Source organism: Geobacillus sp. FSL W8-0026 (assembly GCF_037966255.1).
GTDB classification, from domain to species: domain Bacteria; phylum Bacillota; class Bacilli; order Bacillales; family Anoxybacillaceae; genus Geobacillus; species Geobacillus icigianus.
In genome coordinates, this window is record NZ_CP150194.1 from 2,086,717 (window position 1) to 2,202,059 (window position 115,343).

The 115,343-nt window shown below is 49.0% G+C and carries 82 protein-coding genes, 1 tRNA gene, 12 pseudogenes and 1 riboswitch (1 of these 96 running past the window's edge); of the genes and pseudogenes, 17 read left to right on the top strand and 78 right to left on the bottom strand.

Annotation, left to right across the window (positions count from 1 at the left end; all coding sequences use genetic code 11):
* The first annotated feature begins 30 nt into the window (after positions 1-30).
* Together NST29_RS10510 and NST29_RS10515 are read left to right on the top strand one after the other, a co-directional pair.
* Positions 31-759, top strand: coding sequence for an NAD-dependent deacylase (locus tag NST29_RS10510; protein ID WP_033022699.1), 729 nt, complete (start codon positions 31-33; stop codon positions 757-759).
* Positions 756-1,628, top strand: a complete 873-nt coding sequence (locus tag NST29_RS10515; protein ID WP_033022651.1) for a fructosamine kinase family protein — start codon at positions 756-758, stop codon at positions 1,626-1,628. Before NST29_RS10510 ends, NST29_RS10515 begins: the two co-directional genes overlap by 4 nt.
* Positions 1,629-1,813: 185 nt before the next feature.
* Here the strand turns inward: NST29_RS10515 and NST29_RS10520 are convergent, their stop codons facing one another.
* From NST29_RS10520 to gltB, 5 genes are all read right to left on the bottom strand, one after another.
* Positions 1,814-3,904: a GDYXXLXY domain-containing protein gene (locus NST29_RS10520; protein WP_033022652.1), complete on the bottom strand. Its 2,091-nt coding sequence runs from the start codon at positions 3,902-3,904 to the stop codon at positions 1,814-1,816.
* A 392-nt stretch (positions 3,905-4,296) separates the two neighbouring features.
* Positions 4,297-5,337, bottom strand: a complete 1,041-nt coding sequence (locus NST29_RS10525) for a hypothetical protein (RefSeq protein ID WP_324697507.1) — start codon at positions 5,335-5,337, stop codon at positions 4,297-4,299.
* A gap of 166 nt (positions 5,338-5,503) precedes the next feature.
* Entirely contained in the window at positions 5,504-6,088 is a 585-nt protein-coding gene (locus NST29_RS10530; protein WP_033022700.1) for a phosphatase PAP2 family protein, read from the bottom strand.
* Between the two features lie 203 nt (positions 6,089-6,291).
* On the bottom strand, positions 6,292-7,776 hold the full coding sequence (locus NST29_RS10535) for a glutamate synthase subunit beta (RefSeq protein ID WP_033022654.1): 1,485 nt from the start codon (positions 7,774-7,776) through the stop codon (positions 6,292-6,294).
* Positions 7,777-7,911: 135 nt separating this feature from the next.
* Positions 7,912-12,471 carry a glutamate synthase large subunit gene (gene gltB / locus NST29_RS10540; RefSeq protein WP_033022661.1) on the bottom strand — a complete coding sequence of 1,520 codons (4,560 nt, stop codon included), beginning with the start codon at positions 12,469-12,471 and terminating at the stop codon, positions 7,912-7,914.
* Positions 12,472-12,597: 126 nt separating this feature from the next.
* On the opposite strand from gltB, the gene NST29_RS10545 reads away from it, so the two are divergent.
* Positions 12,598-13,506 carry a LysR family transcriptional regulator gene (locus tag NST29_RS10545; RefSeq protein WP_033022665.1) on the top strand — a complete coding sequence of 303 codons (909 nt, stop codon included), beginning with the start codon at positions 12,598-12,600 and terminating at the stop codon, positions 13,504-13,506.
* Between the two features lie 80 nt (positions 13,507-13,586).
* Here NST29_RS10545 and dhaM read toward each other — a convergent pair whose 3' ends face one another.
* The 4 genes and pseudogenes from dhaM to NST29_RS10565 form a co-directional block, all read right to left on the bottom strand.
* Entirely contained in the window at positions 13,587-13,979 is a 393-nt protein-coding gene (gene dhaM, locus NST29_RS10550) for a dihydroxyacetone kinase phosphoryl donor subunit DhaM (RefSeq protein ID WP_033022666.1), read from the bottom strand.
* Positions 13,980-14,127: 148 nt separating this feature from the next.
* Positions 14,128-14,742, bottom strand: a complete 615-nt coding sequence (gene dhaL / locus NST29_RS10555; protein ID WP_031410086.1) for a dihydroxyacetone kinase subunit DhaL — start codon at positions 14,740-14,742, stop codon at positions 14,128-14,130.
* 18 nt (positions 14,743-14,760) lie between these two features.
* Positions 14,761-15,275 (bottom strand): annotated as a pseudogene (locus NST29_RS10560) (dihydroxyacetone kinase subunit DhaK).
* Positions 15,276-15,358: 83 nt separating this feature from the next.
* Positions 15,359-16,345 carry an acryloyl-CoA reductase gene (locus NST29_RS10565; protein ID WP_033022701.1) on the bottom strand — a complete coding sequence of 329 codons (987 nt, stop codon included), beginning with the start codon at positions 16,343-16,345 and terminating at the stop codon, positions 15,359-15,361.
* Positions 16,346-16,556: 211 nt separating this feature from the next.
* Between NST29_RS10565 and NST29_RS10570 the strand changes: the two genes are divergently transcribed.
* A complete protein-coding gene (locus NST29_RS10570; protein WP_081917065.1) occupies positions 16,557-17,126 on the top strand; it encodes a Uma2 family endonuclease in 570 nt (189 codons plus the stop codon).
* Between the two features lie 225 nt (positions 17,127-17,351).
* On the opposite strand, the gene NST29_RS10575 is transcribed toward NST29_RS10570, so the two are convergent.
* Together NST29_RS10575 and NST29_RS10580 are read right to left on the bottom strand one after the other, a co-directional pair.
* Positions 17,352-18,704 (bottom strand): aspartate aminotransferase family protein, encoded by a 1,353-nt coding sequence (locus NST29_RS10575; RefSeq protein WP_033022671.1) that lies wholly within the window; start codon positions 18,702-18,704, stop codon positions 17,352-17,354.
* Between the two features lie 316 nt (positions 18,705-19,020).
* Positions 19,021-20,637 (bottom strand): PucR family transcriptional regulator, encoded by a 1,617-nt coding sequence (locus NST29_RS10580; protein ID WP_339232140.1) that lies wholly within the window; start codon positions 20,635-20,637, stop codon positions 19,021-19,023.
* Positions 20,638-20,862: 225 nt separating this feature from the next.
* Here NST29_RS10580 and gabP point away from each other — a divergent pair, with 225 nt between their 5' ends.
* Positions 20,863-22,254, top strand: a complete 1,392-nt coding sequence (gene gabP, locus NST29_RS10585) for a GABA permease (protein ID WP_033022674.1) — start codon at positions 20,863-20,865, stop codon at positions 22,252-22,254.
* A 209-nt stretch (positions 22,255-22,463) separates the two neighbouring features.
* The gene (locus NST29_RS10590) at positions 22,464-22,775 is read left to right on the top strand and encodes a hypothetical protein (RefSeq protein WP_033022676.1); all 312 of its coding nucleotides are present in this window, start codon (positions 22,464-22,466) and stop codon (positions 22,773-22,775) included.
* A gap of 71 nt (positions 22,776-22,846) precedes the next feature.
* Here NST29_RS10590 and NST29_RS10595 read toward each other — a convergent pair whose 3' ends face one another.
* The 9 genes from NST29_RS10595 to NST29_RS10635 form a co-directional block, all read right to left on the bottom strand.
* Positions 22,847-24,280 carry a site-specific DNA-methyltransferase gene (locus tag NST29_RS10595; RefSeq protein ID WP_033022678.1) on the bottom strand — a complete coding sequence of 478 codons (1,434 nt, stop codon included), beginning with the start codon at positions 24,278-24,280 and terminating at the stop codon, positions 22,847-22,849.
* Positions 24,281-24,829: 549 nt separating this feature from the next.
* Entirely contained in the window at positions 24,830-25,795 is a 966-nt protein-coding gene (locus NST29_RS10600; RefSeq protein ID WP_033022679.1) for a siderophore ABC transporter substrate-binding protein, read from the bottom strand.
* The gene (locus NST29_RS10605) at positions 25,792-26,103 is read right to left on the bottom strand and encodes a hypothetical protein (RefSeq protein ID WP_033022681.1); all 312 of its coding nucleotides are present in this window, start codon (positions 26,101-26,103) and stop codon (positions 25,792-25,794) included. Before NST29_RS10605 ends, NST29_RS10600 begins: the two co-directional genes overlap by 4 nt.
* Positions 26,104-26,105: 2 nt before the next feature.
* A complete protein-coding gene (locus tag NST29_RS10610) occupies positions 26,106-26,861 on the bottom strand; it encodes an ABC transporter ATP-binding protein (RefSeq protein WP_033022683.1) in 756 nt (251 codons plus the stop codon).
* The gene (locus NST29_RS10615) at positions 26,855-27,805 is read right to left on the bottom strand and encodes an iron chelate uptake ABC transporter family permease subunit (protein WP_033022685.1); all 951 of its coding nucleotides are present in this window, start codon (positions 27,803-27,805) and stop codon (positions 26,855-26,857) included. The genes NST29_RS10610 and NST29_RS10615 overlap by 7 nt, the downstream gene beginning before the upstream one ends.
* A complete protein-coding gene (locus NST29_RS10620) occupies positions 27,798-28,745 on the bottom strand; it encodes an ABC transporter permease (protein WP_033022688.1) in 948 nt (315 codons plus the stop codon). The genes NST29_RS10615 and NST29_RS10620 overlap by 8 nt, the downstream gene beginning before the upstream one ends.
* 425 nt (positions 28,746-29,170) lie before the next feature.
* On the bottom strand, positions 29,171-30,637 hold the full coding sequence (gene gucD, locus NST29_RS10625; RefSeq protein WP_033022690.1) for an alpha-ketoglutaric semialdehyde dehydrogenase GucD: 1,467 nt from the start codon (positions 30,635-30,637) through the stop codon (positions 29,171-29,173).
* A 526-nt stretch (positions 30,638-31,163) separates the two neighbouring features.
* A complete protein-coding gene (gene cysI, locus NST29_RS10630; protein ID WP_033022692.1) occupies positions 31,164-32,885 on the bottom strand; it encodes an assimilatory sulfite reductase (NADPH) hemoprotein subunit in 1,722 nt (573 codons plus the stop codon).
* 24 nt (positions 32,886-32,909) lie between these two features.
* Positions 32,910-34,739, bottom strand: a complete 1,830-nt coding sequence (locus NST29_RS10635) for an assimilatory sulfite reductase (NADPH) flavoprotein subunit (RefSeq protein ID WP_033022694.1) — start codon at positions 34,737-34,739, stop codon at positions 32,910-32,912.
* Positions 34,740-35,314: 575 nt separating this feature from the next.
* Here NST29_RS10635 and NST29_RS10640 point away from each other — a divergent pair.
* Complete coding sequence (locus NST29_RS10640) at positions 35,315-36,193, top strand: LysR family transcriptional regulator (protein WP_033021264.1); 879 nt, start codon at positions 35,315-35,317, stop codon at positions 36,191-36,193.
* A gap of 139 nt (positions 36,194-36,332) precedes the next feature.
* On the opposite strand, the gene NST29_RS10645 is transcribed toward NST29_RS10640, so the two are convergent.
* From NST29_RS10645 to NST29_RS10655, 3 genes are all read right to left on the bottom strand, one after another.
* Positions 36,333-37,256 carry a cation diffusion facilitator family transporter gene (locus NST29_RS10645; protein WP_033021265.1) on the bottom strand — a complete coding sequence of 308 codons (924 nt, stop codon included), beginning with the start codon at positions 37,254-37,256 and terminating at the stop codon, positions 36,333-36,335.
* Positions 37,257-37,270: 14 nt separating this feature from the next.
* Positions 37,271-37,579 (bottom strand): metalloregulator ArsR/SmtB family transcription factor, encoded by a 309-nt coding sequence (locus NST29_RS10650; RefSeq protein ID WP_033021268.1) that lies wholly within the window; start codon positions 37,577-37,579, stop codon positions 37,271-37,273.
* 249 nt (positions 37,580-37,828) lie between these two features.
* Complete coding sequence (locus NST29_RS10655) at positions 37,829-38,146, bottom strand: YbjQ family protein (protein ID WP_033021271.1); 318 nt, start codon at positions 38,144-38,146, stop codon at positions 37,829-37,831.
* Between the two features lie 973 nt (positions 38,147-39,119).
* On the opposite strand from NST29_RS10655, the gene NST29_RS10660 reads away from it, so the two are divergent.
* Positions 39,120-39,962 carry an MBL fold metallo-hydrolase gene (locus NST29_RS10660; protein WP_033021273.1) on the top strand — a complete coding sequence of 281 codons (843 nt, stop codon included), beginning with the start codon at positions 39,120-39,122 and terminating at the stop codon, positions 39,960-39,962.
* A gap of 396 nt (positions 39,963-40,358) precedes the next feature.
* Positions 40,359-41,486 carry an FAD-binding oxidoreductase gene (locus NST29_RS10665; RefSeq protein ID WP_033021276.1) on the top strand — a complete coding sequence of 376 codons (1,128 nt, stop codon included), beginning with the start codon at positions 40,359-40,361 and terminating at the stop codon, positions 41,484-41,486.
* Between the two features lie 118 nt (positions 41,487-41,604).
* Here NST29_RS10665 and NST29_RS10670 read toward each other — a convergent pair whose 3' ends face one another.
* From NST29_RS10670 to NST29_RS10725, 12 genes and pseudogenes are all read right to left on the bottom strand, one after another.
* Complete coding sequence (locus tag NST29_RS10670; protein ID WP_033021277.1) at positions 41,605-42,159, bottom strand: YpiB family protein; 555 nt, start codon at positions 42,157-42,159, stop codon at positions 41,605-41,607.
* A 147-nt stretch (positions 42,160-42,306) separates the two neighbouring features.
* Positions 42,307-43,653: a glycosyltransferase gene (locus tag NST29_RS10675; RefSeq protein ID WP_033021279.1), complete on the bottom strand. Its 1,347-nt coding sequence runs from the start codon at positions 43,651-43,653 to the stop codon at positions 42,307-42,309.
* Between the two features lie 768 nt (positions 43,654-44,421).
* A pseudogene (locus tag NST29_RS10680) lies at positions 44,422-44,974 on the bottom strand (UPF0236 family protein); the annotation flags it as partial.
* 545 nt (positions 44,975-45,519) lie between these two features.
* Entirely contained in the window at positions 45,520-47,025 is a 1,506-nt protein-coding gene (locus tag NST29_RS10685) for a malate:quinone oxidoreductase (RefSeq protein WP_033021282.1), read from the bottom strand.
* A 410-nt stretch (positions 47,026-47,435) separates the two neighbouring features.
* The gene (locus tag NST29_RS10690) at positions 47,436-47,927 is read right to left on the bottom strand and encodes a hypothetical protein (RefSeq protein ID WP_033021283.1); all 492 of its coding nucleotides are present in this window, start codon (positions 47,925-47,927) and stop codon (positions 47,436-47,438) included.
* A 249-nt stretch (positions 47,928-48,176) separates the two neighbouring features.
* Positions 48,177-49,042, bottom strand: a pseudogene (locus tag NST29_RS10695) (Rpn family recombination-promoting nuclease/putative transposase); the annotation flags it as partial.
* A gap of 154 nt (positions 49,043-49,196) precedes the next feature.
* A pseudogene (locus NST29_RS10700) lies at positions 49,197-49,421 on the bottom strand (restriction endonuclease); the annotation flags it as partial.
* 175 nt (positions 49,422-49,596) lie between these two features.
* Positions 49,597-50,115 carry a hypothetical protein gene (locus NST29_RS10705; protein ID WP_033021287.1) on the bottom strand — a complete coding sequence of 173 codons (519 nt, stop codon included), beginning with the start codon at positions 50,113-50,115 and terminating at the stop codon, positions 49,597-49,599.
* A gap of 991 nt (positions 50,116-51,106) precedes the next feature.
* Positions 51,107-51,292, bottom strand: a pseudogene (locus tag NST29_RS10710) (PC4/YdbC family ssDNA-binding protein); the annotation flags it as partial.
* Between the two features lie 13 nt (positions 51,293-51,305).
* Positions 51,306-52,985, bottom strand: a complete 1,680-nt coding sequence (locus tag NST29_RS10715) for a UvrD-helicase domain-containing protein (protein ID WP_231559822.1) — start codon at positions 52,983-52,985, stop codon at positions 51,306-51,308.
* Positions 52,960-55,491, bottom strand: coding sequence for a PD-(D/E)XK nuclease family protein (locus tag NST29_RS10720; RefSeq protein WP_235207624.1), 2,532 nt, complete (start codon positions 55,489-55,491; stop codon positions 52,960-52,962). The genes NST29_RS10715 and NST29_RS10720 overlap by 26 nt, the downstream gene beginning before the upstream one ends.
* On the bottom strand, positions 55,484-57,796 hold the full coding sequence (locus tag NST29_RS10725) for an ATP-dependent helicase (protein ID WP_339232145.1): 2,313 nt from the start codon (positions 57,794-57,796) through the stop codon (positions 55,484-55,486). Before NST29_RS10725 ends, NST29_RS10720 begins: the two co-directional genes overlap by 8 nt.
* 164 nt (positions 57,797-57,960) lie before the next feature.
* Between NST29_RS10725 and NST29_RS10730 the strand changes: the two genes are divergently transcribed.
* Positions 57,961-59,409 (top strand): IS66-like element ISGst1 family transposase, encoded by a 1,449-nt coding sequence (locus NST29_RS10730; RefSeq protein ID WP_033019592.1) that lies wholly within the window; start codon positions 57,961-57,963, stop codon positions 59,407-59,409.
* Between the two features lie 440 nt (positions 59,410-59,849).
* On the opposite strand, the gene NST29_RS10735 is transcribed toward NST29_RS10730, so the two are convergent.
* From NST29_RS10735 to NST29_RS10785, 11 genes and pseudogenes are all read right to left on the bottom strand, one after another.
* Positions 59,850-62,912: a type I restriction endonuclease subunit R gene (locus NST29_RS10735; RefSeq protein WP_033021297.1), complete on the bottom strand. Its 3,063-nt coding sequence runs from the start codon at positions 62,910-62,912 to the stop codon at positions 59,850-59,852.
* A 34-nt stretch (positions 62,913-62,946) separates the two neighbouring features.
* Positions 62,947-64,113, bottom strand: a complete 1,167-nt coding sequence (locus NST29_RS10740) for a restriction endonuclease subunit S (protein WP_033843617.1) — start codon at positions 64,111-64,113, stop codon at positions 62,947-62,949.
* Complete coding sequence (locus tag NST29_RS10745; protein ID WP_033020910.1) at positions 64,110-65,657, bottom strand: class I SAM-dependent DNA methyltransferase; 1,548 nt, start codon at positions 65,655-65,657, stop codon at positions 64,110-64,112. Before NST29_RS10745 ends, NST29_RS10740 begins: the two co-directional genes overlap by 4 nt.
* A 223-nt stretch (positions 65,658-65,880) precedes the next feature.
* Entirely contained in the window at positions 65,881-66,279 is a 399-nt protein-coding gene (locus NST29_RS10750; RefSeq protein ID WP_324697463.1) for a hypothetical protein, read from the bottom strand.
* Positions 66,176-66,556, bottom strand: coding sequence for a hypothetical protein (locus NST29_RS10755; protein WP_235207620.1), 381 nt, complete (start codon positions 66,554-66,556; stop codon positions 66,176-66,178). Before NST29_RS10755 ends, NST29_RS10750 begins: the two co-directional genes overlap by 104 nt.
* A gap of 61 nt (positions 66,557-66,617) precedes the next feature.
* Positions 66,618-66,833, bottom strand: coding sequence for a nuclease domain-containing protein (locus NST29_RS10760; protein WP_235207619.1), 216 nt, complete (start codon positions 66,831-66,833; stop codon positions 66,618-66,620).
* A gap of 125 nt (positions 66,834-66,958) precedes the next feature.
* Positions 66,959-67,702: pseudogene (istB, locus tag NST29_RS10765) on the bottom strand (IS21-like element helper ATPase IstB).
* Between the two features lie 23 nt (positions 67,703-67,725).
* A pseudogene (locus NST29_RS10770) lies at positions 67,726-68,133 on the bottom strand (IS21 family transposase); the annotation flags it as partial.
* A 425-nt stretch (positions 68,134-68,558) separates the two neighbouring features.
* On the bottom strand, positions 68,559-69,755 hold the full coding sequence (lhgO, locus tag NST29_RS10775) for an L-2-hydroxyglutarate oxidase (RefSeq protein WP_033020906.1): 1,197 nt from the start codon (positions 69,753-69,755) through the stop codon (positions 68,559-68,561).
* 174 nt (positions 69,756-69,929) lie between these two features.
* Positions 69,930-70,724 (bottom strand): ABC transporter permease, encoded by a 795-nt coding sequence (locus NST29_RS10780; RefSeq protein ID WP_081917050.1) that lies wholly within the window; start codon positions 70,722-70,724, stop codon positions 69,930-69,932.
* Complete coding sequence (locus NST29_RS10785; RefSeq protein ID WP_339232148.1) at positions 70,724-71,500, bottom strand: ABC transporter permease; 777 nt, start codon at positions 71,498-71,500, stop codon at positions 70,724-70,726. Before NST29_RS10785 ends, NST29_RS10780 begins: the two co-directional genes overlap by 1 nt.
* A gap of 13 nt (positions 71,501-71,513) precedes the next feature.
* Between NST29_RS10785 and NST29_RS10790 the strand changes: the two genes are divergently transcribed.
* A complete protein-coding gene (locus NST29_RS10790; RefSeq protein ID WP_033019592.1) occupies positions 71,514-72,962 on the top strand; it encodes an IS66-like element ISGst1 family transposase in 1,449 nt (482 codons plus the stop codon).
* 278 nt (positions 72,963-73,240) lie between these two features.
* On the opposite strand, the gene NST29_RS10795 is transcribed toward NST29_RS10790, so the two are convergent.
* From NST29_RS10795 to NST29_RS10825, 7 genes and pseudogenes are all read right to left on the bottom strand, one after another.
* Positions 73,241-74,347 (bottom strand): ABC transporter ATP-binding protein, encoded by a 1,107-nt coding sequence (locus NST29_RS10795; RefSeq protein ID WP_033020901.1) that lies wholly within the window; start codon positions 74,345-74,347, stop codon positions 73,241-73,243.
* Between the two features lie 18 nt (positions 74,348-74,365).
* Positions 74,366-75,472, bottom strand: coding sequence for an ABC transporter substrate-binding protein (locus tag NST29_RS10800; protein ID WP_033020900.1), 1,107 nt, complete (start codon positions 75,470-75,472; stop codon positions 74,366-74,368).
* Positions 75,473-75,641: 169 nt separating this feature from the next.
* Positions 75,642-76,955, bottom strand: coding sequence for a (Fe-S)-binding protein (locus NST29_RS10805; RefSeq protein WP_051985093.1), 1,314 nt, complete (start codon positions 76,953-76,955; stop codon positions 75,642-75,644).
* Entirely contained in the window at positions 76,955-78,364 is a 1,410-nt protein-coding gene (locus tag NST29_RS10810) for an FAD-linked oxidase C-terminal domain-containing protein (RefSeq protein ID WP_200878285.1), read from the bottom strand. The genes NST29_RS10805 and NST29_RS10810 overlap by 1 nt, the downstream gene beginning before the upstream one ends.
* On the bottom strand, positions 78,364-79,083 hold the full coding sequence (locus NST29_RS10815) for a FadR/GntR family transcriptional regulator (protein WP_033020895.1): 720 nt from the start codon (positions 79,081-79,083) through the stop codon (positions 78,364-78,366). The genes NST29_RS10810 and NST29_RS10815 overlap by 1 nt, the downstream gene beginning before the upstream one ends.
* Positions 79,084-79,500: 417 nt before the next feature.
* Positions 79,501-80,047: pseudogene (locus NST29_RS10820) on the bottom strand (IS701 family transposase); the annotation flags it as partial.
* Positions 80,048-80,282: 235 nt separating this feature from the next.
* Positions 80,283-80,358: transfer RNA gene (locus NST29_RS10825), tRNA-Arg, on the bottom strand.
* A gap of 776 nt (positions 80,359-81,134) precedes the next feature.
* Between NST29_RS10825 and NST29_RS10830 the strand changes: the two genes are divergently transcribed.
* The gene (locus tag NST29_RS10830; protein ID WP_033020890.1) at positions 81,135-81,701 is read left to right on the top strand and encodes a Uma2 family endonuclease; all 567 of its coding nucleotides are present in this window, start codon (positions 81,135-81,137) and stop codon (positions 81,699-81,701) included.
* 402 nt (positions 81,702-82,103) lie between these two features.
* Here NST29_RS10830 and NST29_RS10835 read toward each other — a convergent pair whose 3' ends face one another.
* On the bottom strand, positions 82,104-83,282 hold the full coding sequence (locus tag NST29_RS10835) for a HEAT repeat domain-containing protein (protein ID WP_235207618.1): 1,179 nt from the start codon (positions 83,280-83,282) through the stop codon (positions 82,104-82,106).
* Between the two features lie 301 nt (positions 83,283-83,583).
* Between NST29_RS10835 and NST29_RS10840 the strand changes: the two genes are divergently transcribed.
* The gene (locus NST29_RS10840; RefSeq protein ID WP_033020884.1) at positions 83,584-84,021 is read left to right on the top strand and encodes a hypothetical protein; all 438 of its coding nucleotides are present in this window, start codon (positions 83,584-83,586) and stop codon (positions 84,019-84,021) included.
* A gap of 111 nt (positions 84,022-84,132) precedes the next feature.
* Here the strand turns inward: NST29_RS10840 and NST29_RS10845 are convergent.
* A pseudogene (locus NST29_RS10845) lies at positions 84,133-84,612 on the bottom strand (pseudouridine-5'-phosphate glycosidase); the annotation flags it as partial.
* Between the two features lie 115 nt (positions 84,613-84,727).
* Positions 84,728-85,948: a YeeE/YedE family protein gene (locus NST29_RS10850; RefSeq protein ID WP_033020876.1), complete on the bottom strand. Its 1,221-nt coding sequence runs from the start codon at positions 85,946-85,948 to the stop codon at positions 84,728-84,730.
* A 221-nt stretch (positions 85,949-86,169) separates the two neighbouring features.
* Between NST29_RS10850 and mscL the strand changes: the two genes are divergently transcribed.
* Positions 86,170-86,565 (top strand): large conductance mechanosensitive channel protein MscL, encoded by a 396-nt coding sequence (gene mscL / locus NST29_RS10855; RefSeq protein WP_033020874.1) that lies wholly within the window; start codon positions 86,170-86,172, stop codon positions 86,563-86,565.
* A 509-nt stretch (positions 86,566-87,074) separates the two neighbouring features.
* On the opposite strand, the gene NST29_RS10860 is transcribed toward mscL, so the two are convergent.
* The 5 genes from NST29_RS10860 to hutG all read right to left on the bottom strand — a co-directional run bounded on the left by NST29_RS10860 (position 87,075) and on the right by hutG (position 94,174).
* Positions 87,075-88,391: a YjiH family protein gene (locus NST29_RS10860; protein WP_033020873.1), complete on the bottom strand. Its 1,317-nt coding sequence runs from the start codon at positions 88,389-88,391 to the stop codon at positions 87,075-87,077.
* Positions 88,392-88,487: 96 nt separating this feature from the next.
* Positions 88,488-89,762 carry an imidazolonepropionase gene (hutI, locus tag NST29_RS10865; RefSeq protein WP_033020871.1) on the bottom strand — a complete coding sequence of 425 codons (1,275 nt, stop codon included), beginning with the start codon at positions 89,760-89,762 and terminating at the stop codon, positions 88,488-88,490.
* 15 nt (positions 89,763-89,777) lie between these two features.
* Positions 89,778-91,439: a urocanate hydratase gene (hutU, locus tag NST29_RS10870; RefSeq protein ID WP_033020869.1), complete on the bottom strand. Its 1,662-nt coding sequence runs from the start codon at positions 91,437-91,439 to the stop codon at positions 89,778-89,780.
* A gap of 162 nt (positions 91,440-91,601) precedes the next feature.
* On the bottom strand, positions 91,602-93,089 hold the full coding sequence (locus NST29_RS10875; protein ID WP_033020868.1) for a helix-turn-helix domain-containing protein: 1,488 nt from the start codon (positions 93,087-93,089) through the stop codon (positions 91,602-91,604).
* An 86-nt stretch (positions 93,090-93,175) separates the two neighbouring features.
* Positions 93,176-94,174, bottom strand: coding sequence for a formimidoylglutamase (hutG, locus tag NST29_RS10880; RefSeq protein ID WP_051985092.1), 999 nt, complete (start codon positions 94,172-94,174; stop codon positions 93,176-93,178).
* 143 nt (positions 94,175-94,317) lie between these two features.
* Here hutG and NST29_RS10885 point away from each other — a divergent pair, with 143 nt between their 5' ends.
* Positions 94,318-94,734 carry a PaaI family thioesterase gene (locus NST29_RS10885; RefSeq protein WP_033020866.1) on the top strand — a complete coding sequence of 139 codons (417 nt, stop codon included), beginning with the start codon at positions 94,318-94,320 and terminating at the stop codon, positions 94,732-94,734.
* A gap of 390 nt (positions 94,735-95,124) precedes the next feature.
* Here the strand turns inward: NST29_RS10885 and NST29_RS10890 are convergent, their stop codons facing one another.
* The 9 genes from NST29_RS10890 to NST29_RS10930 form a co-directional block, all read right to left on the bottom strand.
* Positions 95,125-95,607 (bottom strand): PaaI family thioesterase, encoded by a 483-nt coding sequence (locus NST29_RS10890; RefSeq protein ID WP_033020864.1) that lies wholly within the window; start codon positions 95,605-95,607, stop codon positions 95,125-95,127.
* Positions 95,608-96,161: 554 nt separating this feature from the next.
* Entirely contained in the window at positions 96,162-96,545 is a 384-nt protein-coding gene (locus NST29_RS10895; protein ID WP_033020862.1) for a VOC family protein, read from the bottom strand.
* 426 nt (positions 96,546-96,971) lie between these two features.
* Positions 96,972-97,076, bottom strand: a riboswitch (SAM riboswitch).
* 50 nt (positions 97,077-97,126) lie between these two features.
* A complete protein-coding gene (opp4A, locus tag NST29_RS10900; RefSeq protein ID WP_339232150.1) occupies positions 97,127-98,911 on the bottom strand; it encodes an oligopeptide ABC transporter substrate-binding protein in 1,785 nt (594 codons plus the stop codon).
* Positions 98,912-98,924: 13 nt separating this feature from the next.
* On the bottom strand, positions 98,925-99,833 hold the full coding sequence (locus NST29_RS10905; protein ID WP_339232151.1) for an ABC transporter permease: 909 nt from the start codon (positions 99,831-99,833) through the stop codon (positions 98,925-98,927).
* Positions 99,834-99,854: 21 nt separating this feature from the next.
* Positions 99,855-100,823 (bottom strand): oligopeptide ABC transporter permease, encoded by a 969-nt coding sequence (gene opp4B / locus NST29_RS10910; RefSeq protein WP_033843597.1) that lies wholly within the window; start codon positions 100,821-100,823, stop codon positions 99,855-99,857.
* A gap of 16 nt (positions 100,824-100,839) precedes the next feature.
* Entirely contained in the window at positions 100,840-101,766 is a 927-nt protein-coding gene (locus tag NST29_RS10915; protein WP_033020854.1) for an ATP-binding cassette domain-containing protein, read from the bottom strand.
* The gene (locus NST29_RS10920; RefSeq protein WP_033020853.1) at positions 101,753-102,778 is read right to left on the bottom strand and encodes an ABC transporter ATP-binding protein; all 1,026 of its coding nucleotides are present in this window, start codon (positions 102,776-102,778) and stop codon (positions 101,753-101,755) included. Before NST29_RS10920 ends, NST29_RS10915 begins: the two co-directional genes overlap by 14 nt.
* A 302-nt stretch (positions 102,779-103,080) precedes the next feature.
* Positions 103,081-104,571 (bottom strand): glycerol kinase GlpK, encoded by a 1,491-nt coding sequence (glpK, locus tag NST29_RS10925; RefSeq protein ID WP_033021715.1) that lies wholly within the window; start codon positions 104,569-104,571, stop codon positions 103,081-103,083.
* 67 nt (positions 104,572-104,638) lie between these two features.
* Positions 104,639-105,457 carry an MIP/aquaporin family protein gene (locus tag NST29_RS10930; RefSeq protein ID WP_033021716.1) on the bottom strand — a complete coding sequence of 273 codons (819 nt, stop codon included), beginning with the start codon at positions 105,455-105,457 and terminating at the stop codon, positions 104,639-104,641.
* A gap of 802 nt (positions 105,458-106,259) precedes the next feature.
* Between NST29_RS10930 and NST29_RS10935 the strand changes: the two genes are divergently transcribed.
* Positions 106,260-107,627 (top strand): DDE-type integrase/transposase/recombinase, encoded by a 1,368-nt coding sequence (locus NST29_RS10935; RefSeq protein ID WP_339232993.1) that lies wholly within the window; start codon positions 106,260-106,262, stop codon positions 107,625-107,627.
* A 285-nt stretch (positions 107,628-107,912) separates the two neighbouring features.
* A pseudogene (locus NST29_RS10940) lies at positions 107,913-108,380 on the top strand (hypothetical protein); the annotation flags it as partial.
* A gap of 36 nt (positions 108,381-108,416) precedes the next feature.
* Here NST29_RS10940 and NST29_RS10945 read toward each other — a convergent pair.
* The 8 genes and pseudogenes from NST29_RS10945 to NST29_RS10980 all read right to left on the bottom strand — a co-directional run.
* Positions 108,417-109,739, bottom strand: coding sequence for an ABC transporter substrate-binding protein (locus NST29_RS10945; RefSeq protein WP_033021721.1), 1,323 nt, complete (start codon positions 109,737-109,739; stop codon positions 108,417-108,419).
* A 13-nt stretch (positions 109,740-109,752) separates the two neighbouring features.
* Positions 109,753-110,565, bottom strand: coding sequence for a carbohydrate ABC transporter permease (locus NST29_RS10950; RefSeq protein ID WP_033021719.1), 813 nt, complete (start codon positions 110,563-110,565; stop codon positions 109,753-109,755).
* A pseudogene (locus tag NST29_RS10955) lies at positions 110,562-111,128 on the bottom strand (sugar ABC transporter permease); the annotation flags it as partial. The gene NST29_RS10950 and the pseudogene NST29_RS10955, both read right to left, overlap by 4 nt.
* A gap of 14 nt (positions 111,129-111,142) precedes the next feature.
* The gene (locus NST29_RS10960; protein ID WP_015375695.1) at positions 111,143-112,276 is read right to left on the bottom strand and encodes an IS4-like element IS5377 family transposase; all 1,134 of its coding nucleotides are present in this window, start codon (positions 112,274-112,276) and stop codon (positions 111,143-111,145) included.
* Between the two features lie 104 nt (positions 112,277-112,380).
* Positions 112,381-112,722, bottom strand: a pseudogene (locus tag NST29_RS10965) (sugar ABC transporter permease); the annotation flags it as partial.
* Positions 112,722-113,840: an ABC transporter ATP-binding protein gene (locus NST29_RS10970; protein ID WP_033843592.1), complete on the bottom strand. Its 1,119-nt coding sequence runs from the start codon at positions 113,838-113,840 to the stop codon at positions 112,722-112,724. The pseudogene NST29_RS10965 and the gene NST29_RS10970, both read right to left, overlap by 1 nt.
* 342 nt (positions 113,841-114,182) lie before the next feature.
* A complete protein-coding gene (locus tag NST29_RS10975) occupies positions 114,183-114,923 on the bottom strand; it encodes an MgtC/SapB family protein (protein ID WP_051962674.1) in 741 nt (246 codons plus the stop codon).
* 379 nt (positions 114,924-115,302) lie between these two features.
* Positions 115,303-115,343 carry the end of a multidrug efflux SMR transporter gene (locus tag NST29_RS10980; RefSeq protein WP_033843591.1) on the bottom strand. The gene runs 271 nt beyond the window's last position, so only the last 41 of its 312 coding nucleotides appear in the window; its start codon lies off the right edge, out of view; the stop codon is at positions 115,303-115,305.

Here is a 115,343-nt window from a genome sequence, read left to right on the forward strand (position 1 = left end):
AAAAAGCGCATGATCAAGGAGGAATCAACCATGACCATTGCCTCTTGGCTCGCCGAATCGCGCCGAACGGTGGTGCTTACCGGCGCCGGCATGTCGACCGAAAGCGGGCTGCCGGATTTCCGTTCGCCGCGCACCGGGCTGTGGGCGCGTTTTAACCCGAGCGAACTCGCTACCATCGATGCGTTGTACCGCCGCCGCGAGTCGTTTGTCGAGTTTTACCAATATCGCATCCGCACCTTGCAGCAATGCCAGCCGCATGATGGACATCGCCTGCTCGCCGACTGGGAGCAGCGCGGAATCGTGCAGACGATTGTGACGCAAAACGTCGATGGATTTCATCAACAAGCCGGCAGCCGATGCGTCATCGAACTGCACGGCTCGCTCCGAACCGTCCATTGTCAGCGGTGCGGGCAATCAAAGCCTAGCTTTGTCTATTTGCACGGTGTGTTGACGTGCGAATGCGGCGGTGTTTTGCGTCCATCGGTCGTATTGTTTGGCGAGCCGCTGCCGGAGAATGCCATCAATGCAGCGTGGGAAGCCGCCCGCCAAGCGGACTTGTTCCTTGTGCTCGGCTCATCCTTGCAAGTAGCGCCGGCGAACCAACTGCCGCTTGTCGCCAAACGAAACGGCGCCAAACTCGTCATCATCAATTGGGAACCGACGGAACTTGATGATCTCGCTGACGCCGTCATCCAGCAACGGAAAATTGGCGACGTGCTGAAAGAACTTAACGAACAGCTGACGGGAGGAACGTCATGAACCGGGAAGCGATGTTACAAGAGGCGCTTCGCTCAATCGGCGATGATTCACGAATCCGCCATTGGCGGCGCGTATCCGGCGGCGACATCAATGACGCCTACCGCGTCCAAAGCGGCAAGCAAACGTATTTCATCAAAATGCAGCGCTTTCCGCCAACCGGCTTTTTCACCGCCGAACAAGCAGGATTGGAACGGCTTCGCCAGGCGGACGCCATCCACGTCCCGGCTGTCTTTGGCGTGGGGGAAGCAAACGGATGGGGCTGGCTTGTCCTCGAGTGGATTGAAGGAACAGAAACAGCGCAGACGGCCAAACAGCTCGGGCGCGGCCTCGCCCGCCTCCATCGATGCCGCGGGCCGGCGTTCGGGCTCGACCACGATACATATATCGGGACGCTGCCACAACGAAACGGCTGGTACGGCCGCTGGCTTGACTATTACCGCGATGCCCGACTCGCCCCGCAAATGAAACGGGCGGCGGCAAACGGCCTCCTGCCCGCCGAGCGACAAAGAAAGTTGGAGCGGCTGCTTGAGCGGCTTGACCGCTGGATTCCAAACGATTGTTTTCCGTCGTTGTTGCACGGCGACTTATGGGGCGGCAACTGGCTTCCCGGTCCCGGCGGAGCTCCTTATTTGATCGACCCGTCCGTGTTTTACGGTCATTATGAGTTGGAGATCGCGTTCACCGAGCTGTTTGGCGGCTTTCCCGCTCGGTTTTATGCAAGCTATCAAGAGCTGATGCCCCTTACTCCGGAGTATCATGAACGAAAACCGCTTTACCAGCTGTTTTATTTACTCGTGCATTTGAATCTGTTTGGCGAATCGTATGGCCGATCCATCGACCGCGTGCTTGAACGTTATGCGGGGGAGTAGCCCCCCGCTTGACTTGACCGCTCATTCCGGACGCAACACCAGCGTGCTGCCGTTGACTTTTCCTAAACTTGTTACATGGTACGTGCCGTTGACCCAGTTGTCCATACGAACAGCCCTTTTTGCGAAAACACCGCCTGTATGTCGATAAGGAGCGGATGCTCAAGCAGGCCCGCTCCCCAGTTCGCTCATTCTGCGCCGATCTTTTCAAGCAGCGCATCGCCGTTTCGGCTGACGCGCACATAAGCGAAACGGGCGTCCCGCCACCGTTCCCCGCTTTGTTCCGGCACGAAATACGATTCAATCCCGTATACGACTTGCGTACTATAAAAAGTGCCGTTAATCAAAATATCCCCTTGTTGCCGCTTAAATCCGGGCCATTCTTCCCCATTCACGGCGTACACCCCAGCAAAGCGATGCACCCCATCCGGTCCCTTTCGCAGCGCAACTTTCACCTTGCCGTTTCCATCCAGAGACGAGATCGTAGAAATGTCATAGCGAAGCCGGATATAATCCCCTTGCAGCACAGAACGCGGATCCACCGGCTCGAGCGCTAATTTTACCACCTGTCCGTCTCGCAATAGCCGTTCTTTCTCCCATACGGTATATCCGGTAAACAGAAATTGGGCAACAACGATCAACAGGACACCGAAGGAAACGTTGCGAGGCCACGCCGCCTCCTTAGGGAAATGAAGCCGATTCCGTTTTTCCAGCCAAACAGCCCAAGCGAGCAACACCACCCCAGCCGCCAACAAACTGACCGATTTATGGAGCAAGTTCCACGCCAGCTCATAATATTTGAGCACAAAATAAAGAACGGTATACCCCCAAGCAATGGTCCGCTCGCGGCGCCGTCGTTGAAACAAGAAAAAGGCGAGCACCGCTACCATAGCGAGATTGGACGCCATATAAAGCCCATCAGGTTCGGAGATGTGAACACTTGTCGCAATCCCGAGCGCACTAAGCGCCAGCACGAGCGGGGTCGCGGCCGTCTTCCCTCTCCATCGACTGTACGCGTACAACGCCCCGTTCCATAGGGCGAGCAACAACAGCTCCACCCGTCCATTCTCCATGTTCCCATCAAGCACTACATACAAATAAAGCGTCAACGCAACCGTCGTCAACCGCTGCATCCCGCGCTCCGGGACACGGATCACTCCCACGGCGAGCACGGCGATATAAAGAACCAACACCACCGTCGACAGTTCCCACGTCACCGTCCAGCCAAGCCCGTAACCGATCGCCAGCAGCGTATAACGCACAACGGCGTTCCAACGGCGGCCGAGCCAAGCCGGAAGCACCAATCCAAAGATCGAAAGGAAAAACAGCACATACGGCGACCACGTGTCCGCCCACAGAAAATACAAACCGAGCAAACTCGATATGGCCAACGACGAAGCTGCGAGCGTAATCACCGCTTGAAACGCAGCCAAAAACCATTTCCCGGCCCGCGTTCTCGCCGAAAACACTCCGGCCCGGCGCAAAAAGACGACCCCGCCGTACAGGACGATGGTGGAAACGACAAGTCCGAGAAGAAGCAGCCATGTTTCAAAATGATCCACCAGCAAACGGTGGTATTGAATGAACAAAAACAAGCCGGCAAACAAACTCGTCAGCAAACCATAGCCACGCTGTTTGGCAACCGAGAAAAAGTAGTAAAGCAGCCCGACAAGCAGCGCCGCATACACGTACGGCCACCAAACATCGCGCCCGTACGAAAAGCCGGTGATGCCGATGACAAGCAGCCAGCCGTGCATCGCCGCATACGCGGGATACGCTGTCCAAGGCGAACGGCTGAAGCGAACGAGCGCGCCGTTGATCGCAGCGAACAGGAGCAGCCAGCCAAACGATGCCCATTCCGTCCACTCGATATGGTAAGCGGAAGGAAAATAATAAAACCAGCAAGCAAGTTGCAGCAGCACGACAGCGATGACCGAAAGCGCCGGATCTTTCGTCAGCCGCGCCAACAACGCTGTCGGCGCCAGCCAAATGAGGAACAACCAATAACTGTCGGCGTGAGAATTATAAATTTGTCCTACTAACGCCAATGAGATGCCAAACGACAACACCCCACCGATCAACATCCAGCGCCCTAAAAAGCGATGGCGGCCCGCCAAAGCAGCGCTTGCTCCATAAAACCCCGCCATCATGCCGATACTGATCCCGACTTTCGCCTCTCGCCCCATCTCCGGCCAGTTGGCGGCAAAAAAATACACGATGCCGGCAATGATGCACAAAAACGCCAACGCATACCCTGTTTTCACGATCCGGGCCGCCATATCGCTTCCCCCTTGTCACTGGTTTTTTCTATAAAAATATATGCAGAAAAAGCTGTCTAGAAGACCGTTGAAAATACGCCTTATTTCCTCGCACGTTTCCAGCTGCTGCCGGTTCGCTAGGATGCCGGTGATTTAAGGAAGCAGGTCCCTTACCAACCTCGTTTCTCAAATAGAAAAGCCTTGTCGCATCAGGATCATCTTTCAAACGCTCCCCCATTGCTCAAAAGAAATAACCGTTTTTCGCCAGCCCCCTAGAAGGCTCGCGGATAGGGTGGTGCTCCAACAGCGCTTCTTAAGCTGACACTGTCGGAAACACCACCCTCTTTCTCCGTTTTGTTTTCCAACGGTTGTTTGTCACCAGTCTTCTCGGTTCCTGCTTGCGATGAAGAACATTACAGTTGGAGATGATGTTTTAAGTGGAAAATTTCCATATCATGCTCGGCCACTTTTTTTATCAAATAATCGATGGATGTTTGCTTGGAAGAGAATTCGCGCGAAGCCAGATCAAGAGCGGCCTGATGCTTATGAAGCATGTTCTCGATGTGGCGAAAGTGGCTCCGCATTTCTGTTGCAAGGTTGTCCACTTTTTCTTCGACCCGTTCAACTTTCACTTCAAGCCGTTGTTGTCCTTCTTTGAGCGTTTGCACGTCGCCTTTGACCACGTCCATGTCCGCTTTCAGCGTTTGCACGTCGCCTTTGACCACGTCCATGTCCGCTTTCAGCGTTTGCACGTCGCCTTTGACCATGTCCATGTCCGCTTTCAGCGTTTGCACATCGCCTTTGACCATGTCCATGTCTGCTTTCAACGTTTGCACATCGCCCTTGACCATGTCCATGTCTGCTTTCAACGTTTGCACGTCGCCCTTGACCATGTCCATGTCCGCTTTCAACGTTTGCACGTCGCCCTTGACCATGTCCATGTCCGCTTTCAACGTTTGCACATCGCCTTTGACCATGTCCATGTCTGCTTTCAACGTTTGCACGTCGCCTTTGACCATGTCCATGTCCGCTTTCAACGTTTGCACATCGCCTTTGACCATGTCCATGTCCGCTTTCAGCGTTTGCACGTCGCCTTTGACCATGTCCATGTCCGCTTTCAACGTTTGCACATCGCCTTTGACCATGTCCATGTCTGCTTTCAACGTTTGCACATCGCCTTTGACCATGTCCATGTCCGCTTTTAATGTGCGCACATCCTCTTCCACTCGGTCAAGTCGCTGTTCCAAGCGGGCTTGTCCCTCTTGCAACAACTGCACTTCACCTTCCAAGCGCGCCTGTCCTTCTTTCAGCGCTTGGATCTCAATTTCCAAACGCACTTGTCCTTCTTGAAGGGCCCGGACATCGCCTTCGATCCGATCGAGCCGCATGTGGATCGGATTCAACTTTTGGTCAAGCAATTCAGCCATTAGTTGCACGAGTTCGGCTTGACTCATCGTTTCTCACCTCCTTTCCTCCATTGTATCATGGTCCCACACAACGTCATAGTATAGAAAAAGAGATTTTCTGCGCCTTTTCGACAAGACGAGACGCTAGATCAAGCCGATGAATCGGCTTCATCATCAAATCACTATGGGGCAAAAGTGATTTTTTGATGATCAGCTACCAACGGTCGCCTCGATGAATCGACATCCGATAAAGAGCAAGGCAGGCCGACAAGTAAGCGCCGCCAAGCACAAACCCGCCAAGCACATCAGACGGATAATGCACTTGCAAGCTTAGCCGGCTTAAGCCGGTTAAGAGCGCCAGCGTCGCAAACACGCCGTAAATGGCCGCCCGCTCCCCGCGCTTTGTGCGCGTTTGCGCCAAAAAATACGCCAAAAGCAACAAATAAATCGTCCCGATCATCGCGTGGCCGCTCGGAAAACTGAATCCTCCGATCTCGGAATGCGGCGGGCGCTCCCGCCCAACCACATGCTTGATCCATTCATTGATGCCATACCCCCCACCAACAGCGACGACCACCAACACCATTCCATAGACATCGCGGCGGAAAAACCATAAACCAATAACAAGCATCACACTGATGATGCCTATTGTTTTCCCATTGCCGAGAAACGTAAACGGATCGAGCCATTGCCATGAATCAAACAGCTGCAGCCCACCTTCGTCAGCCGCCTTTGTCACCCCGGCGGCCACGCTTGCCCAAACAGCCAAAAAAAAGACCGCGCCGACAGCCGCTATCATCCATAACCGTCGGTTCACTCTGACTCACTCCTTGTCGATGCTTCCTCACAACCGCATCAGTCGGTTGTCCACTACGAGATCGTCAAATAGATTTGTATGGAGATGAAACCCAAAAGAAACATTGAAAGTTTCTCAATAATATTTTTACGAACAAAAGAAAAATCCTCCTTAAAAAGCAGCACTTTTTAAGGAGGAAACAACCGTTACGACGGCAGCTTCGTCTCTCCCATCAGGAACCGGTCCACTTCACGGGCCGCCCCCCGGCCTTCGTGAATCGCCCAAACGATCAGGCTTTGGCCGCGGCGGGCGTCGCCGGCCGCAAACACGCCTTCAATGTTTGTCGTATATTTACCGTACGGAGCTTTCACTTTATTGTTGACCGTTTCCACACCAAACTGCTGCAACAGTAGCTGTTCAGGACCTTCGAAGCCAATCGCGATGAACACCAAATCGCACGGCCATACTTGCTTCGTCCCCGGAATTTCTTGAAAGGTCGCTTTGCCGTTTTCATCAATGATTTTTTCCATTTGAACCGTATGCAGTTCTTTCACCCGGCCGTGCTCGTCGCCTACGATTTTTTTCGTTTGAATGCAATATTGGCGCGGGTCTGCCCCGAATTTCGCCTTCGCTTCCTCATACGCATAATCAAGCGTGAACACGAGCGGATATTGCGGCCACGGGTTATCGTCTGGGCGCTTGTCCGGCAACGCCGGGTGTTTGCCAAACTGGACGACGCTTTTGCAGCCTTGGCGCAGCGCGGTCGCCACACAGTCAGCCCCCGTGTCGCCGCCGCCGATGACGATGACACGTTTGTCCTTGGCGTCAATAAACTGACCGTCGGCAAAATTCGAATCGAGCAAACTTTTCGTGACGCCTGTTAAATAATCCATAGCAAAATGAACGCCTGTAAGCTCCCGACCTTCAATGGCCAAATCGCGCTGCTTTTGCGCCCCAACGCACAACACAACGGCATCGTATTGAGCGCGCAGCTCATCGGCGGTAATATCTTTGCCGACTTCGGTGTTTACAACAAAGGTGATGCCCTCTTCTTCAAGCAGCCGCACTCGCCGTTCGACGATGTCTTTTTCCAGCTTCATGTTCGGGATCCCGTACATCAACAAGCCGCCGATGCGATCGGCCCGCTCGTACACCGTCACCGAATGGCCGGCTTGGTTAAGCTGGTCGGCACAGGCGAGCCCGGCCGGGCCGGAGCCGACGATGGCCACCTTTTTTCCGGTGCGCGTTTTCGGGATGCGCGGTTTCACCCAACCTTCGGCAAACCCTTTATCAATAATGGCCCGTTCGATTCCTTTGATCGCCACCGCTGGGTCGGAAATGGCCACCGTACACGATCCTTCGCACGGCGCCGGACAGACGCGGCCCGTAAACTCTGGAAAGTTGTTCGTTTTCAAGAGCCGATCGAGCGCTTCTTTCCAACGGCCGCGGTACACTAAATCGTTCCATTCCGGAATGAAGTTGTGCACCGGGCACCCCGAGGTGAGACCGTTCAGCTCCAATCCCATATGGCAAAACGGCGTGCCGCAATCCATACAGCGAGCTCCTTGGCGCGCCAACACGTCTTCGGAAAACGGCTTTGTATATTCCTTCCAATCGTCAAGACGGGAAAGCGGGTCGCGCTTTTTTTCTTCCTCGCGAGCATATTCCATAAACCCCGTTGCTTTTCCCACGACGGTTCCCCTCCTTCTGCGTCCTCTCTTCTCTCCGCTCTATCCTTCCCGCCTGTTTGGCAGCCAAAAAGCGAGCCCCGCGGCGGCGCGGGGCCGAAGCGGCGCCGCCATGCGCAGCCGACCGAAAAAGCGGGACTACTTTGCGGCCGCTTGCAACATTGGAGCGTTGGCGGCAGCCGCTTTTTTCTGTTTCGCCACCGTTTCAAACGCCGCCATGGCAGCTTCATCATACGAAAGCCCGGATTGTTCGAGCGCTTGAATCGTTTCCACCATCAGTTTGTAGTTGTGCGGAATGACTTTAACAAACCGTTTCACATAAGCGTCCCACTCGTCAAGCACGAGCGAGGCCCGCGGACTCCCGGTATAGCGGAAATGGTTTTCGATCATCCGGCGGACGGCGCGAATTTCTTCCTCATTCTCGAGCCGTTCCAAGGAAACGAGCTCAAGGTTGGCTGCTTGCGTCCAGCTATCTTCATCAGCGAGAACGTAGGCGATGCCCCCCGACATGCCAGCGGCGAAGTTTTTGCCGACCGAGCCGAGGATGACGACACGGCCGCCGGTCATGTACTCACAGCCGTGGTCGCCGACGCCCTCGACAACGGCATGGACGCCGCTGTTGCGCACGCAGAACCGCTCGCCGGCGCGGCCGCGAATATACGCCTCGCCGCCCGTCGCTCCGTAGAAGGCGACGTTGCCGATAATGACGTTGTCCGCTGCCGCAAACGGCGCCTCATCCGGCGGACGGACGATCACTTTGCCGCCGGAGAGTCCCTTGCCGACGTAATCGTTCGCGTCGCCGACAAGCTCGAGCGTCATCCCTTTCGGCACAAACGCCGCGAAGCTCTGCCCTGCCGATCCGGTGAAGCGGAGGCGGATCGTATCATCCGGCAATCCTTCTTCGCCGTACCGTTTCGAAATTTCGCTGCCGGTCATCGCTCCGACCGTCCGATGGACGTTGCGGATCGTAAGTTCAAGCGCAACCGGCTCCCGGTTTTCGAGCGCCGGCTGCACCGCCGGCAAAATCGTCGTATAGTCAAGCGTTTCTTCCATGCGATGGGTTTGTCCTTGGCCGCAAGTGCGCGGGCCGTCGACTTGGTGCAGCAGGCGCGACAAGTCGAGATGTTTCGCTTTCCAATGCGTTTTCGCCCGCTCACTCACTGTCAGCACATCGACGCGGCCCACCATCTCGTCGATCGTGCGGAAGCCGAGCTCGGCCATGATCTCCCGCACTTCCTGAGCGACAAAATACATGAAGTTGACGACATGTTCCGGTTGGCCGGTAAATTTTTTGCGCAGCTCCGGATTTTGCGTCGCCACCCCGACCGGACATGTATCCAGATGGCAAACGCGCATCATGACGCAGCCCAACACGACGAGCGGCGCCGTCGCAAACCCAAATTCCTCGGCGCCAAACAGCGCCGCCATCACAACGTCGCGGCCGGTCATCAGTTTGCCGTCGGTTTCCAACACGACGCGGTCGCGCAAGCCGTTGAGCATCAGCGTCTGGTGTGTTTCCGCCAAACCGAGCTCCCATGGAAGCCCTGCGTGCTTAATGCTCGTCTTCGGCGACGCGCCCGTGCCACCGTCATAACCGCTGATGACGATGACATCGGCGTTCCCTTTCGCCACGCCGGCCGCAATCGTGCCGACGCCCGCTTTGGCGACGAGCTTAACGCTGATGCGCGCGTCTTTGTTCGCATTTTTTAAGTCGTAAATGAGCTGAGCCAAATCTTCGATCGAGTAAATGTCATGGTGCGGCGGCGGAGAAATGAGCTCCACCCCCGGCGTCGAGCCGCGCACTTTGCCGACCCACGGGTACACTTTGTTGGCCGGAAGCTGCCCGCCTTCGCCTGGTTTTGCACCTTGGGCCATTTTAATTTGCAATTCGTCGGCGTTGACCAAATAATGACTTTTCACGCCAAAACGCCCGGAAGCGACCTGCTTGATCGCGCTGCGGCGCCAGTCGCCGTTTTCGTCCTTCACATAGCGAGCCGGATCTTCCCCGCCTTCACCGCTGTTGCTTTTTCCACCGATCCGGTTCATGGCAATCGCCAACGCCTCATGCGCCTCTTGGCTGATCGAGCCAAACGACATCGCTCCGGTTTTGAAGCGGCGGACAATCGACTCGACCGGCTCGACTTCGTCAATCGGCACCGGCGTCCGGTTCGGATCGAAGTCGAACAAGTTGCGCAAGAACGTCAACTGTTCTTCATTGGCCAGTTTCGAATATTGCTTATAAAGATTGTAATCATTTTTCCGGCACGCCCATTGCAACAAATGGATCGTCTTCGGATTGAACGCGTGATGTTCGCCGTTGCGCCGCCATTGCAGCTCGCTGCCGGTATCGAGCACATGATCTTCGTGCCGGGCGGCAAATGCCGCTTCATGGCGCATTTTCGCCTCTTTGGCGATTTCCTCAAGCCCGATGCCGCCAATTTGCGAGGCGGTGCCGGTGAAGTATTGATCAATGACGGCGTCGCCGATGCCAACCGCTTCAAAAATTTGCGCACCGCGGTAGCTTTGCACCGTCGAGATGCCCATTTTTGACATCACTTTGACCACACCGTCAACAGCCGCCTTCCTATACGTGCTCACCGCGTCACGGTACGACAAGGCAATGACGCCGTTTTCGGACGCCTGGCGGATCGTCTCGAGCGCCAAGTACGGGTTGATGGCATCCGCCCCGTAGCCGATCAGCGCCGCAAAATGATGGACTTCGCGCGCCTCGCCGCTTTCGACCAGCAGGCTGACGTTTGTGCGCGTCCCGTTCCGGATCAGGTGTTGATGAAGCCCGCTCACCGCCAGCAACACCGGAATCGCCACATGCGTCTCATCAACGCCGCGGTCGGACAAAACGAGAAGCGTTGCCCCGTTCGCGATCGCTTCGTCCGCTTTGGCAAACAACTCATCCAACGCTTGCTTCAAGTCATCCGTAAACAGCGTCGGCAGCACCACACATGTAAACTCCGGATACGGATTGGCTTTTAACGCGGCCAATTCTTCGTTCGTCAATAGCGGCGTCTCAAGGCGAATGCGCCGCGCCGCTTTGGCGTCTGGATGCAAAATGTTCCCTTCTTTGCCGAGCAGCGTCATCGTTGACGTGACGACATACTCGCGAATCGCGTCAATCGGCGGGTTCGTGACTTGGGCAAACAGCTGCTTGAAGTAGTTGAACAAGCTTTGCGGCCGCTCGGACAATACGGCCAACGGGGCATCCATGCCCATGGCGCCGGTCGGGTCTTTTCCTTCCGTCGCCATCGGCAAAATCGTTTTTTCCACATCTTCAAACGTGTAGCCGAACGCTTTTTGCCGTTTGACAAGCTGCTTCGGCGCTTCGACGTCCTCCGGAATCTCCAGATCGCCAAGCGTGATCATTTGCTCATTGATCCATTGGCGATACGGCTTTTCATGAGCGATTTCTTCTTTAATTTCCTGGTCAGAAATGATCCGCCCTTGCTCTAAATCAACAAGCAACATTTTCCCCGGGCTCAGCCGTTCCTTATATAAAATGTTGTTCGGATCGATATCAATGACGCCGACTTCGGACGAGAAAACAATGTAATCGTCTTTCGTGACGTAATAGCGGGCCGGGCGCAAGCCGTTCCGGTCCAAAATAGCTCCGATTTGCTTGCCGTCGGTGAACGAAATCGCCGTCGGGCCGTCCCACGGCTCCATGAGACAGCTATGATACTCGTAAAACGCCTTTTTCGCGTCATCCATTTGTTCATCCCAAAACCACGGTTCCGGAATGAGCATCATCGCCACATGGGCCGGATTACGGCCAGCAAGGACGAAAAATTCAAACGCATTGTCCAAAATCGACGAGTCGCTCCCGTTTGTATCCAAAATCGGCAACACTTTTTCCAAATCGGTGCCGAACGTTTCGGACACAAATTGCTTCTCGCGCGCCGCCATCCAGTTGACATTGCCGCGGAGCGTGTTAATCTCGCCGTTATGAATCAAATAGCGGTTCGGATGGGCCCGCTCCCAGCTTGGGAACGTGTTCGTGCTGAAGCGCGAGTGCACGAGGGCGAACGCCGAGCGGAACCGTTCATCCTGCAAATCCAAATAAAACGCATCGATTTGTTCCGGCGTAAGCAGCCCTTTATAGACAATCGTCCGGCTCGAGAAGCTCGCTACATAGCACTCGTTGTGTTCCACCCATTTTTCGAACTGTTTGCGGATCACATACAGCTTCCGTTCAAACGCCAGCTCATCGGCCGCATCATCCCCTGCCGCGACAAACACTTGACGAATGAACGGTTGGCTTTGCCGCGCCAGCTTGCCAAGCTTGGTGCCGTCAACCGGCACGGTCCGCCAGCCGAGCAGCTGTTGTCCTTCCTGGGCGATGATTTCATTTACTTTTGCTTCATAATACGCCCGTTTTTCTTCATTTTCCGGCAAAAAGAACATCCCGACCCCATAGCGCCCTTTTTCCGGCAAGTTCATCCGAATGCACACGTCTTGAAAATATTCGTGAGGAATTTGCGTCATAATGCCCGCGCCGTCGCCCGTTTCCGGATCGCTTCCCTGCCCGCCCCGATGTTCAAGCTGACGGAGCATATGGAGCGCTTTTTCGATCACATCATGCGATGCTTTTCCTTTTAAATGCGCATAAAACCCGATCCCGCACGCGTCATGTTCAAATTCCGGACGATACAGCCCTTGCGCTTTCGGTAATCCGTAGTGTTTCATGCTGCCTTCCCCTCCCGTTCCGAATTGTCTGTAATATTCATTGTAGTTTTCAAAATTAATATAAACAATATATAATTTAGATAAAATTGATCTCATTTCGCGATCAATGAAAAAGGAGAGGAAACAATGGAGCTGCGGCAGTTGCAATATTTTGTGGAAGTCGCCCGGCGCGAACATGTCTCTGAAGCCGCCGATGCCCTTCATGTCGCGCAGTCGGCGATCAGCCGGCAAATCGCCAACTTAGAAGCAGAGCTTGGCGTCCAGCTCTTTGAACGGGAAGGACGGAACGTCAAGCTCACTCCGATCGGCCGCCATTTTTTGCCGCACGCCGAAGCGGTGTTAAAAGCGGTTGAGGATGCAAAGCAACAAATTGAGGAGTATTTGGATCCGGAGCGCGGAACGATTAAAATCGGGTTCCCGACCAGCCTCGCGAGCCATATGATGCCGATGGTCATCTCCGCCTTTAAAGCGGAACACCCAAACGTCTCGTTCCATCTCCGCCAAGGATCGTACTATTATTTAATCGAAGCGGTGAAAAAGCGGGAAATTGATTTGGCCTTTCTTGGCCCCATTCCCGCGCGCGAAATGGGCATTAAAGGGGAAATTTTATTTTCCGAACCGTTTGCCGCCCTCTTGCCGAACAGCCACCCGCTCGCTCGCCGCGACCGGATCGTGTTGAACGAACTGCGCCACGACCCGTTTGTCACGTTTCCCAAAGGATACATTTTGCATCAAATTTTAATCGACGCCTGTCATCAAGCGGGGTTTTCCCCGAACATCTCCTCGGAAGGCGAGGATCTCGACGCCATTAAAGGGCTCGTCTCCGCCGGCATCGGCGTCACTCTGCTGCCGGAAAGCGCCTTGTCGGAGAGCCTCCTCCGCTACGCCGCCAAAGTGCCGATCGAAACTCCGCAAGTGCGGCGCAACGTCGGCATCATCATCTCCGACCATCACGAGCTCGCCCCGTCGGTGAAAGTGTTTTACCGGTTTGTGAAAAATTTTTTCTCCGAGCTGGAGCGGTATCAGCTTGGGTAGGAAGCCCGAACGAAAAGGGAAGGGGAGATGCCGCTTCCCCCTCCCGCTAAACAACATGAGAGCGTTCGTTTCACCAGCTTTTATTTTTCAATTTTTACCATTTGTTTCACTGCTTCGCAAGCCTGTACGACCTCTTCCAACGGTTTTCCTAGCCCCGCCTCAACAGCGGCGATATACGCCCCTTCCACCAAGGGGGCGTCAGCGATTCGGACCCGCTCTTTTCCACCTGCCATCTCAAGAGCCAGTTCAGCGTTTAGCAGAGCGCTTCCAAGGTCGAACAAAACAACGGTCCCTTTTTCAGAATAAACTGATTCGATTGCCTCCTGTATACGAAGGGCATTCGTTCCAATTTCGCCATTGTTGCCTCCCGCTGCGGCAATGCCCACATTTGGAGCTACTTGTTCCAACAACTTCTTCAATCCTTCGGCGATTTCTTCACTATGAGAAACTAATACAAGACTGACATGGTTCATCCATAAGCCCTCCCTATAAGGTTGGTGAAAAACCGCTGTTTTCCTTGATCAATGGGTGAACGGATGAAAATAAGGGCTGGTGCTGCCAAGGTTTTTCTACTTGAGAAACGATCCCGGGAAGCGGTTGCGCGAGTCAATCACCTGCTCCCTATGACTCAACAACCTTAGCGAAAGCAATAAACAATAAGCAGCTAGACGCCGAACCAGGATCAATATGGCCGATCGAACGTTTCCCTAAATAAGCGGCACGCCCCTTTTTCGCCTCCAATGTTTTCGTTTCTTCCATTTTTTGTTGTGCCAATTGTGCTGCCTCTCTAGCAAGCAGCTGTCCTTTTTCTTGCAAAAACATCACGACTGGCTCCCACACATCAATCATTGTCTTTTCACCGACCTGCGCCTTTCCACGCGCTTTCAGCCCAGCCAATGCTTCTCCTAATGCCGCAATCCATTCTTGCTCATTTCCTTCTTGTTTACCAGCAAGGACTTGGGACATTTTTAAAAAAGCCGTCCCATATAACGGCCCTGAAGCTCCCCCAACTTTGGCAATCAAAGTCATGGCCACATCTTTCAACAGTGTTCCGAGATCTTCATAGCGATTTGAAGAAATTTTATCCACCGCTTCTTGAAATCCCCGAGCCATATTCCATCCGTGGTCGCCGTCACCGATCGCTTGATCCAACTCAGTTAAATACTGTTTCTGTTGCTGAAAAAGTTCATTCATTTGATCAATCCATGCTTTTGCTTGCTCTACGCCTAAATTCATCTTCTGCCCTCCTTCCGCTCAGCATGTCTTAAAGGCTACTGTATCAGCCGGCGAACGAAGCAAGTCGATCAGCTCGTCATCGAGCTTCAACAGCGAGATGGAGCACCCCGCCATTTCCAATGAGGTCATATACTCCCCGACAAACGTCTCATGAATACGAATCTGCTTTTCTGCTAACCGCTCAGCATTTCAAAATTCATCACGTCACCGGTATAATTTTTAATGATGAGCAATACTCCATTCCCGCCATCTACGGCTTGAATAGCGGACAAAATTTGATCTGGCGTCGGCGACGTAAACACTTCCCCACAAACAGCTGCATCAAGCATTCCCTTTCCGACGTACCCGGCGTGTGCCGGCTCATGGCCGCTTCCGCCACCACTCACAATCCCAACTTTCCCTTTCACTGGAGCATCCTTCCGGACAATCACATTCGTTCCCGGAATTCGTCTCACTTGTCGAGAATGAGCAGCCACAAATCCTTCCAACATATCATCCACTACCCGTAGCGGATCATTGATCAATTTTTTCAAGATTCCTCTCCCCTTCAATCAAGAATCATCAAAACGAACCCCAAACAGAACTAGTCGCCCGGTAAAATCGAGATGGTTCCTGATCAAGCCAGCCGCACTACCATCCGGCCGCGCAGCTCTCCACGCAAAATGCGCTTAAGCGCCTGCGGCAATTCAGCGAGCGAAATCTCTTTGGCAATCCGCTCCAAATCCGGCTTCAAATCGCCAGCGAGCCGTTCCCAAATGCGAAGCCGCAAATCCATCGGACAATAGACCGAATCGATGCCAAGCAAGCTGACGCCGCGCAAAATGAATGGGTAGACCGTTGTCGGCACGTCCGCTCCTCCCGTCAATCCGCTTACCGCCACGGCCCCGCCGTAACGGATGCGGCTTAGCACGGTCGCCAGCGTCCGGCCGCCGACCGGATCGACCGCCGCCGCCCAGCGCTGCTGATCGAGCGAGCGAATGCGCTCGGCGGTGACGTCTTCGCGCGCCAACACTTTCTTGGCGCCAAGGGCGCGCAAATAATCGTGCTCCGCCGCTTTGCCTGTGCTCGCCTCTACCGTGTAGCCGCGCTTCGCGAGCATCGACACCGCCAGACTGCCGACGCCGCCCGTCGCCCCCGTAACGAGCACCGGCCCGTGTTCCGGCGTCAGCCCGTGCTCCTCAAGCCGATGGATGGACAACGCCGCCGTGAACCCCGCCGTGCCGATCGCCATCGCTTCTTTCAACGTCAACCCTTTCGGCAATGGCACGAGCCAGTCGCCGGGCAAACGCGCATACTCGCTGTAGCCGCCAAAGTGGGTGACGCCAATTTCATAGCCGGTAGCGACCACCTCATCCCCTTCAAGGAACCGCGGATGTTGCGACGAGACGACGACTCCGGCCAAGTCAATCCCGGGCACGAACGGATACGTTTTCACAATTTTGCCGTCCGGGATCGACGCCAGCCCGTCTTTGTAGTTGACGCTTGAATAATGGACGCGGACGACGACATCCCCTTCCGGCAAATCGTCCATCGAGATCGTTTTCACCTCAGCTGTAAACTCCGTTTCCGTTTTGTTGACAACAAACGCTTGAAATGCGGACATCATTTCCTCACCCTTTCCCCATGCATTTTTCCCTCATGTCATTCGACAAACAGACGCTACATTCCTTTCTGAACCAAGAAAACCATCACTTCGGCTTGTGGGCGTAGGCGAGTGATGAATAAACCTCTCATGAACGTCCTCCCTACCCTTCCTTGATTTCTTTTGCTAAACTGGAAACAAACGCATCCTTAAAATGAAAGAGGGGGAAACAGTGGGCAATATCCCTGACCCGAACAAAATTTACACGTACGCGGACTGGAAAACATGGGAAGGTCGCTGGGAACTGATCAATGGAAAAGCCTATAATATGACCCCTGCTCCATCTTCGGAACATCAATTTGCCGTCGGAAAATTGTATTTTGCTTTGCGCCATGTTTTCCAAAACCAACATTGTTACGTCTTTATGGCGCCGTTTGATGTATTCCTTAGCAAAAAGGAAACGTATGAACCCCCTGATGACATTGTCCAACCCGATATTGTGGTGATTTGCAATAAAAAACAGATTGTCAAAAAAGGGGGTTACGGGGCGCCTGCGCTAGTTGTTGAAGTCTTGTCACCTTCAACCGCTTTAAAAGATTACAACGAAAAATTTTATACTTACCAACACTATGGCATTGCGGAATATTGGATCGTCGATACAGCTAACAAAATGCTTCATGTATACAATTTGCACAAAGGGGTCTATCAACGGCATGCCACATACGGGCAACAAGACACGCTGCATTCCGTACAATTTAAGGACTTAGCTATTCCATTAACGTATGTATTTGAATGGAGTTAAAACGGTTCTGACCATTCAGTGTTCATGATCGATCTTTCGTCAAACAGACAGAAATCGATGATCGGGCAGACGCTCCTAAAAATCTCCCCTCCCGAAACCCAAGCGCATAGGCGGAAGAACATTCTGCCCCCGCGGCAGCCGTGTCATACCGTATTTTTCTAAACAGCCGCACAAAAGCAAACAAAACGCCAGCCCGTCGACCCAAGCTGGCGTTTGTCCTTCTTCTTATTGAATGGCTGCTAACGCCTCTGTTAAGACGCGGACAAGGAGCGACAGTTCGTCATCACTGATGCAAAGTGGCGGCGACAAGGTGAGCACGTTGTTGTACCCGGCGACCGTCGTTCCGTTTTTGCCGATGATGACGCCATGGGCTTTGCATTGGCTGATTACTTGGTTGACGAGCGACACATCAAGCGGCTCTTTCGTCGCTCGGTCGACGACCAACTCAATGCCGACAAGCAGTCCTCTTCCGCGCACATCCCCGACGTACGGATGATCGGCCAGTTTCGTTTTCAGTGCCGAAAGCAGCCATTCGCCGGCTTCACGGGAACGGTCAAACAAGCGCTCCGTCTCCATGATTTCGATGTTTTTCAGCGCCACCGCACAAGCAGCCGGGTGGCCGCCAAACGTATTGACATGGCGGAAGTAATCGTATTCGTCCGTTCCTTTAAACGCCTCATAAATCTCTTTCCGCACCGCCGTGGCCGCCAGCGGCAAGTAAGCGCTCGTAATGCCTTTGGCCATCGTAATGATGTCTGGCTTAACCTCTTCATGCATGAACCCGAACGGCTTCCCGGTTCGGCCGAAACCGCAGATGACCTCATCGACAATGAGCAAGGCGCCGTGCTTTTCACATACTTCCTTGACCGCTTTCATGTATCCATCGGGCGGCATCAGCACCCCGCCGCCAGTGATGATCGGCTCCATGATCATGGCGGCAATCGTCTCACTCAGCTCCCACGTCATCACATCGTCAACTGCTTTCACGGCCCGAAGCTGGCGCGGATCGTCCGCTGTGTCAGGATCGCGGTAGCGATCAGGCGGCGGCACATGGATGAAGCCCGGGGCGAGCGGCTCGTATTTGTATTTCCGTTGCGCCTGCCCGGTCGCCGCAAGCGCTCCCATCGAGTTGCCATGATACGCCCGGTAGCGGGAGACGATTTTGTATCGGTGGGGTTCTCCGCGTTGCTGATGGTATTGGCGGGCGATTTTAAACGCCGTTTCGTTCGCCTCTGACCCGCTGTTTGAGAAGAAGATGACATACTCATCGCCCAACAGTTCGCTGAGCTTTTCGCCGAGCTGGATCGCCGGCAGGTGGCTTTGCGTGAGCGGGAAATACGCCAGCGTTTTCAGCTGCTCATACGCCGCCTCCGCCAGCTCCTCGCGCCCATACCCGACGTTGACGCACCAAAGCCCGGCCATCGCATCCAAATACTGACGGCCAGCTGCGTCCACCACCCAACAGCCTTTTGCTTGGTCCGCAATCAGCGTTGCTTGTGGGTTATACGGCTTCATCGAATGCCAAACGTATCGATCGTCTTTGTCGAGCCACAGTTGGTGGGTTGGTTCGGTTTTCATCACCGCTTGGCTCCCTTCCATTGGAAATCGTTCTATTTTACAGCCATTATCGCTCATCCCGCACCACGGTTCATTAGACAAAGTGTAAAAATAGTCGTTTCATCCGTTCCACAGTTTGACTACCATTTTCACCCTAAACCACTAGGAGACCGGCGATTACATCGTGCATACCGCTTCTCGGCATTGTTTCTTAAATAAAAAAACTTGAAACACTGTACACATTTATTCATTGAACAAAGGAAACCACTGCTTTTCACCAGCCCTCTAGAGACGAATCTCTGCTAGGACTGCGTCCATCCCTCTAGGGCTATGGCCTTTACTCGGCTCCAAGCGCGGCCCTCCGTTGCCCATGCATCTCCCCGCCGCTCATCAAGTAGTCGTACGCTTGGAGCATCAACTCGAGAGCCAACCGCTTGTCCGCTTCCATGAAATCAGTCCCAAGGAATCTTTCTAGCTTTTCCATGCGGTGGTACAACGTCTGCCGGACAATAAACAGCCGCCTCGCCGTTTCTTGTTTTGAGCCGTTGCACTGCAAATACACCTTAAGCGTTTCAAGCAGCTTTCCATTATGTTTCCGGTCATACTCGATAATCGGGCCTAAATAGCTGCCTACCATTTCACGAAGATCGCTATATTTATCAAGCACCGTGATCATCCGATACAAATCAAGGTCATTATAAAATAGGCTGGTCGATTTCCCCTTCATCCGGCTCCGAATGGTCAGCGCCTCGAGCGCGGCCGCATAACTTTTCTTCATCGCCGAAAGGGACTTGACAAACGTCCCAACGCCGACGAGCAAATGAGGAAGTCTCGTTTGGACAAACTCTGACTCCATAAGACACCTGATACTTTCCGCGATCCGGCTTTTCCACGTCGCCTCATCCCGTTGATTGATTGCGATAAACGCCAAGTGCCGTCCCATGTCGGATGAAAGCAGAAAAAAACCACGCTGCTCAAACACCGACCGACACAACAGCTTAAAGTATGTCGAATCGAAATTTCCTTTTTGGCCGGCCCCTTCTGCTTTGCACACCCACACAACTCCCCCGTTGATTTGGTAATATGGAAAATAATGAGACAAATAAGACGAAACCTCTTCTTCCGTATACTTCCCTTCCATCCATCCCTTCACCCATTCGTTTTCTTCCGTCCGCCGCTTTTCCTCAATGTAAAGATTCCGCAACAAGTGCTGTGCCAAGGCAGTAGCTGTTCGATCCAAAATCAGCACATCAAACTCATTGATGTCCCGATCGGTGGGGAGAAGGGCCAGTTCCGCATATTCCGTGCCAAACAAAGAAATCGGTTTCGAAACGGCGCCCGGCGGCAGGCTGGCTTCGGATGGAACACCGCTTTCGTTCCCCCGCTTCGGCCGTCCAGGGACATACTCAGCTTCCCCACCGTTCATTTTGAACATGACATCATGGCCTAGGCAGCGATGGAGAACTTTCAAAATGTCGCGATGATGGTGGATGGCCAGCAACTTTTTATTCAGCTCTTGGGAATAGGACTCAAGCTGGGAAATCATCTTATACTGCTGGTTAATTAAATAGGTATGAATATCATGGGTGATCTCAACGAACGGGACTTCCTCAAGAAAAAGAATAAGTGGGAAATGGTGCTGATCAGCCAACTCGATCGCCTCTTCCGGAATGGACGAAGCGTATGTTCCCAGTTCAATGCACAGCCCGGAGGCGTCACACTCAATCAATTGCTGAAGCAGCGACAAAAAGAGCGAATCGTCCTCCCGCCATCCAATTCCGGTAGACAAAATCAACTCCTTGCCGCGCAACAAGTTGCTGATTTTCGTCACCTCGACGACATGCACCCATTTGACCGTCCTGGACAATCCTTCCTTCCCTGCGACAACCATTGTATTTTCAAAATGTTTTCGCTGCAAAATATCAGCGACTGTAAAGGGAAAGTTGCCCCCCATCCTCTCCTCCCCTTTCTTTTAGCCTAATTTTTCATAAAAACATTCGAAATTTTATAGCCAAAATCCTTCTATCATGGGAGGCGTCTATTGACAAATTGTCCAATGATGCTCCATTTTTTGTTGGCACTTTGTCTAATGTACAAGACAGGATTTCCACTTACACTAAAAGCAATATTATGGTTTGACTATTTTGTAAATTCAAACTTCCTTGAGGGGGGAGTTCGGATGAATCATTCGAGCTTGCAAAAAGGATTGAAAGAACGTCATATGGCCATGATCGCCATCGCCGGGGTCATCGGCGCCGGTCTGTTTGTTGGAAGCGGAGCTGTCATCCACTCGACAGGACCAGGAGCCATTGTCTCTTACGCTCTAGCAGGTGCGCTCGTTGTGCTTGTTATGCGGATGCTCGGGGAAATGGCGGCAGCCCGCCCAACGAGCGGATCGTTCGCCGCTTACGCCCATGAAGCGATCGGCCCGTGGGCAGGATTCACGGTTGGGTGGCTGTACTGGTTCTTTTGGGTGATTGTCATTGCGATTGAAGCGAATGCGGGAGCGGCGATCATCCAATATTGGTTTCCTTCTATTCCGTTATGGCTCCTTAGCCTTGTTCTCACCATTTTGATGACGCTTACAAACATTTGGTCCGTGAAATCTTACGGGGAGTTTGAATATTGGTTCGCCTTCATCAAAGTAGCAAGTATCGTGCTTTTTCTCATTCTTGGCTTAGCGTTCATCTTCGGCCTTGCCCCGGGCAGCGATCCGGTCGGCTTGACAAATTTGACCGGCCACGGCGGGTTTATGCCGCATGGCATCGGTTCGATCCTTGTCGGAATCGTCATCGTCATTTTCTCGTTCTTCGGGACAGAAATCGTCACGATCGCCGCCGGCGAATCGGCCGAGCCGCAAGAAGCGGTGTCGAAGGCGACGAAATCGGTCACATGGCGGATTTTAGTGTTTTTCATCGGCTCTATCGCCGTTGTCGTCACATTGCTGCCGTGGAACTCGGCAAGTGTCTTGAAAAGCCCATTTGTTGCTGTATTGGAACACGTCGGCGTCCCTGCGGCCGCCCAAATCATGAACTTTATCGTATTGACCGCGGTATTGTCTTGCCTCAACTCCGGGCTGTACACAACGTCACGCATGTTGTACTCCTTGGCGGAAAAAGGCGAGGCGCCGAAATCGTTTTTGCGGCTGAACAAAAACGGCGTCCCAGTTCGAGCTGTTATCGCCAGCACGCTGTTTGGCTACATCGCCGTCATCATGAACTACGTTTCGCCTGATAAAGTGTTTCTCTTTCTCGTCAACTCTTCCGGGGCGATCGCGCTGCTCGTCTATTTAGCTATTGCTGTCTCGCAGCTCCGCCTGCGAAAAAAACTCGAACGTGAAACCAATGCTGCCTTAAAAATTAAAATGTGGCTGTTTCCATACTTGACTTATTTTACAATTCTTGTTTTGCTCGTCATCCTCGTTTCTATGCTATTCATTGAATCCATGGCTTCTCAGCTGTTGTTAACATTGCTCATTACCGTTGTCGTGATCGTTTGCTACTTCGTGTTTGCCCGGCGTCATCTTCAGCCCAACTACCAACCGCCAGCATCAACAGTCATAAAAGAGTAACGTTCATTATGGATGGATGAGCCTAGCGCCCATCACAAAGGGCGCTATTCCTTTTGAACAGCCCGTCTTCTCTGCTCACCCCCAACCACGTCCACACAGACATACAAACTTGACAACTTTTCAAACTTCCTCTCGCATTGGTATACATCGATTCCATTGCTATATATACTGATATTGAGAACAATTTCACAAACTAGGAGGCCGAAACTATGATCATTCATGAACTGATAGGGATAGAACATTTGTTTACCGAGCAAGTTCAAAAAGGCTATTACATTATTCGCGAAACGTACCAAAACGTACTCGTTGAACCAAAAGACGGCGACACCGTCCGGCAAGTGGACGCCGGCACGGAAGAAGTCGTCACCATCGTATTTGATCCCGGCGACGAATACTCCCTCATTCTCCTTGACACCTACACTTTCGCCGACGGCATCCCGTCTCTGGACGAGCTCAAAGAAACGATTGCCGCGGAATACGACGTCTTTGTCAATGACCGTTGGGCTGCGGCGTCGTTGTAAAAAACGCCCGAAACGATGGACAGCGGAGACAGCGTCTTTCATTCACGTAGTCAAGGAACCAGCCCGTTCGCCTAGCGAGCGGGCTGATTGTTCCGTTCGATCCGAAACACTTGAAAACCGATATCCAACTCCGTCTTCCCCGTTTCATAAACGATTTTCTCCCCCGCACGGCGAATGCGCTCACGACCGATGTCGCAAATCGTCCGAAACCCAGCCCGATATGCCGCTGACGTTTCCGCCAGCCGTTCAGGAAGCTGCACCATAATAAACGACCGCCGGCCGCCGTCTTCGGCGTTTTGCTGCATGACCGCATGGGCCGTTGTCGCCGAGCCGGAAAAAAAGTCGAGGATGACATCATCGTTCTTCGTCGTCAGTGCGATCATACGCTGAATCAGCTTGACGGGCTTCGGGTAATCCATCACCGCCACCCCGTTAAACAGCTCCTTCAGCTCCTTTTTCGCCTCCTGCGAGTGGGACACCTCATCATGCGTCCAGATCGTGAGCGGTGTCATCGTCGGTTTCACCTCGCGCAAAAACCGCTTTAAGCGCGGCACCCCGTTGCCGTCTTTACCAAACCAAATGCGGTTGTCCGCCGCCAACTCGGCAAAGCGCTCTTTCGTCACCCGCCAACAATACCCGTGGGGCGGCGAAACAATCCGGCCGCTTGGGGTCACGATGTCATAAATTTTTTCCGGAATCAGCGGGCCGACCGATAAATCACCGGACGTCCACGGACCGCGCGGGTCATTGTCCGGGTTGGCATACCGCCCGTCCGCTTCCGGATGGCGCGGCAAGCCGTACCAAGCGAGGCGGTCGATATCTTTCGCGTAACATAAAATGAAATCATGATTGCGCGAGGCGAATTTGTTCATATTCACCGGCGAAAACGCCCGCTGCCAAATGAACGTCGCAACGAAATTCCGCTCACCGAAAATTTCATCGCACACCTTTTTCAAATTCGCCTGCTCCGTATCATCAATAGAGATAAAAATCGCCCCTGTTTCAGCCAACAACGCCTTCGCCGCCCAAAGGCGAGGATACATCATGTTGAGCCAGCCGGCATGGGCACGCGCCTCTTCCCGTCCTAAACCTGAAGCGGCACGTTTTCGCTTGCGCCAATTGTCTTTGTACATCAACGCTTTTCCTGTATTATACGGCGGATCAATGTAAATCATCTGCACTTTTCCTTCATGCGAGGGGCGCAAAAGCTTTAACGCTTCCAAATTATCCCCTTCAATGTACCAATTGCTTGTCGTCTCCCACCTCTTGCTTTTTTCCCGGTCCAGCTGCAGCACTCCCGCAGCGGGCGCCTCCGCCAACCGCTTCGCCTCCGCTTTTCCTGGCCACGTGAACTCATACACTTCGTCCTCCGCCTGGCAGCCAAGCGCCTTTTTCAGCCGCTCCCAGTCGATCGCTTCGCCCGTCACCGCCTCCGGAAAAAGCTCTTTAACCAACTCAAGCCGCGCCCTCGCTGCTTTTTTCGCTCTCCTGCTGCCGTTTGCCATCGCACGCCCCCTCCCCCATGTCCGCGAAAAAGTGCTCGTGTTTCCATTATTTCGCCATGGCAAACGGTTTTCCTGCCTCCATTTCTAGCCGAAAAACAACCCCGCCTCCTGCGAACGGAAGCGGGGGTAGAATCCTCTAAACGAGGCCTTCCTCTTTCAAGCTATATTATTCCTTTATGATTTTTATGGCAACGGAGATGTTTCAATCCTCTAAACGAGGCCTTCCCCTTTCAAGAGCACCTTCATTTTACCATTGATTTTCCAAGGTGGCAAGAGGCCATTTTGCACACCCCTTCCACCCCTTTGAAAAATAAAATGTGGTTATGTCAACTTGTATGATTGACCAAAAACGTCAACTGTCCAACGACAAAAACGCAAAAATCTCCTTCACGGAAAAACGCACCTTGGGAAACATGGTCGATGCAGCCATCCCGTTGGCGACATCGTACACGTCTTCTAGCTGAAGCGACCTGCTCCCTTAAATCACCGGCATCGTAGTAAAACAGGCCATTTTATGAAGGAAGGCGGGCTGTTGCGGCCCGCCTGTTCTCATTTCAACCCTTCTTCCACCTGCTTGACCATCTCGGATACGGACGTCAATCCGCCTCCTGACAGATACCAATAGTTCGGATCCAAATACACGATCTGTCCGTTTTGATATGCCTTCGTCTTTTTCACAAGCGCGTTCTCAATGGTTTGCTTGGCTGTCGGCTTTCCTTCAACAACGGCATCGCGGTCAATGACAAACAAGTAATCTGGATTTTTTTCGGCAATGTATTCAAACGACACACTTTGTCCGTGCGGATTCGTTACTTTCAAATTCGGATCCGCGGCCGGGACGCCGAGCACATCATGAATGAGACCAAACCGTGATCCCGTTCCATACGCGCTTACTTTTCCTCCTGTCGTTAGAATAATCAACGCTTTCTTATCTCCCGCTTTCGCCTTCACTTCTTCGACTTGTTTCTCGATGTTTGCTAATTCCTCATCCACTTTTTTTTCTTTGCCGAATATTTGTCCGATTAGCTTCATATTGTTTGTGAACGAATCCCAATAATGCTGAGTGTCAATGCCCATGTACACGGTAGGACCTATTTCTTTGAACTTGTCATACAAATTGGCCTGCCGCCCGGAAATAAAAATAACATCAGGCTTTATTTCGCTTAACTTCTCAAAATCTGGCTCCATCAAACTTCCCACGTTTTGATACTCATTGCTTTTGTATTTTTCCAAGTATTTCGGAACGTTCATCTGCGGCAAGGCGGTCACTTTGACACCGAGCTTATCTAATGTGTCCAACACCCCGAAATCAAAGACAACCACTTTTTCAGGATTTTTCTTCACTTTCGCTTCTCCAAGCTGGTGCTTGATCGTCATTTCTTCTGCCTGTTCCGTTTTCTTTTCGTTATTCTTTCCGCTCGTGCCGCTACTTTCGCTCTTTGTTTGGCCGTTTCCGCATGCGGCCAACATGACGACAAGCAAGGCTACAACTAGCATCAGCCAACGCTGCTTCATTGGCTCTTACCCCCTTCAACAATGTTCTGTATATGTTGACGGCTTTCTTTTCCCACGGCAAGGGGCGCCCTTTCTTGCCAATGTTCCAAGGAAAGCCGGATCAACCTGTTGTACGTTACTGGAATAGGAGTGTATCCATGCGCTTCGCCAGTCTCCCGCATGGTGTTTCCAATCAAAACCCCTTGAAATGTCATCATTTTTTGTGATTTCCAGCGATCGAGCGATCGGTTGGTTTTCACCAGTCTCTTAAAACTACAGACAGATGCGGCTATTCCCGGCAGGCCCATTTGCGCCGCCGTAATCGCCAACCTTAAAAATACACACAGATGCGTCTATTCTCTATCGTTTGCACGCGCACATCCAAATCGTAAATACGGTGAAGAACCTCATTGCGCATGATCGATGAGACATCTCCTTCGCAGATGACCGTGCCATCTTTTAAAGCGACCATATGATCGGAATAACAGGAAGCAAAATTGATATCGTGCATCACAACGACAATCGTTTTGTTGAGCTCATCGACCAGCTGGCGCAACACTTTCATCATTTGCACCGCATGTTTCATATCCAAATTGTTCAACGGTTCGTCCAAAAAAATGTAATCTGTATCTTGTGCCAACACCATGGCGATATAGGCCCGCTGACGCTGTCCGCCGCTCAGCTCATCAATATACCGGTTTTGCAACTCTTCCAATTCCATATAGCGAATCGCTTCGCGCACATAGTTCCGATCTTCGCGCGTCAAACGGCCGCGCGAGTATGGAAAGCGGCCGAACGACACCAATTCGTTGACCGTCAGCCGGGCAGCGATATGATTGGACTGCTTTAAAATGGAAATTTTTTTCGCTAACTCTTCTGTTCGATAGCAACTGATTTCTTTTCCCTCAACCCAGATTTCTCCGTCATCTTTTGAAATCAAGCGGCTCATCATGGCAAGGAGCGTGCTTTTCCCCGCTCCGTTCGGTCCGATGAGCGACGTTAATTGCCGAGGCGGAACGGTTAAAGATACGCGATCGACGACCGTCTTTCCACCGTACCGCTTTGTCACTTGTTTCACCTCTACCATGCCTTTCGCTCCTTTATCAAGAGGTACAGAAAATACGCGCCCCCGACTATATTGACGATGACAGACAATGGCGTCGAAAACACAAACACTCTCTCGACGATCAGCTGACCACCAATCAGGGCAGCGATGCCAAACAGCCCCGCTCCCGCCAGCAAATACCGATGCTCATACGTTTGAAAAAACGCATACGCAAGATTGGCGACGATCAGTCCGAAAAACATGATGGGCCCGACAAGCGCTGTTGAAATTGAGACAAGCAGAGCCACCACCATCAACAATCGCTTGACGATCCGTTCATAGTCCACCCCCAAATTGATGGCGTGGTCTTTGCCTAGCGATAACACATCCAGCTCATGAAGGTGGCGATATGTATAGGCCGTGGCAGCGGCAATGCACCATCCAGCCGGCCAAAGCAAATCGGTTTTCATATTGTTGATGCTCGCAAACATTCGGTCTTGAATGATGGAAAACTCATTCGGATCAATCAAATATTGCAAAAACGACGTCACACTCTGCATAAACGTACCGAGAATCATCCCGACAAGCAAGATGAAATAGAGGTTTTGCCCCTCTCGACGAAATAAGAAAGAATACAACAAGACCGAAAACCCCATCATTGTGCCGGCTGAAAAAAGAAAGTGAGACGTGTCGCTCATCATCGTTAACGTCGTCGAACCGAAAAAAAACACAACAACGGTTTGCACCAGCATGTAAACCGCGTCCAAGCCGATGATGCTCGGCGTTAAGATTCGGTTGTGCGTCATCGTTTGAAATAAAACGGTCGACACTGCCCCTGCCCAACCGACAAACACCATCGCCATGATTTTTTCACCGCGCGAACGCAACACATATTCAAGATCGCCGCGCAAATGCGTAAACAAAAACAAAACGGCTAGTACAAGAACCAAAACGACAAGCACCGCTACTTTCATCCGCTTAGACATACCGCTTTGTTCTCCTTGCCAGCAAATATAGAAAAATGCCGCTCCCTATCACCCCGACCGTCAACCCAATCGGAATTTCATACGGATAGATGACCACGCGCCCCAATACATCACAAAGCAACACAAACAGCGCGCCAAACACCGCTGTCAGCGGCAACACTTTGCGCAAATGATCACCGTAATACATCGTTACAAGATTCGGAACGACCAAGCCCAAAAACGGCAGCGTCCCCACCGTCAGCACTTCAATCGCTGAAACGACCGCGACAATGAGCAGCCCCGCATACACAACCGATCGATAGCGAAGCCCTAAATTCGTTGCCATCTCCTCTCCCATTCCCGCGATCGTAAAACGATTGGCGTATGCATAGGCAAGACCCATCAGCGGGACGCTTACATACAACGTCTCGTAGCGCCCCTCCATCATCACGGAAAAGTCGCCGTGCAGCCAAGCGGAAAGCGATTGAATCAAATCGTACCTATAGGCCAAAAACATCGTCACTGAACCGATGATGTTGCCGAACATCAAACCGACAAGCGGTATGAACACGGAATCTTTATATTTGATGCGATCTAACATCGTCATGAACAGCAGCGTTCCGACAAACGCAAACACAACAGCTATAGCGGCTTTGACCAGCGGAGCCGCCGAAGCGAACAAAATCATGGACACCAGCAAGCCGAGCCGCGCCCAATCCATCGTTCCCGCGGTTGTCGGCGACACGAATTTGTTTTGGCTCAACTGCTGCATAATCAAGCCGCAAATGCTGACGCTTGACCCGGCAAGAAGAATGCTGATCAGCCGAGGCAAGCGGCTAATCAAGAAAATTTCCCAAGCCGCCTGGTCACCGGAAAGCAGCGCGCTGGGCGATAAATCATGAACGCCGACAAACAGCGAACCCATGGATAGGACAACAAGCAACAATATCCACTTTTTCATTTTTCCTCATCTCGTTTTCCATTCTGCCCCATACCCCCAACGGGACGGGATGAACCATTTTCCCAAAACAATCAGGATATAGTGATCGTCTTTATTAATAGAGAGTTTGTTTCCAAGCAGGCGGCGCTGCTATGACAATCGGCCTCTCCCGTCAACTCTGTATGCTTTTCAAATCAACTCCCTCCTGCTTACGTCTATCGCCGCCTTCTGCCAATTTTCTTGGCAATTTCTCAAAGAGAAAGATTATCATTTTCACATTTCATATTTTAATTGATAAAAATTATCATTGTCAATGTTTTTCATCACTTTTTCATCAATTTCTTGTCCTTTTTTCATCGACCAACAAAAACGAGATCCCTTTCCCCTTTTCTCCCTCGCACAAAAAAAGCGCCCTGCCTAACCGGCAGCGCACTTTCATCAACGTCTTATCCTTTGACAAACACCGTCTTGATCGCCGTGAAAAACTCAATGGCCGCCCGCCCTTGTTCCCGCGAATGGGAGCTCGACTGCTTCATGCCGCCAAACGGCGCTTGCAGTTCAACTCCTGCACTTTCTTCATTGATGCGAACGAGCCCGGCTTCAATATCTTGGATAAACGTCAACATTTTTCCGATGTTTTGAGTGAAAATTGAGGCGCTCAATCCAAACGGCGTGTCATTGGCTAACGCCAATGCTTCCTCAAACGTCTCCACTTTGATTAAGGCGAGCACCGGCCCAAAAATTTCCTCACGGGCGATCGTCATGTTCGGGGATACGTTCTCAAACACCGTCGGCTCCACATAAAAACCGGTACCGAACTCCCCGTCGTCCAAGCGGCGGCCGCCACAAAGCAATGTCGCCCCTTCTTCGATTCCTTTTTCGATATAAGAAAGCACCGTCTCCAACTGCTTCTGGCTGGCGCACGGCCCCATCCAAACGCCGTCCGCGAGTCCATTGCCGATGGTCAGTTCCTTGATCCTTGCCAACAACCGCCGTTTAAACGGTTCGTATATAGCGCTTTGCACAAAAACGCGGCTTGTCGCTGTACATTTTTGCCCCGTCGAACGCAGCCCGCCGCTAATCGTCGCTTCGACTGCGCGGTCAAGGTCAGCGTCCTCAAGCACAATGATCGGGTTTTTTCCGCCCATTTCCAGCTGATACTTTGCCCCTCTGGCCACCGCTTTTTGGGCGATCATTTTGCCGACGTCATTGGAACCGGTGAAGGTGATCGCGTGAATATACGGATGTTCGGCCATGGCGTTGCCGATCACCGACCCTTTCCCCATCACCAAGTTGACGACCCCGGCCGGCAATCCCGCTTCGTCCAAGCACTCCACGATTTTGGCCGCCGTGACCGCCGTTTCCTGGGCCGGCTTAAACACCACTGTATTTCCATAGATGATAGCGGGAGCAATTTTCCAAATCGGAATGGCGACCGGAAAGTTCCACGGCGTGATCACGCCGACCACTCCAAGCGGCACGCGGGTTGTCAACATGAGCGCCTCGCTGTCCGTAGAAGGAATGACCTCGCCGATGGACCGCATTCCTTCTCCAGCGTAGTAGCGCAAAATATTTACTCCTCGCTGCACCTCCCCTTTCGCTTCGGGGAGTGTTTTCCCCATCTCCCTTGTCACCGTTTCCGCAATCTCATCAAGCCGTTGCTCAAGAACGTCAGCTGCGCGGAACAAATACTCCCCGCGTTTTGGGCCGGACAATTTCCGCCATACCGGTTGCGCTCGTCCCGCCGCTTCGACCGCGGCGTTCAAGTCCTCGATGCCGGATTGCTGCACATAGCCAACAATATCGTAGGTATTGGCTGGGCTAATGCTCGGTTCGGTTTGGCTTGTGGATGAAGGGGTCCATTGGCCGTTAATGTAATTCAAATACGTTTGTCTTGCCGTTCCTGCCGTCATGATCCATTCTCCTTTCTGTGAAAATGCAGGCCTGACGCGGATTTTCATCCCCGGGTGGAGGGCAGATCACTGCCCATGGATCTTTTCCGTGAAAATGCCGAACTGACGCGGGATTTTCATCCCCGGGTGGAGGGCAAATCGCGCTGCCCATGGAGCTTTTCTGTGAACATCATCACAACGGCCAGCCTTCTTCGAAACAATGTTTGACTGCGCCGTCGCAAACAACCTATCGCTTTACTACTATACTACTACAGTTCTAATGTTTCGTAAATTCCGATTTATCAGACGATATAGCAGCAAGACGGCCAATCATCGCGCGTTGGCGACAAAAACATCCATGAGGAAATGTTGCTCCTCGCCCCAGCATGAATATCACGGCTCATCGACGGGTGATGTTTACAGAAAAACAGAAGGTGCCCCAAAAGGATCGGGACACCTTCTTCCATCGCTATATGTGCACTGAATGCTGATCTTGAAGACAGACAACTTTTTAGGTCTGCCCCGGCCAAAATGAATCTGCATCATCTTAATCATGGAAATTCGTCCCATCCGTCACTTCTTTAACAATACCGGCGCGAATGACGAAGTCGCCAAAACGTTCGCCGTCAAGCCGCTCTTTCGCGTAGCGGGACAAAAGGACGCGCAGTTCGCGCAAAATGTCTTCTTCGCCGATGTTTTCGCGGTACAGTTTGCCAAGGCGCGTGCCGTTGAAGGCGGCGCCGAGGTACATGTTGTATTTGCCGACCGCTTTGCCGACGAAGGCGATTTCAGCGAGCACGTGGCGGGCGCAGCCGTTCGGACAGCCGGTCATGCGGATCGTGATTTCTTCGTCGCGCAAGCCGTTTTCATCGATGATTTCCTCAATTTTATCGAGCAGTTTCGGCAAGTATCGCTCCGCTTCCGCCATCGCCAAACCGCATGTCGGCAGGGCGACACAGGCGAGCGCGTTGCGGCGCAAGGCGGTGTACCGGCGTCCGTCGGTCAAGCCGTACTTGGCGATCAGCGCCTCGATCTCCGGTTTTTTCTCGCTCGTCACATTGGCGATGACTAAATTTTGGTTCGGCGTCAGCCGAAAATCGCCGGTATGAACGGTGGCGATTTCGCGCAAGCCGGTCATCAGCTTGTAATCGTCGTAATCTTTGACGCGGCCGCCTTCGACAAAGAGGGTGAAATGCCACGTTCCGTTGACGCCCTCAACCCAGCCGTAGCGGTCGCCGCTATGTTCAAAATGGTATGGACGCGCTTCCTCAAACTTCCAGCCCAACCGGCGCTCAATTTCCTCTTTGACCGCTTCCAAACCAAGCCGGTCGATCGTGTATTTGAAGCGGGCGTGTTTGCGTGACGAGCGGTTGCCGTAGTCGCGCTGCACGGTCATAATTTTTTCCGCCACGTTCACGACTTGATCCGGACGGCAGAAGCCGATCACTTTGGCGAGCTGCGGATAGGTTGTTTTGTCGCCGTGGGTCATCCCCATGCCGCCGCCGATGGCAACGTTAAACCCGGCGAGCTTGCCGTCCTCGACAATCGCGATGAACCCAATGTCTTGCGAGAACACATCGACATCGTTCGACGGCGGAACGGCGATGCCGATTTTAAATTTCCGCGGCAAATAGGTCGAGCCGTAAATCGGTTCTTCCTCGCCGTCGACTGAAGGCGTCCCCGCCACTTTTTCATCATCCAGCCAAATTTCATAATACGCCCGTGTCCGCGGCAACAAATGGTCGCTGATCAGCTTCGCCCATTCGTACACTTCCGCGTGCACTTCCGATTGGTACGGGTTCGGGTTGCACATCACGTTCCGATTGACGTCGCCGCAAGCGGCAAGCGTCGTCATCAAAGCGCTGTTGATGGCTTGCATCGTCTTTTTCACGTTCCATTTCAAGACGCCATGCAATTGAAACGCTTGACGCGTCGTCAGTTTCAACGTGCCGTTGGCGTATTTGCGGGCGATTTCATCCATGACCAGCCACTGCTCCGGCGTCGCCACCCCACCCGGCGTGCGGACGCGAATCATAAACTGATACGCCGGCTCAAGCTTTTGTTTTTGCCGCTCGGTGCGGACATCCCGGTCGTCTTGCAAGTAGCTGCCGTGGAACTTCATCAGCCGGTTGTCATCATCGGGAATGCCCGCGCTGAGCGGGTCTTCCATCGTTTCAGCGAGCGTGCCGCGCAAATAACGGCTTTCCTGCTTGATGCGCTCGACATCGCTTGGCGGTCCGTCCGGCGCCGTTAAGATGACTTTCGCCATTTTCCTTCCCACTCCTTTTTTCGATTAATAGACATCGCGTTGGTACCGTTTTTGCTTTTGCATCTCAGTGACATACGCTTCTGCCTGTTCGCGGCTCATACCGCCTTCTTTTTCAATAATATCGATGAGCGTCTGATGGACGTCGCGCGCCATGTGCTGCTTGTCGCCGCATACGTAGACGACGGCGCCTTCCTCAAGCCAGCCGAACAGCTCCTTGCTTCGTTCGAGCATCCGGTGCTGGACGTACACTTTTTTCTCCGTATCGCGCGAGAAGGCGACATCCATTTTGGTCAGCACGCCGCTTTTCAGCCACGCGAGCCATTCCGTCTGGTACAAGAAATCGGTCATAAAATGTTGGTCGCCAAAGAACAGCCACGATTTTCCGCTCACACCTGTCGCTTCGCGCTCTTGCATAAAGGCGCGGAACGGCGCCACCCCAGTTCCTGAACCAATCATGATGATCGGCGTGTCCGGATCCTTCGGCAGCTTAAAATTCGGGTTCGGCTGCACAAAGACCGGCAAGGTGTCGCCGATTGGGACGCGCTCGGCGCAAAAGGTTGAGCATACCCCTTTGCGCAGGCGGCCGTAAGACTGATAGCGAACCGCCCCGATCGTCAAATGCACCTCGTCCGGATACGCGGCTAAGCTGCTCGCGATCGAATACAGGCGCGGCGGCATTTTCCGCAGGATGGAAATGAGTTGTTGCGGCGCAGCGTCCCACGGACCGAAATCGCGCAAGGCATCGAGCAAGTCGCGGCCTTTGGCGTATTCTTTCAGCTTCGCCTCATTGCCCGGCGCCACAAGCTCTTGAAGCGCGCTGTTTTTTGACAGCGGCGCCAGTTTTTGCAGCAGCGCTTTCGTCAAAACGGTGATTTCAAAATGGGACGTGAGCGCTTCTTTCAGCGACCGCACTTCGCCATCTTTATCGATCGTCACCGTTTCTTCCGGATTCCATTTCATTTCTTGGATGATGAGGTCGACAAGCTCTGGATCGTTTTTCGGGAAAATGCCAAGCGCATCGCCCGGCTCATATTTCAAGCCCGATCCTTCCAGCGACAATTCGAGATGGCGCGTTTCTTTATTCGACCCGCGGCCGTTTAAGTTGATGTTTTCCAACACCTCGGCCGGGAACGGATTTTTCCGCGAATAGACGACGGCCGGCTCCGCTTTCGGGGCCGCAGCCACCGCCGACAAAAGCGGAGTTGCCCCACCGCTGGCGTTTGCCTCTTTGCTCAACTCGCCAAGCACGCCGTCAAGCCATTTCGCCGCCGCTTCCTCGTAATCGACATCGCAATCGACGCGCGGATAAAACCGCGTTCCGCCCAGCTCCTCGAGCCGCTTGTCGAAATCTTTCCCCGTCTGGCAAAACTGCTCGTACGACGTATCGCCGAGCGCAAGGACGGAGAAACGGAGATGATCCAGTTTTGGCGCCCGTTTGCTGTGGAGGAATTCGTAAAACGACACCGCGTTGTCCGGCGGATCGCCTTCCCCGTGTGTGCTCACGACAATGAGCAGCGTCTCCACTTTCTTTAATTCGTTCGGCTTAAACTCAAGCATCGACGACACTTTCGCCTCAAAGCCGCGCTCCTTGAGCGCCTTGCCCGCTTTTTCCGCCAACTTTTGCGCGTTGCCGGTTTGCGAGCCGTAAAGAACGGTCACTTCTTTCGAAACCGGCTTGCCGCCTCCGGCAAACAGCGCCGGTGCATTGGCGTCCAACACGGTGACCGCCGCCTCGGCCGCGGCCAAATACCCGCTCAGCCAAAGCTTTTGCGACGGCGTCAGCGTCGGCAACAAACGGTTCAGAAGCTCGATTTGCTCCTGAGTAAACGGACTGTTGGTTACTTGCAGCTGCAACGGTGTCCACCCCTCAATCGAAAAGTCGCATGGAACGATGGCGGCATGGTCGCCTCCTATTCAAGCACCAGCGCCAAATATCCATTATTCCTATAAAATAAGTATACTTTAAATATACATCATATTTACACTTTACCCTAAAACAGAACATTAGTAAAATAAATATAAATTATTAACATGATTAATATTTCTAATAAATCCAACCAAAAAAAGCGCCAGCCTGCTGTTTGAAAAGGAAACTTTTTCCGCACCTAGCACATCCATGATTACACAACGCTCGCTCCGCGGCCATGATGATTAAGAACGACGCTTGCTTCCCAGCCGTGAACACCCCTTGATCGAACGGTGTTCGCCTCCCAGCCATGAACGTCCAAACTCGCCTAGCAGGCGAGTGAAAAACAGTGGTTTCCGTCAATCAATACGCCGCACCGGTACCGCTAAGTTTCTCTAATTGCGAAATGGGGCTTGGATCCTCATGGCCGGTGGTAGCCAGCGACAGTCGGCACAAAAGCCGTTCCACCCAAATAGGGCAGGAAGCCGATAGCCCGATTCAACCGCAGATGGAGGAATCACTGATGTACTACGATGAACTAAAAACGTTCATTACGCTGGCAGAAGTGAAAAATTTCACAAAAACAGCCGAGATTCTCCACCTTTCCCAGCCGAGTGTCAGCTTGCATATTAAAAACTTGGAAAAAGAGTTTCAAACGAAACTGTTCATCCGTTCCCCGAAGCAGCTGCGAATGACGCCGACCGGTGAACTTCTGTATGACCGCGCCAAACAAATGATGGCGCTTTATGAACAGACGAAACAAGATATTTTAGAGCATCACCACTCGGTAAAAGGCGAATTAAAAATCGGCGCCAGCTTTACGATTGGAGAATATATTTTGCCGCCGTTTTTGCTCGACTTCCAACAGCGCTACCCGGAACTCGAACTTGAGGTAATGATCGGCAACACAAAAGAAATCGTCGAACTCGTCCGCTCGTACCAAGTGGATATCGGCTTGATCGAAGGGCAAACGAACGAAAAAGAGCTGTCCGTTCATCCGTTCATGCAGGACGAACTTGTCATCGTCGCTTCCAACCGCCACGAATTGGCACAAAAAGAGGAAGTGGCGATCACCGATTTACAAAATGAAGCATGGGTGGCGCGCGAAGTCGGGTCGGGGACAAGGGAATATTTCAACCACTTCATCCGTTCCAACGGATTAAAGGTGAAATCACTCATGATCATCAGCAGCAACCAAGGCATCAAAGAGATGTTAATCAACGGCAACGCCCTGTCCTTGCTGTCGCGCAGCGTCGTCGCCCGCGACATCGAGCACGGCCATCTGTCAGTCATCCGCTTGAAGCACCCGCCGTTTTACCGGATGTTTTCCTACATCTATTCTCCGGTGATGGAAAACAAACAAACCGTGCGCATTTTTCTTGACAGATTGCAAAACCGTTAAACGACGAAGGCGTTTTCCGCACGGCCTCCGTCTCGGGCACCTCCCATCGCCTCCATCGGATCAACGGTTCACGGCCGCCTAAGGCAGCAGACATATGCCGGGCAACCAAGAGAGGGCGGAGCCACAAACGGCCCGCCCTTTACACTTCCATTTCGCTATGGCGGATGTGCGGCATTTCGATTTGAATGGTCGCATGGCGAATGTGAAAACGGGTTTCCACTAAATCAATCGCCTGCTGCAAAATCGCCTGCGCATCGCAGCCATCTTCAATAAGCAAGTGGCAGCTTAACGAATCGAGTCCGGAAGTGATCGTCCAAATATGCAAATCATGGACATCGGCCACCCCGTCAATGCCGGAAAGCGCCGCTTTGACTTCTGCTTGATCAATAGCCACAGGCGTTCCTTCCATTAAAATGTGCACCGTCTGCCGAACGACGGCGAAGGCCCCTCGCAAAATCAAAACGGCGACCAAGATGGAAATGAGCGGATCGGCCGCATACCAGCCAAACAGCCACATGACAAGCCCCGCCGCGATCGCGCCGACCGAACCTAGCGCATCACCGAGGACATGAAGATACGCGCTGCGGACATTGACGTTTTCTTTGACGTCTCCTTGGCGCAACAACACCCACGCGCTGACGAGATTGGCCACCAACCCGACAGCGGCCACGATCATCATTGTTCCACTCTCGACTTCAGGTGGGTGTACTAATCGTTCTATTGCTTCCCAAATAATCCAAATCGCAATGATCACTAACGTGACCCCGTTTACGAGCGCCGCTAAAATCTCAAACCGGTAAAATCCATACGTTCTCTTTGGCGACACAGGCCTCGATGCCAGCCACACCGCCACCAAGCTTAATAGAAGCGAAGCCGCATCACTCAGCATATGCCCCGAATCGGAAAGAAGAGCCAAGCTGTTCGTCACAAGCCCGCCGACAAACTCGAGCACCATAATCCCGACCGTTACGCTAAAGGCGATCGCTAACCCTTTTTGATTGCCCTCTCTGCTTTGATGATGCCCGTGATGGTGATCGCAATGGCCATGCGCATGATGATGCATCCATTCTCTCCCCCTCATGAATGTTGAGCGTGATCAACCGCCTGCTTGAGCAACGAAATGACATGTTCGTCATCGCACGAGTACACCAACATTTTCCCCTCACGGCGATATTTGACAAGCCGCAACGTCCGCAGCAGCGCCAACTGATGGGAAACCGCCGATTGCGACATGCCGAGCACTTCCGCCATATGGCCAACATGGCATTCTTCCTGGGAAAGCAAATACAAAATTTTGATCCGTGTCGGATCGGCTAACGCTTTAAAAATCTGTGCCACTTCCTCAATTACACGTGGATCTAAAAACGAATGATCCTCTGCGTTCATGGCTGTTCCCCCATATTTTAATATATGAGCATTTGTTCATATATATGAATCATAACCGACCTTTTTTTCATTGTCAACTCATTTGCCTCGCTACAAACCGCCACTAACTGACATTTCCACCATAGCAGCCAAACAAAAAGAGGCCTGACCCAAAAGTCGGCCTGCCTTCCACATAGACACAACATATAGAACGAACCGGAAAGATGTGTAGAACAAGCGATCTCCCCTTTTGCGATGCTCTCTCGCCCATTACGGTTTCAGCCGCACCGCCGTCCCCGTGGCAATGCACATCATCATGCCATCGCGCAGTGTTTCAAAGTCGAGATCCACCCCGATCACAGCGTTGGCACCAAGGCTTCTCGCCTGATTGACCATCTCCTTGATCGCCATCTCCCGCCCTTCGGCCAACTTGCTTTCATACGTTCCGCTTCGCCCGCCGATAATATCGGTAATGCTGGCAAGAAAATCGCGAACGACATTGGCGCCCAAAATGACCTCTCCCGCGACAATGCCTAAGTATTCCTCGATTTCTTTTCCTTGAATGGTACTGGTCGTTGTCACAATCACAAGCAATCCCCTCCCGCTCGCTCATAAACAGTTTGATTCGTTGCTGTTCCTTTATTGCCGAGCCGCTTTATACATATGGAGCACGATCGAAATACATCATATGAGCGACGGCTGAAAACATAAACGCTTGCCACATCGTTTTCATCGGTCCTCACCTCCCGCAAACAAACACCAACCATCCATTTGTTGAGAGACAACAGCCCAACTAACGGTGGTTTACATCATTTTACCATATTGACGAGCCAACCGCCAGCGGTTTAGGAGACCGTTGATTTAAGCGGGCAAGCTGCTGATCAAGCCCGTTTCTCAAATAGAAAAGCCTCGTCGCATCACGATCACATTTCAAACGATCCCCCATTGCTCAAAAGAAACAACCGTTTTTCACCAGCCTTTTAGGCCATTCATAGAAGTGACGGTTCTAGAAGGCTGGATGATTTGAAAAATCGTGACCCCGTCCTTTTTCCGGGCGGTTTCTTTTGAACAGATGCACAATCCCCTCAAAAGAAGGGATACTCACCAAGTCGCCATTGGAGTAAGCTTAACGATAGCAGGCTTTCTTTTGTCGTTGCGCCCCATCCTAAAAGACAGGTGAAAAACACCAAGATCACCGACTACTTGATTGATCATGTATCCCCTCCCATCCTAAAGGGGCGGTGATTTACTCGCGCAACCGTTTCCCAGCATCGTTTTTCAAATAGAAAAGCCTTGCAACAGTGCACACTTTTTTCACCGCCCAAAGGAAACCGATGTTTTTCACCAGCCTTCTAAAAGGCAAGGGAAACGCCTTTTCGCTCTGCCCGGGGCGCCCGACAGGAACGGAAAACGGATCTGATCGAATCCGGAGCCGCCGACTTTTTCTTACCCACCGCTCTCCTCAAGCATCGGCGCATTCAACAACGAAAAAATGAATGAATATTCATTCTTTGTGGTATAATGGTGGCAGTATCTGCACACAAAGGGAGGAACGCTCGCCATGTGGATCCATAAAATCATCAAAAAACGATTTGAAGCCGAAACGGTCAACAACGTGCACATCGCCAAAGCGACCGCTTCGTTTCAAGGCGTTCGGCTTACGGTCCGCTGCTTCATCGCAGACGGCGTTCTCATTGATACCGGAGCCAAATCGATGGAAAGCGAGTTCGCCTCGTTTTTTCAGCAGCACGACATCGATCAAGTCGTCATCACCCATTACCATGAAGACCATACCGGTTGTGCGGCGTTTTTGCAACAAACGATGGGATTGCCCATCTATATGAATGAACCGATGATCGAGTATTGCCGACAAAAGGCGGATTATCCGCTGTATCGGAAAATCTTTTGGGGAAAGCGCGACCCGTTTGCCGCCGAGCCCATCGGCGCTGTGTTTTCCTCGCGAAACGCCACATGGGAGGTGATTCCGACACCGGGCCATGCCGTGGACCATGTCGTCTTTTTGAATCGCGAAACGGGCCAGCTGTTTAGCGGCGACTTATACTGCCAAGAGAAAACGAAAGTCATCCTGCGCGAAGAAGACATCCCGACGATCATCGCCTCGTTGCAACGCGTGTTGGCGCACGACTTCGGCGACGTCTTCTGCGCCCACGCCGGCTACCTTCCGAACGGGCGTGAGGCGCTGCAGCGGAAGCTCGACTACTTGCTTGAACTACAGGATACGATCATCGACCTGTACAAAAACGGAATGCCGCCCAAACAAATGCAAGCGCTCCTGTTTCCGAAAAAATATCCGATCGTCTTTTTTTCCGGCGGAGAGTGGGACTCGCTCCATATCATCCGTTCCGTCATTCGGCACTACCAAGCGAAGCAGCAGGCCAGCTGAAGCCGCCCCTTGCTTGCCGCCGTTAAACGCTGAGAAGGCTGGCGAAAAACAACGTCAAGGCAAACAGCGGTTTTTCACCAACCTTTTAGGGCAGCTCCCCGCTGCCCTTTTTCCTTTTTTAGAAAACAGACCGACCCGCTCGCACCGATATGACCGCTACCTCCTATGCCCACGGTCGCAAACCAGAGCTGCGCCTCTGGCTTCTCCGTTCGCCCGGCGTATGATATGCTAGTAGAAAAAAGAGGCTCTTCACCAAAAGCTGGACTTGATTTTTCATCACGTACCTTACTTATGTAGCCAAGAAAGAAACGATTTTTTGCATACACTTGTTCAAAGAAAGGTACCGTCTGGCAAGTCCTTGTTGGGGTGATGAGCCAAAAAAGAAAAGGTGTGGATATGGGATCGTACGTTGTTGTCGGAGCTGGTATTTTAGGGGCGGCGACGGCTTACCACTTAGCCAAAGAAGGGGCGGCGGTCACGATCATCGACCGCCATGACAAAGGACAAGCGACCGATGCGGCGGCGGGGATCGTCTGCCCTTGGCTGTCGCAGCGCCGCAACCAAAAATGGTATCGGCTAGCGAAAAATGGGGCGGCGTTTTACCCTTCCCTTATCGAAGAGCTGCAATCTTATGGGGAAACAGAAACCGGTTATGCTCGTGTCGGTGCCCTCTGCTTGCATACCGATGAACAAAAGCTGGAACAGATGGCGGAGCGCGCGCGCAAACGGCGCGAAGAAGCACCAGAAATCGGGGACATCGTGCGACTTGGGCCGAACGAGGCGAAAAGGCTGTTTCCACCGTTAGCCGAAACATTCGATGCGATTTATGTCAGCGGAGCTGCCCGCGTCAACGGCCGGGCATTGCGCGACGCGCTCATCAACGCGGCCCGCAAGCTCGGCGCCGTCCACGTCCGCGCCAACGCTCGCCTGCTCCATCAAGGGGCACGCATCATTGGCGTCGACGCTGACGGTACGACCTATGCGGCTGAAGCCGTCATCGTCACAGCCGGCGTGTGGGCCTGCGAGCTGCTTCGCCCTCTCGGCATCGAGCTGCTCGTCACTCCGCAAAAAGGGCAGCTGATCCACTTGGAACATCCGAATCAGGACACTTCCGAGTGGCCGGTGGTCATGCCGCCGAACCATCACTATATGCTCGCTTTCCCAAAAGGGCGAATGGTGATCGGAACGACGCACGAAGACGAGGCAGGATGGGACGCCCGCCCTACGGCCGGAGGAATGCACGAATTGTTGAACCAAGCGCTTGCGCTTGCACCAGGCCTCTCCACGTTTACTTATGTCGAGACACGAGTCGGATTCCGACCGCGCACACCGGGCTTTCTCCCCGTCTTTGGGGCGCTTCCGGGGCTATCTGGACTGTATATCGGCAACGGACTAGGCTCGTCAGGCCTCACCGTCGGCCCTTATGTCGGCAAGGAACTGGCCAAACTTGTTCTCGGCCTGCCGACCGAACTCGACCCGAACGACTACGAAGTGTCGACCGCCATCGTGCCGAGCCGTCCCTGACCGGTTTGATCAGGAACATGCCGATCTGCCGGCGCTTGATCTGCTCGTGCTCTCACGGCCCGAAGCGCGGCCAACCGTTTCGGCCGACAAACCGCAGGGCAAAGCGAAGCGACGAAATTCAGCTTTGCCCTTCGTATTGTTTCAGCTGTTCTGTCAGCTTATAAAACAGCTCCATGTCCTTGCGATCCAGCGCTTGATCGATTTGCAGCTTCAAACGCGCGACTTCATGGCGCTTCAACGCCTCATCGAGCACCTGTCCTGCCGCTTTCGCCATTTTCTCATGGCGTTCATGCCGCCTCACATTTTCAAACGCTTGATGGTCAATCAATCGGAGATAAGAAACGTTTCGCAGCTTCCCCGGAAAGTGAAGCGTTACATAGAGCGGTTCATTTGGATGCAGCGCCAAATCGCCCATAATCGACGCTAGGCTCGTGCTTTTTTGGCCGCGCCGATAAAAGACTAGCCCTTCCTCCTCGACCTCGACCGCTGCACTGGAAACAACGAGCCACCGCGCCTGCCTTTGGTCCGTTTCGGTAAAATGCATATTCTCAAGCAAATGGGGGTGCTGCAGCAAATAACGAAGCACAAAGCGGGCGTCAGGATGCTTTAACCGATGCGTTTGCAAAAACGACGTCAAAAAACGGCGCTTTTCTAGCGGCGACACCCATCTCATCGCCCCACCCCTTTTCGATCAGCTATAATTAGAACGTAGTTTCGATCTCCATGTCCCGCCTCTATCACCTAACAAGCAGGCACGGTGACAAGAAGAACGAACAATCCCATGGAAAACGAAAAGGCAACTTATATATTCAAAATCAAATTATTTCCATATTCGTTGTAGCCGAAACCATTCTTGCAAGTATCCAAAAAATGAAACTGGAGACATAATCATTTGATAACAAAGAACAAACAATACAAATCCAACACGGTTTCGGCGAACCCGCAAACCCAGCATACGAAACACGTATCGTTGGTATCGATAAAGCGCGCCGTACGCTAACAAAGAGAGGGGAATTACCCATAATGTCATCGGTCCAACAATATAATAATAGCCGAACCAAGCCGCAATAAATCCCGGAAGCCAACATAACGTATAAACCGCATCCAAATAGGGAAGAACAAGATTGATCATAGTTAAATACTTGACAAACCCTTGTGGTTGCTGCCACGGTTTGACAGCTTTTAAAGCTTCAATCATTCCCCGGGCCCAACGCGCCCGCTGACGACAAAAATGGCGCCATGACGACGGAACATCTGTAAATGCCACTGCCTGAGGCTCAAAATAAATTTTCCATCCTCTCTCCAACAAGCGCCAAGAGAGAACGATATCTTCCCCAATCGCATTTGGCCATCCTCCCACAGTTCGGAGGCACTCCACCTTATACAAACTATACGCCCCTTGAGCAACTAGAGTCCCTTGATACAATCCTTGCATCCTTTTAATGGAAGCAATCCCTAGAAAATAGTCCCATTCTTGCATTTTGGTCAAAAGATTCTCCCGGCTGTTTCTCACTAACACAGCGCCAGCTACAGCACAAACATCCGCGGGGGCCGATTCCATTCTGGCAATCAAGTACCGGACGGCAGATCGATGAAGCAATGTATCGGCATCTAAAGTGATCACATAATCGGTACGGACGTGAGCAAGCCCGCGATTCAAGGCATGAAACTTTCCAAGCTCTTTTTCTTCTAAAATCTCTATAGGCAATTGACACTGATCAGCTGCTTCTTTCGCCACTTGAGCCGTTCCATCCGACGAATCATTATCGACGAGAAGAAGGTGGATATCACCGTTATAATCTTGCTTAGCAATATAAGCGATTGTATTGGCGATGCGCTTCGCTTCATTTCGAGCGGCAATCAAAATGGTTACCGGCCTTTTTGGGTCCTCGGTTTTAAAAGGTGGTTGGCGATCCAGCAACAAGCTGATGACAAAAAAAGCGGTCAAATAGCCTGGAATATAAGCCAATCCAGTGATCACCACCACAGCCAACGGAAAGCCAATAAGATTCTTTAAATCTTTCAACCACGGAATAGAAAGATAAATACTAATCCCCATCCATAACCAAGCTACCACATGACTAATAAGGAATTTATGTTTCACTGGAATGTATCGTTCCTTCTGTCGCTGTGGTTGCGGTTGAAGCGGACTTAACGGAATGTTCATATTTATATTTCCCCCCCCCTAATTACAACCTTTTATAAGCGTTAAAATAGCGAACACTGAAAAAAGCTGATGATTTTAAGGAAACAAGACGCTTATCAATCTCGTTTTTTCAATATAGAAAAGCCATGTTCGTATCCGAATCGCCTTTCAAACGATCCTCATCGCTCAAGAGAAACAACCGTTTTTCACCAGCCTTCTAAGAGGCTGGTGACTTAATCGCGATACGTGTTTATCATGTCATTTCTCAATTAGAAAAACCTTGTTGCATCGATCCTACTTCTCATGCGTTCTCCCATTGATGAAACGAATCAGCGGTTTTTTACCGCCCCCTGAGAATTGATGAAATAAGGGCGTCCCAATTCATGAGGAACACCCTTTCTAAGCCAAAAGTGAGTTTTTTTATTTCCCCACTCACGGGATTGTCGCCTGTCACGTTCTTTGCCTGCAAAAATCGCCTTATCTAACTGAACAGCTACGAATCTCCTGAAATCTTCTGATTCGTCTTTCTATTATTCTAGCTAATATGAGGAGTTCATCATCACCCGATCAGTTTACCATATACCCCGTTCTCGCTTCAAGCATTTAATGCGGCGAGAGTCAGTCAAGACTTCGTGGAGAACATTTTTTTGGTCTATTACGGGCGTTGTCAATCACCGGTTGATAGACCATTTTGAGGAATTGATATCGTAAGCGATTTCGGACTCTCATCCCTCATCTATATATGGTTTTTATACCCATTTTTTACATTCATAAACCATCCCGACGCGCCGACAGCCACTCCCGATCGTCCCGGATGCATCCCGGCATCGACTCGATCCGGCGGATCATTTCGGCCAACGACTCTTCTCTGGCTTCGTCCCCTAACGTACCGATGGCACTGTTTAGCTCCACGAGAAGCCCCTCCTCGTCTTGCTTCGCCAGCTTCTTCCGCACCTCCCGCCAACGCGGGTGGCCGGACAGACACTGACGAAGCTCCCGCGCCACATGGAACCGATCCAACTGAAAGCACGCCCGCTTTCCGAAATACTCCCAGCAGGCCGACCGCCGTTTCCTCGAGGCAAGGACGGATCGATTGGGCTCCATCAAAGCCCAGCTCGGCATCCAACAAGAAGGTATACGCCCCTGCCTGCCGATCATAGTAGTAGTTCCATCGGAACGTCACGTCTCCAAACAGCGTTTGGAGGGTGGTCGGCCGTTTGTCTTTCAGCTGATAGCGGCGCTTGTCCCTGGCTTCCGCCAGTTGTTGATCGATTTCCTCCAAAAGGGACGCCAACAAGGTGGCAAACACGTTTTGACGGGTTCTCAACAATGGTTCCTCCAGCTCTTTTCATAAAGGCCATTGTGTGGTAAGATGTTTCATGGACGCTCTCCCTCCTGTTTTCGGTTGGTGTCAACAATCACTATCATAGCAGGGAGAGAGTCCTTTTTGCATGAAATTCGCTTTTTTCCTACCGCGCTTTGCTTGGTGGCCCCGACGAGCGTCGCGAACAAAAGTTCGTAATCCTCATCAGGGATCCTTCCTGAACGTCACCCACAAATATTTTACTCACACATGCGGCGAGGGGGAATTTTTCCAAAAAAGCGAACTCCCCGCCACCTAGGCTTCGCTTAGAGGTGGAAGGCTTCAAGCGACTTTTGCGTGTTCACCGAACGGTCAGCCACACACAAGAGCCCTTTGTACTTTCCTTCGCTCCGCAGGCGTCCGTTCTACCAATAGATGACCACATCCGTCGGCGATCACCAACCGCCCTTCATCTCCTACACATCGGGCGTTGCCCTATACATTCCTTGAGGCAAGAGATTTCTGTCGGAAATGACCTTAAAAGACCGAGCCGGTCAACACCTAAGCTTGTCCATCCTTTAATCTTATCCTGCCTGAACAAAACTGTGATGATTCAATTCAAGTGCTTTGGCTGTAGACGCCTGCACTTGCCGCAGCAGCGGTTCATTGTTCATCAGCGATTGGCCGTAGGAAGGAATCATCTCCTTCACTTTCCGCCCCCACTCGCTCATCCGATCGGGGAAGCATTTTTCAATGACTTCCAGCATGACATGAACCGCCGTCGATGCGCCCGGCGATGCACCAAGCAGCGCCGCGATCGAACCGTCAGCCGCATGGACGACCTCGGTGCCGAACTGCAATGTCCCTTTGCCGCCGGATTCCGTGTCTTTGATCACTTGCACTCGTTGTCCGGCCACGATGATCTCCCACTCGTCGCTTTGCGCGGTCGGCACAAATTCGCGCAGCTCTTGCATGCGCTGTTCTTTGGACAACAGCACTTGCTGGATCAAATAGCTCGTCAAAGCCATATTTTTTACGCCCGCCGCTATCATCGTCAACACGTTATGCGGCTTGACCGAAGTAAACAGGTCGAGCATCGAGCCGTTTTTCAGAAACTTCGGCGAAAAACCGGCAAACGGCCCGAACAGCAACATCTTCTGATTGTCGATAAACCGTGTGTCCAAATGCGGAACCGACATCGGCGGCGCGCCGACTTTCGCTTTGCCGTACACTTTCGCGTGATGCTTTTCCACCACTTCCGGGTTGTTGCACACCATAAACAGCCCGCTGACCGGAAAGCCGCCAATGCCTTTTCCTTCTGGAATGCCGGACTTTTGCAACAAGTGAAGGCTGCCTCCCCCGGCCCCGATGAAAACGAACTTCGCTGCATGCCGTTCGACAACGCCGCTGTCTAAATTCCGCACTTTCAGCTCCCACAAACCATCACTTGTCCGTTTGATATCTTCCACATGGTGGCGGTAATGAATCTCCACGTTTTTCCGTTTTAAATGTTCAAACAGCTCACGCGTCAACGCTCCAAAGTTCACATCCGTCCCTGATTCAATTCGCGTCGCCGCCAGCGGCTCCGTCACTGTCCGATCTTCCATCATGAGCGGCACCCATTCGGCCAGCTTTTTCGGGTCATCGGAAAATTCCATGCCTTTAAACAGCGGATTGGCCGCCATCGTTTCATACCGCTTTTTCAAAAACGCCACATTGTCCGCGCCTTGCACGAAGCTCATGTGCGGCAGCGGGCGAATGAACGTTTTCGGATCGCGAAGCACTCCGCTGTTCACCAAATGAGCCCAAAACTGTAAGGAAACATAAAACTGTTCATTGATTTTAATGGCTTTGCTAATGTCGATCGACCCGTCCGGCTTCTCCACCGTATAGTTCAGTTCACAAAGCGCCGCATGCCCCGTCCCAGCGTTATTCCACTCATTTGAGCTTTCCACACCGGCTTCTTCCAACCTTTCAAACACCGTGATCTCCCACTCCGGCGCCAATTCCTTCAACAGCGTCCCCAATGTCGCACTCATAATGCCAGCGCCGATTAAGATCACATCAGTTTTTGCTTGTTTGTTGCCCATCATTACCATCCCTATCCATGAATAGTTGTAAAAGAGCATCGAGCGATCGCTCGAAATGATTCCACCGATACCCCTTTTATTTTTGAGGGCGATTCCGACATTTATTATAACACAATTGATTAATAGTATGTCACTATTATTGATTTGAACAAAAATATATTAATATAATTCAATGTACCGTTGCATATTCATGACATCAACACAGCCATCCCAACATCGCCCTTCATAATAATTTTACAAAATCGTTGAATATTTCGCCACCATCTCGAGAAAAAACGCAGAAATTTTTCAAGAAGGCTGATGAAAAACAAACGAAATCATTTTATAGCAGCAAAAAAGACGGCTCCATGCCGCCAAAGCGTCATATAAGCCATCTACACCCGAAACATTCCAAGGTGACATCCATCGTATTAGGCAATCGTTTTTTCAATTTCTCTAACAAATGGCTCGTGCGAAGTATTCTCTAAAAAATCTTCGAATATTTCATCAAGTTGCAAGTTGAGATCTTCATTGACCTCATTCCTGTCCTCGTCATAAATCTCAAAGTGGCTGTACTTCCATTGATCAAATGTTTCCCTAAGCAAGTCACAGTATGTCACCCAACGCTTTCCATAGTTAGACATATACGTCGGCACCCATTGATCAATGTAAACGTTGTTTAACAACTCATCTAACGGAGAACAATAAAATCGCGAGCCCTTACTTCTTCCCAGCGATCGGACAAGCTCGGCGAACTCTTCCTTCTTCATTTTCCTCACTTCACCGGAATAGTCATAGCTGATCTTGCCGTTGTATGGATTGATGAATGGTTCAGCGGTGTATATCCATTGGTGCGGTATATGCGTTTGAATCACTTCCATGAGCATTCGGGCAATGAGTTGCGGGATATCACGGAAATCCAATTTTTGTCTTCCTCCCTCACAAGAAGATGCGAAACAACACCTTCTTTCATCCCGCAATGGAAACCGTAGGATGAAAGGCGCCGAATTTCGTAATCAAGCAAGGCGCTTCCGCGGTCACGGTCTTCACAAACGCTGCGGCCCTTCGGCATCCTTAGGCCATACCGTCCATACGATGATCAATTGGCCGCTTGTCGTCACCAACCTTCTTATTCCCTTGGGCATCCCCTTGTTTTTTATTTCCCTACTCTTCAATCCCCGAACATCTTCCTCTAGAAGATCCACCAACCGAGCAATGTCTTCCACCGTCATTCCTTTGCGCTCCATGTTACGAATCAGCTGTTTCATTCCTTGTTGAATTCCACGTTCGATCCCTTCTTCCAACCCCTCCTTCCTTCCCTTTTGCTCATAGGAAATGATCAGCCCCAACATGTTCTCTTTTTCTTTCGTTTCCATCGCCTTTACTTCTCTTTACAGTTGTTGTTCTTCCTCCTCCGACAACTTCACATACGTTTCAAAAAAGCCCAAGAGCAGCCGCTGCCTCGCTTCATCCAGCTCCAATCGCACCAACATGCGCAAAAACTCTTTTTTCAACTCGACTTTCTCACTTTCAGTATACCCCATTTTGCCAAGCAGCGCAGCCGCAACGCAATCGGATTGTCATGCCGAATAGAATCCCACCAGTGTTTCTTGCGCAGCTCCATCGGGAAAAAGGGGAACTGCAACACCTCGCCAAAGGGAAACTCAATCGAAAACACGGACGGTTCATCACGGAGGGCATCATGGCTGAAGACGGCAACGAGAATAATGCGGATACGGTATTTTTCAAACAAACGGCTGAAATAGACAAACATGCGCTTCGGAAAGGACGACTGCACGTTGCTTTGATTCCCCACATGAACGATGATCAGTCCATCTTCCCCTTTCAGCTTCGTCTCGATCGACAGATCAACGCTGTATTTTTCTCCTGCGGTCACATCGGTGAACAGTTCTTCGGACAAAAAGGACAAATGGCGGAAATCGATATGCTCGTGCATGTCGGGGAAAAAGAGGAAGAAAAACTCTTCGAAGAACGTCTGGATCAGCTCTTTGAACAATCGGTCATGGTCAATGGCCATCCGATCACCTCACGATGAAGATGTTCACCAACTATCATTCGTGAGCACGAGGCGAAAATCCTGCATGTACGATATAAAAAATGAAGAGCCAGGAAAAAAGCTCTCCGTTTTGTGCTTGCTCCCCGTCATACAAACAGTATCGAACGCTCGTGTTACGAACGGAATGGTTGAAACGCCACACTTGATTAACCCAGCTATTTCTTGATTTCGGTTTGGCCTCGTTAAACACTTCGTCTGCCTTCTGTTGAAGCTGTTGCTTTGATGAAAAATGCCTTGGGTTTCCTAACTGCGCCCAGCCGATCGATGCGATGCCCTTTTCCAGCCAAAGCGGAATCAGTTCATTGCGGTCGCCCGCGCGGATCATCCACCATTTTGACATTCGGGTTCCTCCTTTTTGCAAAAAGAAATCGCTCCGCTTGTGAAGCAACCATTCTTCTAAAAACAGGAGCTGAAACAATGAGCATGTAGCTCCCCGCTGTAGACAATACGTTTAGGATGGGGCAAAACGAACAACCCGTATAACCTAAGCCCATCCATCGGTGTTCTTCACCTAATTACAAACTGTTTAATCGATTTCGTTCAATTTTGATCGTATGATCTTTCCCATCCAATACATCTGCGCGCTTGCTGCCGTAGAGGCGAAGCTTGGGAGAGCCTTTCACCGCTTTTATGGAAAGCCGCGGAGTTCCTCGAACTTGTTGTCTTTGCAGGTCGACACACTCGAGAAACTCATTCCAACGGACGATGGCAATCACTTGATTGGAGTCACTCGGCTGTTTCTGTGCGCAGACAAATGCAAACATGATTTCTTTTTCCTTGCTGTGTTCGAGATAAATCTTGTTAATTTCTGCAATCTCATGATCACTGAATACAAACGACCAAGTGAAATCTTTGGAGCCGGATGGATTCGTGTTGTATTTCGTGTACATAATATAGCTCGCTTTATTCGTCGTGACTTCATAAATTTGTCGGTTGTCATTTTCCTTTTCAAACAGCGCCGGCGCCAACCCGCCGTTGACCAGCGCGGAAAGAAGTGCTCCATAGTAATAATCCGCTTTACGAATCGTTGCCATCCCGTGACCCCTCCCTTTGTCATAGATAAAAAGATTCAGTTGATTTGATTGTATCAACTTTTGTAAAACGTTGCCGTCGAACTTTGTCGACCAATCAAAAAATACAAAAAGAGCGGTGCGGTGCTGCTCCCTTTTCTATACCGATGGCGAAGCGATGAAAACACATAACACTTCCGCTTTGAAACTCATTTTTTATCAACTCCTATTTCTCTAAGTGTGCAATACACTAGCGCCCTGTTGCTGCTCAGAAATGTGCTCTTGGATGTCTCAAAGATTTTGCATTCAACCGGGGCAATTCATAATGTAATGCTAAGACAAAACAGAAGCCCGCTTGGCTTCTGTTTTGTCCCCACCTTCAACGGCTTAAGGCTCGTAACATAAACCGCTCGACATCATTCTCCGGTCCGATGAATTCCACATCCGTTCCGATGTCTTGGAAGTGTTTGCGGGCGAAGGCTGTTTCATCTCATTCACAACGACTAACCGCCAAGACTGGAATTCGTTGCTCAGTATACTCAAATTTCATTAAAAAAATATTGGATCGAAGTATTCGCACTTAAGTGCTGCCCACGGCTGTGTGCACATGCGGCGAAACGAGCCTCCTCCCCCCCTGCCCCAGAGTGTACTTTTTACTGACCTTCTAGCGATCACAAATATATAAAAACAGTTGTCCCAATTCCCCTTCCTCTAACTTTCGGATTAGGCTGCCCAACTCCCTATAGAATGAAGGATAAATGCTGCTAATGCTTTCTATTTCGTATTGCAACGCTTCTTCAGATGATGCCGATTGTATCCCCGTTAGTAATTGCCTTTGCTTCTCGACAGGGTACCCTTTTTCGTTCATGAATATTAGTACATTCTTGATTTGTTGAATAAATAACGGCGAGCTCTCCGCCCATTCATCGATTCGTTTCCGCCAATCCCCATTTTGTATGCTAGAGTTTTCAGACGAATTCTTTTCAAACAGCTGTTTTAATGCATAATATAACTCCTTCACTTCCGCTTCTGAAAGGGTAACTCCCTTGCCCATTTTCGCATGTGAGGCATCCCAATCCCGTATATCATATTTCGGAGGATATCCGTTCCAGCTCACAAGATTTAGTTCCTTATTCCATCCTTTGGGCGAACTAGACAACGTCGCAATTCGTTTTTTGATTTCAAACTGAATCGTTGCCAAACAAACCACTCCCTTACTTGGAATATATACTTGAATCAAAGCCAAAGGCATCGTAATCTTCTTTATAGAAATTTCTTACAAAAGGACAAATACTTCTAAAGTTGCGGCCAGTATACATCAACTGCACTTCTTTTTTTGCACGAGTGATTGCGACATAAAGAACTTTCTTTTCATCATTGAGTATAGCTTCAAAATCTGCCTTGTAGCCGTCACTATTTTTATTGTCACCGGCTCGTTTATCCAACTCTTCAATCCTCTTTTTATTCGGATAATGATCACGGTCAAAATGAATCAAAAATACATAATCAAACTCAAGTCCTTTGACACTATATGCATCTGTAAACAAAATCGGCTTTTTTTGTTTGTTCAAGTCAAATCTTCTTCCATATTGGGATGAGGTGATGACATCAAAGTGTTTCTTTAATTCCATAAGAACCGAACATTGACTAATCGCATATGTATCTCCATCATGGCGGTGGATAACAGCAATTGTCGCATCCGGATCGTTTTTCTGAATCACTTTTACTTGGTTCACTAGATGACAACTCAGTTCTTTCGAGCTCGGGAAAAAGTAAATCGACGGTTTTTTTCCTTCCCTCACAAAACGTTGATCATCCAAACGGTCGTTTTCTGCATCAATGAACTCCAAACTGCTCGCCAGTTTCATGATTTGTTTTGTTGATCGGTAGTTTGTTCGCAAGTTTTTCGTTTTTCTCCCCTCGATGTGCAATCCTAAATCCCGATACGAGAACGGGCTTCGTTTGTAAATACGTTGCTTTGGATCGCCGGAGACAACAATTGATTTTTTGGCCAATCCGACCAAGGCCTTTAATTGCATCGCCTGCAAATCCTGAACTTCATCGACAAAAATATAGTCGTACTTCAATGAATCCGGAATATCGTCAAAATATTTCAGCAGCAACAAAGCATAATCTTCCAAATCTAAATGATCGTGAAACTGTTTTTTTAACATTTTCTCATATTCCTTATACAAATAGAAAATCGTTCGGCGCTGCTCTTTGGTTAATCGCGGGATGTTCCCCCTTCCCGCCCGTTCACAATGATAGTACGATTCTTCTGTGACAAAACCGTTCGCTTTCATCCAAAGAATTTCATCCATTAAAAACGTACCCGCATGGGTTTTATAAAGTTTTTGTTCCAGCGGCAGCTTTTTATATTCTTCGCTTTCCATAAACGTATCTACAAGCGCTATCGTACGGCGTGTAATGGCGTCCTCATAGCGCCGCAAGTTTTCAAGGTTGATCCGTAAAAACTCTGCATTGGGAAAACCAATTTCCCTTAAAATCCTCGCCGCCATATAGTGAAAAGTTTCCATATGCAATGTATGTTTATCTTTGATCTCATGAAACTTGCTTGACTGCTCGATTCGTTTTCTGGCATCTTCAACAAGCGTCGTATTAAACGAACAATATAAAATGCGCTTCGGTTCATTTTCCTGTTCCATGACTTTTAGTAACTTATAAATTAATGTCAGACTTTTACCGGTGCCTGCCGAACCGTTGATCAACATTTGGTCTTCGTCTTGCTGGACAACGGAAATTTGTTCAGGGCTTAGCGTAATATTAGGCAACAGACCATGGGCATCGAAGTAATTTTGCCAAGCTCGCGCTGATCGTCTGGCAAAGTCTAGACGTTTCTTACGGAGATCAGCTGTCGTTTGCATCGATGACATATTCACCGTCCTTACAAACATGCAGGAATGGACACATGCGGCAATGTTGTCCACTTCTTGCTTCGATTTCCTTTGTTTGAACACTTGCAAGAAATTCTTTTATATGCTCGTCAATTCGGAAGGTGTCATGGTCATATTGATATTTCGCTTTCCAATTTTTTGTGACCATATATTTGCTTCCTAAACGTTGAAGCCGCTTCATTGCCTTTGGATAATAAATATTTTGATATGATTTATACGTTCTTAGGCTGGAGCGATAGGTTGTATCCAACAAGTTCTGCTTGTGCGCGTTTGTCCATTGCGGAAATAAAGGGAATATGGTCTCCCGCACCAGCGCTTCTCCATCCCCTTGTTCAGCAAGAAGTTTGCCGATGATCGCAAAAGCTTGTTGTTGGTGAAAATCGTTTTCGTAAATCGGATGATGTTCAACAAACGCATTGAAAAAGAATTTTCGCTGACAAAAATCGCTGTCCAGCCATAGTAAATCAGGTATAGCCTGTAACGGTTCTTTCGTTATCTCTTCTTGGACAACAGTCTCTTCTTTCCATTTCCACTCATCAGGTTGCTCCTCTGCAACTTCTTCCGTTTGCTCATACAATTCCTGTAAGATAGTGAAATAAATGCTTGGTCCATCATGATCGTACAAATCTTTAATATAGCTAAAAGTAATTTGTCCCTTGCTATATGCTAGAAGATGATAAATGGAATATAGCGCAGTATTTCTCGTAACATTTCGTGAGTAATAATCGACTATAAGTGCATTTATTCGCATGATTCGATTCTCAGCAACAAATGAACGGCGAATGCATTCTTTCAACCAACTATATGTCAACAAGTGAGGCATTTCAGACTGTTTCCAAGGAAACGTTTGCAACGATAAGCCTGTTACGTGCATGTTATGTGCAATCAACGTTTTTCCAACCAACTGGTCAATGTTTACAATTTGTGGACTGCCTTGATCATCGTCTTCCTCATCTTCCTCTGTACCTAAGTGCAATGTAATAAATTGGTACAACTCTTCCATCGTAAACTCCCAGTCAGCAGGAATAGAAACGGAAAATAACTTTTCCATCTTTTGTTTAGCACTAGGTTCCCACTGGCCGCTCACAGCCACATAGATGTCGTTCAGTTCTTTAATATACACCCTGACATTTCTCTTTTCCCTTTCCCCCAATAGCAGACGGTTCACTTTTCGAGCCAAATCTTTTGTGCATTCAATCAACTGCTTGACAGTGATTTCGTATCGAGACTGATGCACATATGGAAAACAGCGAAACGGGTTGCTTAAATAGCGCTTCAGTCGGTGGCTCCCCGCCTGTTCCTTCGCAGTTTCATCAAATACGCGGCTGACTTCTTGAAGATCAACAAGCGCTTGCAGGCGTTCCATGATATCTCGAAAACTTTTCACGCCGTCCATATAACTGCGCAAATCAATCAGCAACGTCAATGCTTGCGTGCCGTTTACATGTCCAAACTGCACCCACCCTGACGTCATCATGTTGACGTAATCGTCATAAGTTAAGACAATGCCATCGTTTGTTTTTCTGCAGTTTTGCAAAGACAAGAAAAATTGTCCATAGCGGCTGGCGTAAAAATGATCATTTCTAGCGCAATTTGTGTATATGTTTAAATCCTTTTCAAATTTAGCCACCACTTCATGATGGTTTCTTACAATCGGATGTTTTTGCAAATACTCTTTAAATTCTGTCGGATGACCAAAAGTGAGAAAACGAACGTGGCGCAATGGATCTTCCTGATCTAGAAAACGATCGCCCAAATAGCGAGCAAATTTCGCGCCTCGGCGCGGCTGGGAATTCTCGACGCATTCCCAACGGCTATACTCGCTTCCGCTCACCCGCTCATAAATTTCACGCCATGTTTGATAAACATTTAGAGCATTGGAATTGAATGGAATATAAAATATGACATGCAATCCTATTTGTTGCAATTGATAAAACATCATCATCCGTACAGCATCAATGTAATCGAAATGATGAACACATACGGTATGAATGTCAGTATCAATATTCAATGTCTCCGCTATTTTTTTCTTGGTCAGATGTGCTCGTTCTTGCCGATAGCTGACGACGATAGGGTCATGTCTGAGCTGCTCGAACATGCCAATCAGAAATTTTTGTTCTTCCTTCAGCTGCATGCTCGGAAAGTCAAACAACCGTGTCATCCCCATTTCGATTAAAAAACGGAGAGATAAATAAAAATCGCGAACCTTCTTCTCTAAATAGTCCATCGATTCTTCCGAAGCATGTTGATGAATGTATTGGCGTATCATCGACCGCAAATAGATTTCAGTATGTGGATGATTCCAATTAGGAAACAGCTTCCTTACAAACGAATGATATGCCAGTACTTGGCTTTTCGATGCCCCGGTGACACTTCTCAAATACTGTGCCAAAGCAGTACTTTGCGTAAGATGGATTTCGCCTTCGCGGATTCTGAACCGTTCGTAAAAATGTGTTGTGTGCTGGTAGTACTTGACTTCAAACAACCAACATCTCCCCGCTTTCTAACAAGTCACTCCAACACTGCGCTTGATATGGATTCATTGGGGAAGAGCTGTTTACATAAACCGCCTTTCGCGCCCGCGTCAACGCTACGTACAGCAGTCGAGCTTCTTCGCCGATCAATTCTTTCTTTTCTGATCCGGCGTATTCATTGTAATAATTATTTTCAAACTCCATATCACCCCAATGAATGCTATATCCGAGTTTCCACTGCGCTCGATCGGAAATTAACATCACATCCGTTTTCCCTTGCTTAATAAACGAATGACGCGTCAAGGGCATGAGCACATAGTCAAACTCCAATCCTTTTGCCTTGTGGACGGTCATCACTTTGATCCGGTGATTGACCCCCCTCGTTATTTTCAGCTCATTCTCCGAAGTATCTGTTGCCATTTTGATTGCTAAAAATTTCTCCAGATCATAGAAAGATGCGTGAAAATCGCCAAATTCCTTTTTGATGAAAAAAATAAGGCGGTCCAAGTTCATTTTGTATTCCTTCATTTTCGCAATGGCTTCTTTCCGATGCATCTCCACATCTCCATCAGGAAACCGGGACCTCAACTGGTTGTAGTAGCGCAGCCGAAAGACTTCATGCGGCCGAACTTCATCAATGATGTTTTGCAACACAGCAAGGGCGGATGACGTGTTCCATTGGCATTCCCACCGTTCCATATTGTCAAATGTCTGCAATAGATCAAGAATAAAAGACGTTTCCGGCGTATAAGCTGATAACACTTTGGCGATAGTCAGTTCATTCTCTCCGTAAGAGCTTTGGTGAAAGAGATAACGATCCTTCGGAACATACGGGTGGGTAAACCTCCGGATCAACAGGTAAAATTCCCTTACTGGAAATGAACGGTAAAACGTTCCGGACACAGCTGCTTCACAAAAGAACCCCATATTCTCAATTTTATCCACCATTTCTAGCACTTCACGATTTGAGCGGACTAAGACGACAACATGTTCACGATACAAACGGCGAAGCAAAAATTTTAGAGTGGCATCATCTATATCTAACGCAACTAAACCTTCTCCATAGCTTTTCTCTTGTGCCGGAATCAGTTTGTCCGTATCATCAAATGGAAACTTTTCAACAGTTTTTGTCCATTTCTGAAATAAAGCATTCAGTTGTGTTAATAATGTTGGTGATGATCGGTAATTCTTTTGCAACGAATACTCTTTATACAGGTGATTCGCTGTTTCCATGTGTTGTTGTAATTGAAGAAACGCCGTATAGTCCGCCCCCCGGAACCGATAAATGCTTTGCTTCACATCCCCAACCACAAACAACTGACAACCATACTTCTCTGCCAACCAACTGATGAATGCTGTCTGTGATTCATCCGTATCCTGGAATTCATCGACAAATAAATAACGGATCGGCAAATCGAGTTGATCGGAAGAAAGATTCTTAAGCGACGCTAGACGGCTGATTAAATCACTAATTTGTAACGTTTCCTCCGTCTTTTTCTGTTCATCAAGCTCCCGAATAACACGTTTCATGACATAATCGGCAAATTCATGAAACCCACAGCTGTCTGTCCCGAAATCAAGCTGCCCAATCGCTTCAACAGAAAGAGATTTGTTATGCAACTGCTCGATCATAACGATAAAAGAACGAATGATTTGATAGTGGGGAATATGCCGAAAACGTTCGTATACCTCTGGGCATTCAACCGAGAACTGGTCAATATACTTTTCGATCAGCCGTCTCCGCTCATGTTTGTAACTCCTTACTTCCATCGACCGCGAAAAACCTAGCGTTTGCCCTTCTGTCACGAGAAACTCCCTAGCAAACGAGTGAATGGTGCCGATAAACATCCGTCCTGCTTCTTCCATCCACTCTAAATATTTTTTATCCTTCGTCAAATCGTAATAGTTTTTTATCTTTTCTAACAACTTTGAACGCATATTGGAAGCAGCTTCGTTTGTGAACGTGATCATGACAACTGAACGTAAATCGAGATCCCCTTGCATATGCTTGAGAAACATGATCCGGTTGATCACCGTCGTCGTTTTTCCCGTCCCTGCTCCTGCCTTCACAATATAATGCCCGCGGCTATAGGCATGTTCGAGTTCATACTGTCCTTTATTAAAAGCACTGTTTTGATCAAGATAATCCAATAATTGAGAGTCATTAACTTTGCCATCTTCAATCACTGCCCATACCCGTTCCCATTCTGGTGCATAGCGAACAATAGAAACTTGGAGCAATTCTTTCTTATGCGCTTCATGCAAAATCGGATCCTCTAATAATTCTTGCGGATCATCAAACGCAAGCAAATACACCTTGCGGCCGCTTTGGATATATTGCCGAAGTTCGCTTGCTCGTATTTGCCGAATATCAGATGAAAATAGCAGGGTAACTATTCAGCCACATCATAAAGTGAGCTGAATATTTTTTGCTTTTCCTGTCCATGATGTGAATATTGATAGACAAGGAGGTGAATCGCATGTTGACGGTACAACAAGCTGTATTTACAGTTGAAAGCTTAATCAGCAAAGCCCAACAACAAAAGCAGCTCATTACTCACCAACAACAAGTCATTGAGCAACTGTTGAAAGAAAACAAACAGCTACGCAAAGAAAATGAACAACTGAAGTACCGTGTTCAAGAGCTGGAAGCACGCACGAAAAAAAACAGCTCCAATAGCCATTTGCCCCCATCTTCTGACCGTTTTGAGAAAAAGCGTTCCTCCCGCGAGCCGTCTGGCAAAAAGCTTGGTGGGCAAGAGGGACATGAGGGGAAGACGCTCCGTCAAGTGGAACATCCACATCATCGTGTCGTCCACCGTGTGCATACGTGTCAAGGATGTGGAGCTTCTTTGCGTGAAGTCAAACCGTTCAAAGTCGATATCCGTCAAGTGTTTGATGTCCCTCCTGTGGCGATCGAGGTGACACAACATGAACGTGAAGTGAAATCGTGTCCACATTGTCGATGCGTGCAACAAGCCGAATTCCCATCCCATGTCACGAATCATGTGCAATACGGTCCACGGCTCACGGCGCTCGTTGTTTATTTACATCATATCCAATTGATCCCGTACAAGCGTTTAAGTGATACAATCGAAGCGTTATATCAACACTCGATTAGTACGGGAACTCTTGCCAATATGGTGAAACGAGGACGCGAATCGTTGGAATCCAATATGGACATCATCGAAGACGCCTTACTTGAATCCAACATCCTGCATGTCGATGAAACGAGTTTGCGCATCAATGGGAAACTCGCATGGGTGCATGTCGCGTGTACATCGAGATATACATACTTGGCTCCTCACGCTTCTCGTGGAAAAAAAGCGACCGATGATATCGGGATTCTTCCCCGATATGAAGGGACGATGATGCACGATGCGTTCGGTACGTATCCGAAATACACACATGCCACCCATGCCCTTTGTCATGCCCACCATTTGCGTGAGTTAAAAGGATTCATCGAACAGGGGCATACGTGGGCGATGCGCATGACCACGTTTCTGTTAGCCGCCAAGCAAGCCGTCGAAGCCCATCACGGTGCACTTTCCGAAGAAGAAGCGAGACGGTGGGAACGAGTGTATGATCGCATCCTAGAAAGAGCACAACACCGATTAGAAACGATGACGCCTCTTCCGAAAAAAGCACTCGCTTTTGTTCGACGCCTTCAAAAACGAAAGGAAGAAGCGCTGCGTTTCTTACGTGAAGTACATGTTCCCTTTGATAACAACCAAGCCGAACGCGATCTTCGCATGGTCAAAGTCAAAGAGAACATTTCGGGTACGTTTCGCGAAGAAACATTCGCGCAGTCGTTTTGCATCGCAAGAAGCATCGTTTCCACACTGACGAAACACGAAAAAAACGTGTGGGATTCGTTATGTCTTCTGTTGGCAGGCGAAACGATCGATCGAGTTCTTTCCGCTACCTAGGGCATTTTCTATGACCGAAATGCCCTATTTGTGCTGGGCTTTTTTATACACTAGCACTGGGGTGAATAGTTACATAGCAGGACAGAATATTTGGCCTCATTCATTGGTATACACTCCTATAATATTTATATACAGTAACTTACATCCCTATTTTATACTAAAATAGCGGTTTAGTTACAGAATTTATACGCTAGTGCACCTGTTCTGAACAATGGCCAGGTGAATCAATCGCCCCTCAGTTCCCCTGACACATAAGAAAACGAGAGGCGACTAAAACAAATAAAAATTTTCCCAACAGAACTGGCTTTCAAAAGCTCGATGCTAGAACGAAAAAGGTTGTAAAAAATCGTAATGCTTGCTTATAGTGAAATCTACACCTGTTAGTAGCCGACCGCATAACTTTTATGCCCCATTCATCAAATAGACCATTTATTGCATGATCACGCATTCATTGGCCAGTCTTTATATTGTTGCTCGGCTTGTTCCATGAATTTGTTTGTTAAGAATTGTAATTGTTGCCCCGTAATTTTTTCCTTCATGAGCACTTGCTTGACGGCTAATTTCACTTTAGCGTAAACATCTCGACGGTGAGGACTTGTCCAGTCTACGGCTAATTGTTTCTTTAAGGCTTTGACCACCTTATGGATTAAACTAGCAAGAAACTCGTTTGAGAACGCTTCCTGCTCCATAGCAGTGATCGCTTTGTAAAATTCAATTTCTTCCTCTGACAGTCCTAAGTCATGTCGCTTGCGCATTTCCTCCTCCATCTCTTTGCGCATGTTAATCATAACCCTGACCACATCGGCAGCCTGAATAACCCGATTATGGTAATCTTTTAGCGTTTTCTCTAGAAGTTCGCTTAACGCCTTTGACTGTGGGCTTCCTTGGCTAAATGTCACTTTGATTTGGTCCTCTAAAAGTTTTTTCAGCAACTTTAAGCGCAAGTCTACATGCTCTTTTTTTGTTAAATCTGCCAAGAACGCATCGTCCAATATGCTGATATCTGGGCGTTCAATTCCTGCTATTTGGAAAATGTCGACGGTTTCTTTTGCTAACAGACTGTTATCAATGAGTTCTGATAATCGCTCTTCTAATGTTTTATTTTCACTCGGTTTTTCAATTGGTGGCCGCAAATGTTTGCGAAGTTGTGCTTTCATCATTAAATAGAGCATGACTTCATCTGCAAGTTCAAGCACTTCCGGTTGATGTTTCACCAACTGATACGATTTTTCTAGTCTGGTGGCTGCTTGGATATATTCCTCGGGATCTCGGTTTAAAAGAATGTTAACAAGATCTGCAATGAAGTCCTCGCGCTCTATCTTTGGTTTTGCCCGCCAGTTTTGCACATCAATCTCACTTGGAATAAATCCTCTTACTGTCTTCAGATGATCCATGAAGATATTAACGGCCTCTGAAATATCATAAGTAGGACTTCCCGTGCCGCCACTTTGCGTATATTTATGAGTTGCTTCTTTTAGTGAAGTAGCGATTCCAATATAATCAACGACGACTCCGCCTTCTTTTCCCGGAAACACGCGGTTTACACGGGCAATGGCTTGCATAAGATTGTGTCCCCTCATTGGCTTATCGACATAAAGGTAAGAAAGCGGTTTTGCGTCCATTCCTGTTAACCACATATCGACGACAATGACAAATTTCAAAGGATCTTCTGGATCACGAAGTTTGGCTTTCACTTCTTCTTGCTCTTTTTTCGATTTAATATGCGCATATTTGCTTCCCGGCTGGACTTCGCGCCACTCTTTAGGGTCCTTTGATACATCCCCTGTCATAATCACTTCAACAGGAGGGCATTCCGGAATTTCTCTTAGATAATTATACAAATCAACCGCAATGCGTCGGCTCATACAGACAATCATTGCTTTTTGAAACGGATTGGCGACTTGGTTAAAATGTGATACGATATCTTTGGCTAAACGACGGAGCCGTTTTGGGGTACCGACGACTTTTTCCAGAGCGGCCCATTTTCTTTTATAGTTCTCTGACTCTTCATCGTCTCCCCCAGCCTCTATGATAATTTTCTTGTATTTTTCATCAATGTCCTCAGCAGATAAATCAAGCGGAATTAGGCGGCTCTCATAGTAAATGGGCAATGTCGCTTTGTCTTCGACCGCCTGAGCCATATCGTAGCGGTGGATAATATGTCCGAAAATTTCTTCTGTATTGTTATCAACAAAATCGACCGGAGTTCCCGTAAATCCAATATAGGAAGCGTTCGGTAAAGCATAACGCAATTGAGCAGCAAATCCACCTGCAAAACCGGCTTGGGTGCGGTGTGCTTCATCAGCAATCACAACAATGTTTCGTCTTTCCGATAAAACCGGATGCTTAGTTTCTCCTTCTTTCTTACGGAACTTTTCAATGGTAGAGAAAATGATTTGTCCGGCTTCCCCTCTCAGTAATGTCCGCAACTGTTCGGTACTTTCCGCGTGATGCACATTGCCGATGTATGATTTCCCTTGCACAAACGTATCATGCAACTGTTCGTCTAAGTCATTGCGATCCACTTGAATGACAATAGATGGGTTTTCCATTTCAGGATGGCGCGATAAAATTCCTGCGAAAAATAACATGCTTAGCGATTTACCCGAACCCGTTGTATGATACATAACTCCGATTTTCCGGTCTCCGTCAGGTCGCGTCGCACGTATCGCTTCATTGACAGCAAAGTTTACGCCAAAAAATTGGTGATATTTCGCGCCAACTTTTGTAATTTTACTTCCTTCCTCTAAAAAGACAATGAAATTACGAATATAATTTAGTAGACGATCTTTCGGGAATAATCCTTCAATCAGCGTGCGCATCGTATTGGCGCGGTTGTTATCGACATTTCGTCCATCAATCGATTTCCATGAGGCAAAGAAATCGTAATCGGCAAACGGCATTCCATGCTTCGTTTCCACGTTATCGGAAATGACAACAAAAGCGTTGTAGTTAAATAATTGCGAGATATCATACGTATAGTTTTGAATTTGGGTATATGCATCATAAACAGTCGCCTGCTCGTTGTTTGGATTTTTTAACTCAAATACAATCAGCGGCAAACCATTAATGTATATAACGATATCTGGCCGGCGGGACATGCGCCCTTCAATCGGCAATTGATTGACCACTAAAAAGTCATTGTTCTCCGGATGTTCCCAGTCAATCGGGAAAACATGAGGTGTGTATGTTTCTTCGTTTACCTCATAAGAGAACTCAAGTCCTTTCGTCAACATTTTGTGGAAATGCATATTCCGGTTAATCAGTTTTACACCATCTGGCGCTGTTAGTACTTGAGCAAGTCTTTTTATTTCATGTTCGGGTATGGTCGGATAAGCCTTCTTTAAGAAGGCTTCCAACCGACCGTATAGAACTACCTCGTGAAGACTGTCCCGCTCTCCGCGCTGAAACAATTCCTGCGCATGAAGATAGTCATAACCTAACCGCTTTAAACGTTCAATCGTTGTTTCTTCAAATTCCGTTTCACCTAGAGGTCTCGTCATGTTGCTTGCACCTCCTAGTTGAATTTAAGTTTGTTTAAAGTACTTCTTCTACTTGTTTTTCTGCTTTAGATACATCAATTTCACCTGATAAAAGGCGAGGAAGGAGATAATCTCTTATTTCACTAAGTTGTTTATTAATGTTATCATTTTTATCTATTAAACTGTAATATGTTAACACTTGTTTATTATATTGTTCTATAGTTTCCTCAGGTGGTATTATTACTTTTATAGACTTTAAACTTGTTTGTGTTATTAATGGTTGAGTCGAACCACCTGTTATTAGAGAAAAATCTATATTTTTAAGAACAGCATATAAAAAACTATAGTAATATACTTTTAAGGGGATTAAAACCAGAGAATTGTCAGAAGGCCAACATGGTTTTGAAACTCTAAATACCTTGCCAATTGTCCCTACACGACCAGTAATAAATATAGGTTCATTATACAAATATTCATTTGTAACTCCCATAGGCCCCCCTCCCCCAAATATAGGGTATTCACCTATATCTTTAACCTTAGGACGTTTACCACTTAATACTTTTGCCAAATCTTTAACTTGACCAATTTTCCAATTATTTGGGATAACTCCTAATTCCGATTCCACAAACTCCCCATCTTGAAACGGTCCAAAATCAACAAACCAATGCTTGTAAAGCGTCATTGCCATTTCTTCGAGGGTTTTGTTCATCTCTACATTGAGTTCTATTTTCTTATCAATACTACCTAGAATGGATGAAATTCTTTTTTGCGTTTCAAGGTCAGGTATCGAAATTATTTGGTCCTCAAATTGTTGTTTATCTACCCTCTGTCGCCCCGATGTACCTACCATCAACCTTTCAGCATTTTCACGAAATGATTTGTTAGTCACAAGATAATACACAAAATCTGTATCTGTGATACCCTCTTTACCACGTAATACGATAAACTCGGTTGAACCAAAACCTTTCCCATTTTTAAGGTTTTTCACCTGTGCAATCTTGCCATTCTCAAGGCAGGGTGTTATTCGCGCAAAAAGTGTATCACCATTCTCAAATTTTGCTCCGCCAGACTTAAATTCTCTTTCTTCCTTTGCTTCTACTGGTTTATAAAAAGGTTGAATAACATCCATACTTACAAACGGATATATTTCACCCTTTATAAGTTTTACGGTAGGGTTTACCTCGACTAAGTCCCTTAATTTTCCTTCAATCCATTTACTCACATCAATTCCTCCAAGTCCATCTTAATCTTCTCTTGAAGGCGATTCGATTCTTCAAACTGTTCAAAAAGACGCTGAGTTAATTCAACCATTTTTTCTTCAAACGGTACATCGTCTTCATTGGATACTTCCGTCCCAACATAAATCCCCGGTGTCAATTTGTAGTCGTTTGCCTGTACTTCTTCAATTGTTGCAACTTTGCAAAAACCAGCAACATCTTCATATCCTTCTGCCCCATCGTATTTGTAGGCGCGATAAACAGCGGCAATTTTATCAATTTCTTCTTTGGACAGCGCTTTTTGCTTGCGGCTGACGAGTGTCCCCATTTTACGGGCATCAATAAACAAAATTTCATTTTTTCTTGCCCGATAGCCGTTTTTGCCGTCACGGTTTTTGCTTAAAAAGAATAAGCAACATGGAATGCCTGTGGTAAAAAACAGTTTTTCAGGCAATTGAACAATGGAGTCAATATATCCTTCGTCCACTAATTTTTGACGAACTTCTTTCTCCTCTTTGACATTCGTCGTCATGGCTCCGTTTGCCATGACAAATCCTGCTGTACCTGTATCATTTAAATGATATAGGAAGTGTTGCATCCACATATAGTTCGCATTGCTGTTTGTGACTGGTCCGATTAAGCGCGGGTCATTCTTTGATAAACGGTCTGCTCCCCAGTCTTTTTGGTTAAACGGCGGATTGGCAATCACGTAATCGGCCTTTAAATCAGGGAACTGATCGTTTAACAGCGAGTCTCCTAAACGAATTTCCGCATTGATGCCATGCAATAAAACGTTCATTTTTCCAAGACGTACAGTCGTTACCACATTTTCTTGCCCGTAAAACGAAAGTGCGTGTTTGTTTGGCGCATATTCTTCACTTTGTATAAACATCCCGCCGCTGCCGCACGCCGGATCAAACACAATCCCGCTTTTCGGCTCCAGCATGGCAACAAGCAGTTTAACAATACTAGATGGTGTAAAGAATTCTCCGCCTCTGTTACCTTCGGAAGCGGCAAAAGAACTAATGAAATACTCATATGTACGGCCCAATATATCTACACTGTCATCCGTATTGGCACTAAATACATCACGAGAAAAAATTTCGATTAATCCTGCCACGTTTTCAGGCGGCAAGTTCGAACCTTGGTAGATTCGCGGCAATATGCCTTCCAGTTCTGGGTTTTCCTCTTCAAGACGCTTCATCGCGTTATCAAGAATTTCTTTAATATTCGGCTGCTTGGCGTTTTTCATAATATAAGACCAACTTGCTTCTTCTGGCACTACAAAGACGTTTTCCGCCTTATATTGGTCCGGGTCGGTGATGATGATTTGCCGCATTTCATCATCTTCCGTATACCAATCGCTGCTTGGATCTTTTACGATTTGCTCTAATTCTTTTCGACGCTGCTCGTACTTATTGGAAAGATAGCGCAAAAATATTAACGGAAGAACATAATGTTTATAATCAGCAGGGGCCACACTCCCGCGCATTTTATTGGCTGCTTCAAATAAATCCTTTTGAAAATCGATGTCTGCTTTTACAGTCATATTCTGTTCACCCCTGTTAGTTTCAAAATATAGAAAGAACCGTTCTTTTCAACGCGTTGAAACAATCCAAGCATGTTTGACCATGGGCTCAGATCTATTTTACTAAAACATTCCGGAAAACAATATCGAAATTTGTCGAAACAAAAATTGATCATCATGCACACCACTTGTTCATGGAGGTGCGACCTTGTTTTCCTGTCATACCTACATAGTCATCCATCATTCACTCCCCCATCATCCCCACCACTTCGCGAAACACGGCCGATGGCTGCTTGCGGAGCAGTTCAGCGGCGATCGTTTTTCGCTTCGCGCCGCTCGTGATGGTGAGCAGGCCGTTTTCAAGGCGGATGAGCAAGTTTTTGACCCGGTATGCCGTGATTTTTGATGCCTGGTCCAAGTAGCGGGCGTCAAGGTCGAAGCGAACGCGGTCGGACAGTCGCCGCAGCAAGCGCCAAAGGGCAATTTCCTCGCTTGATTTCATGAACAGCTCGGGCAGCTCTTTTGCTTGTTTGATTGTATTAAGCGTCGTCATCGCGTAAACGGCGATGCCGTAGCCGACGGGACGGATGACGGTTTTGGAGAAAGTTCCAGCTTTCGATTTCGAAGCGAACGTATTCGTCATCGCTTCGTTTCGGCAGCTCGGCGATGGCCGAGCGTTTGACGATTTTCGCGTCGGCGATTTTGCCGAAGCACGTGACCCCGTTTTGCGGGGCAGCTCCCCGCTTCAGGTAAAGGGCGATGTAGCGCGCCGTTTGCCAACCTTTTTTCAGCTGCTTGACCGGGATATGGTAGAAGCGGTGTTTCCGGTAGGCTTCGTAATGCCGCGCGCTTGGGACCATGCCGACAAGCACATGCTCATCGAAAGCCGACCGCCATTCTTCGATGATCCCTTGCGGCAAAATGCCTTCGTTTTCAGTTCTTCGGGATTCTTTTCAATCAGCCGCTCGATGAACTGCTTGACTAGGTGGGTGGTGTTCGGCAAAAACGGCAGGCCGCCGATGTTGACGTCATTGATGCTTTTGTACGCGGGTGCGCTTGGTAGCTGTCTTCGTCATGCCACGGAAACGGCACGTAGGCGCCAAAGGCGGTGCGCTCGTATGGGCCGCCGCGGCGGGCGACAAGTGAATCGCGGTAGCGGTGCATCGTGTTGATGTCGTCTTCCATCGGGCCTGACATTCCGTACCGTTTTTCGTATGAGCTGCCCGAAACGGCGAAGTCCAGGCGGTATTTGGCTGTTTTTTGCAAGCAAAAAGTGCAGAGAATTGCAAGAAAAAATACATAGGCTTGGCTGCTCCATGAATTTATCGTTCAACCGAGTGAGAAGGGGGCGACTGAACGGCAGAAAGCGCGTGCCGCAAGCGGTAGCTCTCTCCCGTAAACGCGAGAATGTGGGCGTGATGGACTAAACGATCCACTAGCGCCGCCGTCAGGCGGTTGTCCCCAAACACCCGATTCCATTGTTCAAACTCTAAATTCGATGTCACGATGACACTTTTTCGTTCACAACAATCGGCAATGATGTGAAACAGCAGTTCCGACCCCTGCTTCTGGAAAGGCACATAGCCGAGTTCATCCAAAATCAACAGCTCGCATGTGTCGATTTGCCGTTTGAGCCGTCCGAGGGTGCCGTCTTTTAACGCCTCTTCGAGCTGGGCGACAAGATCGGCGACACGGAAAAACCGAACTTCATGGCCCCGTTCACACGCTTTTCACCCTAATGCGGTGGCGAGATGGGTTTTTCCTGTTCCCCGCGAACCTAAAAGCAGGACGTTCTGTTTTTGCTCCAAAAAGCGAAGGTCGCAAAGTTCTTCCTTGGAGGTCGTGGTCGGTCAATGAATCTGGTCCGACCATTCGTCATCGTTGAGCCATTTCAACTCCCGGAACTTCGCCTTCTTGATCAATCGAGCCTGTTTTGCTTTCTGACGGAACGACAGCTCCAACGCCAACACATCACGCAAAAACTGTTCCTTAGTTTCGTAGGCCACCTGCTCGAATCGCTCCGCTTTGATAAGGATACGGTTGGGAACCGGGATGCTATGAACCACAAACGCCTCCCCATCGACCGTCACTTCCCGAAATCCACCTGTGCCTCGCCTAGCGGGTGCTCTAGTTGTTCATAGCGCTGTTCTTTCTCGAGCTTGAGCTGCGGTCTTCGTTTTTGCACGTACGCCGCAAACGGTGTGATAGGAGCCTTGAAATCCATGATCACGACAAAGCGCTTCAAACATCGTCTTGTTCGTTCGCCGTTGTTTTCTCGGCAGCTTGGCATCTTCCTCTAACCAGTCGTCAATGATTTGTCCGTATCCTTCCTCATCCCCTTTTTCCGTTTGACAGTGGGTTGGACAGAAATGTCTCCATCTGCGTATTTCTTGACCGTTCTCCAGTTATATCCCGTTTCGCGGGAAATTTCCGCAATCGACAACCCTTTCTTTTCACGCAGTTTTCTGATACGATGAATTTCGGGCATTGTCAGCATCCTTTCGCTCCTCCACTGTTTGGTTATGTGTTCACAACTTCCACAGTAGAGGAAATGTTAGGGGCTGGCAAGCTTTTTTTATGCCATGAAGCTCTGCACTTTTTTGTTGCAGAACTCTGTATTTTTATTTTGCACTAAACAATCGCGCGGGTGGAAGAGGAGATTTATTTGCTGAAGAAGGTGGAGTAACAAGTTCCTTTCATCCCGACTGTTTCCAAATGCATGGTCTACTTTTCCCGTTTCACCGTCCATCGTCTTTCGAAAAAACCCCGCTACTCCACCATAAGGCTACAGTAGAGAAAACATGTTTTTTCTTTAATAATAACCACAATAACCTCACACTCGCAGGGTTGAAGCGATCTAAAGATATGAAAATCCTTCGCACAGTGCCGTCGCAAGCCTCGCTTGCGCCGGGCAAACTGCTCTCAACGTCCCGTCATCTCCAGAGTTCGCCGTGTGATCTCCTCTCCGATAGGAAAACAGGCTGTTGCTGCAGGTGATGGGGCATTTAAAACATGAACGGTTCTCTTCGTATTAATAATGTAAAAATCATCAACGAGTGTTCCATCAGAGCGCAATGCTTGGGCGCGTACGCCTGCCAGCGCCGGGATCAAATCGTCCGCCTCTACATCTGGAAGCAAACGCTGGACATTTTTTACAAAAGATATTTTGCTATATGAACGGACCATTTCTTCCATTCCTTCTCGCCAATACGTCAAGGCTAATTTCCAAAACCCCCTAAACGAGAAAGTATCTAGCAGGTCCTTGACATCCACATCCGTTTTTCTGTATCCTTCACGCTTGAATCCAAGTACAGCATTTGGTCCCACTTCCACCTCACCATTGATCATTCTTGTTAAATGAACGCCAAGAAAAGGAAATTGTGGATTCGGAACAGGATACACTAGGTTTTTCACAAGGTAGCGTTTTTCAGGACGCAACTTATAGTACTCCCCACGAAAAGGAACAATTTTTAGGTCCATTGCTACTCCCGAAGCACGAGCAATACGGTCGCTATGCAACCCTGCACAGTTAACTGCAAAATCAAATGATTGGGCGCCGCGGTTAGTAATTACGCGGACTTTTGAACGCTCTTCTACGATTCGCTCCACCTTTGTATTTAATAATAGTTCGGCGCCTACATCCTTTAATAGTGATGCTATTATTTCACAAACCTTCTTATAATCGACGATGCCAGTTTCTTTTACATGAATAGCCCTGATCCCACGAACATACGGTTCGAAATCTCGCAAACGATCCTGACCAATCAACTCGAGATTCAGACCGTTTTGCAACCCACGGTCATATAAGTTTTTCAAGAGTGGAAGCTCTTGCTCACTCGTGGCTACAATCACTTTTCCACATCGTTCAAAAGGAATCCCATATTTCTGACAAAAACGAATGAGCGCTTCCCCTCCTGATCTCGCAAATTTTGCTTTATAACTTCCAGGTTTATAATAAATCCCTGAATGAATAACACCGCTGTTATGGCCTGTTTGATGCGCCCCCCAATGATTTTCCTTTTCAATCACTGTAATTTCCGCCTCTGGTCTAGCCTGCTTAATAGAATAAGCGGCAGCTAAGCCAACAATTCCTCCTCCAATAACGGCTATATGAATCATGTTAAGATCTCCTTATTTCATACTTTCTTTTCGGAATAGTCTCTGTCCGCTGTGCTCTACATCATTTAAAAAATTTCCGCTTTTTTCCACCGACAAAAAAGAAAGAACGGGGAAATTCTTCCCCATCTTTAACACGATGCTTCGTCATGTAAGCAATCACAATAAAGTGAACGGTTAGTGGGTACTTCCCAACAGTTTTCCAACACCATGAATTTTCTCTAAAATCAAAATAAGTACAATTGAAATCAAAATTACAACACTCGAAACCGAAGCGACAATTGGACTATATGCATCTTGCATTGTTGAAAAAATTTCTAAAGGCAATGTTCTCATCTCAGGAGACACCATAAATAATGAAACCGTAACATTATCAAATGAAGTCAAAAAAGAGAATAACGCCCCGGATAAGACCGCTGGCCGGATTAAAGGAAATGTTACTTTCCAAAAAACAAGCACCGGACTAGCTCCAAGAATTGCCGCTGCCCGTTCTAAATTGTAATCAAAACCACTTAATCCTGTTAGGACAAAACGAACTACATATGGTACACAAATAATAATATGAGCGATCAAAAATCCCGTCGGAGTACCCGCTAACAATATAGGCGTGAAATAAATTAATAAGGCAATGCCCAGTACCAATTGTGGAACAGTCAACGGAGCAGTTAACAACGAGACAAGATAAGATTTCCAAGGTATATCGTATTTGGCAATAGCAAGAGCTCCTAATGTTCCCAACAAGACTGAAAACAATGATGCTAAAAAAGCGAATTTTACACTATTCCAAAAAGCTTCGGCAAACTCTGGCCGTTCTAGCAACTTGGTGTACCATTGTAATGAGAAACCCTTTGGCGGAAAACTCGGATAATTGGCGCTGGTAAGTGAAGCCGGAATGGTTACAACCAATGGGATTAAGATGTAAATGAGACTAATTATGGCTAGTAATAGTCTCAATCTTCTCAAAATACTCATTAGCGAAACACCTCCCGATAGCGCCCCTTTTCCATCATTCGAGTAAAAATAGTAACCATGATTAATGTAATGCCAAGGAGAATATACGAAATGGCAGATCCGTACGTCCAACGCAGTAAGTTAATAATTTGGTCATAAGCCACAACCGGAAGCATAGGTACATTTGCCCCCCCCATCAGCGCTGGAGTCACATAGGCACTCATCGACATACTAAAGACCAACACGACCCCTGATACAATCCCTGGTAAACTCAAGGGCAAAGTAACCGACCAAAATGAACGGAGAGGACCGGCGCCGAGAATGGCTGCAGCTTTCTCAAGAGATGGATCAATATTATATAAACTTGTAGCAATCGATAAAATCATAAATGGTAAATAGGCATTAGACAGTCCTATAACGACACCTATCTCCGAAAATAACAATTTAGGCGGTGAAGTGGTAATACCAAGGCTAATTAATAATTGATGGACTGTCCCGTTTGGTAATAAGAGAAGATACCATCCGAAATTACGAACAACAACGCTAATAAGCAACGGTGAGGCTACAAGCAAAGTTAATAATCCGCGGACACGCGGGGAACATTTAGCCATTGTTAATGCTACAGGATAACCGAGCAACAGGGATACCACTACAGTGTACAGGCTTATTTTGATTGTCAGCCATAACGAATGTAAATAGTAAGAATCAGTAAAAAAATGGTAACTATTCAGCCACATCATAAAGTGAGCTGAATATTTTTTGCTTTTCCTGTCCATGATGTGAATATTGATAGACAAGGAGGTGAATCGCATGTTGACGGTACAACAAGCTGTATTTACAGTTGAAAGCTTAATCAGCAAAGCCCAACAACAAAAGCAGCTCATTACTCACCAACAACAAGTCATTGAGCAACTGTTGAAAGAAAACAAACAGCTACGCAAAGAAAATGAACAACTGAAGTACCGTGTTCAAGAGCTGGAAGCACGCACGAAAAAAAACAGCTCCAATAGCCATTTGCCCCCATCTTCTGACCGTTTTGAGAAAAAGCGTTCCTCCCGCGAGCCGTCTGGCAAAAAGCTTGGTGGGCAAGAGGGACATGAGGGGAAGACGCTCCGTCAAGTGGAACATCCACATCATCGTGTCGTCCACCGTGTGCATACGTGTCAAGGATGTGGAGCTTCTTTGCGTGAAGTCAAACCGTTCAAAGTCGATATCCGTCAAGTGTTTGATGTCCCTCCTGTGGCGATCGAGGTGACACAACATGAACGTGAAGTGAAATCGTGTCCACATTGTCGATGCGTGCAACAAGCCGAATTCCCATCCCATGTCACGAATCATGTGCAATACGGTCCACGGCTCACGGCGCTCGTTGTTTATTTACATCATATCCAATTGATCCCGTACAAGCGTTTAAGTGATACAATCGAAGCGTTATATCAACACTCGATTAGTACGGGAACTCTTGCCAATATGGTGAAACGAGGACGCGAATCGTTGGAATCCAATATGGACATCATCGAAGACGCCTTACTTGAATCCAACATCCTGCATGTCGATGAAACGAGTTTGCGCATCAATGGGAAACTCGCATGGGTGCATGTCGCGTGTACATCGAGATATACATACTTGGCTCCTCACGCTTCTCGTGGAAAAAAAGCGACCGATGATATCGGGATTCTTCCCCGATATGAAGGGACGATGATGCACGATGCGTTCGGTACGTATCCGAAATACACACATGCCACCCATGCCCTTTGTCATGCCCACCATTTGCGTGAGTTAAAAGGATTCATCGAACAGGGGCATACGTGGGCGATGCGCATGACCACGTTTCTGTTAGCCGCCAAGCAAGCCGTCGAAGCCCATCACGGTGCACTTTCCGAAGAAGAAGCGAGACGGTGGGAACGAGTGTATGATCGCATCCTAGAAAGAGCACAACACCGATTAGAAACGATGACGCCTCTTCCGAAAAAAGCACTCGCTTTTGTTCGACGCCTTCAAAAACGAAAGGAAGAAGCGCTGCGTTTCTTACGTGAAGTACATGTTCCCTTTGATAACAACCAAGCCGAACGCGATCTTCGCATGGTCAAAGTCAAAGAGAACATTTCGGGTACGTTTCGCGAAGAAACATTCGCGCAGTCGTTTTGCATCGCAAGAAGCATCGTTTCCACACTGACGAAACACGAAAAAAACGTGTGGGATTCGTTATGTCTTCTGTTGGCAGGCGAAACGATCGATCGAGTTCTTTCCGCTACCTAGGGCATTTTCTATGACCGAAATGCCCTATTTGTGCTGGGCTTTTTTATACACTAGCACTGGGGTGAATAGTTACAAAAAATGTACGTAGTTTCCTATGCTATAAAACGCATTCGTTTCTCCTTTGGTTTCAATAAAACTTAAATATAAAATGTAAAGCATTGGTATCACAAAAAAACCGAAAATAAGTGCCACTAGGGGGAACAAAAGCAAACCGCAATATATATATTTTCTCCAATTTCTTTTTCTCCTTGCCGTAACAATTTCTGTTGACAATCTGACTATTTTTTGACGATCATCATATCTGACGGGTTCCATCCCACAGTCACCTCAGCTCCTATTTTCCAATCCGATTTAACGAAAGCTTGTAGCACTTGCACCCGTTTTCCAAACAATAGCAACTCAATTTCCCAAGCGGAGCCAAGATAGTTCATTTGAACGATCGAAGCATTGTACTTGTTGTAATAAAAAATTTCTGGCTCGCTTTCTTGTTCCTGAATGGTTAATTTTTCTGGTCGAATGTACAGTTTGACCTCATCTCCAATTGAATAAGAACGTTCTGGGCCCATCATATTTTTTGACTCAACGAGTACCTGAACGCCTTCCTCTAACTCAATACATACCATTCGACCGTCGACCGTTTTTACTTTACCCTCTAATTGGTTTGATTTCCCAATAAATTGAAAAACGAACTCGGTGCATGGATGCTCATAGATTTCCGTTGGTGTTCCAACTTGTTCAATTATTCCCTTATTCATTACCACGATTCGATCAGACAGGGAAAGTGCCTCCTCTTGGTCATGTGTAACAAAAATAGTTGTAACCCCCACCTCTTTCTGCAAACGCTTAATTTCAGCCCTTAATTCATAACGTAATTTAGCATCAAGATTGCTGAGTGGCTCGTCAAGCAACAATAACATTGGTTGCACTACTAGAGCACGAGCAATTGCCACCCGTTGTCGTTGCCCTCCGGATAATTGGCGCGGATACCGATTCTCCAATCCCACCATTTTCACTAAATCTAACGCCTGCTCGATTCTCTTCTTCCTCTCTTCTTTTGGAACTTTACGCAAAGATAAACCAAAATCAAGGTTTTCATAAACAGTCATATGCGGAAATAGAGAATATGTTTGGAATACCATTCCTAAACCACGTTTATACGGAGGAATATGTGTCACTTTTTTCCCTTTAATAAATACTTCTCCTTTATCAATATCAAGAAAACCAGCAATGACATTAAGTGTTGATGTTTTGCCGCACCCAGAAGGGCCAAGCAAGGTGAGTAGTTCACCTTGCTTGACTTGCAAATCGATACCGTTTAGGATAACGTTTTTCCCAATCTGTTTATAAACTCCCCTTATTTCTACGTCATTTACTACTGTTTGCATATGCTTTCACTCCCTAATTTATTTTCTAACCTTTTTCCCTAATTCTGGTGTAACTTCTTTAGCCCAACGATCTGTCCATTCTTCCCGAATTTCTGCCATCTTTTTAAAATCAGGGCGGAAAACATGATCACTATCTTTTAGACCAATAGATTTTTCGTACTTGGGCGCTACCTTCATTTCTTTGAGCACCGGGTAGAAACCGCTTTCTGCGATTTGTTTTTGCGACTCCTCACTTATCAAAAAGTTTACGAATTTTATCGCTGCTTCTTTATGTGGAGCATTCTTGACAACCGTCGCGCTGAATGCTTGCAATGGCGCTCCCTCTTTCGGAATAACCATTTTCAAAGGCACTCCCATATCAATCAACTCAGCTATCGCATAGCTGCCCATAACAGTGACATCTGCTGCTCCTTGTTGCACAGCTGGCATCATTTGAGTAGAGTTTTTGTAGAATGTATTGGAATAGCTAGCTAATTCCTTAGCTTTTTGCAAACCAGGTTCCAAATTATCCAAACTTCCACCATTAGCATTGGCAAGGTTATAAAGCAAAGCAAAACCCCAGTCATTGGCAATGTCGGCGAATGCTGTTTTTCCGTTATATTCAGGTCGAATAAGGTCATTCCAGGATGTAATGGGTGCCCACTTGTGTTTCTCAAACGTTTCCGTATTGTATGCAGGAGCAATTACCAACCCAAACACAGGCACTCCAACATTATTTACGACAACAAATCGCGGATCAACCTTATCCATGTTAGGAACTGTCGATAGATCTAATTTTTCAGTCAACCCTTTGTCATTAGCTCTTTGTACGTCCAAGGGTACATAAAACGCGACATCGTATTGGGGAGCGTTTTTCTGCAATTCCACCTTTGACAATATTTCTCCAGATAACCCAGGAACAAAGTTTACTTTAATTCCGTATTCTTTCTCAAATTTTGGAGCAATTACTTCGCGAATAGCTCTCTCGATTTTGCCACCATTCCCCGCGACTGTAATTTCAGTCGCACCATCTCCCGAATTGCTAGCCGGTTTAGCTTCGCTAGTTGCTTTAGGATTTGGAACACTGCAACCGACTAAAGACATAACAATTATAGAAACTAATATGGCAATCCAGCGTTTTTTCATCCGATTTCCCTCCTAACTTCTATTTACCTAGTTGTAAAACACGTAGCCCTTCTACCATACAATTTTCTTAATTACCACACATTCTTTTTGCCCCCCTCAACAGAAAACGTTTTCAAAAATGTTTATGTTAAAAAAACAGAGATGCTCGGTTTTGTATAATATTTCTTTTTTAAATCCACCTATTTTCCGTGATTTCACATGCCTCGGCGAGCAATTCAACAAGATGAACTGCCTTTATATGATCATGGAGATTTTCCTTGGCAATGCCCACCTTCATTTGCAATAAACAACCTGGATTAGTCGTTACAATAACATTCGCCTTTGTATCCTTAATATCAGACATTTTTGCATTAAGGATGTGCATAGACTCTTCAAAATGAATTAAATTATAAATCCCACCCGAACCACAGCAAAGGTTAGGATTATTTAATCGCATAAACTCAATGCCTTCAATCGACTGAATCAATGCTTCCGGCTCTTTTGTAACTTTTTGAACATTAGTCATATGGCAAGAAGGCTGGTAAGTAACCCTGTAAGATAAGACTCTCTCTAGTTTTAAACCAAGCTTATTTAAAATCACGCTAATATCTGCTACCTTTTGCTTAAAATGTCTTGCGCGCTCCAACCATTCGGGATCGCCTTCGAACAATCCATCATATTCCTTCAGCATGGCGCCGCAACCTCCCGCGCTATTTACAATATAATCAAACTCCTCTTTTTCAAACACTTCAATGTTACGTTTTGCCATTTCTTTTGCTAGTTCTTCTTCCCCAGCATGCAGTTGCAACGCACCGCAACATGTTTGATTATTAACTACGACAACCTCGCAACCAACCTTTTGCAATAGGCGAATGCTAAGTAAATTAATTCGGTAAAAAACCGCTTCCATCACACAGCCGGTGAAAAAGGCAACTTTCAAAGCTGGACGCTCGCTAATCGAAGGGTATCGGCGACCATCGTTTTTTCGAAAAGGAGGTTTCGCTTCAGTTAATCCCTTATCAAATAACTCCAACTTTTTCGGGAGCAAATATCGAAGCGGCTTCATATGAACAACCTTTTTCACACCTGATTTCTGATATACCCATAGAAAGCTACCAAGCTTATTCATGATGCTTTTACTTGGAAACACATGTTTAAAGACGAAACCCTCACAAAAACGCCGCAATGGAGACGAAGTCTGCTTTTTGTGATAGCGAATACTGCCTTTTACAAGCTCAAGCATTTTCCCATATTGGATGTTGCTCGGACAAACATGTTCACATGCACGACAGCCAAGACAAAGATCGATTGGAACACTTAATTCATTCACTGTGATATGTCCTTCTGCCGCCATACGAACAAGATTGATGCGCCCCCTTGGGGTTTGTGTTTCCGTTTTCATTGTCAAATAGGTAGGGCAGGAGGGCAGACAATAGCCACATCGAACACAGTCATATGTTAAATCCGCCGCCTTCTTTAAATACACGTTTTCTTGGGCTTCCATTATCTTAACACCAACCTGTCACCTGGTTTTGGGAAAATCTTTCCTGGATTCATAATGTTATTTGGATCCCACGCCTGTTTAATGCGTTTCATCATTTCAAGCGAAAACTGATCAAATTCCATTGGCATAAAGGACTTTTTCATCAGCCCGATTCCATGTTCCCCGGAAAGCGTTCCTCCGAGATCAAGGGCGGCTTCAAAAATCGCAGCCACCGCTTTCTCTACCTTCTTCATTTCCTCTTTATTGCGCTGATCACAAAGAATGTTTGGATGAAGGTTTCCGTCGCCAGCATGACCAAAAACAACGAGCTCGATGTCGAATTTGTCTTTAATTTCCCTTAACCGTTTTAGAAAAGATGGAATTTGGCTTCTTGGAACCGTCGCATCTTCAGAAATTTTCGTTGGTTTGTGTCGCGCAACAGCCGGAGACACAAGTTTTCGCACTTTCCACATTTTTTCTTCTTGGTCACTCGTTTCAGCTTTTTGGACGCGCAACGCTCCTGTCTTTTGCATTAATTTATAAACATAGTCCACCTCATCTCGAATAGCTAGGGGATGACCGTCAAGTTCTATAAAAAGAACCGCTTCGGCATTGATAGGCAATCCCATCGGCCGGTAACTCTCCACCGCCCAGATAGATGCTTGATCCATGAACTCGATCTTCGACGGAAGAATCCCCGAAGTAAGTACATTGGTAATCGCATAGCCCGCTTGCACAATATCATCGAAAACTGCCATAAGAGAAATCGTCGCCTGCGGTCTCGGAATAAGACGCAAAATTGCCTCTGTAATAATGCCAAGTGTTCCTTCTGAGCCAACAATTAATTTCGTTAAGTCATAACCTGTGACATTTTTGATCGTTCGTCCACCTGTGCGTATAATATGGCCTTCCGGTGTGACGACTTGCAATCCTAAAACATAATCTTTCGTTACTCCGTATTTCAGCCCCCGCGGCCCGCCCGAATTTTCCGCAATATTTCCAGCAATCGTCGAGACATTAGAACTACTCGGATCTGGGGGATACATAAGACCAACTTTTTGAGCAGCCCGATCAATGTCAGCTGTAATTACACCTGGAGAAACAACAGCAATCATATCATCCCTGTGGATTTCCAATACATCATTCCATAAAGATACATCAATCACTATCCCGCCCTCAATAGGCAAAGCCCCTCCACTTAATCCAGACGCATTCCCCCTTGGTGTAATGGGTATTTTTTCGCGATTGGCGAGTTTTGCAATTCCAGAAACTTCCTCTACACGTTTCACTTGACAAACAAGATCAGGCACAAAAAAACCAAAAGACGCATCATAACCATAACTAAGAAGATCCGTTTTTTTAATAAGAACTCTTCTTTCCTCTCCAACAATCCGAACAATTTGATCTACAATATCTGGCTGTAGCGGCATCATTCACCACCTCTTATATACCGACCTATACCTTTGTAACGCGCAATGACACTTTCAAGATGATAACGCATAGCCTGACGTGCTTTTCCTCCATCACCAGACAATATAGCTTCATAGATTGCACGATGCTCTTGAAGCACCCTTACAGGATCCCCTGCCCCCGCAAATGTATTAACTGCATTTTTGGTAACCGATTTAAAAAGCTTGTCAGAGATGAATTCCATTATTCTAAGAAACAGTGCATTTTGAGACATTGATGATATTTGCATATGAAAAGAAAAATCTGATTTAGCCGGCAATTTCCCTGACATAACCTCTTTCTCCAGTTCAGAAAACAATTGCGTTAACTTTCTTTTATCATCTTCTGTTCCTCTTATTGCTGCATAATAAGCTGCTTCCACCTCAATAGCTTGACGAAATTCCATAAGTTCTTGAATTTCGGTGTCATCATCTCCAAAAATATAATTTAAATCTAGAAAATGATTTCCTATCTCCCTGACAAAAGTTCCCACTCCAGGGCGTATCTCTAAAACACCAATAGCTTCCATAACAGCAATGGCTTCCTTAATCGTAGTGCGTGACACCTGAAACTTTTCCGCTAAATCACGTTCTGAAGGCAGTTTATCCCCTGGCCTTAATTGTCCTCGACGAATCAACTGTTGAATCTGCTCAATAATGGCTTGATAGACTCTTTTCTTCCTAATCGGTTTGATATCCATTTTTCCCTCTCCATATTTTTCTGTAATGCTTAACGGGATACCTTGTGTGGAGTTTTCATAGAACTTTTGATGCTACCTTACCAGTTACGTCAATTGATCTTTATTTTTTTAACTGCATTTCTTTTTGACGCTAGATGGAGAGCGAACGTTCTCATAAGCATTTCTGATTCTGAGATGAATTAAGGAAAACATTATAGGTAATGTGAACCTTACGTAGTGAAACAGCTCGTGGATGGTGCAAATTTTTAGAGGATCAGTGGTTGGTCCACCATACCACTTTAGCTAGAATATAACGCAAAAATAATTTATTTGTCAATATTGAATTTATTTAATAAGCAGAATATTTTATCAATAACTACTGATTAGCGTTTTTCATTACAGTCATTTCCATACCCTAAGAGACAAACAGAGTGTCCCTTAGGCAACATAGAGATGTTTTTTGGTCACATCAATGGGAATTCTCTTGCTTCGCAGCGTCATCGACGAACTCGACAGCGCTGTGCCCTTTCCGAGACCGAAGAAGCTCCAGGCCGGAAGAGAGGTCTTGTTGAGATTCCGCGATGCTGTATACACAGGCTAAGAGCACCACGAGCCCATACCGTTTCACCGCCCGAACGTGGCGAACACGGTCCACCTGACTTCAGCTGGTCTTTGTCCTGCAGGAAAACGCATTCAATCGTCCAGCGCTGGGCATCGTCACACAAGATCTCTTCATCGCTAAGCTCCGGGTCGATGCCGAAGACAACATGGAGATGAGGAGATGATCCGGTGTCATGGGTTGATCCGCCTTCCAAGTAAGCCGCACCACCGCGTCATCAAGACCGTTGAGCGCACCTTCGCAGCAGTAGGCACGATCACGCTCGTTCCCCACCGTGACGAGGAGGGGGTCGTTTGGCTCGATATAGCGGGGGAACTCCTTCGCTTGGATGGCGATGCCTTTCGGGGCAAGAATCCGGTTCGGCTTCGTTTTTTGGCAAATGGTATCATCAGATGAGGAATCCGCGGTCTTTCACCAGCCTTATAGGTCACTTGGCAAAATCATTTTTATATGGGCAACGCACTTCTCATGCGCACAAAATTCGTGCAAAATTTGTTCGGATTCTATCGTTTTTTCGGGATTCCCAAAAAATGAAAAATGACCGCAAACGCGGTCATATCAAGGGTTTCAGCAACTTCAACCCGAGCCGATCGTATGTAGATGGCGGCCCCGAGAGGATTCGAACCTCCGACGCACGGTTTAGGAAACCGACGCTCTATCCACTGAGCTACGGGGCCGTGTTGGCTCTGCATTCGGCATTGGACGGATAAATAGGCGGGCTCCTGAAGCCGTTGCGGCGGGAGAGTGAATGAAAGTCAAGAAACATCGCTCCTACAGAGAGCACGAGCAGCACGGTTTCCCCTTTTGACGCCGTGTTGCGCACTCAACGTCGGCGACTCCGCTCTCTCGTTTACGGCAGGGAGACCGCGTCTAGCTGCCAACGTACTGTCTATGAGACGTACAGCCTGTATTATAACGGTTTTTTGCTATGGTGGCAAGCTCTCTTTTATTCTTCCATCGCTCTCTTTGTCCGGCTCTACTCAGTCGCTTGTCCGTATCTCTCAGCTTGGCAAGCCATAGAGTCGGTCATGCAGCTTCCTCATTTCGGGAAACCGCATGACCGACAATTTTACGGCGAAAGAACAAAGCTCTTTTGAACTAGGAAACGATAAAATGTTTAGATTCACATTTCTAACCGCGTCCATTGACGACCATGCTTTTTCACCAGCCGGCTAGATCGCGAGCAACATTTTCTCATGAATGTTTTTGGCGAAATACCTCCGACGGGCTGGTGACAGGTGTGTTTTACCGGCCTTCTCATGCTAAGGAAAACTTGTCGATTCCTTGATGCTGTGCTACTCTATCCATAAGACATGAACTTCTTTGTCTGAGTGGTTGGCACATCCATCTTCCTTAAGCAGTCCGGTTCACGTCTCCTTTTTCGCTTGATCTCTGGTGTTAGTGGATCGGTTGGTTTACAGTAAATAACAAAAAGGGGAAAGAAGGTGTTTTTGTGAGCCTGCCTAACAACCATTTCGTTTCTCTCGAAGAGTTTTACCAAATGAGAGAAAGTACAGATCGGATCTTAGAGTACATTGACGGTACTGTCTTTATGTCCCCATCCCCTTCTACCCAGCATCAACGAATTTCCGGACGATTGCACGCCAAATTATTCAATTTTTTAGAAGACAAGGATTGCGAAGTCTTTCACGCCCCGTTTGATATTGAACTGAAAAACGACAAAATCGATGGAACAAAAATCGTCATTCCGGACTTATCCGTCATATGTGATCAAAGCGGATTAATGGAAAACAAATTTGTCGGAGTACCGACACTGATCATTGAAATAGTAAGTCCATCGAATCAAGCGCACGATTTGGTGTTTAAACTCAATCTCTATATGCAGTACGGAGTCCAAGAATACTGGATCGTGAATCCAATGCTCAATACGGTGCAAATTTATTCCCTCAATGACGAAGCCCAATACGAGCAAACCGATGTATTAAGAGGAAAAGGAATGGCTCGATCACGAGTGTTAAAAGGTTTTGAAGTCAATGTAGAGGAACTTTTTAAGGCGTAAACATAAAATATCATTTTTTTGCCCGTTCTTTCAGAAAGTCTTCTCCCTTGTCGGAAAGAATGGGCTCCGTTTTTTCGAGACTCAGATTGTTTTTTCCTTCTCCGTGCATACTCCTTCCTCCGAGCCGCCCCCCTTCTTTCCCTTTCGCTTCGCCTAGAAAGCTGGTGAAAAACGGTTGCTTCTCTTGAGCAATGGGGGAGCGTGTGAAAGGCGATACCGATGCGACAGAGCTTTTTCTATTTGAGAAACGAGGTCGGTAAGCGGCCTGCTTCCTTAAATCACCAGCCTTCTAGAATGGGAGATTCCTGCGAACCTCGAAGCATCGTGCGGATCTTTAGCAATAAGCCCGCTCCTCACTTTCAGGCGCGGAGGCGGGCTGTTGGTTCGGCCAAGTATGTGTGTTTACTTCCCGCAGCACTTTTTATACTTTTTCCCGCTGCCGCATGGACACGGGTCGTTGCGGCCGATTTTGGGCTCTTCCCGGCGGTATGGAATGTTTTTTGGCAAAGGCGGGTTTTGCAACAACGCTTGAAAATGGCGGTATCTTTGCTCGGCGAGCGCCTTCCATTTTTCTAATTTCGGATGGTCGAGCCCTAGAATGGTATAATATCCGTAAGCGGTTTGTTCTACATCGATCAGCCCGGAATGCCCCCGTTTTTCCACTCTTTCTAAATATTCTTCCACTTCCGGAAGCGCTTCTTGATCCAGCTGGTGGCAAAGCGCCTCAAAGCAAAACGCGCGCATGTCATCATCGCGCAGCTCGGAAAACACGTCCCGCAATACACGGACGGCCTGCTTTGATTTAATGTTGGCGAGCACATGAATGGCCGAAAAGACCGTTTCCTTTTGAAACGCATAGGGGCGTACGGCTTCGATGACTTCGCCGTTTTGAAACGCCGACAACGCATAAACGACTTGATCGAGGAGCACATCGTCATCCTGTTGTTCCAACAGCGAGGCTAGTCTTGGAATATATTCGGTGGCGCCCAGCAACGAAAGCGCATACACCGCCAAAATACCGTCGTACGTAAACCATGGCTGCTGTTCATTTTTCATCCACGTGAGACTCACGTCTTCCTTTGTCAGCCACTCGCGCTCAACGAGAATGCGCACGACTTGCTTGGCGGCGGAAAACAAGTTCTGGTTAAACATCTCTTCCTGTTCCAAGCGGGAAAGCAACGAAAAGTAGTGATCCCATACGTCGTCTTCCGCTCCCTCGGCCACAAGCCGGACAGCGCGTTGCCAAGACCGCGGGAAGTGGCGAAGCAGTTGCTGTCCGTAGGTTTCAAGTTGCGCAACCGAAAACGGGAAAAACCAGCGGACATACTTGGCCGCATCTTTGATGGTCAACAACCGTTCAAGCGCCCGATCGGTCAGCGGTTGTTTCGATACGCCGCGCAAAATCATGCTTCGCATGTCCTCGTCGGCAGTTGTGACGACCTCGTCAATGAGACGCTCCACCCACGCAGCTGGAACGCCTGGGTACTCCTCTATTGCGTAAAAGGCAAACTGACGGAGGAGAGGATCTTCACAAAATAAATACGGTTCGATCGTTTCTAAAAAGGACATAATCACACCCACCTTTTTCTTCCTTCGTCTCTGGTGCCAGCCGGACATCGACGTTCAGCTAGTCCCATGACGAATATTTTCCATTTTAACACTCTAACTGCAAAAATCGCAACGAAAATGATGGCCGTGACAGTGGTCGAAACGAGGGCCATCAGCAACCCAATAGATGCCAAACGATGAATACAGGGACATTTCTGTCATGGCTGTGCCCCCCCTTTATAATCATTGACAAAATCCCGCCTGTTTGAAACCTATCTTTTCTTCTCGTTAGCTTGCTTGTCTGATATACTAGAGAGAAAGGAGGTGAGTGTTTATGGAAGAAAAAACGATATTGGCGCAAATCTTGCAAGCGCTTGATTTGTACGCGGCAGACATGCGCAGTCAGTTCGAAGCGCTCTATGAGAAATTTGACTCGCTCCATCAACAAGTCCAAACGCTGAACGAACAGACGAACATGATGAACAAACGGATGGAAGACATGGAAAGACGCATGGAAGAGATGGACAAACGGATCGGAGAGATGGACAAGCGCATCGAAGAAATGGATGGGCGCATCGAGGAGATGGACGGACGGTTTGAGCGGCAAATCGCCCAATTGGAGCGCACCGTGAACGAACGGTTCGAACGGCTCGAAGCGAAACTCGGCCACATCCGCGTCGAACTGGCTGAAACACAAGAGACCGTTGACTTTCACTCCGTCAAAATCGCCCAGCATGATCGAAAAATCCGCCATTTGCTTCACACCCGATAACATCTCCACTGCCATCATGCCCCCGCTCTTCCATCAGGGCGGGGGCGCGCACATTAAGACAGTTCACAGGCAAGTAAACAAGTCTTCGAGGGTCGGCAACCGCGGTTCACATTAAGACAGTTCATAGGCAAGGTCGGTCGCTAAGGCGGCGTTGTTTTTCACTAAGGCGATGTTCGCTTGTAAGCTTTTCCCGTCGGTGAATGTTTTCACCCGGTCAAGCAAAAACGGGGTGACCGCTTTGCCGGTGATACGCTTTTCTTCCACTTCCTTGAGCGCTTGTTCGATGATGGCGGTGATGTACGATTCCTCAAGCTCGTCTTCTGGCGGAACTGGATTGGCAACGACGAAGCCGCCGGCTAAGCCGAGCGCCCATTTGGTTTCAATGAACTGGGCGATCTCTTTGGCGCTGTCTAAGCGGTAATCGACGCGAAACGGGTTTGTCCGCGAGTAAAAGGCTGGCAGGACGTCCGTCTGATAGCCAAGAACCGGAACGCCGTGCGTCTCGAGGTACTCAAGCGTCAAGCCTAAATCCAAAATCGATTTCGCCCCGCCGATGCAGACGATGGAAGCTTTCGTTCGCATGCCTTTCATCCTTTCGGGCGCATCCATTCGAAACTGACGAGCCTGTTTCCAACCTTTACTATTGTATCATACGGCGCCTACAAATGAAAAAAGCACCCCACCTATACAGCGGGGCGCAAGATTGCTAGTTTTTGTATGCGCAATACGGGCGCAGCTTGACGCCGATCAAGCTGCCAAGGAAAGCAAAGACAAACCAAGCCCAGCCGTGAGCGCTGAAGGAAGCGATGCCGCCAAAATACGCACCGATGTTGCAGCCGAACGCCAGTCGGGCGCCGTAACCCATCATCAATCCGCCGATGAGCGCGCCAATCGTCATGCGCGTCGGCCGCTTCCATTGCACCGGCTTCGCATAGCGGCCAGCGAGCGCCGCGGCCAATAAAGCTCCGAACATTAAGCTAATGTCCATGACCGCCGTTGTATCGTAGTAGAGCGGATTGGCGAGCGCCTGCCGTTTCGCCTCGTCTTGCCAATATGTCCAAGCGGTCGGATCAATGCCAAACAGTTGCACCGCCTTCGCGCCCCATAAGGCAAACGCGGACGTGATGCCCCACGGTTTGCCGCTGATGAGCAGCACGAGCGCATTGACAAGAGCGAGCAGCAGCGCGCCAGCAAGAAGCGGCCAAGGACCCTTGTACATGGCCTTCCAGCCGTTCCGATTGGCAAGCGGCATCGTCATCAGCTTGCCGTGGCGCCGCTTTTCCATCACCGTCACAATATAATAGACCGCTCCTAACAAAACAAGCTGGCATCCAAACCCGCCAAGCGCGCCGAATTGGACAATGAACGAGAACGGCTCCCATTGCGGCATTTGCGCCCATACATCAAAGTGAGCCGTGGCAATGACCGATCCGGCGATAAAACCGATGAGCGTCACTATGCCATTGGCATCGCCGCCGCCAATATGATACAACGTCCCGGACGCGCAGCCGTCCCCCAGCTGCATGCCGATGCCAAACAGAAAGGCGCCGACGATCACCGACACCCCTACGCCAAATACATACCCTGACACCGGATGGCCAAACGCCGATCCTTTCAACAATAGCGGCAAAAACAACGCGCTGGCCACCGCCATCATGATCATCTGCGCCCGAATGCCTTCTCCTTGGCGGTACAAAATGAATTTCCGCCACGCCGAGGTAAAGCCGAAATGGGCCTGGTAAAGCACAAAGCCACCGAGTGCTCCCAACAAATACAACATCGCTTGTTGCCAAGACACGCGGCTATACAAGAACAACGCGCCGCCGATTAGGACGAAGCAGGAGACTGCAATGATCCATGCCGTCGGATTTTTCGGAGCGTTCGCCGCCTGCTTGGCGCGAACGTCTTGTTGCGCGGTCATTTCCATGGTGCATATCCCCCTTTTTGCTTTCGTTGACACGCTTATAATACTATAAATACGATCGATTTTCTATGATTTCGTCTCGAAACGTTTTTCCCAAGCCGCTGTATGGTATAATACAGAAAACGACCGTTCAAAAAATGAATATTGTCGAACCATATTTTTTGACGCCGTTGAAAGGCCGAACATCCTTGGTCAATCAACATTTCTAGAGGAAGGAGATTGTCATGTGGAACGAATTTAAAAAATTCGCCGTCCGCGGCAATGTCATCGATTTAGCCGTTGGGGTCATCATCGGCTGGGCGTTTGGCAAAATCGTTTCCTCGCTCGTCAATGACATCATCATGCCGCTTGTCGGGTTGATTCTAGGCGGCATTGATTTCAGCAGCTTATCATGGAAAGTCGGCAAGGCGGAAATCAAATACGGCGCGTTTATCCAAACGGTTGTCGACTTTTTGATTATCGCCTTCTCGATTTTCCTGTTTGTCAAACTGATCAACACCTTATACGAACGGGTGAAAAAGCAAGAAGAAGTGAAGGAAACAGCGCCGACGCTGACAAAAGAAGAAGAGCTGCTCACCGAAATTCGCGATTTGTTAAAGCAGCAGCGGGAAACGATGTAAGCATCTGGAGGCCGGTGATGAAAGGAGCAGGTCGCTTTACCGCCAAGTCTCTCCATCGGAGACACTTGGCGGCATCAGCTTCCCATTTCACGTGATCTGGAATCCTTACTAGCACGAAGCGGCACGGCCGGGCGAAGCCATATTGGCAGTGCCGATGCGGACGGCCGCTTCACAAAGTTCGGGGGAGTTCGGTCCTGCCGCTCTATCAAAGGAAATCATCCACCCTCAAGCGAACGAATCGCTAGGGTGGATGCTGTTCTTTTGCCAGCGCTGATCCTCCCGGCGCAAACCGCGTATAGTCAGGTCAATGATGGACGACGTCACTGATCAATATCGATTCGTTTCCCATATACTGCATGCGGATAAGAAAAAAGGATTGCCATGGCTAGCCAATGTTTCACATTGATCATTGTTTTGGCGACCCCTCCCCCGAAGTTCGAGCAGTCAAGTTCTCCTCGCTCGTTCTCAATCGGAAAGAAACATCCGCTTGTCTTGACGTCCGCTCATTGTCAAAGCAGCCAGTACGCCAGCGGTGCGGTGAGGATGAGCGTCAATACCGTCCGCTCGAACCAAATGACGAGCAGTTTCGGCAAACTGAGCGGAATCTCAGTGGATACAATGCATGGAATGACAGCAGAAAAGAACAAGATGGCAGAAACGGAAACAACGGCAATTATAAATTTTGTTACGAGCGGTGCTTCAGTGACAAGCAAGGCTGGCAAAAACATTTCGGCGATCTCGATGGCCGAAGCTTTCGCTGCCAACAACGGCTCTGGAATTTGCAAGAGAAGAGTAAACGGATAAAACAGATAGCCCAGCCAATCAAAAAACGGCGTATATTCAGCGAGCAGCAGCCCGATCAGTCCGACCGACATAATGGAAGGCAAAATGCCCATCGTCATGATAAAACCATCGCGCAAGTTTTCCCATATATTCGTCCCGATCCCTTTTGACTGCGCTACCGCTTTCATCGCCTCAGACCAAGCTTGTTTCATATAGTTACCCGTCACTCTTTGCTCGGGATCCCCCTTGCCGTCGTAGTATTCATCGCTCATGCGGCTTAGCGGCCACATCCGAGCGGTGAACGCTGTAACGGCAAACGTGACGAGAAAGGTCACCCAAAAATACGTATTCCATATCGACATTAACCCTAACGTTTTCGCGACAACCACCATAAATGTGACGGATACGGTGGAGAAGCCGGTAGCGATGATTGCCGCCTCTTTCACCGTATATTTGCCCTCTTTGAACACTTTGTTCGTGATCAAAAGACCGATGGAGTAGCTGCCGACAAAGGAGGCAACGGCATCGATGGTCGAGCGGCCCGGCGTTTTCCAAATCGGCCGCATGATCGGCTGCATCCACACACCAACGAATTCAAGCAGCCCGTAGCCAACAAGAAGAGCGAGAAAAACCGAGCCAATCGGCACAAGCAAGCCGACGGAAACGACGAGCTTATCGTACAAAAACGGCCCCATATCCGGCTGAAACAGCCACGACGGACCGATGTGAAACACAAGCATGACCGCCGTGATCAGTCCTAGAACTTTCAACAGTGAAAAAACGGTTGTCACAGCATCTTTGTTCCACGTTTTTTTGTAAAACGGATAAACGGCACCGAGAGCGATCACGATAAGAGCATAATAAGGAACAAGTGCCGAAAACTGGGTGCGGATCCATGTCACAATATGATCGAGCAAAATTGACGATGTGCCGCCGATCGAAACCGGGACGAAAAATACGAAAATGCCGATGGCGCTAAAGACGAAAAACTTCCATGCCCCGCTTGCCGGCGTGGATGGCGCTATGGTTGGATCCGCTTTCATTTCTCTCCACCCCCATTGTTCTTCTTACGCAAGACTGTGCAACCGGAAGCATCCCGCTTCCGGTCGCCAAACGCTTCAACGGAAGACCATCCCCCCTCAAGCGCGCACCTTTCCTCCCGCCACCACCACCTTCCCGTCCTTGATCACCGTCTCCGCATGGTTGACGCCGTAATAGTACATGATTTGCACGTAGTTCGGGACGTTGAAAACGACCAAATCCGCTTTCTTGCCTGGTTCAAGGCTGCCGATCACATGGGCGCGGCCGATGGCGTGGGCGGCGTTGATCGTGGCGGCGGCAAGCGCCTCGGCCGGGGTCATGCGCATATGCAAGCAGGCAAGGCTCATGACCAGCGGGAGCGAGACGGTCGGCGATGAGCCGGAGTTGCAGTCGGTCGCTAAGGCGACTGGGACGCCGGCGTCGAGCAAGCGACGGGCGTTGGCGGCGTTGGTTAGTAAGAAAAACGCTGTGCCTGGCAAGAGGACGCCGATCACGCCGCGCTCCGCCATGCGGCGGAGGCCGTCATCAGAGGCACGAAGCAAGTGGTCGGCCGATATCGCCCCCACCTCAGCAGCCAGTTCGGCGCCGCCGTACGGTTCGATCTCATCGGCGTGGATTTTCGGCGTCAAGCCGTGCGCTTTGCCTGCTTCGAGGATGCGGCGCGCCTCATCAGGGGTGAACACGCCGCGCTCGCAAAAGACGTCGTTGAACTCAGCCAACCCCTGACGGCTGACTTCAGGAATCATTTCTTCGACGATCAAACGGATATATTCCTCCCGGTCGTGCTTCCACTCCGGCGGAACGGCGTGGGCGCCAAGAAAGGTGGAAACGACATCGACCGGATGGGTGTCATGAAGCCGCTTGGCGACGTTAAGCTGCTTCATTTCATGCTCAAGGCTTAACCCGTAGCCGCTTTTCGCCTCAACGGTCGTGACGCCGTGAAGCAAAAACTGATCGAGCCGCCGCTTGCTTTCTTCGTACAGCGTCTCTTCCGACGCCTCGCGGGTGGCCTTTGTCGTCGCGTGAATGCCGCCGCCAGCGTTCATGATCTCCATATACGTCGCCCCGCCGAGGCGCATCGTCCATTCGTGTTCACGGCTACCGGCGTAAACGAGATGGGTGTGCGGGTCGACAAGGCCGGGGGTGACCGTTTTGCCGCGGGCGTCGATCACCTCTGCTTCGGCAAGCCGATCCGCGAAACGGCGGACGAGTTCGTCGTCCGGACCAACGGCGGTGATCGTGCCGTTTTCGATCCAGACGCTGCCGTTTTCCATGATGGAAAGGTCGCTCATGTTCTTTCCCACAAGCGGAGCCGCGGAGCTTCCCGCCAGCGTGACGAGCTGGCGGGCGCGGCGGACAAAGAGCGGGCGCATAGGCGGTTCTCCTTTCTACTTCAGCATCGGCATATCGATGCCTTTTTCTTTCGCTGTCCGAATGGCGAGCTCATACCCCGCGTCGGCGTGGCGGACAACACCAAGACCGGGGTCGGTCGTCAACACACGCTCCAGCCGTTTTTCCGCCTCTTTCGTCCCGTCGGCGACAATGACCATGCCGGCGTGAATGGAGTAGCCCATGCCGACGCCGCCGCCGTGGTGAACCGACACCCAGCTTGCGCCGCCGACCGCATTCAACAGGGCGTTTAAAATCGGCCAGTCAGCGATGGCATCGCTTCCGTCTTTCATCGCTTCCGTCTCCCGGTTCGGCGAGGCGACCGAACCCGAGTCCAAATGGTCGCGTCCGATGACGATCGGCGCCTTCAATTCACCGCGGGCGACCATGTCGTTGATGAGTTTTCCGAACTTCGCCCGCTCGCCGTAGCCAAGCCAGCAAATGCGCGCCGGCAACCCTTGGAATTGGATTTGTTTTTGCGCCATGCGGATCCAATGGCAAAGGCGTTCGTTCTCGCTGAACTCGCGCAAAATGACTTCATCGGTTTTGTAAATGTCTTCCGGATCGCCGGAGAGCGCCACCCAGCGGAACGGGCCCTTTCCTTCACAAAAGAGCGGGCGGATGTACGCCGGCACAAAGCCCGGGAAAGAGAAGGCGTCTTCGACTCCTTCGTCTTTCGCTACTTGGCGGATGTTGTTGCCGTAATCAAACGTCACCGCTCCTCGGTGTTGCATCGCCAACATCGCCCGCACATGCGCGGCAATCGACTGTTTGGCGCGGGCAACGTACTGCTTCGGATCGCGCACCCGCAGCTCGGCCGCCTCCTCAAGCGTCAACCCGGCGGGGATGTAGCCGTTTAACGGATCATGGGCGGACGTTTGATCGGTCAAGACGTCCGGAACAAAACCCATATCAACGAGCCGCGGCAACACTTCGGCCGCATTGCCGACAAGGCCGATCGACAGCGCCTTTTTCTCTTCCTTCGCCCGTTTGGCCATGGCGAGCGCGGCGTCCAGACTGTCGGTCATCGTGTCAAGGTATTTCGTGTCAAGGCGGCGCTGGATGCGGGCCGGGTCGACTTCAACAGCGAGACAGACGCCGCCGTTCATCGTCACCGCCAACGGCTGCGCCCCGCCCATGCCGCCAAGGCCGGCCGTTACCGTGATCGTTCCTGCCAGCGTGCCGCCAAAGTGCTGGCGCGCCACTTCGGCGAACGTTTCGTACGTCCCTTGGACGATGCCTTGACTGCCGATGTAAATCCAGCTGCCGGCCGTCATTTGTCCGTACATGATCAGCCCTTTTTTGTCGAGCTCATGGAAATGGTCCCATGTCGCCCATGCCGGCACGAGGTTCGAGTTGGCCATGAGCACGCGCGGCGCATCCGGGTGGGTGCGAAACACCGCGACCGGCTTGCCCGATTGAATGAGTAATGTCTCATCGTTTTCCAACCGGAGAAGAGTGTCCACAATCGCCTCGTAACATTCCCAGTTGCGCGCCGCTTTCCCGATGCCGCCGTAAACGATCAACTCATCGGGCCGCTCGGCGACATCCGGATGCAAGTTGTTGTGCAACATGCGCAGCGCCGCTTCCTGAATCCATCCTTTCGCTCGCCGCGTTGTTCCGGAAAGCGCTTGCACCATTCGTTTGTCTGTCATCGTCATCCTCTCCTTTTCCCTCTTTGCTTTTATTGTAAGGAAGGGAAGAAGACGGAGATAGATGCGCCTCTTTTAAAGGTGAGTCATTTTTTTCGAAATTTCATATTTCTTTCTCCTTCATTGATCCATTTCTTTTGATGGCTGTTCATTTTTTTTGAAAAAAACCGCCTACCGCGGTGATGACCGATACGATCGTTGTTCATCGCGGTAGGCGGTCGGTGTCTGATTCAGTTCGGCTTTAAAGACGCGCGTCAAATAATGGGCCGTGCGAAACCCGGTCTGTTCAGCGATTTCCTTAATCGAGAGGTCGGTTTGCCGGAGCAGCCGTTTCGCCTCCTCAAGCCGCCGGTTCGTCAGCCATTGGCGGAACGTCACGCCGCGCTTTTTCGACAACAAATGGCTGAAATACGCAGGGCTGCGGCCGGCTGCCGCCGCGGCCCGCTCCAACGTGAGCGACGGGTCGCGAAAATGCGCTTCCATATAGCGGAGCCCCCGTTCGATGGCGTCGACGCGCGCGTCTTCCGCTGCTCGCCTCGCTTCGTCAAGCAGCCGGCGCAAAAACAAAATCAGTTCCTGAACGATGCGATACAGCACCGGATTATACAAAATTTCCTGAAACAGGCGCATGTATTCTCGTTCGGTCGCGCCGCGGTCCAGACGGTACGTCTTCATAAACCGGCGGATTTGCGCCAAAATACTCGTCAACCGCGTGCGCACCATCTCCGGGCTCGGAAACGGCGGCGTCCAATCGGAAAATTCCTGTTGCAGCCATCGTTTGACCGCTTCATGGTCAAACCGCTCAAGCATCTCGATCCATTGCCGCTGCTCTTCCGGCGTTAGAAACGGATCCAAGTGGCGCCACGGTCCGTCATCCGGCGCCGGAGCGATCACTTGCCGGTAGCCGATAAAAAACGTCGTCTCGAGCAGCCGGCGGGCGGCTTGGTATCGCTCACGCACCGATCGCCGGCCATCCGGCGGCATGATAACGACCGCCAATGGCTCATGATGATCCTCCTCCCAATCGCGCAACATCTTCCATGCCTCTTCTTTTCCATCGCCCGGCAGCTCGGGAAAGAGACAGGCCGCCATATGGGTCAACGGCAAGACGCGCGCCCGCCGGCGAAACGGATAGTTCGTTAAAAAGCGGACCACTTCAGAAGATAAGGCAGGTTGTTCGGCCTGCACAAGCCATACGTGGGTCGACACGTCAACACAGTCATCGGCAAATAACGAGCGATAATCGTCATCATAGCCGCCAACACCGACGGACGAACGAGAGCGCCCGTCCCCCGCAGAAAATGAAGCCGCCGTTCGCAACGCTTGCTTCAATTTGGTGGGCTCAAGCGGCTTCACAAGCAAATCGACGCATTGCCAGTCGATGGCTTGCTTCGCCCGTGCGAATGTCGCCTCCGCGGTTGCGGCAATCACGCGCTGGCAAAACAGGCGGATGCAAGATGCCGCTTTCCCCCACTGTTCATACGGAATCATGTCCAATTCGACGTACAATAGCTCCGGCGCTTCCCGTTCCAGCAGCGCCATCATCTCCTCGACCGTAGCCGCCGTATATACTTGCTCAATCGGCAAGGAATACGTGGACACGAGCCAGCGGATCGCTTCTCGTTCCTTGTCGTCCCGTTCGGCAATGACGAGTTTCATCTTCTCACCGCCTTAGCTGCTTGATGAAATGGTTCAGGCAACGTGTTCAGCGAATGTGTTCGGCGCTGCTTTGCAAACGTCGAAAGTCAACTGCCCCCATGGTGCCTGCACCTAAGTGAGGGGTCTCCTTGCCAACATTGGAGATGAAGAAGGATTTCGAAGCAAAAAGCAGCGGCGAGCGCCACGGTTTTTCCGCCTTCATCCACGAGCGGGTTGACTTCGCAAAGATCGACGCTGATCGTGTTCGGATGAGAAACGACGCGGCGGATGAGCGCGCGCACCAGCGATGGTGCGAGTCCAAACGGCGACGGCGCGCTCACCCCCGGCGCGGCGGCAGCGCTGATCGCATCCATGCAAATGGTCAACATCACGCCGTCATACGCTGAGGCAAATCGTTCGATCTGTTCATACGCTGCCTCCATCGGCCCCGCAGTCAGCTGTTCTTCCAGCATGTACTCGCATCCGTACCGCTGTGCATCCGCAAACAGCGCCGCCGTGTTGCCGAGCTTCTGAATGCCTAAGCAGCAATACCCTACCTGTTTGTCCTCATCCAAAATTTGCCGAAACATCGTCCCGGATGTCGGCCCGTTATCATACGGCCGCAAATCGAAATGAGCGTCAATGTTGATGATGCCAAGGCGGGCGTTCGGCCCAAGCGCTTCACGGACGCCCAAATAATGGCCATACGCCGTCTCATGGCCGCCGCCGATCACCACCGGCACCGCGCCACTTCGCAGCAGGCGGGCGACGGCTTTGCCGAGTTCGGCTTGGCTTTGTTCGAGCTGTCCGTCCACGCAAACGACATCGCCGGCATCAAAGATGGACGCGCCTTGCGGAAGATGCCATGGCAGCCGGCCCAACGCCGCTTTCACAGCGGCCGGCGCCTCTTTCGCCCCTTGACGGCCTTGGTTGCGGCGCACGCCCTCGTCGCAGGCAAAGCCGATGAGAGCCGCTGCTCGTTCCATCGGCGCCAACGGCTGCGATAAATCCAACAGGCGGATGCGCTGATGGAGGCGAAACGCCCGTTCATCGCTCACACTGTCCACCCTCCCCGTCCAGCGACTTTGCTCGGGTTGTTGATACATCGAACCATCTCCTTTCGACGATCAGCTACCTGTTTCTTTCGCTGCCGCTTTGCCGTTCTCCTTCTTGCAGGGGCAGAAAGAGGAAATCGCCTCTTTCCCGCGAATAAAAGAATACAGATCGACAACAGAAAGGGGGACACAGCATGAAATCAACCGTCAACTTACATGACGTCATCGCCGGCCAAAGCGCGCCGCCGCCGTGCGATACAACGCTCGGCGTTCGCTTGACAGAAGCCCGGGACGGCTATGCGAAAGGAGTATGGAAGGTAAGCGAATCGCTGCTCAACGGCAACGGCGTCATTATGGGCGGGTTTGTCGGCGCAGCTGCGGATATTGTGATGGCGTATGCGGTGACGACCTTGCTTCGCGATAACCAAATGCACGCTTCGATCAATTTGCACACGACGTTTCATCGTCCGCTGGAAGCGGGGGAAGCGGAAATCGAGGCGCTAGTGGAAAAACCCGGGCGAACGGTCGTTTATGTGACCGCCACCGTGCGGCAAAGCGGCAAAGAGGTGGCGAGCGCCACGTCATCCGTGATCATCATGGAAAAACGATGAAGGTCATTCGTGCGAGCGGGTCATGGGCAGGATTCCGAAAGAAGGCCAAACAGGCTGGTGAAAAGCGGTTGTTTCTTTCGGACAATGGGGGGAGCGTGTGAAAGACGATTCTGACGCGACAAGGCTTTTCTATTTAAGAAGCGAGGCCGGTAAGCGGCCTGTTTCCTTAAATCACCGCCCCTCAAAACCTACTGGAAAGAAAGCGGCATTTCGGACAACGACTCCGGACGCCTTGGCTCTTCACAACGGGCAGGGGGAATGATGATGGGCTTTGCCCGCCAGCGCGAGCCGAACTGCAGGGGGCGCTCAGTTCCTAACCGCCCCCAGTGACAAAGCGCCGAAGAAAGCGCTGTCAAAAAACAGCGGCTTTTCGGCGCTTTCCGTTGCTTGTTAAGAGCGGACAAACGTTTTCGGCATCACGACGGCGACGACTTGCCCGCGGGCGCATAATTCACCGTTCGCAAACACTTCGGTGTCAACTTGCCATTTTTTCGGGTGAATTTCCGTCACCGTGCCGATGGCCACAAGCGGCACCCCGTGCGGCGTCGGTTTGAGAAAATCGACGTGCAGCGAAGCGGTGACAAAGCGCGGCGGCGTCTCCCCGCTACCCGGCTCATGGCCGTTTTTCCGGTGCAGCGCCAGCGCTGCTGAACCAGTACCGTGGCAGTCGATGAGCGAGGCGATCAATCCACCGTATACAAACCCAGGGATGGCAGTATGTTCGGGGCGCGGCGTGTATACGGTCACCGTCTTGTCCCCTTGCCATCCGGTGCGGAAATGGTGGCCCGTCTCATTCAAACGGCCGCAGCCATAGCACCAAGCGAATTCCTCCGGATAGTCGTCTTGAATGGCGTGAACGATCGTTTCTTCCATGACATCTCCTCCCCTCTTTATTCTTAGTATATCATCCAATTGAAAAAGTCTCGACCCTAAAGCGCACTTTTTGCCCTAAAGTTGCTGTCCATGCTACAATGACCGTCATGAACAACGAAGTGGCTCCATCAGGAATCATTCCCACATGTCAGCCCACACACGGACTGCCATCCGTACAAAACGAAGCTGACAGGACCTATAAGGATGGTGATTTCGGGAAAAATACGGATGGCCACCCATTTTCTATAAAAATGCCGAACTGACGCGGATTTTCATCCTTGGGTGGAGGGCAAACCGTTGCCCATGGAACTTTCCGTGAAAATGCCGAACTGACGCGAGATTTTCACGCCTCGGTGGAGGGCAGATCACACTGCCCATGAAACTTTTCTGATTAAAAAGGCCGCCCATTGGTGTGTGACAGCGGTTTTTCACCGGCCTTCTATGCCACCGGTCGATGTGCGGTCAAGGCAAAAAAATAGAAAGAGGCGCCAGCCACGCTCTGACGCCCAAAGCCCGATCGATGCAAAATCGCGGGCTGCCTGTTTTCATTCTTCTTATCGTTCCGGTTCGTAAAATTCGATCCATTCCCCGTCCGGGCCGAGGAAAAACAAATATTTCGCCCCGTTCGGAAGCGCGGTAATGTCCTCCCAAACGAGCGGAACGCCAAGCGACACGAGCCGCTCTTTCTCCTGTTCAATGCCTTCGACCGTAAATGCGACGTGATGCACTTTTCCTTCCGTCGGCAAATCCGGATTGTATCCTTCGATGAGCTCAACGATGACTTGGCCGTCAAGCCCCAAAAACGCCAGTTTCATCGTCCCGTTCGTATGAATCATCTCGCTGAGCAGCTCGAGGCCGACGACGTTTTGATAAAATACTTTCGATGTTTCAATATCTTTCACTTGGATGCCGACGTGTTCAAATTTTTTGACTGCCATCCGCTGTTCTTCCTTTCTCTCACGTTCTACGATTCAATGGAAAACACAGCCCGCAAATACGGGGTCATTGACGGTGGAAAACGTATTTTTTCCTAGCCCCTGCCATAGATAGCGATCAAGGGCGTACGCCCCCTCCGCTTTCCATCCCTCCGCCTCATCGTTCGTCAGCACGAGGGAAACCATCGTTCCTTGGGTTTCCCATACAGGTGGACATAGCCGTCCCCGCAGTCGATATGCACGACCGCCTAGCGATCGAACCGGATGAGCTCCGTCCGCACGCAGCGCATGACGTGAACGGGAAACGTCGCCGCCACCACATGCGCCGCCATGCAAGCGCGGAGCGACAGTCGTTCCGCCACGCCCCCTCACCTCCCATCATCAAAAACCCCCTTCGCCTCGGAATGATGCGAAAGGGGCCATGAGCCGTTCTTATCATCCAAAGCGAAACCGCTTTGCGGGTGTTAGCACCTTGCCTGCGGCAGGTTGCTGTGGGGTCATCAAGCCCGTTCTCTCGCCCACTCTTGATAAGACGTATGCAATTTATCTTCTATCTTATCATACATCATCAAAGGCAACAATCGTCATTGTTCGACTTCCGGTTGCTCGGACGTGACGCCGACATCTTTCCACGTCAGTTTCGAGCCCGGATCGACCGTAAAGTTGGCGACGCGGTTGTTAACCGCAAGGATGGAGAAGCGATACAGCGTCGGAATGACCGGAACTTCTTCGTTCATCAGCTGTTGCCATTCACTGTAAATTTTCCGGCGATATTCTTTGTCAAACGCCTGCTCCGAATGGCCTTTTTCCAACAGTTCATCGTTTTTCTCATTGACCCAGCGCGAGTAGTTGAACATGACGTTCCGTCCATACAATCCGTATGGATCGACGTCCGTGCCCGTCGCCCACGCGGCTGCGTAAACGTCCACTTTCGGATCATCTTTTTTGACCATATCATAGAAAGAGTTGAACTCCGCCAAGCGTCCGTCCACAAGCTGAACATCGAGACCCACATCTTTCCAGCATTGCATATAAAACTTGGCCAACGGTTCAGCGATGTCCCCGCCGCTCATCGCCAAGAAGTTGATCTTGAATTTTTTGCCGTTCGGATCTTCGCGGAGGCCATCGCCATCCACATCTTTATATCCCGCTTCATCCAGCAATTGTTTCGCTTTTTCCGGATTGTACGTATACCCTTTGATCGAATTGTCATGGTAGCCCGGGAACGACGGCGGAATGAGCGTGTTCGCCGGGAAGCGTAAGCCATGATACAGGCGGTCGGCCACCTCTTGGGTGTTGATGGCGTACGCCATCGCTTGGCGCAGTTTTTTGTTTTGGAATTTCGGATTGTCCATGACGTTTTCTTGCTTTTTCGCATCCCAGTGGCCGAGTTTAAAGCCGATATAGTTGTACGCCAAATCTATTCTGCCGATAAACTGAATATTTTTTGTTCCTTTAGCATTCACATATTGGTCAGTTGGGAATTCTGCAACATCGATTTCCCCTTTTTTCATCGCTTGCAAAATGACTTTCGGGCTGACGACTTTTAAAATGACACCCTTCAATTTTGGTTTGCCATCCCAATAGTCATCATTGCGAACAAACTCGACCGACTCGCCCGGAACGATTTTCTTCACTTTGAACGGTCCGAAGCCGATCGGGTTTTTCCGAATTTTATCCGATTTCGCCAAGTCTTTGATCGGAATGTCTTTCAAGTAATGCTTCGGCAGCGGATAGGCCCAAATGCCGGTCAACACCGACGGATTGGCCTGTTTCCATGTAATCGTCAACGTCTTTTTGTCGATGACTTTAATGCCAGAAATTTTATTCGCTTTGCCGCTATGATACTCTTCCATTCCAACGATGCCTTGGATGAGCGCATCGCCATAGCGGACGCCGGTGTAATCTTTACTGCCAATGACCAAATAGGCGTACTCCAAGTCTTCGGCGGTCACCGGCTGGCCGTCATGCCAGTTGACGTTGTCTTTGATGCGGATCGTCATCGTCTTTTTATCTTTAGATAGCTCATACGTTGCAGCACCGTCATTCGTAATTTCATAGTCGCTATTGATTCGGAAGAGACTTTCGTCAAAAAACTGCATGACTTCTGCATCGGGTTCTCCTTGGTAAAATGCTCGATTGAGCGTCCCTTCAAACGGCGTATCGGACACAAGGCCGTATTTCAACACGCCGCCGTCGATGATTTTCCCGTCGTTTTTCACCGTCATCGGGAATTTGCTGATGTCTTCCTTCTGAGCCGCCGGTTTTTCGTTATTGTTGCCCTTTCCGCTCGTTGTGTCGGATTTGCCCGTGCACCCGGCGAGCACGAGCAAGAGCGCGGCGAGAGCCGCCAGCCATTTTCTCTTCACATTTTCTTCCCCCTTATCCTAGTCGTTGTCTTGCATCAGCCGCACGTTTCAGCGCTTGGCCGATGAAATTTATGCACAGCATCATCACTAAAATAAGCAATGACGCAGGCAACCAAACCCACCATTTGTTTTGCAAAACATCCGGGTTGGTCGCATAGCTGACCAACGTCCCTAAGCTCGGCGTGCTCTCCGGCAGCCCGAAGCCAAGATACGTGAGCCCGGACTCGATGCCGATGTTGCCCGCCAAATTTAACGTCAAATTGACGATAATGATCGAGCTGAGGTTGGGCAAAATTTGAAAAATAATGATTTTCCAATCTGGCGTGCCGAGCGTTTTTGACGCGCTGACATAATCCAGCTCGCGCTCGGCCAGCGTTTTGGCGCGGATCAGCCGGGCTTTGCCCGTCCACAAAAACGCGCTCATGATCAAAATGAACGTCAATACATTATATTTAGGCACAATGGCGACAAAAACAATAACGAGCATCAAAAACGGCAGAACGAGAATGAAATCGATGATGCGCATAATGACATTGTCAATCCAGCCGCCGAAATAGCCGGCCACCAATCCGACAATGAGGCCGATCGCCCCAGTGATGAGCGTAATGGCCAGTCCGATCGTAAACGAATTGCGGGCGCCGATGATGAGCTGGCCAAACACGTCGCGCCCTCCGTAGTCTGTGCCAAGCCAGTGTTCCGCTGACGGCGGAGAATAGATGGAAAGAAAATCCACTTTCACGATTTCCTCTTGATCCAAAAAGAGTGACACGCCATAGACGATCGCCAAAAGGATTCCTAAAATGATGAGCGAACCAAGCGCGAGCCGATCCCGAACCACCTCCCGCCACATGATCGAAAAGGCGGAAGGGCTTTTCTCGATGTTCGCTCCGGCCGGCGTTGGGCCGCTGATTTCCGCTTTCATGTCAGCTGCCTTCCTCCTTCCCTACTCAATCCGGATGCGCGGGTCGACCGCACTCAAAATGATGTCCGACAACAGCGTGCCCACCAGCGTCGCCAGGCCGGAAATCATGACGAGCGCCGTCACGACGCTGTAATCCCGCTGCATAATCGACTGCAAAAACAGCTGGCCAAGCCCCGGATAGCTGTAGATCGACTCCAAAAACACGGAACCGCCGATAAGTCCGGTGATTTCATACCCTAAAAACGCCGCGATCGGCAAAAACGAATTGCGCAAAATATGGCGCCAATAGATGTGCCGCTCCGGCACTCCTTTCGCCCGCGCCGTTTTTACGAAATCTTTCACTTTCGTATCGACGATTTCGCTGCGCAAATATTGAATCGTAATGACTGTGTTAATCAGCGCTCCCGACAATGCTGGAAGCATAAGATGGTTCAATTTGCTTAAATAGTAAGCGAGCGTCCCTTCCTCGACCTGAACGTCCACGCTGCCGCCGGTTGGAAACCAGCCAAGGTGAAAGCCAAAAATAAACAGCATGATCAAAGCAAAAATGAACAGCGGCGTGGCAAACCCGAGATAGCTGTAACCAATGATCAGCTTATCAGCCCATGTATCAGTCCATCGCCCCGACACGATGCCGAGCGGAATGGCAATCAAGTAAGTTAAAATTAAAATCGCCGCCGACAGCAACACCGTATTCCCGATCCGTCCGGCCAGCAAATCGGTGACCGGCTGCTGGTGGGTATAGGAAAGGCCGAGATCACCATGCAGCATGTTTTTCACCCAACGGATGTATTGAATATGTACCGGATCATTCAAGCCAAGTTTTTCCTTCATTTCCGCCAGTGTTTTTGGATCCATTTTTGGATTGGCCGCCAGCTGCCCCGTCAGCGCATCCCCTGGCATCGCCTTCGCCAACAAGAAAATGAGGACGCTCAGCAAAAACAATTGCGGAATCATAATGAGGATTCGCCGTAAAATAAATTTCAGCATCTTCCCGTCCTCCTCTTTATGGAATGGCCACCGAGTGCGTCGGCGAAATCGGCTTGAGCGGGTGAGCTCGGCCGTTTTCATCAAAATAGCGGGAATACGACTGTTCATATTCTTTTTCCACTTCGCGGCGAAGCGCCTCCTGCCGCCCGCGTTCGCGCGGGTCGGCGTTCGGAATGGCAGAGAGCAGCCGTTTCGTATAAATATGCTGCGGATTCGTGAAAATTTCCTCGCTCGTCCCTTCCTCCACGAGCCGGCCGCGGTACATAATGCCGATGCGGTCACACATATGCCGGATGATCCCTAAATCATGGCTGATGAACAAATACGTCAGCCCGTACTCCTGCTGGATTTCTTTCATGAAATTCAACACTTGCGCCTGCACCGACACATCAAGCGCCGACACCGGCTCATCGGCGATGATGAGCTTCGGATTGAGCGTGAGCGCCCGCGCAATGCCGATGCGTTGGCGCTGTCCGCCGGAAAATTCATGCGGATATTTGTAAATCGACTCCGCGCTCAAGCCGACCCGCTCTAAGACGTATTGCACCTTCTGCCGCTCCTCATGCGGAGACAGACGTTCAAAATTGCGGAGCGGCTCGGCGACAATATCGAGCACACGTTTGCGCGGATTGAGCGAAGAATACGGATCTTGGAAAATCATCTGGATGTCTTTCCGATACGGATGAAACTCGCGGCGGCGAAGTTTTGTCAAATCCGTCCCTTCAAACAGCACTTCTCCGGCCGTGGCGCGGATCAAACCGATGATCGTGCGCCCTGTCGTCGTCTTGCCGCAGCCGGACTCGCCGACGAGCCCGTACGTTTCCCCTTTGTTCAGCGAAAAACTGACATCGTCGACCGCGCGCACGTGGTCGACCACCCGGCGAAAAAACCCGCCGCGCACGGGATAATACACCTTCAAATGCTGAATGTTAAGAAGCGCCATAACCGATTCCACCTACCGTTTGATCATCAGGAAAATAAAAATGTTCATAACATGTGCAGCGCACCCAATGGCCCGGTTCCACTTCGCGCAATTTCGGCTCCTCCTCATGCTTGTCGGCTCCGATCCAGCCGATGCGCGGTTGGAAACGACATCCATGCCGCGGCAGCTTATGCAGCGGCGGAACGATCCCTTGGATGACATGGAGCCGTTCTTTTTTTGTTTGAGCGGACGGGATCGACTGCAGCAACGAGCGAGTATACGGATGGAGCGGGCGGTGGAAAATGGCGTCGACGTCGGCCAATTCGACGATTTCCCCTGCGTACATGACAGCGACGCGATCAGCCATTTCCGCCACCACTCCCAAATCATGCGTGATTAAAATAACGCTCGTTTTCATTTGTCGCTGCAGCTCTTTGAGCAACCCCATGATCTGCGCCTGAATCGTCACATCAAGCGCCGTTGTCGGTTCATCGGCGATGAGCAGGGCGGGCTCGCAGGCGATGGCGATCGCAATCACGACCCGCTGCCGCATCCCCCCGGACAACTCGTGCGGATAACGGTGGTACGCCTTTTCCGGCTCGGGAATGCCGACTTTGCGAAGCAAGCCGATTGTTCGCTTCTTTTTTTCGGCTGCTGACAACCGCAGATGGTAGTCCATGCTTTCTTCGATTTGCCGGCCGACTGTCATAAGCGGATTCAATGCCGTTAACGGATCCTGAAAGATCATCCCGATTTCTTTGCCTCGGATGCGGTTGAGTTCGGCAACGGAAAGCGATAGCAAGTTTGTTCCTTTAAAGTGCAGGCGCCCCTCAATTTTTGTCTTTTCGGGCGGGTGGAGACCCATGATCGACAACGCGAGAGCGCTTTTGCCGCACCCCGACTCCCCGACGAGAGCGACGATTTCGTTCTCCCCGATCGCCAGCGAAACATCGTCGACCGCCGCATAATAGTCATCACCGATGCGAAAAGAGACTCGCAGCCCCTCAATTTCCAACAATGTTTGCTTTGCCAATGTGTCCTTCTCCCTTTTTGCTAGTTTCGCTAAATTTTAGATTATGTATAATATTTTAATATTATTCTATCATATTTTTTCGTAAATTCAACATTTTGTAGTAATTTTTTTATACCTTGCCAACTTTCTGCCTGATCGACAACGCGACTAGAGGCAACGGCTCGTGTCCGCTCCCATCTGTTGAACAATCAAAAGGCGGATGCTCCGTGAAGGAGCCATCCGCCTCATCGCTGGACAGAACTGTGGGAAAGGAGCCAACGGACCGTGCCCCTCCCCTTTACGTCCGATGGATTTTCGTTTGTTTATTTAAACGCCATCGCCGCCCGCACCGCTTTTTTCCAGCCCTCATAGAGCGCGGTCCGCTTAGCGTCGTCCATCTTCGGCTCAAAGCGGCGTTCGAGCTGCCACTGAGCGGCAATCTTTTCGCGGCTATCCCAATAGCCGACCGCCAGCCCGGCCAAATACGCCGCCCCGAGCGCCGTCGTCTCGTTAATGACCGGCCGCTCGACCGGCACAGCGAGCAAATCGCTTTGAAACTGCATGAGCAAGTTGTTTTTGACCGCCCCGCCGTCAACGCGCAGCGTGGTCAGCGGGAGGCCGGAATCGGCTTCCATGGCGGCTAGCACGTCTTTCGTCTGATAAGCGAGCGATTCCAATGTCGCGCGGATGAAATGCTCTTTCGTCGTGCCGCGCGTGAGGCCGAACACCGCCCCGCGCACCTCGCTGTCCCAATACGGCGTGCCGAGGCCGACGAACGCCGGAACGACGTACACCCCGTCCGTGGACTCGACTTTTTCCGCGTACGTCTCGCTGTCGGCCGCCGTTTTGATCATCCGCAAGCCGTCGCGCAGCCATTGAATGGCGGAGCCGGCGACAAAGATGCTGCCTTCAAGCGCGTATTCGACCTTGCCATCGATGCCCCAGGCGATCGTCGTCAGCAGCCCGTGTTTCGATTGGACCGCTTTTTCCCCCGTATTCATCAACATAAAGCAGCCGGTGCCGTACGTATTTTTCGCCATCCCTTCCGCAAAGCACGCTTGGCCGAACAAGGCCGCCTGCTGGTCGCCCGCCGCTCCGGCGATCGGCACTTCGACGCCAAAGAAATGGTATGGAACGGTTTTCGCGTATACTTGCGAGGATGGCCGCACTTCAGGAAGCATCGCCTTGGGCACGTTTAAAATCGCAAGCAGTTCGTCATCCCATTCGAGCGTATGAATGTTGAACATCAAGGTGCGCGACGCGTTCGAGTAGTCGGTCACATGGGCGCGGCCGCCGGATAGCTTCCAAATGAGCCACGTATCGATCGTGCCAAACAACAGCTCGCCGCGCTCCGCCCGTTCGCGCGCCCCCTCGACATGATCCAAAATCCATTTCACTTTCGTTCCCGAAAAATAAGCGTCAATGAGCAGTCCCGTTTTTTCGCGAAACAACGGATCATACCCTTTCGCTTTCAACTCGTCGCAAATGCCCGCCGTCTGCCGCGATTGCCAGACGATGGCGTTGTAAATCGGGTTGCCGCTCTCTTTTTCCCAAACAACGGTCGTTTCCCGCTGGTTCGTAATGCCGATCGCCGCCACTTGTTCCGGCTTCACTTGCGCCTCGGACAAGACGCTGGCAATGACGGCAAGCACCGAACCCCAAATTTCGTTCGCGTTATGTTCGACCCAGCCGGGTTGCGGAAAATATTGGGTAAACTCTTTTTGCGCCATATGGACGATTTCGCCCTTTTGATTGAACAAAATCGCGCGCGAGCTCGTTGTACCTTGGTCGATGGATAAAATGTATTGATCCATAGTCTCGTCCTCCCCTTTTCTTGGTCGTTTTCGATCCACTTCGTTTCCTTCGCTCCAGCAAAAACGGTTAAGAAGAATAGCGGCTTGCGACGTTCGACGCCTTTCCGGCTGTCAGTTTCGCTCCGGCCAACACGACGGCCGTGGCTGCCAGCACTCCCCATAAGGCGCCGGTCGGTTTTCCTAAGAACACGGCTTTATACACCAAGCTGCCTAACGCGCCGCCAAGCAGCGGCCCGACAATCGGCACCCACGCATATGACCAGTTCGACGACCCTTTTCCCGGAATCGGCAGCAAAAAGTGAGCTAGCCGCGGCCCAAAATCGCGCGCCGGATTAATGGCGTAGCCGGTCGTACCGCCGAGCGACAGCCCAATCGCCACAATCAAAAAGCCAACGACAAACGGATTGAGTCCATCGGCGAATTTGTTGGCGCCAATGGCCAAGATGACCAAAACCAACACAAACGTACCGATGATCTCACTCAACAAATTGGCAGCCGGATTCGGCACGGCCGGCCCGGTGGCAAACACGCCAAGCTTGACGCCCGGATCGTCCGTTTCTTTCCAATGTGGCCAATAGTGGAGATAGATGATGGCAGCTCCAATCATAGCGCCGAGCACTTGTGCCAACACATAGCCAGGGACATCTTTCCACGGAAAATCGCCGCTGAGCGCCAACGCCACCGTCAACGCCGGATTCAGATGGGCGCCGCTGTACTTGCCGACCGCATAAGCGGCCATCGCCACCGCCATTCCCCATCCCATCGTAATGACGATCCAACCGGAGTTGGCCGCGTACGATTTCTTCAAATTAACCCCTGCACACACGCCGGCGCCGAAAATGATCAGCAGCGCCGTCCCAACGAATTCTCCCAAAAATGCCGACATTTTCGCATCCCCTCCCTAGTACTTATCAATTATTGATTTCTATTCATTTATGAAGCAAAAAGCACTTTCATTCGATTGCAATTTTTGACTCTGCAATCATTTCAAAAAAAGGTAAAAGCCTCTTTCAACTCAATACTTACAAATCGCTTAACGGACGGATAAATCAAGCCATGCAACAACGACTCCTTTCTATGAAAAAATTATTATGGCGAAAACATAGCGCCAGCAAATAGAGTGAATCATGGCTAAATATTAAAAAGCGGAGGCCTACACACTTCCCGTTTTTAAGGAATGATGTGCATGTCTCCGCTTCTCCACACCACAAAATTATTAACTTATTTCATTTTCAGAATAGCACGTTTAGAAAACGCTGTCAATCATCTTTTTCAGAAGCACCATTTTTATGGGAAAATTAGGTGTAAATGAGCAGAGTAGTTTTTTTGCAATAGCGAATGATCTCTCCCCTTCGGCTTCTTAACTTCGAGGCTCTTCATTAAAAGTTGTCCTTGATTTTTTCATCACGCACCTGACTTATGCAACCAAGAAAGAACAGGAAACCAATCATGTTTTGCATACACTTGTGCAGAGAGGTATTGTCAAAAGTGTATCCTCCACACTCACGGTTTTCCCTTGAGTTTCAACGATTGAACGAAAAAAAGCTTGCCACCCCCATTGTTTTCGGCCATCATTGAGGTAACGACACCCAACAGCCAAAACAAAGGAGTGACAAGCTTTGTTACCTCAATGATTCGCCTATTTGCTCGAAATTATCAAGACCCAATATCAAATCATTGTGTATGTAATGGGTGTGATATTGGGGAAATCCTTGCATCTCGAGGACTGGGACGAACCCATCCAAAAGCCGTACCGGAAACTTCAGGTCGATGACCTTCCGATCATCGATGTGCCGGAAACCCTTGATTACCGGAAGCTGTTGGCAGACTATGAAGCCCAGCACAGACGTCCTTTACGGCCCATCCAGCGCCGCGCGAAGGCGAAACACCGTGTGCCGGATTCGTTGACCTGCCCTCGCTGCCAGGCTCCCTCTTCTTACCTGTACGCCAATCACGGCGGAAAAGGGCAATACCAATGCAAAGTGTGCCAATGCCGGTTCAACCACCGGAACCGATTCACCAAGCAAGCGGTCTTTCGTTGTCCGCACTGCAAAAAGACGTTGGAAAAAATCAAGGAGCGCAAGGAATACAACGTCTATAAGTGCAAGAACAACGATTGCCCGTTTTACCAGGCCAACCTTCGCCGGATGACGAAGAAGGAACGCCAACCGTTTCAACAGGATCCTCAAGCCTTCAAGGTGCGGTATTTGTTTCGGGAGTTCTTGTTTGACTTTCTCCCGTTGGCTTCCTCGTCGCTCATCAAGCCGAAGGTCGATTTGTCCCGGCTGGCTGCGTCGCCGCACGTGTTGGGGCTCGTGTTGACGTACTACGTCAACTTTGGGATGTCCTCGAGGGAAACCGCCGCCGCCCTGAAGGACATCCATGGCGTCTCGATCTCCCATCAGACGGTGCTCAACTACGCCAACAGCGTCGCGCTTTGGATCAAGCCCTTTGTCGACCGGTTCCCGTATGAGCTGTCCGGTTCGTTCTGTGGGGACGAGACGTATATTCGCGTCAAAGGGCGCTGGCATTACCTGTTCTTTCTATTTGACGCCGTCAAAAAGATCGTGCTGTCCTATCGCGTCTCGCCCAACCGGGACACGCTCTCGGCCATCAAGGCGATCAATGATGTCCTCAGGAAGCTGCCGTCCCTTCCAGACGACTTGTCGTTCGTCGTGGATGGCAACCCGATTTACCTGTTGGCGCAACACTTCTTTGCCCAGCACGGGATTTCGTTTGACGTCCGCCAGGTGATCGGCCTGACCAACGAAGATCCGGTCTCGGAAGAGTTTCGCCCTCTCAAGCAGATCATCGAGCGATTCAACCGGACCTTTAAAGGCAACGACCGCCCGACCCATGGGTTTGGCGCCGAGGAAGGCTCGGTGTCCTTTGTGACGCTGTTTGTGGCGTATTTCAACTTTCTGCGCCCGCATAGCGCGCTCGAAGGCCGGGTGCCGGTCGTCATCCCGGAGCTCGCCGAGCTGCCGCATATGCCGGCCCGGTGGACGAAGCTCATCACCATGGCTCAGGACTTCCTTCAAAACGAGGCAGCCTAACTTTTTTGTCCTCCAGAGCCCGTTGAACAGAACTCCTGCCGGATTCGGCGAAGCGAACCCTTGACCAACCGAACACCGCCAAAGGTAACATTCGGTCAAAGCAAGGGCGGCTTTTCGATTGCCTTCTTTTTTGTCCCCGTCGCCCTTGACGACTCTTCCGCACCTTTGGCGGGTGTTGGTCAAGGGCGAATCCGGCTCTCTGCATGCCCCACGATGCTCAATGGGATGGTCTGTGTGGAGTTTTCATAGAACTTTTGACGCTACCCACCTAGATACAGTGCCAAAATGCCTCTGACCCCTTTTGTATCAAGGGACAAGAGACATTTTGTTTGCCTAGCGGTCGAACTCGGATTCGAAAAAGCAATAGTACTATGGGTTTATCAAGTGACAGATCAAGGTCTGCCAATGGGATATTTGGTGACGGAAGCATCTTGTCATGATCGAATCGCAGCCGAAAACGTCATGATCCAAATTCCTCATCCCTATAACTTCGGGGAGCAAAGGGTTTATGCTGTCGGAAGAACACCAAATGACGCTTTTCCGTCTCGAAAAACCAGAAACATTGTCTGCCTGAGACATGGAAGCAGTAGATCAAACCAAAACACAAAGTGATCAAGACGGTGTTTTCGGTTCTGGTTCACCATTTATCGTATCACTGAGATCCGAGCCCATTCGATCATCGAATTTGAAATAGCGTTAAACGGTATATTGTTAGCCTATTTCTTAGTTACACTTGGGCTAGTTGAGCGCTAAAGCTCAACTAGCACCACGGGTAGATGTAAATATTTTTTACCTCTTCATCTGTAATTCGCGATCCACTTCTTTCGCAGCCTGATCTAATGCTTCTTTTGGACGAACTCCTTGATATAAACTTTCCATTGCGCTTACAATATGTTGTCGAGCTTGAGGAAACACTGAAATAAGAGCTCCTTGTGTAGCAGGTGTAGATTTTGTCTCTTTCAATTGGTCTACCGTGACTTTCAATTGTGGATACTTCTTCCATTGTTCTTTCACAAGAGGCAAGTCATACGCTTTAGGATTAATCGCAAAATATCCAGTATTTACATGCCATTTAGCCTGCACTTCAGGTGTAGTAAGGTATTTCATAAACTCCCATGCCGCCTTTTTCTTTGCTTCATCCACATCCTTCATTAACCACAGAGACGCTCCTCCAATAATAACCCCTTGACGGTCGGTATTATCAGGAATCGGTAAGTAAGCAACTCCCACCTTAAATGGCGAATTATCAACAACAGTTCTAACTCCCGCTGAAGAATCAAGATACATTGCTACTTTCCCAGATTGAAAAGCAGCTCTCATATCATCCCAATTTTGACCAACATTATAAAAGGAACCATCTTTATACATATCAGATATCAACTTGAATACACGCAATCCTTCTTTACCGTTAAAAACGGCTTTTGTTGCCTCACCTTTACGCCCATTTTCTTTATTCACATAGAGACCACCTTGTACTGCCAACATCTCTTCAAAAAACCAGCCATAATTCAAGATAGTAAAACCATACTTTCCTTTTTTAGTTAGTTTTTTCGCCATCTCTCTTAACTCGCTATAGGTCATAGGCGGTTTTTCTGGATCCAACCCTGCTTCTTTAAATGCATCCTTATTGTAGATCAGTACCGGAGTAGAAGAGTTAAAAGGCATCGAATAAATTTTTCCATCCACCTTATAATAACTAACTATATTTTTTTCCCACTGCGACACATCGTATTTTTCTCGATCAATAAAATTTTGGATTGGTTCAATTTTCCCGCTATTAATCATATATTTCGTTCCAATTTCGAACGCCTGCATAATAGTTGGAGAGTCCTTCGTTCCTGCTACTGCATTAAACTTCGTCAAAGCTTCCTCATATGTTCCTTGAAACACTGGTTTTACATAAATTTTAGATTGCGAAGTGTTGAAATCGTTAACAATTTCATTCAAAACCTTTTCCAAATCACCGCTCATTGCATGCCAAAATACTACTTCTGTTCTATCAGATTTTTCTTTTGTATTATCTTGTCTACCACTTGGCGATGCTTTATCCTCTCCCCCACTACATCCAGTCATAACTAATAAAACAATTAAACTCATTATCCACTTTTTCACAATTTTTCCCCCTTCATTTAATTGCACCTTGCATTAATCCCTTTTGCAGTTGTTTTTGACCAATAAACAATAGTAATAAAGTAGGGAAAATTACGATAATAACCGCAGCCATAACCACCCCCCATTCAGTTGCCATTTCTTGTGTTTGCATTTGCTTTAATCCAATCTGTACAGTGCGTACACGTTCATCATTAGTAACTAGAAGCGGCCATAGATACATATTCCATGTGGTCAAAAAGCTGTATAATCCCAATGTTGCTAAACTCCCTTTAGAAAGTGGTAACACGACATACCAAAAAAATCGAAAGTGTTTCACCCCAGAAACTTGAGCTGCTTCGTATAATTCAAAAGGTATTGTTTTAAAATGTTGTCTCAATAGAAATATACCGAAAGCTAATGCAAAAAACGGTATTGTCAAACCAAAATAATTATTGGTCCAACCGAGTGCTTGAACAGTTAAATAATTAGGAATAACAGTGGCTTCCCACGGAACAAGCATTGTCATAATGGTCAAGAAAAATAATACATTTCTTCCTATAAAACGAAGAAAAACAAATGCATAAGCTGCTAAGCTAGAAACTATAAGTTGTCCGATCATAACAATCAACGATACAGCAAAGCTATTCCACAAGTAGCGTCCTAAAGGAACTTTTTGAAATGCATAGATATAATTTGTGAAAGACCAATTCGTTGGCCACCACTTTCCTTGCAATAACTCGGCTCCACTTAAAAAACTAATGAAAAAGGCATATAAAATGGGAAACATTATTACAATTGTACAAACGATCAGCAACGCATATAAACTTGCCTTTCTTAGAATAATCATTGATAATGTACCTTCCTTTCAACAAAGGAAAACTGCAAAATAGTAATAATCAGAACAATTAAAAATAATACAACAGCTTGAGCACTAGCAAACCCAAAATTATAGTTTACAAAAGCCTCACGATATATGGAATAAACCAACACAGTTGTCTTATTAACAGGCCCCCCTTTTGTTAGAATATCAATTTGTCCAAATGTCTGGAATGCTTGAATTAGAGAAACAGTTACAATAAAAAACAATGTTGGTGACAATAATGGTAATGTAATTTTTCTTAATTGGTATATTTTACTAACCCCAACGATTTTAGCATTTTCATAGAGTGTAGTATCAATATTTTGCAGACCACCTAACAAAATCAAAAAGGCAAATCCGATATTCATCCATACCGTAGCAATCGCTACTGCCACTAAAGCTGTATTAGGGTCCAATAACCATTGTCGTTCGTGGCCACCAAAAGCAACCAAAAGTTTATTAATAATCCCTATCGAAGGATTGTACATAAACATCCAAATTACAGAGGAAGCTGCCACACTCATACCTAATGTTGATGAAAAAAACGTCCGAACACGAGTGTTGATTATCCAAAATTATACATACGCCTTCCATAAATTTGGGCATACTCAAACAAAGCAGCGGCCATCCCGGATTTCCAATCGAGAGGAAGCTGCCCAGAGAAAAAACGGCGAACGAACGAAATGAAGGAAAGAGAGACGTTCGTCTGTTTTTTGGTTTGATCATACAGCCATCGCAGCAGCACATACGCGATGAACGCCGCAAACAGTTGGTTGTATACCGCATTTTCCGTCGTGCCAAACAAGGTCGGGACATTCAGATATTGCTTCACCCAACGGAAAAAGACCTCAACAGTCCAACGTTGTTGGTACATGTCGGCAATGGTTTCCGCAGACGCATGGAAGAGGTTCGTCACGACCCGAATGTCGCGGCCATTCGCATCTCGAAAGATCACCACCCGGTGACGCTTGGTGGAGCGGCATTGTTTCGTCCCCAACTGGCACGTGAAGTCGGCTTGAACCGATGAGGATGTGCTGGAAAGGCGTTTCAAGCTTTTTTTCTGATGAAGTTCGATGTTGTCCTTCATCCGAATGACAAAGAGCTGATGCTGCTCCACAAATCGATCGAGGCGTTCGATTTTGAAATACGCCCGGTCTTCCACCAGCACTTGTTGAGCGTTCGTCAACTGTTCTCCCACCGGGCCATCATGACGCAGTCCGATGGTTTCCACCACGTCTGCCGGCAACGAGGATTCCGGCGAATACGCGACGTGCAGCTTCACTCCGGCGCGTTCGCCGTGATACGGCGCCCATGGCAGGCGGTTTTTCCCGACCGTGACGGTCGTCGAATCCACCACCCGAAGCGGTTTGGGAAACCGAAGCGAACGGCGGGTTTGGCGGTTGCACTTGGAAATGATCAACGCCAACAAGCGTTTCATGATGTCATAGGGAACTTCTTTCGCTTTCTTGGATACAGTTGAATAATGGAATCGCGGCAATCCATACAGAGGCCCCACATCGGCTCCGTGGCGAAAGCTTTTCCATTGATGCATGGCGGCCAGCAGGAAGAAGTGAATCAACTCGCGCAACGTAAAGGTTCGAGACGAATCACGATACCCAACCGCTTCGGCAATCAGTTGAATCTCTTCATCCGAAACAAGTTTTTGCATCAAATTCGGGAGTGTGGTATGCTTGTTCATAGAGAGCACCTCCTGGGTTTGTTTGTGTCGCTACTCACATTCTACAGGAAAGGTGCTCTTTTTTCTATACCCTTTGGATTTTATTGGATAATCAACACGCCTGACGTCCGAAATAATTGTATCCCTTTTAATTTTTCATTTGCTAAAAGAGCCAAAAATAGAGAAATTACAACAGTAGGAGGAACCGTATATAAAACGAACAAGAATGTGGCCTTCATGCTTTCATGAAAGTTTTGATCTTCCAATAAATAGATAAAATTATCAAAACCTACATATTTGGTTGGTACACCTTGAAAATTGGTTGTGTGCATACTTAAGTAAGTTGTACGAATCATTGGATAGAAAACAAATACAGAGAACAATAAAAGAGAAGGAACTACATACAACATACGCCCCATCGTTGATATAAAATTCTTTAGCTTATTCATACTGTCTCCCCTCTTCATCAACTTGATATCATTTTCACATCATTTAAATAATCCGATAACTGATTTATCAACATTCCTGTCTCTTTATCAAAAATGCAGATCTTATCAGTCTCAACACTTATGCCTACCTCCTTTCCAATGGGGATATCTACCTGACCATTACATCTAATAAACATCTCTTGCCTTCCTAGCTCCACTGTGATAATTGTTTCGGTCCCTAAAATCTCTTTATATTTAACAGAAAAATTAAAATTAATCGAACATCGATTATTTACATCAGTTATGTTTAGATGCTCTGGACGAATCCCAACAATTATCTCTTGGATACTACGCTTTTGTTGGAATCGTAATGATCCTAGACGATGCCCCCCATCTAAGATAATTTCTCCGTTCTCTATACACCCCGGTATTAAATTCATTGGAGGTGCACCGATAAATGACGCAACAAACGTGTTAGAAGGAGAGTTATAGATTTCTAATGGTTTACCTATTTGCTGAACACGTCCATTTCTTAAAACCATGATTTTATCTCCCATAGTCATAGCCTCTACTTGATCATGAGTTACGTATATCATTGTAATTCCTAATCTTTTTTGTAGCTGCTTTATTTCTTTACGCATATTGGTTCTGAGCTTAGCGTCTAAATTAGACAATGGCTCATCCATTAAACACACTGGATCCTCTGAAACAACGGCCCTAGCTAATGCTACTCTTTGTCTCTGTCCCCCTGATAATTCCCTAGGTTTTCGTTTTAAATACTGTTCAAGTCCCATCATCTCTGCAACATCTTTGCATTTTTTTATTTTTTCTGTCTTACTCATATTCTTTTTTTTGTACAACCCAAACAAAATATTTTCTTCTACAGTAAGATGAGGATATAACGCATAATTTTGGAATACCATTGATAAATTTCTCTCACTCGGATCTAGGTTATTAGCGACCATACCGTCCATTTTCAAAATTCCTTCAGTAATATCCTCTAGTCCAGCAATCATCCTTAGCAACGTGCTTTTTCCACATCCCGAAGGACCTAGTAGAACAAAAAACTCACCAGATTCTATAGTTACATTAACATCGGAGACGGCTTTTACGTCATTTTTATAAATTTTTGATACATTAATCAATTCAATTTTCAATGATATCACTCCTTGTATATATAAGTTGAAATTTTGTTTTACATCCTGCTGATTACTGGACTCGTTCTATCATAATCAACTTGTACTTAGATGAAACGCGCAACGAAAAATCGGAAATTCTTTATTGCAACTTATATAGTATGTTTAGAAGAATTTTTTAATCGAATTTCGAGTTGGCTATGCCTTTTGCCAATCGTATATCCTTGGGTGACTGGCAATATCAGCTGACAATCAATCAAATGCTTGGTAAAAGCTACAAATGTTAAATCTTCAAATTGCACTATATACACACCAAGGATATTTTTGTATATCCACAAATAACAACGATATTAATCAAATAAGTTAAAGTGTCGGGGCCGCTTCTTCCCATTTTTCTTTGAGTAATGCTTTTTTATCATTACAATCAACTACCCTAAAACCTTGTATTGAATTCAAACACCTTATAAAATCAACTAGACAGCCATTCTGCTTATATTTAACAAGAATAATAATATTCAAACAATAAACACCGTTTGATTCTGTATATTCACAAAACTTCACCGCTTCCATAATTATACCGTAATTTTCTAAATAATTGTTTATTTCTCTAAAAGGATTGGATTCTTCATCGTGAGTAATCTGCAATTTTATATATCCGGAACTATAAAAAAACTTTGATTCTATTGCTCTTAGACCAAAAGCATTCACCAAAACAACAAAAGTAACAACATAAGCAGGAGTATAAAAACCTGCGCCTACACATAATCCGATTGCAGCTACAACCCAGAGAGTAGCTGCAGTGGTAATTCCCGATACTTTCTTATCTGACCTTCTCATGATAACCCCTGCACCCAAAAAGCCTATTCCACTAATCACACCATGAGCCAAACGTGCTGGATCAAATCGTGCATTCACATGATCTATCATATTTTGAAAACCATAAGTTGATAAAATCATAATCAAAGCAGAACCTACTGAAACCAGTAAGTGTGTTTTAATTCCAGCTTGTTTATCCCTCAAATCTCTTTCCCAACCAACAATGCCACCTAACAATGCAGCCAATGATATTCTTTCAATTATTGAGAAAGTAGAAATTTCGAACATAAAATCCTCCTTTATATATATACAATATAGACTCCCTTGACCAAAAATTTCGTCACCATCGGAGAGATGAAAATATCCCTATGTTGAACGCTGCCACTTTACGCATTTTAGAGTTCGGGTATTTTCAGGATGATGCAACGAAAAAATTTAACATATCCTTGACGAAAAAGTAGCTTGTCTATTTTCTCGACTGTCGGAGGCAAGACCTCGTCACACCTTGGCGTGACGGAAGACCGAACAACCACCCGCTTCACAGACCCATAGCGGCGTGGTTCGGTCGCCCGACAGTCGATCAAATGCCGGTTAGCTCTGTAAAAGCTGCAAATGTTAAAAAAGTTGCTCCTTACTACAGAAATATAAAAAATAAAATAACGAAAAATCAATATATTCTTAACAACAATACTCCTATTATTATCATAA

Coding starts and splice junctions, on each gene's coding strand:
- opp4B (WP_033843597.1), bottom strand. CDS start 100,823: ATGCTGAAATTTATTTTACGGCGAATCCTCATTATGATTCCGCAATTG.
- NST29_RS10780 (WP_081917050.1), bottom strand. CDS start 70,724: ATGAGTATTTTGAGAAGATTGAGACTATTACTAGCCATAATTAGTCTC.
- NST29_RS10790 (WP_033019592.1), top strand. CDS start 71,514: ATGTTGACGGTACAACAAGCTGTATTTACAGTTGAAAGCTTAATCAGC.
- glpK (WP_033021715.1), bottom strand. CDS start 104,571: ATGGATCAATACATTTTATCCATCGACCAAGGTACAACGAGCTCGCGC.
- hutI (WP_033020871.1), bottom strand. CDS start 89,762: ATGCGCCCGCTCTTTGTCCGCCGCGCCCGCCAGCTCGTCACGCTGGCG.
- NST29_RS10650 (WP_033021268.1), bottom strand. CDS start 37,579: ATGAACGCAGAGGATCATTCGTTTTTAGATCCACGTGTAATTGAGGAA.
- NST29_RS10515 (WP_033022651.1), top strand. CDS start 756: ATGAACCGGGAAGCGATGTTACAAGAGGCGCTTCGCTCAATCGGCGAT.
- hutU (WP_033020869.1), bottom strand. CDS start 91,439: ATGACGATGACAGACAAACGAATGGTGCAAGCGCTTTCCGGAACAACG.
- NST29_RS10915 (WP_033020854.1), bottom strand. CDS start 101,766: ATGGCGCTTCTTAACATTCAGCATTTGAAGGTGTATTATCCCGTGCGC.
- NST29_RS10600 (WP_033022679.1), bottom strand. CDS start 25,795: ATGAAGCAGCGTTGGCTGATGCTAGTTGTAGCCTTGCTTGTCGTCATG.
- NST29_RS10565 (WP_033022701.1), bottom strand. CDS start 16,345: ATGTCCGCATTTCAAGCGTTTGTTGTCAACAAAACGGAAACGGAGTTT.
- NST29_RS10595 (WP_033022678.1), bottom strand. CDS start 24,280: ATGGCAAACGGCAGCAGGAGAGCGAAAAAAGCAGCGAGGGCGCGGCTT.
- NST29_RS10520 (WP_033022652.1), bottom strand. CDS start 3,904: ATGGCGGCCCGGATCGTGAAAACAGGGTATGCGTTGGCGTTTTTGTGC.
- lhgO (WP_033020906.1), bottom strand. CDS start 69,755: ATGATTCATATAGCCGTTATTGGAGGAGGAATTGTTGGCTTAGCTGCC.
- NST29_RS10860 (WP_033020873.1), bottom strand. CDS start 88,391: ATGAAAGCGGATCCAACCATAGCGCCATCCACGCCGGCAAGCGGGGCA.
- NST29_RS10510 (WP_033022699.1), top strand. CDS start 31: ATGACCATTGCCTCTTGGCTCGCCGAATCGCGCCGAACGGTGGTGCTT.
- gltB (WP_033022661.1), bottom strand. CDS start 12,471: ATGAAACACTACGGATTACCGAAAGCGCAAGGGCTGTATCGTCCGGAA.
- NST29_RS10705 (WP_033021287.1), bottom strand. CDS start 50,115: ATGGCAACGATTCGTAAAGCGGATTATTACTATGGAGCACTTCTTTCC.
- NST29_RS10715 (WP_231559822.1), bottom strand. CDS start 52,985: ATGTCATCGATGCAAACGACAGCTGATCTCCGTAAGAAACGTCTAGAC.
- NST29_RS10645 (WP_033021265.1), bottom strand. CDS start 37,256: ATGCATCATCATGCGCATGGCCATTGCGATCACCATCACGGGCATCAT.
- NST29_RS10815 (WP_033020895.1), bottom strand. CDS start 79,083: ATGGATATCAAACCGATTAGGAAGAAAAGAGTCTATCAAGCCATTATT.
- NST29_RS10660 (WP_033021273.1), top strand. CDS start 39,120: ATGTGGATCCATAAAATCATCAAAAAACGATTTGAAGCCGAAACGGTC.
- NST29_RS10590 (WP_033022676.1), top strand. CDS start 22,464: ATGATCATTCATGAACTGATAGGGATAGAACATTTGTTTACCGAGCAA.
- NST29_RS10530 (WP_033022700.1), bottom strand. CDS start 6,088: ATGATAGCGGCTGTCGGCGCGGTCTTTTTTTTGGCTGTTTGGGCAAGC.
- NST29_RS10730 (WP_033019592.1), top strand. CDS start 57,961: ATGTTGACGGTACAACAAGCTGTATTTACAGTTGAAAGCTTAATCAGC.
- NST29_RS10960 (WP_015375695.1), bottom strand. CDS start 112,276: ATGAACAAGCATACCACACTCCCGAATTTGATGCAAAAACTTGTTTCG.
- NST29_RS10670 (WP_033021277.1), bottom strand. CDS start 42,159: ATGAGATGGGTGTCGCCGCTAGAAAAGCGCCGTTTTTTGACGTCGTTT.
- NST29_RS10875 (WP_033020868.1), bottom strand. CDS start 93,089: ATGAAACTCGTCATTGCCGAACGGGACGACAAGGAACGAGAAGCGATC.
- NST29_RS10760 (WP_235207619.1), bottom strand. CDS start 66,833: ATGTCAGGCCCGATGGAAGACGACATCAACACGATGCACCGCTACCGC.
- NST29_RS10895 (WP_033020862.1), bottom strand. CDS start 96,545: ATGGCAGTCAAAAAATTTGAACACGTCGGCATCCAAGTGAAAGATATT.
- NST29_RS10800 (WP_033020900.1), bottom strand. CDS start 75,472: ATGAAAAAACGCTGGATTGCCATATTAGTTTCTATAATTGTTATGTCT.
- NST29_RS10805 (WP_051985093.1), bottom strand. CDS start 76,955: ATGGAAGCCCAAGAAAACGTGTATTTAAAGAAGGCGGCGGATTTAACA.
- NST29_RS10615 (WP_033022685.1), bottom strand. CDS start 27,805: ATGTCTAAGCGGATGAAAGTAGCGGTGCTTGTCGTTTTGGTTCTTGTA.
- dhaM (WP_033022666.1), bottom strand. CDS start 13,979: ATGAACCATGTCAGTCTTGTATTAGTTTCTCATAGTGAAGAAATCGCC.
- NST29_RS10575 (WP_033022671.1), bottom strand. CDS start 18,704: ATGAAAACCGAACCAACCCACCAACTGTGGCTCGACAAAGACGATCGA.
- NST29_RS10745 (WP_033020910.1), bottom strand. CDS start 65,657: ATGACTGTAAAAGCAGACATCGATTTTCAAAAGGATTTATTTGAAGCA.
- NST29_RS10810 (WP_200878285.1), bottom strand. CDS start 78,364: ATGCCGCTACAGCCAGATATTGTAGATCAAATTGTTCGGATTGTTGGA.
- hutG (WP_051985092.1), bottom strand. CDS start 94,174: ATGTATCAACAACCCGAGCAAAGTCGCTGGACGGGGAGGGTGGACAGT.
- NST29_RS10890 (WP_033020864.1), bottom strand. CDS start 95,607: ATGGAAGAAACGATCGTTCACGCCATTCAAGACGACTATCCGGAGGAA.
- NST29_RS10905 (WP_339232151.1), bottom strand. CDS start 99,833: ATGAAAGCGGAAATCAGCGGCCCAACGCCGGCCGGAGCGAACATCGAG.
- NST29_RS10950 (WP_033021719.1), bottom strand. CDS start 110,565: ATGATTATTCTAAGAAAGGCAAGTTTATATGCGTTGCTGATCGTTTGT.
- NST29_RS10640 (WP_033021264.1), top strand. CDS start 35,315: ATGTACTACGATGAACTAAAAACGTTCATTACGCTGGCAGAAGTGAAA.
- NST29_RS10620 (WP_033022688.1), bottom strand. CDS start 28,745: ATGAAAAAGTGGATATTGTTGCTTGTTGTCCTATCCATGGGTTCGCTG.
- NST29_RS10675 (WP_033021279.1), bottom strand. CDS start 43,653: ATGAACATTCCGTTAAGTCCGCTTCAACCGCAACCACAGCGACAGAAG.
- NST29_RS10975 (WP_051962674.1), bottom strand. CDS start 114,923: ATGTTCGAAATTTCTACTTTCTCAATAATTGAAAGAATATCATTGGCT.
- NST29_RS10840 (WP_033020884.1), top strand. CDS start 83,584: ATGGAAGAAAAAACGATATTGGCGCAAATCTTGCAAGCGCTTGATTTG.
- NST29_RS10545 (WP_033022665.1), top strand. CDS start 12,598: ATGGAGCTGCGGCAGTTGCAATATTTTGTGGAAGTCGCCCGGCGCGAA.
- NST29_RS10665 (WP_033021276.1), top strand. CDS start 40,359: ATGGGATCGTACGTTGTTGTCGGAGCTGGTATTTTAGGGGCGGCGACG.
- NST29_RS10750 (WP_324697463.1), bottom strand. CDS start 66,279: ATGACGAATACGTTCGCTTCGAAATCGAAAGCTGGAACTTTCTCCAAA.
- cysI (WP_033022692.1), bottom strand. CDS start 32,885: ATGGCGAAAGTCATCTTAACGGCGCCGGACGGACCGCCAAGCGATGTC.
- NST29_RS10525 (WP_324697507.1), bottom strand. CDS start 5,337: ATGAGTCAAGCCGAACTCGTGCAACTAATGGCTGAATTGCTTGACCAA.
- NST29_RS10795 (WP_033020901.1), bottom strand. CDS start 74,347: ATGCAAACAGTAGTAAATGACGTAGAAATAAGGGGAGTTTATAAACAG.
- NST29_RS10930 (WP_033021716.1), bottom strand. CDS start 105,457: ATGTCGGCATTTTTGGGAGAATTCGTTGGGACGGCGCTGCTGATCATT.
- NST29_RS10935 (WP_339232993.1), top strand. CDS start 106,260: ATGGGTGTGATATTGGGGAAATCCTTGCATCTCGAGGACTGGGACGAA.
- dhaL (WP_031410086.1), bottom strand. CDS start 14,742: ATGAATTTAGGCGTAGAGCAAGCAAAAGCATGGATTGATCAAATGAAT.
- NST29_RS10610 (WP_033022683.1), bottom strand. CDS start 26,861: ATGGTAGAGGTGAAACAAGTGACAAAGCGGTACGGTGGAAAGACGGTC.
- NST29_RS10735 (WP_033021297.1), bottom strand. CDS start 62,912: ATGACGAGACCTCTAGGTGAAACGGAATTTGAAGAAACAACGATTGAA.
- NST29_RS10580 (WP_339232140.1), bottom strand. CDS start 20,637: ATGGGGGGCAACTTTCCCTTTACAGTCGCTGATATTTTGCAGCGAAAA.
- NST29_RS10850 (WP_033020876.1), bottom strand. CDS start 85,948: ATGGAAATGACCGCGCAACAAGACGTTCGCGCCAAGCAGGCGGCGAAC.
- NST29_RS10885 (WP_033020866.1), top strand. CDS start 94,318: ATGAAATCAACCGTCAACTTACATGACGTCATCGCCGGCCAAAGCGCG.
- mscL (WP_033020874.1), top strand. CDS start 86,170: ATGTGGAACGAATTTAAAAAATTCGCCGTCCGCGGCAATGTCATCGAT.
- NST29_RS10685 (WP_033021282.1), bottom strand. CDS start 47,025: ATGGGCAACAAACAAGCAAAAACTGATGTGATCTTAATCGGCGCTGGC.
- gucD (WP_033022690.1), bottom strand. CDS start 30,637: ATGACGGCAGGAACGGCAAGACAAACGTATTTGAATTACATTAACGGC.
- gabP (WP_033022674.1), top strand. CDS start 20,863: ATGAATCATTCGAGCTTGCAAAAAGGATTGAAAGAACGTCATATGGCC.